This window comes from Glutamicibacter sp. AOP12-B1-11 (assembly GCF_052379245.1).
In the GTDB taxonomy this organism is placed as follows: Bacteria; Actinomycetota; Actinomycetes; order Actinomycetales; family Micrococcaceae; genus Glutamicibacter.
In genome coordinates this window covers 57,672-160,239 of the sequence record NZ_JBQSYL010000006.1, presented here as the reverse complement: position 1 = coordinate 160,239, position 102,568 = coordinate 57,672, and the positions used below count along the sequence as shown (strand labels likewise).

Sequence of the window (102,568 nt, the reverse complement as noted above, 5' to 3'; positions counted from 1 at the left end):
GGCGGATTTCCCGGAGCGCTGGGACCCGTTTTTCTCCCGATCGATGACGCTATCCGAGATCTACGCCTACCCCAGCCGGCATTTCGCATTCCATGCCCGGCAGCTGAGCCTTCGGCCCTAGCTATTCGCTGGTGAAGATCTTCAAGATCTCCGGGTCGCTGTCGCGCCCCAGCTTCTGGTCGATCCTGAGCGCCAGCTGCGCTTGGCGCATCATGGTCTCGTGCTCGGGGCGCAGCTCCGGATTCAAGCGTATTCCCATGGAGCTAAAGCGCCGCGACTTGCTCAGCGCCAGATCCTTGACCATGTCGTGGATCATCGCCAGATCCTCGGGCTGCACCTTCCAGCGCAATCTGCTCAGCCGCTCCCACTCGCGGCGCTGCTCCGCGTCCAGGCCATCGGGCAGCTCGCCCTGGCCCTGGAGGTGCGCAAGCATGGTGGTGCCCAGGTTCTGCTCAACGGTGCTGTCGGCCAGGCAATGGTTGACGGCGTTTTCCACGCGCACCCACCATTGCTCGGCGCTTTTGATTTTTGTCCGGAAGCGCAGGGCCCTCAGCGCCACAAAAGCACCCACCGCGGCCACCAGGACGGCGAGCAGCGGGGCGAGCAGCAGCAGCTCCGCTACCGCCCCGGAGGTCGAATCCAATCCATACATGATCCGATCCTAACCCGATGGGCACTCCTTGTGGCTGGCCAGGACAATTAAATGCGGACCAGCATCTTACCGGTGTTGGCGCCGCGCAGCATGATCCGCCAGGGCCCAACAAGCCGGCTCGGATTGGAGCGCGATCGCCAGCGCGCGGCTAGCGTCGGTTTCAATAGCGAGTGCTCGGACGCGCGATGCTCCGGCACTCTTCATGTCAGGGCTTCGACGTACCGCGGCCGACGGCCGAGGTGAAGTAGAAGTCCAGCATTTCGTTCAGCGGCTGGGCATTCCCCCGAAGCCGGCTGCGAAGCGCGGCGCCTTCCCAACAATCCACCAAGAGAGTCGCCATGATTCGGGGGTCGGCCCCGGCCGCAACCTCGCCGCGTTCGATAGCCAGCTGGAGGCAGGCCGCGATGCGTTCGGCAATCTGGGTCAGGCACCCATCGATCTTGCGCCGGAACACCTCGCTGACCCCAGAGAGTTCCTGGCCCAGACCTCCCAGGAGACAGCCCAGATAGCCCTCCTCGCGGTAGCTCTGCTGGGTCAGCTCGAAGAATGCCCGCACCCGGTCCAGCGGAGCAAGATACTCATCGGTCAGGCATGTATCGAGACCGTCGTGCACCCCGCGCATGTACTGCCCGATGACTTGGAGCGCAAAATCTTCCTTGTCCCGGAAATGATGGTAGAAGGAGCCCTTCGGGGTGCCGGTGGCCGCGAGCAATGCCTGGATCCCCAGATCGTTGTAGCCCTGCTTCAGCAGCATCGGCATCCCCGCATCGAGCAAGAGCTGCTTGGTCGGATGGTGCATTTGACCAGACGGTGCGTCCACGAGGGGTTAGCCACCGACTTTCTTGATCATATGGTCGATAACCTCGCTGTGCGGCTGCTCCGGACTGAACATGACGATTTGGGCATCTGCATCGACGCGCACGTTATGGCCCGACGGCCAGTAGAAGAGATCATGGGCGTCGACCGTTTCCTGAGCGCCCAGGGAATCCGTGGTGGTGATCCTGCCTTGCAGCACGTAACCCCAATGCGGGCATTGGCACAGATCGCCTTCCAGTCCCTCGAACAACGCGGTGGTGTCCACGCCCGCGGCGAGGGTGAAGTATTCACCGCTGATGGACTCGAATCCGCTCCCGTCGCCGAATCCCTTGCGCTGACGGATTACCGCGCCGGGAATTTCCATCCTGACTTCGACATCGCCCCTTGCCACACGCATGATTCTTCTCCCTTGAAGAAATACTGCATCAAATTAGACCGGTCGGTCTATTTCCACTCTACGCTTCACTCCGGCGCTCTCCTAGGGGTAGGAGCCAGATACTTTCTCGGCTTTCCGCGGCCGCCGTTGCGATGCGCACCGGGATCCGCAAGGTGGCCTGCGAGAATCGAGTTTTTTATGCACGCCCGCAATTTGCACCGATCGGGGCGAGCGGTGACCGGCCAAGTTCCGAAGCCTGCGAATTTCGCCTCACCAAGCATGGTTGAATCCCCAGGCCCGCGGATTGGCTCACCGAATCACGCATGGTCTTGGTCGGCAAAATTCTCAATGCACTCTGGCAGCGACGGGAGACAGCAGGAGCGCAACTGGGCTCTGCAAAGTCATTGCAGAGCCCAGTGGCACTCACTTCATGGTGCTGGCGGCTAGATCCGCACCAGCATCTTGCCGGTGTTGGCGCCGCGCATCATGTCCAGGAACGCATCCACGGTGTGCTCGATGCCGTCGACGATGGTCTCGTCGTAGGCGATCTTGCCCGCGCCGAACCAATCCCCCATTTGCTGCCCGAATTCTCCGGACAGGTGCAGGTAGCTGGAGAGGGTGAAGCCCTGCAGCTTGAGCCCGCGGGTGATCAGGTTGGCCATATTGTCCGGGCCGGCGGCTTTTTCGGTGGTGTTGTATCCGGAGATCGCCCCGCACAGTGCGGCGCGTCCACCGTCGTTGAAGGAAGCTAGCGCCGCTTCGAGATGCTCGCCTCCGACGTTGTCGAAGAACACGTCGATTCCCTCGGGAGCGGCGGCGGCCAGCTGGCCGCGCACATCGCCGTCCTTGTAGTTGAACGCCGCGTCGTAGCCATACTTGCTGGTGAGCAATTCGACCTTCTCGGCGCTGCCGGCAGAACCGATGACCCGCTTGGCTCCGAGCAGCTTGGCGATCTGTCCGGCCGCGGTACCCACGGCACCTGCGGCGCCGGAAATGAAGACCGTCTCCCCGGCCTTCAACGAGGCAATCTCGGTCAGGCCAACATAGGCGGTCAACCCGGTCATCCCAAGGATATGCAGGCGCAATGACAGGGGCATGCCCGGAATCTCGGGAACCTGGCTGAAGCTGGAGGCTTCTTCCTGGACGGTATCGGACCAGCCGTGCTGGTGGAGCACCACCGTTCCGACCGGCAGCTCTTCGGCTGCGGACTCGACGACGCGGCCGATCGCGCCTCCCGTGATCCGTTCGCCAATCCCGTAGGGCGCAACGTAGGAACGCGCGTCGCTCATTCGTCCGCGCATATATGGGTCAACGGATAGGAATTCGTTGCGTACTCGCACCTGGCCGGCACGCAGCGGCCCGAAGGCGCTGGTGGTGACGTTGAAGTTTTCGGCAGTTGGCCAGCCGGTGGGACGGCTAGCTAGCTGGATCTGCGTACTGGTAAATTCGCTCATCCTGATGAGTACCTTTCTGGGGGCGGTTGTCGGGTACGGAAATAACCTAGAGGGCCAGACCGAGGATCATGAAGATCACCGCGAGGAGCGGCAGCACTCCCTGCTTCAGCGCCGCGGAGGCCTTGTCCGGACTGGAGATCAGCAGTACCGTGGCGGCAAGCACCATGGAACCGGCACCGGTGAGCACCAAGGTGGCTGCGATCACCGGCTGGCCCATGAGGAAAAGCACCACACCGAGCAAAACCGCGATTCCGAGGAACAGGTTGTAGAAGCCTTGATTGAAGGCCAGTTCCTTGGTGGCCTTCGCTTCCGCCTCGCTGGTTCCAAAAATTGCGCGCGCTCGCGGGGTGGTCCACCACACGGATTCCATCAAGAAGATGTAGACGTGAATGATTGCTGCCAACGCGCCAAGCACGAGTCCGATAATAACCATGATGGAGGGCTCCCTACGGGCTTAGTGGCCCAAGTTATTTTGTAATGACCATTTCAATATATACTGGAATGGTCGTTACCGAAAGTGGAAAGGTATGTGATGGCAAGAACACTAGCTTTCGACCGCGCGGAAGTCATCGAAAATGCTCGCTCGGTTTTCTGGTCGAAGGGCTTCGAGGCTACCTCGGTGCCCGAGCTCGAAGCCGCCACGGGACTCAGCCGCTCGAGTATCTACAATTCCTTCGGTTCCAAGCGTGGCCTGTTCGATGCGGCTGTCGTCAGCTACCTCGAAGAAATCGTGCGGCCTCGGCTGCTCCCGCTGCTCGCAGACCAGGTTCCGGCCTCGGCGCTCACCGACTACCTGCAGGGGCTCGCCGCCGTTTTTGCCCGCCCAGAATCCCTGCCCGCCGCGCATGGCTGCCTGTTGATCAATACCGCCAGCGCACCTTTGGCCCAGGACTCGAAGATTTCGCGCATCATCGGCGAATACCGCGCCGAGTTGCAGGCCGCGATACTCCGTGGCGTGGCCAGCGCGCTGCCCGAGGCGAGTGCGGAGCGCGCGGGCATGCTGAGCACCGCGATCACCGGCCTTGTGGTCGCATCTTTCGCCCTGGTGCGCATAGCGCCCCAGGAGGCCGTGCGGCTGCTGGCCACGGCAGAACTGCTGCTCGCCGACTGACCTCCGATTAAACGAGCACACCCGCAGATTCTAAGAAGAATCTGCGGGTGTGCTCGTGATGCGTGAAGACTAGTGGGTGTCCACTGCCTCGACCTCGGTGCGGTCACCGCTCCACTGCGTGTGGAAGGTGCCTTCCTTGTCGACGCGTCGGTAGGTGTGCGCGCCGAAGTAGTCGCGCAGCCCCTGGGTCAGCGCTGCCGGCAAACGGTCGCGGCGCAGGCCATCGTAGTAGGCAAGCGAGGAGGAGAACAGCGGCGCTGGGATACCCAGCTGCACTGCAACCGAGACCACGCGGCGCCAAGCCGGCACGGCCTTTGCGATTGCCTCGGCGAAGGCCGGAGCGAAGAGCAGGTTGACCGGCTTCTCATCTGCCGAGTAGGCGGCGGTGATGTCCTTGAGCAGGGCGGCACGAATGATGCAGCCTTCGCGCCAGAGCCCGGCGATCTCGTCCATCTTCAGTTCCCAGTTGTACTCACCAGCAGCCGAGGCGAGCATGTCCAGGCCTTGTGCGTAGGAGACGAGCTTCGAGGCGAACAGCGCCTGGCGCACATCCTCGATGAAGTTCTCCGGCAGGGTGACCTCGGTGGTGTTGGCCGCCAGGACTTCCTGGCCCACCGCGCGGATCTCGCGCTGCGAGGACAGCGAACGGGCGAAGACCGATTCGGCGATGGCCGAAACCGGCGAACCCATATCCAGGCCGGACTGCACGGTCCAGCGACCGGTGCCCTTCTGGCCTGCCGAGTCCTGGATGACATCAACCAGTGGCTTGCCGGTGGCGGCATCGGTGTGGCCGAGGACCTCTGCGGTGATCTCGATCAGGAAGCTGGAGAGCTCGCCCTTGTTCCAGTCGGCGAAGATCTCTGCCTGCTTCGCCGGCTCGATGCCAGCGGCATTGCGCATCAGGTCGTATGCTTCGCCGATGACCTGCATGTCGGCGTACTCGATGCCGTTGTGCACCATCTTCACGAAGTGGCCGGCACCGTCGGTGGAGATCCATGCGCAGCATGGAGCGCCATCGTCGGCCTTGGCCGCGATCTTCTCGAGCATCGGACCCAGGGCCTTGTAGGACTGGGCCGACCCGCCTGGCATGATCGATGGGCCGAGCAGTGCGCCCTCTTCGCCGCCGGAGACGCCAACGCCAACGAAGTGCAGACCCTTTTCGGTCAGTGCCGCTTCGCGGCGGCGGGTGTCGGTGTAGTGCGAGTTGCCGGCGTCGATGACGATGTCGCCCTCTTCGAGCAGTGGCACCAGCTGATCGATGACCGAATCAACCGGACCGCCGGCCTTCACCATGATCAGCACGCGGCGCGGGGTCTCGAGATTCGCGACCAGCTCTTCGAGCGATTCGGTGCGGATGAAGTCACCTTCATCGCCGTGCGCCTCTAGCAGGGCATCGGTCTTGGCGACCGAGCGGTTGTGCAGGGCGACAGTGTATCCGTTGCGGGCGAAGTTGCGGGCGAGGTTCGCGCCCATCACGGCCAGACCTGTGACACCAATCTGTGCAGGCATAAAAATAAGTCTCCATCAGTTACCGGGGAGTTGTACCGTTTTTTGGAAACCGGGAACTCACGGCCTCCATCACGGCCATGTGACGGGTTCTATTCTACGCGTGCGCACCCATCGATTCCCAGACCTGAACGCTTTTTAAAGCATATTTATTTTTCGCCTCGGCTGTGCCAGCGCATCTTGACCAGCAGATATTGGCTAAACTGACGCCATGGCAACTAGTCTGCACGCTCATGTGGTTGAGCACCTCGGCTCCCGAATCGTCAACGGGCAGATCCCGCGCGGATCGATCATCCTGGCCGCCGAGCTGGAGGCAAAGCTCCAGGTTTCCCGTTCCGTGATCCGTGAAGCGGTGCGCGTTCTAGCGCAGTGCGGCCTAGTCACCAGCACCAAACGCGTAGGCATCAGGGTTCTGGGGCCCGAAGAGTGGAATCCTTACGACACTCAGGTCATCCGCTGGCGCCTGGCGAGCGAGCAACGCGGCGCCCAGCTGCGCTCGCTGACCGAACTGCGCATCTCGGTGGAGCCGATGGCCGCAGAATTAGCCGCAGAGTTTGCCCCCGAAGCGATGCGCAAAGAGCTTCTGCTGATCTCGGCCCAAATGAATCATTACGGACGCCAGGGCGATTTGCGTCGCTTCCTCGAACTGGATATTCGCTTTCATTGCCTGGTGCTCGCCGCCTCGGGCAATGAAATGTTCGCGAATCTGGCCACCCCCATTGCCGCGATCCTGCGCGGACGCACCGAACTGGGCCTGATGCCCGAACGCCCGCATGAGGAGGCCCTGGCCTGGCACCAGTCGGTTGCCGAAAGCATCTCCCATGTGGATGCGCTCGGCGCACGGCGCAATATGGAAAGCATTATGCGCCGCACGCACAACGAAATCTGCAGCCTGTGGGATGGCGCACCGCGCGTATTCGTCGATCCGAATACGAAAAAATAGCGCCGCGCGACCACGGACCACGACCCGCCCCCGAGTGAGCCCGACACCTTTAATCGCTGGTCAGAGATTTATTCTGCGCTTGCGAGCTGTGGCAGAACACCCGAAAAAACTGTTTTCGATGTGACGTAAGTCAAGTATGGTTAGTGGCACGCGGCGACAGGCCACGAACAATTGCATAGTCTTCCGAACACTCGTGGCCGGTGAATCCCGGAGCACGCTCGGACACCGGTGGGGCTCACTTCGGCCAGCCTCATTCACCCCCGAGCCCCGCCGCGTACGGAAACCTTGGGGCGCAGTTACCGGGCATAACGGTTCCCCGACGAGAAGTGCCTGAGTTGTGCATCGGGCATGAAACTGGTTCAACACGGCGCTCGCTTTCCGCCGTGAACCATGCGCCGAAGGGTAGACCGCTGATGCACTTCCCAGCCGTGGTGGACAACAATTCCACCGATATTCTCGCAGTAGCCAATTCGCCGGTGCTTTGGGCCTGCGCCGTCGGCGTTTTCTTGGTCATCGTGCTCCAGAGCATCATCTACATGAAGGCCGCCAAAATCGCGGCGCCTCATATAGGAATGAGCCAGGCGGAGATCAAGAGAAGCTTTAATGCAGGCGCCATCTCCGCCTTGGGCCCGTCGCTGGCAGTAGTCATGGTGGCGGTCGCCTTGCTCACGGTCTTCGGAACCCCGGCCGTGCTGGTCCGCATTGGTCTGATCGGATCGGTATCCTATGAAACCGCGGCCGCGGCCATCGCGGTGAATTCCACCGGCGCCGAACTCGGTGGCCCCACCTATACCCAAGCGGTCTTCGGCCTGGCGCTTGCGGCCATGAGCCTTGGCGGTGCCATGTGGATGATCGCCACACTGGTGCTCACCCCGCTGCTCAAACGCGGTGATTCGGCGCTGCGCAAGGTCAACCCCGCCATCATGATGAACGTTCCGGGGGCCGCGATGGTCGCCGCCTTTATGGTGCTCGGCATCGGCGAGCTTCCCAAATCCTGGATCCATGTGGTCGCCTTCGGTTCCTCGGCGGTGATCATGACCCTGCTGATGCTCCTCGCCAAACGCGTGGACCGGCCCTGGATCAAAGAATGGGCACTGGGCATCGCCATCATCTTGTCATTGGCCATCACGCACCTCGCTACGCGTGCCTAGCCCACACCGGATTCAAGGAGCACATCATGAGCAATTCCACCGAAATCCACGAGGCGCTCGGAACCTTCGACAAGACCACCTCGCGCTGGGGCCGGATCACCATGATCATTGGCCTCTTTTTCTCCCTCGCGGCCCCAACCTATCTGGTCTTCTTCTCCGGGCTCGATATTGAACTCGCCGGAGTCCTCGCCGCCTTCGCCGCCCTAGCGGCGGTTTTTGGCGTGATCTGGGTCGTTGAACCGCTGACCTATTACCCGATCCTCGGCGCCTCGTCCATGTACCAGGCATTCATGATTGGCAACATCTCCAATAAGCTGCTTCCCGCGGCCATGATCGCCCAGTCGACCATCGGGGTGAGGCCCGGAACCCGCAAGGGCGAGCTGTCCTCGGTCGCTGCCATCTGTGGTGCGGCCGCAGTTCACCTGACCTCATTGTTCATTTTCGTCGGGCTGCTCGGCACCTGGCTGGTCAGCGTGATTCCCGCCGATATCGTGAACACCGTCCAGGTCTACATCCTGCCCACGGTGATGGGTGCGGTTCTCATCCAGGCAATCGTCAGCCAGAAGTCCCCGCGCGCCGCGGTGATCGCGTTGGTGGTCTCGCTGATCGTGGTCTTCGTACTGTCGCCGCTCTCCCCCAAGATGGCGCTGTTCTCCACCGCGATCGCCGTGATCTCCACGGCCGTGCTGGCCTGGGTGCTACGCGACCGCAAGAGCCTGCCGTCCACGGAAGACTCCGAGGGCGAGGTGCCGCCGGAGGGTCCGGTGTATTAGCAACGAGCCGATTCACTGCGGCGGTTCTGCGTGGTTCCGCCGCACCTGCTTGTGAAAGGACCAGGAACTCCGATGAGCAACATCCCGCAGCCACTGAAAATGACCGAGGCCATGGCGGCCGATCTGCTCGACACCTACAAGCATTTGCATGGCAGCCCCGAACTTTCAATGCAGGAACAGCAGACCGCCGCGTATCTCGCGGCGCGTTTGGAGGCGCTTGGTCTTGAGGTGTTCCGCTGCGGGGGCACCGGGGTGGTGGGGGTGCTGCGCAATGGGGCCGGGCCGGTGATCGGCCTGCGCGCGGACACCGATGGGCTACCCGTCCTGGAGGACACCGGCTTGGATTATGCCAGCCATGCCAGCGGGGTTTTGGAGGACGGAACCGAAGTTCCGGTGATGCATGCCTGCGGGCACGACACCCACATGGCCACCGCGCTCAAGACCGCCGAGCTTTACGCGCAGGGAACGGAGCATTGGGCCGGTACCCTCGTTTTCATTCTGCAACCCGGTGAGGAAACGGCCGCCGGAGCCAAGGCCATGGTGGACAACGGCCTGTGGGACAAGGCCCCAAAACCCGAGGTGATCTACGGGCAGCATGTGATGAACGGGCTGGCTGGAACGATTACCATCATGGAGGGCGCCGCGATGACCACCGCCGATTCCTTCCGGGTCACCGTGTTTGGCCAGGGTTCGCACGGTTCGATGCCCGAGCATTCCATCGACCCCATCGTGCTCGGCGCGGCGATGGTGATGCGCTTGCAGACCATTGTCTCGCGGCAGGTGGCCCCGCAGTCCGCCGCAGTGGTGACCGTCGGGTCATTCCATGCGGGGTTGAAGGAAAACGTGATTCCGGACCGGGCGATCTTCACCCTCAACGTGCGCACCTTCGACCCGAAGGTCCGCGAGACGGTCCTTGGCTCGATCCGGCGCATAATCACCATGGAAGCCGGCGCCTCCGGTGCCCCGGAACCACTGATCGAGGACATCTCGCACTTCCCGCCGCTCTACAACGATCCGGCGGAAACCGCGAGGCTCACCGAAGCATTCCACGCCGAATTCGGCGCGGAACGGGTCCTGCCGGGCCAACCGGTGATGGGAAGCGAGGATTTCGGAGCCCTTGGCGCGGCGATCGGCGTGCCAAGCGTGTTCTGGTATTTCGGTGGAAACGACGCCGCGACCCTGGCCGCCGGAACCCCACCGGCGAACCACTCACCGTTTTTCGCACCGGTGCTCGAACCGACCTTGAGCACCGGAGTACGGGCCGCGGTGCGCGCCCTGTACTCGAAAGTCGGCAAGTAACGGCTGCGGTGGACTTAGCTGCCCGATGGCAGGCGACCTACTACCCGGCATTCTTAAACAGCTTGCCTCCCGGAATCCACAGATTCCGGGAGGCAAGCTGTCGCCACATATCCAAGAGGCTAGGCGAACATGCTGGCAATCGCATAGAGCACCATGACCACGGCGAAACCGACGAGCGAGATCAGGGTCTGGCTCACGGTCCACACCCGCAAGGTGGTGGGAACGTCCATTTGGAAGAAGCGGGAGATCAGCCAGAAGCCCGAGTCGTTGACGTGGCTGGCAATGACCGAGCCGGCCGCCAGCGCAAGGACCATCAACACTACTTGCAGCGCGCTGAGCGAGGCGTCGGCCAGCACCGCGGGCTGGACGATAGCAGCCGCGGTGGTCAAGGCAACGGTTGCCGAGCCCTGCGCCACGCGGACGACGGCGGCAATCAGGAAGGCCGCAACGATCAGCGGCAGTCCGACATTCTCCAGCGAGGACGCAATGGCGTCGCCGATTCCGCTGGCGCGCAGGACGCCACCGAACATGCCACCGGCACCGGTGATCAAGATGATCGAGCATACCGGGCCGAGTGCCGAATCGACGATCGTCTCGATCAGGGTCTTGTCCTTGCCCTTGCGGAATCCCAGCAGGTACATCCCGAGCAGGACGGTGATGATCAGCGCGACTGGAGTTTCACCCAGCAGCCGCAACCACTGAACCCAGGTTGCTTCCGGATCAACCACGCCTGCGGAACCGAGCATGTTCAGCCCGGTGTTCAGGAAGATCAAGCCCAGCGGGAGCAGCAGGAGGCTGAAAACGGTTCCGACCGATGGGGAGGATTTGAAGTGGTTCTTATCCTGGCCGTTGCCCAACGCGGCACCCAGGATATCGGGTACCGGGATGTCGAACTTGCGGCCGACAAACTTGGCGAACAGGTGACCGGCGATATACCAGGCCGGAATCGCAACAATCAGACCCATGATGAGCACAAGACCCACGTTGGCGCCCAGCAGGCCGGAGGCCGCCACCGGACCCGGGTGCGGGGGTACAAAGATGTGCATGGCAGAGAATGCGGCCGCTGCGGGAATACCGTAGAACAGCAGCGATCCGCCGAGCCGGCGCGCCACGGTGAAGATGATCGGCAGCATGACCACGAGGCCCGCGTCGAAGAAGATCGGGAAGCCGAACAGCAGCGAGGCGACGGAGAGCGCCAGGGGCGCACGGTCCTCGCCGAATTTATCGATCAGCCAATTCGTCAGCACCTCGGCGCCACCGCTGGTTTCGAGCATCCGTCCGAGCATTGCACCCAGACCCACGAGGAGGGCCACGCTGGCCAAGGTGCTTCCGAAGCCGCTGGTCATCGTGGAGATGATCGAACCTGCCGGAATACCGGCGGCAACGGCCGTAAGTAGGCTGGTCAGCACCAGCGCCACGAAGGCGTGGACGCGGAATCGGATAATGAGCAGCAGCAGCAACGCGACGGCCGCCACGGCTACTCCAAGGAGGCCTGGGGTTCCCAGCGTCCAGTTCATTTCGAGCTCAGATGTCATTGTCTTCCTTGATCAATGGAGGTTATTAGCGCTTCGGGTCTAGTGCTGGAGTTGGAGCTGCTGGAGCAGATCATTGACGATTTGCTCTGGAGTGTGTGCAATATCCCCGAGGAGCACATGCTCATCGCTGCCTGGTTCTTCAAGCGTAGCCAGCTGGCTGATCAACAGGGAGCTCGGCATGAACTCGTGTTCTCGCGCCGCCATGCGTTCGCCAATCAAATCCTTGCCACCGGTGAGGTGAACAAAGAGTGTGCTCGGTTCGTGGGATCGAATCAGATCTCGATAAGCCCGCTTGAGTGCAGAACAAGCGATGACCACCGGAGCGCCTGCCGTACGGCTCGACGCCAAGGTGTTGCCGATGATCTGCAGCCATGGGGTGCGGTCTGCATCCTCGAGGGCAATTCCCGCGGCCATTTTGGCGCGATTTTCCTCCGGATGCAGCGCATCCCCATCGATGAATTCCTGCCCTAGGTGAGCGGCGAGAAGGGCTCCAATGGTGGATTTGCCGCTTCCTGAAACGCCCATCACGATGATGGGCAGGTTGTTCAATGTCATTATTCACTCCGTCGTGCGCGAAACATATATCAGCTTTTATTGGCCTTGCTTGATATAAAAGCAGATTTAAACAGACTAGAAGCGCCACCCTCGCGTGTCAAGGAAAAAATCCCTCGAATCCGAGCTCCACAGAGTCCATGCATGTCAGCTCGCGGGTCGCCGCGAATACTCGTAAACCTTCAGGCGGCGGTTGAGAGTTTTCCAAAAATTCTCCTAAAAATTGCCAAGGACGTGGAACTCCTACTCAAAGACGAGTAGTGTCACCACCAAGTAGGTCAAACCCGACCACTTCTGATAGTTAGACCATTGGAGAGAACCATGGGATTTATTGGATGGATAGTTCTGGGATTGATTGCCGGAGCTATCGCAAAAGCAATTTTGCCAGGCAAGCAAGGCGGCGGCTGGATAATGACCTTGCTGCTCGGTGTTGTCGGCGCCATCATCGGCGGCTGGATCGGTAGCGCTATCTTCGATGTTGGTGTCGATAAGTTCTGGTCGCTTTCAAGCTGGCTGCTCGCCATCGGCGGTGCGCTCATTGTCCTGGTCATCTGGGGCTTCATCACCAAGAAACGGGCTTGATCAGCTCCCGAGGCGCCTAGTCCTCGGGCTTAAGGTCTCAAGGGGCCCGGAAATCGACATTAATCGATTTCCGGGCCCCTTGCCTTGCCATCCGCCGCTAAACCCGCCAGCGTAGTCGCGCGTCCGGCCTAGATGCCTTGCAGGTCTAGACCTTTCCGGCTCTCGACTTACCCGTGTCCGCATGCTTGCAATACGAACCCGGGTGAATGCTGCCCGCCGCGTATCTGATCTTGATGTTCTCCGGAGCCTGCGGCGTGGCAGTGTCTTTTTTACCGGTTGGCTTGATCGGCTTTACTTTGGCTCCGGCAACTGCGCAGCACCTTTTTCATGGCATTCTTTTCGGCCTTGGTTACCGGCAAGGCGTATTTTTTCTTCGCGCTGATCTGGGTGGCCACATATTGGCACCGGAACGATTTATTTTTCGGCAGCCACTCGGCCGCGCTCTTGCGCCTTTTTGGCGATTCGCCGACGCCTAGGAAGCCATCAGGTTCAACGGATCGTTGGCTAACACCTGCCGCTGCGGCTGGGGCAGTTTCTGGCCTCCGGAAATCCACGCATTCTTCAGTGCCACCACCTGATCAATGTCGACCGAAGCCACCGAGTCAATCGCGAGCATGGCTAGAAGACGGCACAGCATTTGCCTCTCCCATTTGCGCAAGTGAATGACGATGGTTGAGAGGTGATCGGGCTTGCTGATCGACCGCAGCAAGCTTTGACGGAATCTTCAACCACATAGGTAGCTTAACCCGCCAATTCCCCGAGAGCGCTCCGGCACGAGGGCCGGCGGTAGAACCGAAATTGAGCGCCTTGAACAACGAATGCCTCTCGTTCACAGACACGTCATCGGCGCATTTAATGCCCAATAGTGTGGAAAACGAAGCTGCTGGTCTCACGTAGACTTCAAGCAACTAGGCACACGTCTTCGACTAGCTAAGGAACCGCATGACAGGCAACTTCTCCGAAGCCAACGAGCCGACCCCGCCGAGGAAACGTCGGGAGCCGACCCCAGGAACCGAAAGGACCAAATGGCGCGGTGTCATTCATGCATGGAGCACCCCGCTGGTCATCATCTTGGGCTTGCTCTTGGTGGTTCTCGCTCAGGGTGCTGCCGCGGAATGGTCTACCGCCGTATTTGTGCTCACCTCGATTACGCTGTTCGCGACATCGGCCATGTACCACCGGGGCAATTGGAGTCCGCAGACCATGGTCTGGTTCCGGCGCGCCGACCACGCGAATATTTTCCTGCTGATCGCCGGTACCTATACTCCGATTGCCATCCAGATCTTGGATAGGCCGCAAGCCACGTTGACGCTGTCGATCATCTGGGCCGGCGCCGTACTCGGGGTTCTGGTGAAGACCTTTTGGCCATCAGCACCACGTTGGTTCTCCGTAGCGCTCTATATCCTGCTCGGCTGGGGTGCGGTCATGGATATCCCCTCCTATTGGGCAGCGAGCCCTGCGGTTCTGCTGCTCATTCTGGCTGGCGGCTTGTTCTATACCGTGGGTGCGGTGTTCTACGCGATGAAGCGTCCGAACCCGATCCCTACGGTCTTCGGATTCCATGAATTATTCCATGCCTGCACGGTCTTGGCCTTCCTCTGCCACTGGACCGCGGTGCTGCTGGTAGTCCGCTAGGGACGCGCAACGAAAAACGGCTTCGATCTTCCACAAGGGAAGATCGAAGCCGTTTGGCTTGGGGCCGCGCCCGAGGGCTAGCGCAGCTTGTAGCGCAAGCGAATGAAGGCCAGGCCGATCAACGAAACCACGGCGATGGCCATGTAGTACAGGCTCGGCGCGTCCAAGGATCCGGTCACGCTGAGCAGCCAGGTCAGCACCAGCGGCGCGATTCCGCCGAGCAGGGTCACCCCGACGTTGTAGGTCACCGAGATGCCCGAACCGCGAATGGCTGCCGGGAACAGCGAAGAAATCAAGGCTGGCAACGGTCCGAAGTAGAAGGACATGATCACGCCAAGCAAGGCGATCACCAGGATCATCACCGGGATGCTCGGGTTGCTTGTCATCAGCTTGAACAGCGGCCAGGCGAGCACCAGCGCGCCGACCGCAGCCCAGGTCATGACCTTTGCCGGACCCACCCGGTCAGCGAGGTGCCCGATCAATGGCACGCTGATCAGCGTGATGGTGCCGGCGACAACTCCGCCGAGGAACGCGGCATCGGCTGGGATATTCAGATTCGTCACCGCGAAGGTCGGCATGTACAAGATCATGTACACCGAGATCGTGGCCACGCCGATGGCCGCCGATCCGGCCAGGAGCCGCCCGTAGTGCTGGCTGAACAACTCTCCCAGCGGGGACTTGACCTTCTTGGTGGTGATGAACTCCTCGGTCTCTTCCAGGCGCGCACGAATATACAGTCCCACCGGACCGATGAGCAGGCCTACGAAGAACGGCACACGCCAGCCCCAGCTTTCCAAGGACTCCTGGGATAACTGGGTGGTCAGCACGTAGCCGAATCCGGAAGCCAAAAGCATCGAGACGCCCTGCGCGGCGACCTGCCACGAGGAGTAGAACGCCTTCTTGTGCGGCGCGCTTTCGATCAGGAATGCAGTGGCGGTGCCGAACTCGCCGCCGGCGGAGAAGCCCTGGATCATGCGTGAGAGCAGGATGATCAGCGCACCCCAGACCCCGACCATCGCATAGGTGGGAGCCACCGCCATGATCAGCGTTCCGACCATCATCAGCATCAAGGTGAGCGTCAGCGCCTTTTTCCGGCCCTTGCGGTCCGCATAGCTGCCGAGCACCATGCCGCCCAGCGGCCGGATGAGGTAGGAGATGGCGAAGGTCGCAAAGGTCAGGATCAGCGCGAAGCTCGCATTGGACTCCGGGTAGAACAGCTTGGCGATGGTGGTGGCGAAGGTGGCGTAGACAATGATGTCGAACCACTCAAGGGCGGCGCCAATGGAGGAGGAAATAACCGCCTTGCGGGCTACGGCCAGCTGCTGCGGGGTAGCTATCTGTTCGCTGGTGCTCATGCGGACAGCTCTTCGGCCAGACGCAGAATGAAGTTCTCGCAGTCAACGAGCTGCTGCAGTTCGATGAACTCATCCGGGGCGTGCGCCTGCGCGATGTCGCCCGGGCCGCAGACGACGGTGGGGATTCCGGCGGCGGAGAACAGGCCGGCTTCGGTACCGTAGGTGACCTTTTCGTCGGTGGCGATCGCACCGCAGGCGGCGCTGAGGCCAACGATCTCGGCGTCCTGGACGGTTTCCAGTCCCGGGGCGCCGGCAATCTGCTCGAACTCCACCGAACCTGCCGAGTTGACCTGTTGCATCTGCGCTTCGAGCTCGCTTGCGTAGTCGCGGAAACGCTGAATCAGCGCTGCGCGATCCACGACCGCCAGCGAACGGAATTCAAAGTGCACCACGCATAGCGAAGGGATCGTGTTCACCGCGATGCCCCCGTCGATGCGGTTCACGTTCATGGTGGTGGTCGGCTCGATGAAGGCGGCATCCGACGGGCCGTCGGTGCGCAGTTCCTTGGAGACCTCTTCGACGAAGCTGGCGAAGCGCAGCGCGTAGGAGATCGCATTCAGGCCCTCGCCTGGCAGCGAGGAGTGCGCCGCGACGCCGTTGAACGCCACTCGGAAAACGTTCATGGACTTGTGCCCGCGAATGGCGCGCATGCTGCTCGGCTCCCCCACGATCGCTCCGCGCGGGGCGAGTTCCTGGCGGGTGATCTCCTCCACCAGGCTGACCGCACCCACGCAGCCGACCTCCTCGTCATAGGACAAGGCCAGGTGGATCGGCTCGGCTAGCTTCGCGGCCGTCAGCTCGGGAAGCTTGGCCAGGATGACGCCGATGAAACCCTTCATATCGCAGGTGCCCCGGCCGTAGAGCTTGCCGTCGCGGACCTGGGCGCTGAATGGTTCGCTGGACCAGTCCTGCCCGTCGACCGGGACCACGTCGGTGTGTCCGGACAGCACGATGCCTCCGGTACGCGATCCGTCGGCCGCCGGGATGGTGGCCAGCAGGTTCGCCTTGCTGCCATCTTCGTTGTGGATGAGCTGCGAGCTGATGCCGGCCGCGTCGAGCTTGCCGACCACCAGGTCGATCAGTGGCAGGTTGCTGTCGCGGCTGGTGGTATCGAGGCTGATCAGTTCGTTGATCTGCGCCATGGTCGCTTCGGCTGGTGAAGCCATAATGAACTCCCGGTCTTCGTGGTAACTACGATCTGCCAATGCTTTCACACCAAGTCACCGCCGCAAAGAAGATTTCAGACTATGGCCAACACCTAGCGGGCCGATGCCCCGCCAGGTGGCCTCAGTCCAGCCCTGCGCCGCGCAGGTAAGTGGTGACGAGTGTGGCGAAGACTTGGTCCTGATCCACGCTCGCCGGACCTTGGGCGAGCGACTCGGCCAGCAGCGGGTACTTGCCCGTCCCCAGGGCCCAGATCAGTGCTGCTGCGCCCTTCCCGTCGCCGTCGCCCGCCGGTTCGCCTTGTTCGTTCTGCACGAAGGCCGAGGTGATGGCGGTCAGCATGGCGATGGTTTGAAGTTTTGCGGCCCCGGTGAGCGCGGTGAATTGCAGCGCCGCCAATCCGCGCTCCAGATACGCCAGCGTGTGCGGCCCCAGCGCGCGCTTGGCCAGCAGCAGCGGCGCCACCCACGGATGCCGGTGCATGATGTTCCGCCCCTGCCTGGCCAGGGCGAGCAGCTGCTCGCTGGCGCTACCGTCCAGGCCATTGAGCTCATAGCCGGAACTCACCTGGTCGATCATGAGATCCACCAATTCCTCAACGGAGTCCACATAGCGATAGAGCGAGGCCGCGCCCGAACCTATTTCAGCGGCTACCCCGCGGATGGAGACCGCGCCGATCCCCTCCCGGTCTGCCAGCTCCACGGCCGCCTGGGCAATCTTTTCGCGCGAGTGCTGGGGCTTCGGGCCGGTGCTGCGCCGGGCGCAGGCCCCAACGGTGGCCGGTTGCTTTTGCTTCACTACGGTGTTCCTCCCAATTGCGCCTTGGCTGGTGTAATCCCTTGCTTCCATTTGACTATATACTTAATTGCGAACGTTGATCGCAATTAAGTATCGAGGGAGAAAAATGCGTGTACTCATGGTGACCCCAGGCACTCGGGGCGACGTGGCTCCGATGGCCGGGCTGGGCAAAAAACTGCAGGAGCACGGCTTTGCGGTGTCCATTGCCGCCAACGCCGCGCATGCGCCGCTGATCACCGCGGCCGGATGCAGCTATCACGAGCTGCCCGGCGACATGAGTGCGCTAGTCAGCCCCGCCGCCCCGGGGGCCAAACCGAGCGCCAGCCAATTGTCCTGGTACATGCGCGAGCTCGGGGCCTATTTCGACTCGGCGGCCACCGGCACGCTCGAAGCGGCCGAACAGGGCGCGGATGTGATCATCGCAAATTCGGTCGCCCCCTACGCCTATGATGTCGCCGAAGCCTTCGGCATCCCGGTGATCGGCGCTCATCTACAGCCCAACGAGCCCAGTACGGCCTATGCGCCGATGGTCCTAGGCACCGCACGCAGCTTCGGCGCCCTGGGAAACAAGGCCTTGGGTTCCCTCATCGGCTCCGGCAAAGCACCGTACGACGCCCCGGTGGCACGGATCCGCGCCGCCCTCGGACTGCCCAAACGCACCCGGGCCTCCGGCGAACGCCAACGCAGGCGTGCCAACGCCCCGGTATTGCATGGCTTCAGCTCATCGATCGTCCCGCGCCCCGCGGACTGGCGCTCGGGCTTGAGCAACTGCGGGTATTGGTGGCCGGCAAGCGATGAAGCTTGGACGCCACCTTCCGCGCTGGCCGACTTCCTCGCCGAGGGCCCGGCTCCGATCTTCATCGGCTTCGGCAGTACCGAGGCGCTGGATCCGGAGTTCATGCTCGACGTGGCGCGTCGCAGCGGCCGGCGGGCGATCTTGCAGGGTGCCCCAGAAATCAGCGAGCCGGGCATTCTCGGGATCGGAGCTGCCCCGCACCAGTGGCTGTTCCCGCAGATGGCCGCGGTGATCCACCATGCCGGGGCAGGCACGACGGCCGCAGGCTTGCGCGCCGGAGTCCCCACGATCGCGGTGCCAATTTTCACCGACCAGCCCTTCTGGGCCGCCCGGGTACACGCGCTAGGCGCGGGCGTGGAGCCGGTGAAGTACAAGGATCTGAGCGTCGACCGGCTGGCTTCCGCCATAGATCAGACGCTGTCCACGGACCACTACGCCACCAACGCCTCGCGCATCGCTCGGCTGCTGGCCGAGGAAGAAGACAGCTCGCTGCCGGTGGCCAGGGCCCTTCGCGAGGCCGCAGCGGCTCGCTAGGAACGCCGCCGCAATCGCATTGGACCCCGGACGCGCCAACGGCACCCATCGAATAATCGATGAGTGCCGTTGGCCAAAAATCGTTTACTTGTTCAGATCGTCGCGGACATCCTTGGCGGCGTCCTTCAAGGCTTCGCCAGCCTGCTTGGCCTTGGCAGCTGCCTGGTCTTTGACACCTTCAGCTTGCAGGTTCTCATTGTTGGTTGCGTCGCCTACGGACTCTTTGACCTTGCCGGAGGCTTCCTGCGCCTTGTTTTTGAACTTATCGCCCAAACCCATTGGATGTTCTCCTATCAATTGATCGAACAACTTACTTTTCCGACGCTACCTGCCAAGGCCTAGTGCGAACTGTCCGGAACCTTGGCGTTGGCTGACAGTTCCGCTAAGGCGTTGTTGCCAGCAGTGCACGAAGCTGCTGCTTGTAGTTTTCGAAGGCCGCGCGGCCCTTGCTCGTGAGCGCAATGTAGGTGACCGGCGATCGCCCCTCGAGGATCTTCTCCACGCTCACGTATTGACTGTCCTCCAGCTTGCGCAGGTGCGTCGCCAAGTTCCCCGAGGTCATTCCCAGCAGCCCCTGGAGTTTGGGAAAGGACATGCTGTCGCCTGCGCGCAGGGCATCGAGCACGGTGATGGTGCGCAGTCTTGCCTGCGCATGGATCACCGGGTCAAGCTCTTGCATGCCCACCGCGAACCACCTCGCCCGAAACCAATGCGGGCCGAGCGCCATGCAGCAGCCCCAGGGCGATCAGCCCAAGTCCGCCGAGCACACCGGCCAAGAGGTTATAGGGGGCCGGCACCGCCAGCGAGATGAGCCCGACGAGAAGAATCCACGCGCCGAAGATCAATTGGGTCCGATCATTCCAGATCAGCGATCCGGCGACCACCAGCACACCGACCACCAGGCACAGGGCCGCCAGCGAGAAGGCCAGCAAGCCCATGGCGTCGAGCCCCGAGGCATGCAGGCGCCACCCGAGCAGTCCGGCGAAGATCATGCCCAGGGTGAAGGTATTTCCGTAGATCGCGCCTTCGACCATCGAAGGACCCTTGGTGCCCGCCGCGCGCTTGGCCGAGTGAACGGCCGAGAATACGATGGCAAGCACGAAGGCGATCACCGCGATACCGACCCCGAGCAACCTGGGCAGCAACGGTGCGCCGAGCGGTGCGAACGTGAAGAAGATCGCCAGGAAGGCGATAACCCACCCGGTCCCCCAGAGCGAAAAGAGCAAGCGCTGATCCGGGCTCAGGGCCTCGCGTGTTTGCCGCGCGTCGACCTCGATGCCCTGCAGGATCCGGGCCGGATCCACCTCATGCCCATTCTTGTTGTCCATGGCGTTACCTCTCCCTCGCCGAGCCGTTCGCGCAATCCACAAAGTAGTTCGCGGTGGAAAGCACTTTGCATTACAAAGTTAAAGATAGCACTCGCCCACCCGATAGTGAAGAGACTATTTCCGCAAAGCCCGGCGCCGGCCGACCAGGTTTTCCCGAACCCCCTGGAACACACAGGTCACAGGCCCTCAGAGGCGGTTTTGACCTAGTGAAAATGCAGCGGAACGTATGCACAGCCAGCGCGTTCTGGGCGCAGGTCCGCTTCGCGCACGGTGATCTTCGTCAACGGCGGCAAGCCGGCGATCGGAGCACGCCGGCCCGGATTCCTCGGTATCATTGGAACTATCGAACTTCGCAGCAGTTCTGCTCGTGCGCGGTTGCCAATCGGGTGAGCACCACGAATCGACGAGGTGGATTCTTATCTCTCACGCACCCATTGCCGCCGATCAATTGATCTGCTGGGAACACGAGGGCGTGCGCACCTCGGCCAGCTGGTGGTCGGCTAATGCGCGCTCGGCGCCCAAAGACCTTGTTGTCGTCGACGATCGCCTCACCGCGGATGCGGCCATGCGATATGCCGCCCGGGGCACCGCAATGCTGTGGCTCGGCGACTTCCACAATGCCAAGCAGCTGCTGGCGGCCATCGACCGCCGCCTGGCCAAGGCCGGCACCGGCAAGGCCTCCCGCAAGCCGCTGACCGACGCCGAGAAGTTCTATGCCATCCGGCAATCCCGCGCCCAGCGCTCACGGATGATGTCCCTGCTCCTGGTCCCGCTGAACTTCGACAGCCCCGGCGGCACCGCGACGCTGCCGCTGTCCCGGGCCCCGCTAGTCGGTTCCGCGGTGGCATTCGGCTACGCGCAACAGGCGCAGCCTGCAACGGGCCACGCGGTAGTCAGCCTGCAGGAACTGACCGGCATGCTCGGCGCCTACCAGTGGTTCCTCAACGGCGTTGACGTTCCCGCACTGGGAGCGAAGATCCACCCCCACTACGGCACCTTCCTGCCCACCCGCCACGAGTACGTTGACCTGGTGGCCAAGGCACCGCTCAATACCCACCAGCTGGCCTTCGACATCGGCACCGGCACCGGGGTGCTGGCCGCCGTGCTGGTGGCCCGTGGGATGAAAAACGTGCTCGGCACCGACATCCATCAGCGCGCGGTTGATTGCGCGAACGATAATTTTGCGCGCTTGGGCCTCCAAGACGCTGCGCGAGCCGAGCTGACCAGCATGTTCCCCGCGGGCAAGGCCCCCTTGGTGATCTGCAATCCGCCGTGGCTGCCCGGGAGCGCGCCAAGCTCGCTGGACGCGGCGGTCTACGATCCGGGAAGCAAAATGCTGCTGCAGTTCCTGCGCGGACTGCCCGAACACCTGACCGAAGATGGCGAGGGCTGGTTGATCATCTCGGACCTCGCCGAGCTGCTCGGCCTGCGCACCCGTGAGCTGTTGCTGGAAGCCATCGATCATGCGGGACTGGAGATCATCGACCGGCTCGACACCTCCCCTACCCATGCCCGGGCCAAGGACCACTCGGACGTTCTGCACGCGGCACGCTCGCGGGAAGTCACCTCGTTGTGGCGGCTGCAAGCCAAACGCTAAGACACAACTAGTCCTTGCGTCCAAGCACGGCGACCAGGAAGTCGTCGGCCGCCCGATGCATATTCCAGCTGGAGTAGCGCTGCTGCAGTTCCAGTCCGGCCTGCGCTGCATCCGCTACGAACTCGGCGAAATCGTAGCCCCGCCCGGAACCGAAGCCGACGACGAGGCGGCCGGCCGGCGCCAAATGCCCGCGCAGCCGTTGCAACGCAGGCAGCCGTTCACCCTGGGCCAGGAAGGTCAGGACATTTCCGGCACAGACGATGAGGTCGAATTCTTGGGCCGCCCCGGACTCGTCGTCCAACGTGAACGTGGCAAGGTTTCCGGCGTGCCACTGCGCTGCCGGGTAGTCCTCGCGGGCCACCGAGATGAGGTGCTCATCCAGATCGACGCCGACTACTTGGTGTCCGCGCTCGGCAAGCCAGCCGCCGATGCGACCGGTACCGCAGCCGGCATCGAGTATCCGGCTCCCCCGCTCGGCCATGGCATCAATCGTTCGGGCTTCACCGAAGATATCGTTGCCCTCGGCGACAATTTTCCGCCACCGCTGAGCATAGTTCTGGGCATGGTCGGGATTGGCGCGCACCGCGGCGAGCCATACGTTTTCTTCGGGAGCACTCATGCCTCCAGTTTCCCACGCCGGCGTGCACAAGCACCATTCACGATGCCGCGGCCATGGGTATTTTTACCCATGAGCCCGCGTCGCGAAGTTGCGTGAATCGCCCGACGCGGACCTGGCCGCTGGCTGCGTAAGGTGAAATCCATGATCGGTTCGGGGGCTTCCCGGCACCGTAAACCAGCGAGGTCTTCGCTGATTTCCACGGCTCGCATGGAGGATGTCATGTCCACCCACAAGCAGGAAAAATCAACACCCACCCAGCCGGTGCGCAACGTCGACACACTGGTCATCGGCGCCGGCCAGGCCGGGCTCTCCGCGGCCCAGCAGCTCAAGGAACGCGGCGGAGACTGCCTCGTGCTGGAAGCCGGGGAACGGATCGGCGACCAGTGGCGCCACCAGTACGATACGCTGCGCTTGTATACCACCAATCGGGTCAACCATCTGCCCGGGATGAAGTTCCCCGGCGAACCCCGCGGCTTTGCCAGCAAGGACGAACTGGCCGACTTCCTGGAGCACTATGCGGCCAGCTTCGAGCTGCCGGTGCTCTGCCGGGCGCGGGTCAGCTCGCTCACCGGGCACGGGCAGCGGTTCGTGGCACAAACCGCTGCGGGAGAAATCCACGCCCAGCAGGTAGTGATCGCCACCAGCCCCTTCGGCCAGCTGCCGGCCATCCCGCAGCTGGCCGATGAGCTCGACGAACAGATCCTGCAATTGCACTCCAGCGAATACCGCCGCCCGGGACAGCTCAAGCCCGGCCCGGTGCTGGTGGTCGGCGCCTCGCACTCGGGCTGCGATATCGCTTGGGAAGTTGCCCAGCGGCACCCGACGATGTTGAGCGGGCGCGACACCGGTGAGGTCCCGGTGCCCTGGGGCAGCCCGCTGATCCACCTGGTCGTTCCGCTGGTGATGTTCGCCCACACCTATCTGGAAACGCGCAGCACCCCCTTCGGCCGGCGCAAGCGCCTCGAGGTTCTGGAGCACGGGGCGCCGCGGCTCCGGGTGAAGCGCGCGGATCTGGCCGCCAAGGGCGTGAAATGGCACGAGCAGCGAGTCACCGGGGTTCGCAACGGCCAGCCGGTGCTTGCCGACGGCACCGTGCTGGAGGTGGACAACGTCATTTGGGCCACCGGCTTCCGCCACGACTACTCCTGGCTGAAATTGCCGGTGCTCGATGAATCCGGCTGGCCGCGCGAATACCGCGGCGTCGCCCAGGATGTGCCGGGGCTGTACTTCTGCGGACTGGCCTTCCAGCACTCGGAGGCTTCGATGAACCTCTTCGGGGTGGGGCGCGATGCCGCCTACGTCGCACGGCAGATCATCCCCCGCGCATCGAGCCCGCGCAAGGCCGCGGACACCGAGCGAATGATTGCATAGCAAATTCCATGGGCGTAACCTCGCAAGTGAGGCTACGCCCATGGATAATCCCGAATCTGACCCAGCGCACCAACCGGAGCATCAGGATCTGCAGCCCGAGCAGCTGATGGCCCGAGGCACGCACGCCCATTTGACCGGCGAATCCGCCCGCGGTCTTGACCTGCTGCACCAGGCATTCGTGAAGTTCGGCGAGCAGCATCAACCCGCGCAGGCAATGCAGGCGGCCTTCAGGATCACCATGATCTATGGCACCAGCGGACAGCCCGCGCTGTTTAATGGCTGGTTGGCTCGCTCGCGCTCCCTGCTGGCCGAGCATGGATCCGCCGCCGACGGCTTGCCGCCAACGCTTGAGGTGGCCGCCGGGTACCACGGGGTGCTGCAGCTGCATCAAGCGCTGCTGAGCGGCGGATTTGCCGTCGTGACGCAACAAGCCGCCGAAATCCTGCGGCTCGGACGCATTCACCACAACGCGGACCTGCAGGCGCTGGCCCTGGTTGCCAGCGGCCGCTCAAGCATCTACGCCGGGCGGGTGCCGGCCGGCCTCGACATGCTCGACGAGGCCATGGCCCTGGTCCTGGCCGGGGAATGCGAGGCCATACCCACCGGGCTTGTCTGGTGCGCCGCCATCGAAGCCTGCCAGGAAATCGGCGCCATCGACCGGGTATCCCAATGGACCGAGGCACTGGCCAGCTGGCGGGCGGAGCGCCCGCAGATTACCGCTTTCGGCGGGGAATGCTCGCTGCACACCGGGCAGATCCTGGCCCTGCGCGGTTCCTGGGGTGCGGCCATCGACGAGTTCACCACCTCTTGCCACCGTTTCGAGCTCCGCTCCCAGCCCTATTCCGCAGGGGTCGCGCAGCGCGAACGCGGGGATCTGCTGCGCATCCAAGGTGATTTCAGCGCCTCCGATGAGGCCTACCAGGCTGCGGCGGAGTATGGCTGCGACCCGCAGCCGGGACTAGCACTGCTGTGGTTGGCCAATGGCTCAACCGAAGCTGCTCTGGCCGCCATGCGACGTTGCCTGGATGAGCGCCAATTGCCCGCCCAACGCCTTGCGCTCCTGCCGGCCGGCATCGAGATCGAGCTGCGGCTGGGCACCCGGGACGCGGCGGAGCGGTTGCTGAGCGAGCTGGACGGACAGGCCGATGCCACCGGTTGCCTGATCACCCTGGCCGCGGCCGCCTATGCCCACGCCGATCTGGAGCTCTCCAAAGACGATGCCCACGGAGCACTGCCCTATGCCCGCAAGGCGGTGCAGGACTTCGGGCAGATCCGCGCACCCTATCTCTGCGCTCGCTCCCGGGTCCTGTTGGCCCGCTCCCTGCTGGCGGTCGGCGACACCCGGAGCTTTCATGCGGAAATGCAGGCTGCCACGGCCACCTTCGAGCAGCTGGGCGCCACTCCGCAAGGCGCCGCGGCCCAGTCGCTGCTGCAGGCGGTCGGCCACGCCGAACCCGCTCCGGGCGGGCTGACCGCTCGCGAGGTCCAGGTGCTGCAGTTGGTGTCCGCCGGGCACAGCAACCGGCAGATTGCCCAGGAACTCTATCTGAGCGAAAAGACAGTTGCGCGGCACCTGAGCAATATCTTCACCAAGATCCAGGTGCCATCGCGCACCGCGGCCGCGGCCTGGGCCTACGAACACGCTCTGGCTTGACATCGTTCAGGTACGCCTCCGGGCCGAGGCCTCGCGTGGGCCCTGGCACGTACTTCGGTTGGCCTGGCTCGTCCAAGTCACAACCGGCCGACCACAGTTGCCTTATGAGTGCTCATGACCGTGGGGCCGTTGACTCTGTCTTCGACGAGTTTTGCTTTGGTTTCCGGCCACTTCGCGGTCATTGCTTTGATCTCTTTCCAGAACTTGTTGAATTTCATCCGCCAGCGAACCTGGTCGAGCAAGTACGCGGAGTTGCCTACTCGTAACCAGGCTTGGCCGACAAAGTAGTCTGAGGTGTTTTCGCCCTTGAAGGCGAGGTCCCAGGATTGGATGAGCTCGTGGTCGGCGAGTTCGATGCCTAGTACGTGGCAGGATCCGTCGGCTTGTTCGATCCACATTGGTTGTTCGTAGCGTGCCCACTCGGTGGGCAGTACGCCGCCGTCGTCAAGTGTGGGGTTGCCTTGGTATAAGGAGCGCCAAACTTTAGGGCCGACTGCTACACGGATCTATTCCCACTGTTTTGGTGTGCGTTGGCGGGCGGAGTCGTGGGACTCCCCCGGTTTGCGGCCGAGCGGGTCGTTCTCCATCGCTTCGGCAGGAATGTTGAGGACGGTCCAACGATTAGCGTCTTCACCGGCCATGAGGCGGCCTGCGAGGTCGTCAGCGTGCCGGCGGGTGAGGACTAGGACGACTGGGTGCGCCGGGTAAGAGACGGGTCATGCCGACTGACTGCCAGAACCCCCATGCTTGCTCTCGATACGTTTTCGAGTGAGCCTGTTCGAGGTTCGATATGGGGTCGTCAATGAACAGCGCGTCGACGGGGCGACCGGTCAGACCACCGCGGATACCGACAGCACGGACGCCGCCCTTGGCTGCGTCGAGTTTCCAACGCCGTGCGGCCCCGTTGTCCCTTGCGACTCGTAAGCCGAGGTCGAGAGTTTCATCTTCGCCGTTGTTCGACGAAATAGGGTTTCGGATGTTCCTACCGAACTCGTCAGCCAAATCTTGGGCGTAGGACACGATAGCGATACGCCGGTCACGGTTACGGGTGAGGAACCACAGCGGACCAATCGTAGTGACTCGGGTGGACTTCCCTTCCTGCGGCGGAAGGTTGATGATCAGCCGGTCAATCTCCCCAGCCTCAACCTTCACCAGGTACTCGTCAATGAGATCCAACGCCGGCGTCTGAATAGTCGTCGGCTCGATAGCCTTCGCAAGCTGGCCGGGAGTCTCCCAAGCATGCTCAGGCGCTTCAAACATGCGCGCAGCGTACTCCGCCCAATCAATTGCGGCGGACACGATGCACCCCCAAAAATCTGTTCGGCGATGAACACTAGAACTAGGGAACATCTAGTGTCAGGACGTCGGGCAAGACGACATGGAACACGCCGAGGAACATCTCACATGAAGAATTTTTAAACCACATCGAACATTACCCACCCTGTGGATAACTTTTCCTACCCGCAAGAAATCGGGGTTTAAGTGACAGGCTGTATCCACAGCGGCTGTGGATGGCCCTGTGGGTGAATGACATACTTGTAATACATCATCTTGTGGCCACTTGACCAGTCAGGCACCAGATGTAGTATTGACAATGTGATCGAAAGAACTTTCTATTGAAGACTTTCGAACATAAAAGTAAGGCCGAGAAGGCGGCAACCTTCTCGACCTTGGAAACCAAAACTACGAACAGATACGCACGAGGGTCTTGGGTTACTTCATAGGAACGAAGTTTCTCCAGCTTAGGAGCGGAAGCTCGCCAAAGTCAATTGCTTGACGGCGGAAGATTCTCGCGGCGCCCTGTTCAGGACTAAGTCCAGAGAGGTCGGTGCTTTATGGCTACCAGCCGTGTACGCATCCGGATCCGTCGCACGATCCGCATCCAGCCAGTCCGCCGCTAACCGGTAGACGCGCTAGGCGGGCGAACGTAGATCGCTCACTACTTTCGCCCGCCATTCAAACATCACCTAAGCATAGAAATGGGGACGGCCTTTTGGCTTCCAACGATTGCAACGTTTTCAAGACCGACAATGGCTGGGCAATCAAGGGCCAGGATAACTCCCGCGTTTCGGAGTACTCGAACACGCAGGCACAGGCATATGAGCGTGCCCGTGAAATCGTCGACAACCGTGGTGGTGGCGACATTAGCATTCATGGCCTGAATGATCAGATTCGCGAAAAGAACACTACCCCCAAAGGGAATGATCCTCGGAGCACTAAGGGTTAGTCGGTAGTTTCAATGGCCACTGGGCGCAACGCCTGGTGGCCATTGTCATATTTATTGACGGCGGTTTTTTGTCCGCGTTGTGCGCCTCGCGTAGCGGGTCACTTGTGTGTTGTGTCGGCTCTTGGCCGCCGTCAGGCTTGTGGGGCCAGTTTCAGTTAGGCACTGGCCGAGCCTTGTCACCATCATTCGCCCCGGAGGACTTGGGTGGTGACTACCCCACGCTCCTACGGGAGACCCAGGGCTTCGTGCGCATGCTCAGTCGTGAGCAGGTGGGGACAATACCCTGCATGCGCTCCCCGCCGCGTGTACGGGGCTATTCGGTTGTGCGTGCAATCTGGTGCCGGTCCTGGTAGTTAGCTTCACGCCATGGGGTGCGTGGCTCGACTCTCGGCTGCTCATGTCGATAAGCTTTCCCAATTTGCTGCGCAGATCGTTTCGCTAGTTACAGTTCTGCGATCTTGGCTCTTAGCCTAGGTGCAAAACAGGTGGTTTTGCAACCATTGAGTGCATGTATTGCTTTTGGTGATTGCTTTTTGTTGCAGGACTTGGAGTACCTCGGCTGGTGTGTGACCCTCCTGGCGGGTGTTGGTGTCGCATCTTGGGTGGAGCTTTCCGCGTTTGGCCCATGATTTGGCGGTGTTGTAGTTGACTGGGTATCCCGGTTCTTTCAAGGCGCGGACGATGACGGAGAGTGGTGCGATGTGGTGCCAGGCTTCGGTAATACGGTCGGTGATCCGCTGTATTGCGTCGTGTTCGCGGTGGCAGGTGTCGCACCGGTCTGTGGTTTGGGTTTCATGGCCTTGGATGATGCCCGCGCATTTAGTGACGGTACCTTCTTCGTCGAGGTCTAGCGCCCCGCACTCCCCCAGTGGACGCTTCACGAGTGGCCTGTCCGCGGAGAGCACCCGCCGCTCTAGGTCTCGGAGTTCTAGGTAGATGTCCCCCACGTACTCGCGCTTCCGCATCGTCACGGCTCTGGCGCGCAGGTACTCGGAGGCAGGAAGCGACTTGGCAAAGATGCGAGGATTCCTTGGTTCCTCCCGCTGGTTCACCCACCCGGCCACCTGCATCAACCGCTGCGCAAACTCACCAAGACGCTCAGACATATCCAAATTCACCGGAATATTCGGCGCCGACGTACCAGCAGAACCAACACGAGGGCTAACGCCTTGATTCGCCAACGTCACCCGCGCCGTATTGAGCGTGCCGGGTACTCGGTCCAGGATCGCCTGCAACTTCGTCTCGCAATGACTGCAGAGAGACATTCCCTCCGCGGTAGCGAACTCACAAACACTACATGTCATGGGATGCCCATTCCTTTCAGATCGTTTGAAAAGTCGTCACTCAAGCGCTTTACAAGTGATATGTACTCTTGCTCTGTAACTCCGCCATGAAGTAGTTCGCCACACGTATCCGCAAGTATGCTCGTCGTGTTGGATAGCATTAGGATTTCGTCGGACCGCTGGTCTCTAGGCCACGAGTTTTCTGGGATTGGTATACGCCACCACCTTTCGGCGTACGCGCTCAGCGCATACTGAATATTGGCAATCAGATCAAAAAGCATTCCGTCTCGGAATACATCACCGTAAAGCAGCTGCCATTTATCTGAAGACGCTCCGAGTTCTCTACTGGCGGTGTCGAAGTCTTCCTTGGTTACATCCCAGAAGTTCAAATGGCGGGCGACTGTATACAGCGCACGGGTGAACTCGGCCGTGCTTGGAATTCGTTGAGACTCTATAGCAATTTTTTGAGATTGTTTCATCTGGTCTTTAGCGATTTGAACCTGTTCTTGCGACGACTTCCATGCCTTCCATGCGTACCGCGCCATGAATATCGTGATGAGCATGGCGCCGAATGCGCCAATTGCTCCGACAGCAATCCACATTAGTTCGAGTCCTTTAGCGGAGTCGATAAGGCTGGTTGAACAATTGATCAGATCGATTTTGGCCGCGTTTGGATCAGCTATTTCACACGTTATTTCGTCAGCGAGAATCATGTTCTTATCTTATTCGTCTTGGTCGAGGGCTGAGCGGTGTAGGTCTAGCCCTGCCGGGGTTGGTGTACCGCTGATGGTGACGGGGTGCTCTGGGTCTAGGTGTGTGGTGATGAATGTTCCAGCGCAGATTAGTTCGACTCGGAATGAGGGCGAGCCCAGGCTGTAGGTCGGGTTCGGGTCGCAGAAGCTGGTTTCTTCGATGATGTTCAGTTGGTGGTCAGCTTTGATCAGGTGTCCAGTGTGGGTGACAGTTTCACCCGATTCTCCATCGTGCATTTTGTAGCTGACGGTCTCTCCGAGATCTGCGCCGGACAGGTATTTGGCCTCGCGGCTGGTGGTCATTGGTTTAGTCCTCAGTGAGTTCTCGCAGGCTGCCGGAACGATTTGCGGAATTAGCTTGGCCTGTTGAGGGGTGACTTGGAGGCCGTCGAGGATGGTTTGGATTGTTTAGGCGATGAGGTTGCCTTGTTGTTCGGCGATGCGTACTTGTCGTTCTTCTACGCCTGCACGTAACGCCATGCTGGTCCAACTGGCTAACTGGTTTTCGGCTTCGCGTAGGAGCTTCCACCAGATGTTCTGCTCGACCTTGTGGGTGGTCATATCGACTGGGTTCTCACGCGTCGCGGCCGGGTCAATGTGCCCGAGGATTTCCCGCGCTTCCTGCTCGGCCATTCGCTGAGTGGCCGCGGCTTTCGCTTTCGTTGAGTTACCGCCGTGCCGCCCGCACCTAGTACCACCCGGAACAGGCGATGCCCCGCACGGGTCAGTGTTCTTCTTCTTCGCCCCACAGATCAACTTCCCGCTAACCTCCTGCCCCGGCGTGTACGCTGGTTCGCCACGGTACCGTTTGATCGCTTTACCTAGTTCTTGGGCGGTGATCTTCACAACCATTGGTGAGGTTCCTTTCGAGTGGGTTGCTACTTTCTTTGCAACCATTTTTGGACAACTTGTTGGGTAAAGTAATCAAATAGCTAAGTATTGACACGTAGCTTATGATCACCCTATGTACAGGAAAATTTCAGCTATTGCCGCCATAGGACTATCTCTAACTCTCGTGGCCTGCAGCCCCAGCACTACAACCGCTCAGCCATCACTCGAAGCACCACCGGTGACCAAACCTGTAGACGCCTCGCCATCACCTTCGCCCACCCCGTCATCCACTCGTAGCGACCGCGGAAACCTGGTCAAGGAGATGGGTCAGGCTTCGTCCTGGCTCAACGCCGCTAAGGAACCGACGGTGAACTTCCGTGTTGATTGGATCAAAGCCAACGCCACGTGCAACGACGACTACTTCCCGGAGCCAGCGAAGGGGATGAAGCGGATTGAAGTCCACCTGACCGTCGAAACTACTAAGGCTCTAGCCGATGGCGAGTATTCTCCGACGATTACATTCAGCCCTTTTCTCTGGAAGTATATTGACGCGAATGGTCAGACCTACGGTGGCGACATAATGGCAGCTGACGGAATCAGATGCGAGTCCAAACCCAACCCATTGCCGGATGAATTCGGCCCGGCTGAGAAGGGCAAGGGATGGATCATGATGGACGTTCCCGACCTTGAAGGCACCCTAATCTACAATCAGCCAGGGTTTGAGTACGATCTTGCGAAGGCTTTGAAGAAATAGCGTTTAGCGCGTCGTAGGTCAGGGCAATCAGATTTTCCGGTTGCCCTTGCTTTTTTGCGGCTCACGATTCTTCCGGACGTTCGATGCGGATGGTTACCTTGTCAGCCATTAACCATGCGCGGTCGGTCGCCATTTCGAATCCGACGAGCACGTGTCCTTCTGGAATTTCCCCGACTTCGAAATCTCCGCCTTCCCATGCGAGCATCCGCATCTTAGCCGGGATTGCTTCCGCGCTATTCACTACCGGCTGGGCGGCGGCGAGGTAAGCGGACACGATCATGCCCGCCTCGTGCTCGCACCCGTCACAGCGCTTCTCCGGTTCCTCGCACGACACGAGATTCTTCAAGACTCGACCGGCTTCTTTGAGCGCGTCCGGGTTTAGCGGGGTCGGGTTCACTTGGTGGCTCCATTCTTGTATGCCCAAAGCATGTAGCCCGGCAGGAGATTTTCGAATACGACAGACTTCGCCACGATTCGTCTCGCCTTAGATCAGCAGCCCGTTGGCGATCTTGCTAGCCGCGTACTTCGTGTCGCTCTTCCAGAGTGTGACTGCCGTGGCTACCGCGCCGCGCCAGCCACTCGTGAGTCCAAGGAATCTCCTCTGTCTGGGACTTTGTGCCGCAATAATCCAGCAGGCGGCTTTTCCGTTGGGTAGTCTGATAGTTCGTGATTGAGAATTGGGGATTTTGTGGAAAAGCGTGTTCAGGTATTTGTCAGCTCGACGTTCGTTGACCTTGCAGTTGAACGCCAATCTGTCGTTCAGACTCTGTTGAAGTTGAACGCGTTTCCGGCAGGAATGGAACTTTTCCCTGCTTCTGATGAAGACAAATGGGACTTGATCAAGGGCGTAATTGACGACTCTGACTATTACTGCCTGATCATTGGCGGCAGGTATGGCTCCGAAGATGACGGAACGCAGCTGAGTTATACCGAAATGGAGTATGACTACGCGCAGGAGATTTCGAAGCCAACGATGATTTTCATGCACCGAAACCCGGACTCGATTCCCCAGGGCATGACGGATAAAAATCCCGACAAAGCAGCCAAACTGGAAGATTTCAAGGAAAAAGCAGGCAAATCTCGAAACGCACAGTTCTTCGAGAATGCACACGAACTGGCTGCGGGAGTCGCTGTTTCCTTGACTGATATGTTCAGGAGGCGCCCAGCCATTGGTTGGGTCCGCGGAGACGCAGCCATGACACCTGAAATTCGAGGCGAGCTGATTGAACTTCGTGCCGCTGCTGCTGCCGAGTCGGTTCTGGAGATTGCGCCAGTCTTTCCTGACCTTGAAGACGGTGACGACCACTATGAATTCAACGTTAGCTACGAGTACAACTCGATTTATTCGAAGTACTACTCGGCCAAGCAGGAGTGCTTGGCATCGTGGAACGAGATATTCGCTGGCATTGCTCCCGCATTGCTGCATGAAACCAGCGAACGGCGATTTAGAAGCGCGGTCAGTTCTGTCTTGCGGAGGGTGGCGGCAACCGTCGCCTATGAGGATAAGAATGTAGCGAAAGTAAATGAAATGGAAATCACTTCTAGCGATCCCTTCGGTGACGTACTTATTCAACTTATGGCATTACGACTTGTCGAACGAGGCACGATTAAACGGGCAGTAAATGACTCCGAGAAGTACTGGAAGCTTACTCAGAAAGGGGAAGATAGAATGATGCAGCTTCGAGCGCGTCGGAAAAAGACTGCGAACAGAAGCGACGTGGAAGATCCTACCAAATAAAGCATTGTTCCTGGAGTTTTGGCCACCAAGATCAATGCGTTGGGAAATGAATCCAGGCTTCGGTACCTCCGTCATTTTTCCTGATCGAACGGCGAATGAATCGTGGAGGTCGTCCCATTTGAGGATGCCTTGGTATTTGAGGGATTCCTCACCCGCGCTCATGACTCACCGTCCAGTGAGTCGCATGGCCAGTAGGACTTCCCGCATGAGCATACCTCCGCGAATTCGCCGGTGGGCGTACCGCCGAGCTGTTTTGCGTGTTCACCGTCCAGTGCGGCGAGGCCAAGACGTGCGGCTTCGAGGTAGCCGTCACCGCGGGCTGCGCGTTCATAGCTTCGGATTGAGCCGTTCTTCTCTTTATTGGAGATCCGTTGCCCGCGGCCTTGCACCTCAGTGAGTGCTTCCCGCACGGCTTGGAGCTTGTCCTTGTAGATGTTCTTACGTTCCTCTGACTCGGATAGCCTGCGCTCGGCATCTTCTGCGCAGGCTGGGCGTTCTTGGCTAACTTTTAGTGCGGCTTCAAGTTTGGCTTCGGCTTCAAGTGCTTGTTGCTCCATACGTTCGAAGGCCCACTCCGCACGCTGCACGCGCTCAATCAGCGCGAGGACTGCGGACTTCGCGAGCACGTTGCCACCATCCACCAAGGAACGCATCACCCCGAGGTCTAGTTCGGGGTTCACAGTTGGTCTCGGCATTCCTGGGCTGCAGCGTATTGTTGTGCGGCGTGGTGGTCGTAGGCGGTGGGCTCGGTAACGTCCACCCAGGCTTGGCCAGCTACCCGGACTGCTGCATCAGCCCAGTCCATCGCCGCGGTGCACGCGGTCTGGGTGGTGGTGTTTTCGAACGCTATGCCGGCTAGGAATCCGGCGGCGACACCTCCCGTCACGAGAATTGTTTGAGTGATATGTCTGGTTCTCACGGTTACCCCCCCTTCGATACCCACGCTCAGATGGTGGGGTGTTTGCTTGTCGACAGTTGAAAGCTTAGCAATCTGTAATTGCAACTATAACCACAAAATTATGCGCCCACTGGTTGAATCACAAGCACCAGCTTCTCGGGACCATATCCGCCATGATGGATGAACGGGCCAGCCAGATACCCCGAAGAATCATCGGCAATCAGCCCATAATCAACAAGCCCATCAACCACCGGCTTCAACGTCGACATCAGGTTGTGCGGGTCATAGGCGCGCCTCGATGACTTCCATACGTAAGCGTCAACCTGCACTCGGTCGACCCCCTTTGGCAGCCTGGCCTGCCGTGCGTAAATGCGCGCACCGTGACGCCAAGCTTTGACAAGCTTGCCGTTCACCACCCAGTGGTGTTAAACGTTGGCATTAAGCCAGTCGGGAGGCTTCGGTATTTCGAGAGTGGAAATTTCAGGAGCCGTAGAATCCATCTTGAGAGCCTTTCAAGAGTTCGAACGAGGAAACCCACCCGTCCAAGTGGTTTGCTTCAGCGTGAACCCTGATTGCTCCCAATCTGAGCAGGGTTTGCAAGCACTGAGTGCAGCGGTTGGCATAAAAAGTTTTAGAATGAGGCTGCGCCCCGGGTTGCTTTGAGTGCTTGACGAACTGCTTTGGCGCCTTCGGATGTTGCTTCTGGTTTTGTTCCAATGCGTTTGCCGAGCATGGTTTCTGGATACCTCCGCCCAGGATGGTCGTCACGCCCGTGACGTGCTTCCCGTCCATGCGGTACCGGTGGCTACTTTCTTTGAATACGAGACCCTGCATTTAGATCACTCTCACGTTCGTGTTGATATTTCCTTCTAGCCAGGAAGCCGTTCCCACCATGAAGACGATCCAGACTCCAACCCCTGTGACGATGGCCCGCTCGCCGTTGCTGGTGAGCTTCAAACCGTTTTTCGGTAGCCAGCGATTCATTCCCGGTACCCCTGTGGTTGCGAAGACCGATACAGCTCCAGTGCCTTTGCTGGGATCCGCCACAGTGAAGTACGACCACCGAGGCCGGATTTGTATGCTCCGCGCAATCGGCCGCGGTTGGCGAGCTGCCGGACGAGTTCTTGGCTCACGGAGAGTTCGCCGGCGGCTTCTTTGATGGTGAGATCGCTCATTTCATGCGCTCCTGATCTGTTAGTCCCAGCCATTCGTATTGGTGTCCGTCGTGCCGGGATTTTGTCCGGGAGACACTGTTTGCGACCTTGACGATCAGCCCGCGGCGTTGTGCTGTAGTGAAGATTGGGCCGACCATGTTCTGGCATGGTGCTGGGAGTCCGATCTCCTGTCGGAGGTCGTCTGCTGTGAACTGCCGGCCCTGCGTCGTCTAGCGTTCAACAATGTCCAGCGCGTCTCCGCGCCATTCGAAGTCTTCGATGGCCATTGGTTGTGCAGTCACCGGCGTGTCATTTCAAAATATTTATGCAATTACCGAACTCAAGCAGAGCCAGCAGTGATTGCTTTTTCAGGGTCATAAAGTACGGTTACGTCCACGCCGAGCACCCCCGAAATCCACTCGGCGGTTTCAGGTTTGCGGCTGGTCTTTTTCCCGGATGCCAGCTGGCTTATGAATGCCTGACTCACGTTGACCCGGCGAGCAAGTGACCGTTGAGTTGTCTTGCGTGGATCAATGGGTTCGCCATTTCTGTAGGCTTCCAGGTCCTCTTTGGTGTAGACGAATGTTTTCAATCGTTGCACTGAGGGTAGTCGCATAAACATTCTCTCCTACCACTTCTTCTTGGTTCTAAACGGGGACACCCGTAGGCCTTTCTAGTTATCAGTTCTTGCAACTAGTGATAGCAATATCTCGACACAGCAGTTATCACTTATGCAAGTACTGGTTGCAAGGTTTTATTAATGAAGCGTTGGGCACATTGCACGGTCGTCATCTAATTGGTTATCAACGCGGGGTTCATGGGGAAGAATTGTTGGTTATCAGGTAGAACATGCGTGCGATGGCACTAATGACAGCGACTGGCAGAGGATTCAACACATGAACACGAAACCAACACAAGGCATTCGCGAGCTCATCCTCAACAAGCGCGGTGACCGCAGCCTTGAAGCCCTGTCCCGTGCATGTGGCGGTGTGCCAACACGTGCAAACCTGGACCGCCTTGTCAATAAACCAATCCTCAGCTGGCCAAAAGAAAACGCCGTCATCATAGGGCTCGCAAAAGGCCTGGGCGTACGCGTAATCGATGTCGTAACCGCTTACGCAGAATCTCTCGGACTGCCAGTCATATCCGAGATGCAGGACCTCACGCTTCCCGGAGCTGGCGCACTGCCAGAGTCTTCACAAAGAGTCTTGCGGGAGACGTCAGAGAACATGCTGTGGTGGCAAGAGCAAGCCGAGATCAGCCAGGCTCAGAACGAAGTCGCCAGCGTTCACGAACCCTTTCCAGTGGGCCTTGATCGCCTCGCGGCAGATAAAGGTGAGAAGGGTATCGATCCGGAGCAGTTACCCGAAGACTAGGCAGGGCGTGACGCTTCACTCCCGGCCGAGGCGCTAGTTAGTGCACCAATGGTCTAATTGTCGGTTCAACTATTTATATTCGAACTCATGTTCGAAGAAGTGCTTTCACGCATACGCCCAAAAATAATTGAACGCTACTTGCCACACGGCTGGTGGGGAGCCTACGACCTCGCCACCCATACAATCCTCATGCGCCCACTCATGGCACCCATCCAGCGACGCTCCACCCTCGCACACGAGACAGCGCACGCATACCTGCAACACACGGGCCATTCGCCCCGCCAAGAACGCCAAGCCGAAGAGCTCGCCGCGTCCTGGCTCATCAAGCACGAATGCTTCACACACGCCGCCGCGGTACACACCACAGCAACCGGACTGGCCCACGAACTCGACGTGCTCCCCCGAGACATCCACGCATACATGCGCCTACTAGAGCGCACCCAAAAACAGGACGGTACACAATGGTCTCAAGAGTAGAAGACCGCTGGCTCTCCAAGAAGAAGGACACCAACGGCAAATACAAACGCAAGTCAACCTACGGAGTCGGCTCCCGCTGGCAAGCCGTCTGGGATGACCGGAACGGGCAAGAAAGAACCAAAAAGTTCCGCACTAAAGACGAAGCCCTAGCGCACCTAAACAAGGTCACCACAGACAAAGGCACCGGCTCTTACTTCAATACCGCGGACAGCAACACGTTCATCATGGAACTTCTAGAACGCTGGTCTACTTCGTCTGTTCACTGGAAACCTTCTACGCGAGTCGCTGCTGAGTCAGACATCCGTGCCCATCTGAAACCCCATTGGGGCGACTGGACCGTGGGCGCCGTGCGGAAACGCGACGTCCAAGAATGGGTCGTCAATATGCAGTTGGCCGCTCGCACCGTAGACACGATTCACGGCCGGTTCCTCACCTTCCTGAACTGGTGCGTGGAAGAACAACTCATCGCCAAGAATCCAGCGTCGAAGGTCAACCTTCCGAAAGGGCGTGCCCGGGAATACATGTTCCTGAACGTTCCTCAGATAACGGCGCTGGCCAACACTATCCATGAACGGTACCGGCCCCTGGTGTGGCTTCTTGCCAGTTGTGGCCTACGTATCGGGGAAGCGGTCGAGCTGAGGGTGAAGGACTTGCAGTTGGGGCGTGGGCGCATTCGCGTGGAGCGTGCCGTGGTGTTTGTGCGCGGAGGGTCGCCCGTAGTTGGGCCGCCGAAGTCCGGTAAAGCCAGGACCGTCTCCGTGACCTCATTCCTCGCTGTCATGCTGGCGGAGCTGGTGAAAGGGCGACGGCCCGATGATTTCCTGTTCACGACCGCCCGTGGCCTGCAGATCAGGCCCAATAATTTCAAGCGCCGGGATTTTGACAACGCGGTAGCCGCAGTGAACGCGAACGCAGCAAAGCTACGAGCGCGGGGAGACAAAACCGGGGTGACACTGCCGGCCGGGTTGTGGGTGCACGATCTGCGGCATACCGCGGCTTCGTGGTTGGTGCAGTCTGGCGCGTCAGTGAAAGCCGTGCAGAGGATGCTGGGGCATGCGACGGCGTCGATTACTCTGGACACCTACGCTGGCTTGTTCGATCAGGATTTGGACGATGTAGCGTCGCGGCTGGAGACCATGTTCTCGGCGGCGTAGCCTTACGGTTTCCTTACGGGTTTAGCTCTGGGAAGCGTTTGTAAACCCTTGGAAACAAGCGGAAGTTGAAAACCTAGCAGAACCACCAGAAACAACAAAAAAGCCTCCCTCACAGGTCTAAATGACCAAGTGAGAGAGGCTTTTACTTTGGTGGGCCCTACCGGGATCGAACCGATGACATTCACGGTGTAAACGTGACGCTCTACCAGCTGAGCTAAAGGCCCAAACCTTTATGCTGTCTTGCGTTTCCCCAAGCCAACGAGAAATAACTTTACCGGCATTTTTCCTACCGCGCAAATCGATAGGGCCATTCTTGGCGTGAACTGCATCACTGAGAGGAGTCGATGGCTTCGAGGTAGTCAGCCAGGGCCCGCGGTTGCCCCATGGCGCTGGTGATGGCACGCCGCACCACACCGTCGACCAGGTACAGCGATCGGCGTGTTGCCACGCCCTTTTCTTCGTCAAAGGCGCCAGCCAGCCGGGCAACCGCCCCATGGGGCCAGAAGTCGGCGAGCAAGTCGAATTCTATGCCCAGGGATTCGGCGTAGGAGCGCAGTGTGAACTTATGGTCCACGGAGATTGCGCAGACGCGCACCTGCCGCTCGCTGAAAAGTTGGTGGTGTTCTTGGATTTCTGCCAGCTCGGATCCACAGACGCGGGAAAATGCCCACGGATAAAAAACCACCAGCACCCGGCCCGAAGCGAGCTGGGTGCTGGTGATCGTTTCGCCGTACTGATTTTCCAGCGAGAAATCGAACAGGCGTGAACCTGTTTCGATCATTAGTTCTTCTTGCGTGGTGCCAGGCGGATGGCGGACCAATCCTCGGAGACACCCTCGGTTGTAGTTACATGAAGCCCCGCGGTGGGAGCATCCTGTTGAATCTGGGTTGGGGACACATGTCCGGCCCGACCCTGCTTAGGGGTTAGCAGCCAAACAATGCCACCTTCATCAAGGCAATCCAATGAATCCATTAGGGCGTCGACCAAGTCACCATCGCCGTCGCGCCACCAGAAAATGACTGAATCGACTACGTCGTGGTCGTCTTCGGTGAGCAATTCTGAACCGATCAGGTCCTCGATAGCATCGCGAAGATCGAAGTCCACGTCTTCGTCATAGCCCAGTTCCTGAATAAGGTCTTCATCTTTGAAACCCATAATCTTAGCGGGTTCCAGGTTTGCCGATACGGCGTCGCTCACTTCATTTCCTCCTGCTGCTACAAAGCGTTACTAACAACAAAACACTCTTTTGCCGTCCCATTCAAGCGCTAACGACGTAACACGCCGGTAATTCTACCTCGATGCATTGTGACTAACATCATTCTTACACGACCATTGACCACATAGCTCCTGTACTGAGTTGCACATGTCACTCAATAAGTCAGATATAAGCCGTTTTTGGGTCAAAAACGTGTACTTTTCACTTCCCCATAAGAACTAGAGTATGGGTTGAAACGAGATGCTCACGTCACTCAAGTGTGCCTGTCTCAAAGTCCCAACCCGTTGAACGGTCCAAAACTTAGACCAGATCGACGGAGCCGCAATTCAATCAAGGAGCTTCCGTGGCTGTAGAGGAACACATCTCCCAGATCCGTAGTGGTTTGACTTACCAGCTATCCGATCGGGATCCCGAGGAAACTCAGGAATGGTTGGACTCATTCGACTCGCTCGTCGAGGCGCAGGGCACCGAACGTGCCCAGTTCATCATCCGCTCGCTGCTGCAGCGTGCCGGCGCGAAATCCGTCGGTGTCCCACACGTGACCACCACCGACTACGTGAACACCATTCCGGTGGACCAGGAACCAGAATTCCCGGGCGACGAGTCCGTAGAACGCCGCTTCCGCGCATTCATGCGCTGGAACGCAGCGATCATGGTGCACCGCGGCCAGCACCCTGACATCGGCGTCGGCGGACACATCTCCACCTATGCCGGTGCGGCCACCCTCTACGAGGTCGGCTTCAACCACTTCTTCCGCGGCAAGGACCACGCCGGCGGCGGAGACCAGGTCTTCTTCCAGGGCCACGCCTCCCCGGGCATGTATGCCCGCGCCTTCCTCGAAGGACGACTGGGCGAAGAGGACATGGACGGATTCCGCCAGGAGAAGTCCAAGGAAGGCCACGCGCTGCCTTCCTACCCGCACCCGCGTTCGATGCCGGACTTCTGGCAGTTCCCAACCGTGTCGATGGGTCTGGGCCCGGCAAACGCCATCTACCAGGCGCAGCTGAACCGCTACATCCACAACCGCGGCATCAAGGACACCTCCGACCAGCACGTCTGGGCCTACCTGGGCGACGGCGAAATGGACGAGCCGGAGTCGCGCGGATTCCTCCAGCTGGCAGCCAATGAAAAGCTGGATAACCTCACCTTCGTGGTCAACTGCAATCTGCAGCGCCTCGACGGTCCGGTGCGCGGCAACGGCAAGATCATGCAGGAACTCGAGGCCTTCTTCCGCGGTGCCGGCTGGAACGTCATCAAGGTCGTCTGGGGCCGCGAGTGGGATGCCCTGCTCGAAGCCGATCCGGACGGTGCACTGGTCGACGTCATGAACCAGACCCCGGATGGCGACTACCAGACCTACAAGGCGGAGTCCGGCGCATTCGTGCGCGAGCACTTCTTCGGCCAGCGTCCGGAGACCAAGGAACTGGTCTCCGAGTACACCGACGACGAGATCTGGAATCTCAAGCGCGGCGGCCACGACTACCACAAGGTCTACGCGGCCTATAAGGCAGCCACCGAGTTCAAGGGCAAGCCAACGGTCATCCTGGCCAAGACCGTGAAGGGCTACGGCCTGGGCACGCACTTCGAGGCGCGCAACGCGACCCACCAGATGAAGAAGCTGACCCTGGAAGACCTCAAGGGCTTCCGCGATCACCTGCGCATCCCGATCACCGACGAGCAGCTCGAAGCCGATCCGTACCTGCCGCCGTACTACCACCCAGGTGTTGACTCCGCGGAGTACAAATACATGATGGAACGCCGTGCGGAACTCGGCGGCGCGGTGCCAACCCGCCGCAAGGAGACCAGCACGCCGATCTCCCTGCCCGGGGACAAGTCCTACGCCTTCGCCAAGCGCGGTTCGGGCAAGCAGCAGGCGGCCACCACCATGGCCTTCGTGCGCCTGCTCAAGGACCTGATGCGCGATAAGGACTTCGGCCACCGCATCGTGCCGATCGTGCCCGATGAGTCGCGCACCTTCGGCATGGACTCCTTCTTCCCGACCGCCAAGATCTACAACCCGGCCGGGCAGAACTACCTGTCCGTGGACCGCGATCTGGTGCTGGCTTACAAGGAATCCCCTGCCGGACAGCTGATCCACCCGGGCATCAACGAGGCCGGCGCAGTCGCGGCCTTCACCGCCGCGGGCACCAGCTACTCCACGCACGACGCGCCGCTGATCCCGATCTACGTGTTCTACTCGATGTTCGGTTTCCAGCGCACCGGCGACGCCTTCTGGGCGGCCGCGGACCAGATGACCCGTGGCTTCATCATCGGCGCCACCGCAGGGCGCACCACGCTGACCGGCGAGGGCCTGCAGCACGCCGACGGCCACTCGCCGCTGCTTGCCGCAACCAACCCGGCAGTGGTCACCTACGATCCGGCCTTCGGCTACGAGATCGGGCACATCATGCGCTCGGGTCTGGACCGGATGTACGGCGGGAAGCACGAAGATCCAAACGTGATGTACTACCTCACCGTGTACAACGAGCCGATCTCCCAGCCTGCCGAGCCGGAGAATGTGGACGTCGAGGGCATCGTCAAGGGCATCTACCTGCTGAAGGAAGCGACCACCGACGGGCCGCGCGCCCAGCTGCTGGCCTCCGGCGTGGCACTTGCCTGGGCCGTGGAAGCCCAGCAGATCCTCGCCGATGAGTGGGGTGTCTCGGCCGATGTCTGGTCGGTGACCTCCTGGAACGAGCTGGCGCGCGACGGCCAGATCGCCGACGACAAGGTGCTCACCGATCCGGCTTCGGCCCGTCCGGTGCCGTTTGTGACCTCGAAGCTCGAGTCCACCACCGGTCCGGTCATCGCCACCACCGACTACATGCGTGCGGTGCCGGAGCAGATCCGCCCCTACGTCCCTGGTGAATTCCACACTCTGGGCGCGGACGGCTTCGGCTTCTCCGACACCCGTGCCGCGGCGCGTCGTTTCTTCAAGATCGACTCGCACACCCTGGTGGTCAAGACCCTGGCCTCGCTGGCAGAACGCGGCGAGATCCCGGCGGACACCGCGGTGAAGGCGCACGCCAAGTACGACCTGAACAACCCGAACGCCGGAACCTCCGGCAACGCGGGCGGCGACTCCTAGCCTCGAGCTAGGCCAAGCCGAAGCGGCAAGGGCACGAAGGCAGTTCAACTGCCTTCGTGCCCTTGCGGTTATTAACCTCATATTCGCTTCGCGGCGGGGCAAACCTACGAGCGAGTACCGGAAAACTTCCGTATGCTGTGAATTATGAGTCCTCAGGTCGAACCCACATCGAGCGTGCGCTCGCGCGCCGTGCGTTTGCCCAAACCGACGCCGGAAACCATCCGCCGGCTCAAAAGCCACCTCGGGGTGCTTTCCACCACGGCGCTGAAATACCTGGACCAATCCCTGCCCTGGTACCGCTCGCTGGAACCGGCCGAACGCGCCGCCCTCGGGCTGGTCGCGCAGAAGGGCATCTCCACCTTCGTCTCCTGGTACGAGGAACCCGAATCCACCCCGGCCTGGGTGATGAACGACGTCTTCGGCGCCGCCCCCACCGAGCTGACCCGCTCCATCTCGCTGCAGAAAGCGCTGGCGCTGCTGCGCACCATCGTGGAGGTCGTCGAATCCCAGGTGCCCGATATCGCCGCGGAGAACGAACAGGCCCAGCTGCGCGAAGCGGTACTGCGCTACTCGCGTGAGGTCGCCTTCGCCGCCGCCGACGTATACGCCCGGGCCGCCGAAACCCGCGGCGCCTGGGACTCGCGGCTCGAAGCCCACGTGGTGGACGCGGTGCTGCACGGTGAATCCCAGGATTCGCTTTCCTCGCGCATCGCGGCCATCGGCTGGAAGTCGCAGAAGAACATCCGCATCATGGTGGGCACCACCCCGGGCTCGAACTCGGTGACCTTCGTCGCCGCGCTGCGCCGGATGGCGCTGCGCTATTCCAGCGACTCGCTGGTGGGAGTGCTCGGCGAGCGGGCGATCCTGATGCTCTCGGATACCAAATTCGAGGAAGCCGACCTCTCGCGCTTTGCCAGGTTCTTCGGGCCCGGACCGATCGTCTACTCTCCGATGGCAGCCACGGTCAAGGATATGCACACCGCCGCCAGCGCCGCGGTGGCCGGCTATGCCGCGGCCAAAGCCTGGCCGCAGGCGCCCGCGCCGGTGGGCGCCGACGACCTGTGGCCCGAGCGCGTCTTCAACGGCGACCAGATGGCGCGGACCGCGCTGATCGAGCGCGTCTACCTGCCCCTGCTGCATGCGGGCAACGGCCTGCTCGAAACGCTCTCCAGCTATCTTTCCCTGGGGCACTCCTTGGAGGGGACCGCCCGGGCGCTGTTCGTGCACGCGAACACCGTGCGCTATCGGCTCAAGCGCGTCTCCGAGGTGACCGGCTGGGATCCGCTGGTGCCCCGCGACGCATTTGTGCTGCAAACCGCGCTGGTGGTCGGCCGGCTCGCCGAGGCGAACTAGCCGCACCCCGGTTTTTATGGAGACCGCACAGTTCAACCGGCGCAACACAAGCGCATTACATGGGTTTTCATGCTCGGCGTACGATAAGCTTTTGTAGAGTTCCTACAAAGAGCCACCACGAGCTTGGTACCGAAATACCGCGCGTGAAGCCGCAACTATTTGGAAAGCTGTAAGAGTGCTAGCAATCGTTTGCCCCGGACAGGGCTCCCAGACCCCAGGTTTCCTCACCGACTGGCTCGAAGTGGATGGCGTTCGCGACCATCTCTCGGCCCTGAGCGAGATCACCGGACGCGATCTCATCGCCTACGGCACCGTCTCGGATGAAGAGACCATCAAGGACACCGCCGTCGCCCAACCGCTGATCGTCGCCGCCGGGCTGGTGACCGCGCGTGCCCTGTTCGGTGCGCAGCTGCCCGCCGGTGCCGTCCTCGCCGGACACTCGGTCGGCGAAATCACCGCCTCGGCCCTGGCCGGCGCGCTGGGCGAAAACGATGCAATGAGCTTCGTGCGCACCCGCGCCAACGCGATGGCCGAAGCCGCAGCTGCCACCCCTACCGGCATGGCAGCGGTGCTCGGCGGAGACCCCGATGAGGTGCTCGCCAAGCTTGAAGAGCTGGGACTGACCCCGGCCAACGCCAATGGCGGCGGGCAGACCGTCGCCGCCGGCACCCTGGAGCAGCTGGAAACGCTGGTGGCCAACCCCCCGGCGAAGGCCCGCGTGATCCCTTTGAAGGTCGCCGGCGCATTCCACACCAGTCACATGGCCCCCGCGGTGGGCGTGCTCGAAGAACTGTCGAAAACGCTGGCCCCGCAGGCCCCGGCTCAGCTGCTGCTCTCGAACTTCGACGGTGCCCCGGTGGCCAACGGCGAGGCGAACCTCGGCTCGCTGGTAGCCCAGGTCTCCCGCCCGGTCCGCTGGGATCTGTGCATGGAGACCCTCGCAGCCCAGGGCGTCACCGGACTGCTGGAGCTCTCCCCCGCAGGCACCCTGGTGGGCCTGGCCCGCCGCGGACTGAAGGGCGTGAAAACCCTCGCGCTGAAAACTCCCGAAGACCTGGGCGCGGCCCGCGACTTCGTCGCCGAGCACACCGCCAACTAGCAGACGGGCAGCTTTCCGCAATCATGAGCGTGCAACTGAAAACTCCGGCCACCAACGCCTACAGCCGCATCCTGGGCACCGGATCCTTCCGCCCGGATGTCGTGGTGACCAACGACGACATCTGCCAATGGATCGACTCCTCGGACGAGTGGATCCGCCAGCGCACCGGCATCATCACCCGCCACCGCGCGGATGCGAACACCTCGGTGCTGGATATGGCCGAAGCCGCCTCCCGCCGCGCTTTGGAGGACGCCGGAATTACCGCCGAGCAGCTGGATACGGTCATCGTCGCCACGGTCACCTTCCCGCATGCCACCCCGTCGGCCGCCTCCGCGCTGACCGAACGCTTGGGCGCTACCCCGGCCCCGGCCTATGACATTTCTGCCGCCTGCGCCGGCTACTGCTACGCGGTGGCTCAGGCCGACGCGCTGGTGCGTGCCGGGCTGGCCCAGCACGTGCTGGTGGTCGGCGTGGAGAAGCTCTCGGATTACATCGACAATTCCGAACGCACCATCTCGTTCCTGCTCGGTGACGGCGCAGGCGCCGTGGTGATCGGCGCCTCCGAGGTTCCGGGGATCTCCCCGTCGGTGTGGGGTTCGGACGGTTCGAAGTGGAATGCGATCAGCATGACCCACTCGCAGCTGGCATTGCGCGAATCGGTGCTCGGCAGCGAAAACGAGCTGCTGGAAAGCGCCGTGGACGAACCGCTGGAGGAACACGCCAACCCGTGGCCGACGCTGCGCCAGGACGGCCAGACGGTCTTCCGCTGGGCGGTGTGGGAAATGGCGAAGATGGCCCGCAAGGCCTTGCACGAGGCCGGGATCGAAGCCGAGGATCTGGCCGCGTTCATCCCGCATCAGGCGAATATGCGCATCATCGACGAGATGGTCAAGCAGCTGAAACTTCCCGAATCGGTGGTGGTGGCCCGCGATATCGCCGAAAACGGCAATACCTCCGCGGCCTCGATTCCGATGGCCATGGACCGCATGCGCCGCGAGCACCCTGAGGTTTCGGGCAAGCTCGCCTTGCAGATTGGTTTCGGCGCGGGGCTTGTCTTCGGCGCTCAGGTAGTACTCCTGCCCTAAGCTTTAACCCGAAGGCGAACACCGCCTGGTGGGAACCAGTAAAATTTTCACTAAGCCGGACAGTGCCCCGCACGGGGAACTGCGCCACACACAATGACCGGAATATTCCGGCACTACGAGAAAAGGAGCCACCTGATGGCTAGCAACGAAGAAATCCTGGCGGGCCTCGCCGAAATCGTGAACGCCGAGACCGGCCTGGACGTTGCCGACGTGCAGCTGGACAAGTCCTTCACCGAAGACCTGGACATCGACTCGATCTCGATGATGACCATCGTCGTTGAGGCAGAGGACAAGTTCGAGGTCAAGATCCCGGACGAGGAAGTCAAGAACCTGAAGACCGTTGGCGACGCAGTGAGCTTCATCGCCGCCGCACAGGCCTAAGCATTATCGCCCACCCGTAGCGGTGCGGCAATCCGTCGTGCGGGAAAGCCGCACGCACGGGCCGGTACGTGAAGCCGGCCCCCAATATTTTTACACCGCCCAGTAGAGAGTTTGATGATGGCGCGCAAAGTAGTGATCACCGGTCTCGGAGCCACAACCCCCATCGGTGGGGACGTCCCCACCCTTTGGGAGAACGCCCTCAAGGGCGTCTCCGGCGCCGCCACCCTGACCGATTCCTGGGTGGAGGAATACAACCTGCCCGTCACCTTCGCAGCGCGCGCCTCGGTCCCGGCCACCGATGTGCTTTCCCGCGTGGAAGCCAAGCGCATGGACCCTTCCACCCAGTTCGCCGTGGTTGCCTCGCGCGAAGCGTGGAAGGACTCGGGGATCGAAGAATTCGACCGCAATAAGCTGGCCGTCGCCTTCGCCACCGGCATCGGCGGGGTCTGGACCCTGCTGGACGCCTGGGACACCCTGCGCGAAAAAGGCCCACGCCGCGTGCTGCCGATGACCGTGCCGATGCTCATGCCAAACGGCCCGGCAGCTGCCGTGTCGCTGGACTTGGGTGCCGAAGCCGGCGCGCACACTCCGGTCTCCGCTTGCGCTTCGGGCACCGAGGCCATGCACGTGGGACTGGAACTGATCCGCTCGGGCAAGGCCGATATCGTCATGGTCGGCGGTGCGGAAGCCGCGATCCACCCGATGCCGATCGCCGCTTTCTCTTCAATGCAGGCGCTTTCGCGCAGCAACGACAACCCGCAGGGTGCCTCGCGCCCCTACGACATCGACCGCAATGGCTTTGTCATGGGCGAAGGCGCCGGAGCGCTGGTGCTGGAGGCCGAAGAGCATGCGCTGGCACGTGGCGCACGCATCTACGCCGAACTGGCCGGTACCTCGGTCACCTCCGACGCGCACCACATCACCGCGCCGGACCCTCAGGGCCTGGGCGCGACTCGTGCGCTGAAGGCGGCCATGTTCGATGGCCTCATCCAGCCCGAGGACGTCGTCCACGTCAACGCCCATGCAACCTCCACCCCGGTCGGCGACAAGCCGGAATACACCGCGCTGAAGGCCGCTCTGGGAGATCACCTGGACGATGTCTGGGTCTCGGCCACCAAGTCGCAGATGGGCCACCTGCTCGGCGCCTCCGGTGCCGTCGAGTCGGTGCTGACTACCTTGGCGATCTACAACCGCAAGGCTCCGGTCACGATCAACCTGGACAACCAGGATCCGGAGATCCCGTTGAAGGTCGTCACCGGCGAGCCTGCACTGCTTCCGGCAGAGGGCAGCATCGTGGCGCTGAACAATTCCTTCGGTTTCGGCGGGCATAACGCCGTGGTGGCAATCCGCAGCGTCTAGCGACCGCTTGATTCGATGGCGGGGCGCCTCTAGTTCTCTAGAGGCACCCCGCCATCGGTGTTTTAACCACCGGTTGGCGGGGCATAACTATTGTTCGCCGCCCCCAGCGTTGTTAGGCTCGGCGGTATCGGCAACCTAGGGAGAAGGGAACTGCCATGCGCAAGCTCATCGCGACAGCGTTTGTTTCGGCGGACGGGGTCATGGAGGCCCCGGGCGGCGAACCGGGGTACCGGAACACCGGGTGGACCATGTCCAGCGTCGATTTTGATCCCGCGGCCTATGAGCTGAAGGGAGCCGAACAAGATGAAGCCGAAGCCATGCTGCTGGGCCGAGTCAGCTACCAATCCTTCAGCGCCGTCTGGCCGGATTTGACCGAGGATTTCCCGAAGTACAACGCGATGCCCAAATACGTGGTCTCTACGACACTGCACGATCATGATCTGGTGGACAACTGGGGCCAGACGCAGATCTTGCGATCTGCCGCCGAGGTGGCGCGGCTCCGTGCCGGCGATGGTGGACCGCTGATTGTGCACGGGTCCGCGACCTTGCTTCATTCCCTGCAGGAGCACCAGCTGGTCGACCGGTACCACCTGTTGGTGTTCCCCGTGCTGCTCGGCGCGGGCAAGCGGCTGTTCAGCGAGGCTTCGTTGCCGGCGCAGAAATTGGAGCTCATCGATTCGGCCGTGTATTCCAATGGCATCCAGAAGAACGTGTACGACGTGGTGCGCTAACGAACCAACACCGGCAAACGGGATCCCGATTCACATCGGGATCCCGTTTGTATTGCGGTAACACCCCGCACCACCGGGGATTTACTCGGGAAGACGCAGACGGTCTCCCGGAGACTTATTAACCAGTTGTTATACCACCTGGTTGAGCCATCGAACAGGGATATCTTCACCTGCGTGGCGGAAAGGTTCAAGTTCTTCGTCCCAGGCTTCACCGAGGGCAATGGACATCTCCTGGAAGAAGACGGCCGCGTTCCCGTCGCCCTTTTCGTAGGCCCAACGGATGCGCTCTTCGCCGACCATAATGTTGCCCGAGACGTCGACGGTTGCGTGGAAGATTCCCAGATCCGGGGTGAAAGACCAGCGGCTGCCATCGCAGCCTTCACTTGGTTCTTCGGTGATTTCGAATCGCAGATGCTGCCAACCACGCATGGAAGAGGCGAGCGTGGCCCCGGTACCCTGTGGGCCGGTCCAGCTAATTTCGGCGCGACGAAGTCCAGGCGCTACGTGCTGGTCGGTCCAGTCCATCTTGACCGGTCCACCCAGCACCGCCTCTATGGCCCACTCCAGATGTGGGCATAACGCGGCAGAGGCCGAGTGAATAAAGATCACGCCTCTGGTCATCGGTGCAGACATGCCATCCTCCGTTACGATGTTGATCGTCTTCCCCTACGTCAACTTCGTCGAAGTGCAATTCCTACCGACAAGTACCATTTTGCCCGAACTGCCGCGCTTTCGCCAGCTGTACCGGGAACTTCTCCTAGATTTCACCCAAATCATCAGGCACGCGGGTGCGCTTGCCGGTAACTCTGCCGCAGGCGCTCCACCGATACGTGGGTATATAGCTGCGTGGTTGCCAAAGATGAGTGCCCCAAGAACTCTTGCACGGCACGCAGATCTGCTCCGCCGTCGAGCAAATGCGTTGCCACGGTGTGCCGCAACGCGTGCGGTCCGCTCGCCGAGGTGTCCCCCAACGATTCAAGAGCCTGCGCGATTACCTGGCGGGCCTGGCGCACATTGAGCCTAGCCCCGCGGGCTCCGACCAGCAATGCGCCTTCGGCTTCGGGCAGTGCCAAGACGCGGCGGTGGTTTTTCAGCCAAGGTTCGATGACGCGCTCTGCAGGCTTGCCGAAGGGCACCACGCGTTCCTTATTGCCCTTACCTGTCACCCGCAAGGTGCGCCGTTCAAAATCAATGTCTGCAATGTCCAGGGACACCAGCTCGCTGATGCGCAGCCCCGAGGCGTAGAGCAAATCCGCGATCACCCGATCTCGGGCTGCGATCGCCTGGCGTTTTTGTTCCGCCTGCCTGTCGGCCTTGGTCTTGGGGATGTCCGAAGATTCTGCGGGCGGCTCCGGCGCTGGCCGGGAGAGCAACCGGTCGATCTGCCCGGACTGCAGCACATGCGGCAGGCGCTGCTCCTTCTTTGGGGCCACCAACCGAAGCGCCGGATCCTTGGCGACAATTTGGTGTTTGAGCGCCCAGGCAAAAAAATTTTTCACCGACGAGATACGCCGGGCGATGGTGGTGCGGGAAATTTGGGCCTCGTGCAGCTGAGCCAACCATTCGCGGAGCATCTCCACGCTCACCTCGTCCAACTGCCGGACCTTGCAATTTCCGGCCAGATGGCCAGCGACGAGGCGAAGGTCAACGCCATAAGCACGCAAGGTATTCTCGCTCCGGCCGCGTTCCAGGCGAAGATAATCCAGATAGTCGGCGATCGGCTCGGCAATGGCCGCCGGGATCTGTAGAGGTGCGGGGCTGGAAAGTTCGGGCTTCATCTCCTTCAATTTACCGCGTTCTTCGCCGAAACGGATCCGCGGCGCACCAACCGCCAGCGCGCCCCATTGGACTCGACCTTTCCGAGCCGTTCCAAGGCGCTCAGAGCACGCAGGGTGTCCAGAATCGGAATGCCACTCAGGGCCGAAATTTCATCCGGCACGTTTCCCTGCACAAAATTCATCACGTCGTAGATCATTGATTGCGGCTTGCTCAGCCCGTCGGTCGGCCGCGCGTCCTGGACATCCACGGTTTCTGGCACCGGCCGAGGTGGCTCGGATGGAACACCGATCAGCTCCAGCACATCTGCCGCGCTGGTCACCAGGGCTGCGGTACCGGCGGCGAGCAGTCGGTGGGTGCCGGCCGAATTTGGTGAATAGACACTGCCCGGAACCGCGGCGACATCCCGCCCCAGGTCCACCGCGTGACTGGCGGTGTTCAGCGCCCCGGACCGGTGCCGAGCCTCCGTAACTAGCGTAAGCCTACTGATCGCGGCGATTAATCTGTTGCGATTGAGGAATCTGAAGCGAGTGGGCGCGGTCCCCGGAGGCACCTCGGAGAGCAGCAACCCGGTGTCGATGATCTGCCCGAGCAACGTCTCGTTTCCCGCCGGATAGGGCTTATCCGCTCCCCCGGCCAGAATCGTGATCGTCGGATAGCTTGGCGCCTCCAGATCCGCGGCCGAGAGCGCCGCTCGGTGGGCGCTGGCGTCGATTCCGTAGGCGCCACCCGAGACAATGGTAAATCCGCGCAGGGCCAATTTGCGTGCCAGCTCGTAGGTGATCTGGTGTCCATAGTCGCTGGAGTCTCGTGAGCCGACAATCGAAATGCAGCGCTGCGCCTCCTGCACGGCCAGTAGCTGCGGACGCCTGGTGCGCCACCATAGGCACAGGGGCTTGCCCAGGCCGAGCTCATCGAGCTGGGCCGGCCAGGCTGCATCGGTCGGCGTGAGTAATCCGCCGTTGAGCGCAGAGATGCGGTCAAGTGCGTCCAACGGGTTGCTGAAGCCCAGGCGTTTGCGCCAGCGGGTGAGCGCCACCGGCAAGCTCAGCGTCCGGCTTCCCGATGCACCCTGCCCCAGCACCTCGGCCAAGGCAACTGCCAGCCCGCCAGGTACATGGTCTTCGCGGCGAATGAGCCGCACGAGTTCGGCCGGGCTCATCAGTTGCAGCAGTCCATTGCAGGCGTAGTCGTTTGGCTCAATTAGCGTGTTGAGTTCTGCGAGGCACAACTGCTCGGGAGTGTAGGAACAATGCATGACCGATCTCCTATCGGGGCTCGAGGTTTTGCCGAAAATGCAGTGCGGCGTCCAGATCGTCCACCGTCGGCTCTTGGTGTTCTTGCTGGTCGGCTATGGTCCACGCGACACGCAGCATGCGGTCCATGCCGCGGGCCGAAAGATCCGCCTGCTCCGAGATGAGTTCCAGCGCCCGCCGCGTGGCCTGCGGGTAGTGAAGTTCTCGGCGCAAGACCTTGGCCGATAGGCGTGCGTTGCAATTCAGCCCCCAAGGCTTGAGTCTTTCGGTGGCCCGCGCGCGGGCCTGCAGAACTCGTTCGCGGACCTGTGCGCTGGCTTCAACGGCATCCCGCCCGAGCAGCTGCTGGCCGGTGACCGCGTTCATGCGAACCTGGAGGTCGATGCGGTCCAGCAGGGGTCCGGAAAGCTTGGAGAAGTAGCGCCTCCGGGCGTTGGGGGTGCAGGTGCACGCGGTGCCGGTTCCAAAGTTGCGTCCGCAAGGACACGGGTTGGCGGCCAAGATCAGTTGGAAACGCGCAGGCAATTGTTGATGTCCGCTGGCTCGGGCGAGGTTGATCCGCCCTTCCTCGACCGGTTGGCGCAGCGCATCGAGCACACCGGCTTGAAATTCGGTGGCTTCGTCGAGGAACAATATTCCGGCATGGGCCCGGGTGATCGCACCGGGGCGAATGGCTCTGCTTCCGCCGCCGAGCAAGGCCGACGCCGAGGCGGTATGGTGTGGCGCGACGAAGGGAGGCGTTCGTTGAAGTTGCTTGATGCCGCCTTGCCCGCCGCGGGTAATCGAATGGATCGCCGTCGCTTCGAGCGAGTCGGGGTCATCGAGCGGCGGGAGGATGCCCGGCAGGCAGCGCGCCAGCATCGTCTTGCCCGCTCCGGCCGGTCCCACCATGATCAGATGGTGACCGCCCGCGGCTGCGATTTCCAAGGCCAGCTTGGCTTCGAGCTGGCCGTTGACCAGGCATAGATCTTGGGGTGGCTCATCGGCCGCGGGCACTTGTTCGGTGGGTTGGCGCCGATGCCGAAGGTAGGTGCGAATGCTTTCCACCGGTGCCCCGCAAAATTCCAGCACTTCTCCGAGATGCTCCGCCCCGGTAACCCGCATACCGGGGACGAGCGCTGCCTCCTGGGCGTTAGCGGCACTCACCACCACATGAGTGTAGCCAGCGCCGAGCGCAAACCGTACGGTGGGCAGCACCCCGGCCACCGGCCGCAAGGTACCGTCCAGGGCCAGCTCGGCTAAGAAGATCGTCCGTGCTGGCACGGACAGCTGGTTGTCCGCGGCCAAGGCCGCGATGACGATCGCCAAGTCGAAGCCCGAGCCGAATTTCGGCAGCGTCGCCGGGCTGAGATTCACCGTGAGCTTCCGGTTGGCCAGGGGAATCCCGCTGTTTCGGGCGGCGGCTTTGATTCGTTCGCGGGCCTCGTTCAGGGAGGCATCCGGCAGGCCCAGAATCAGGAATCCAGGAATGCCGTTGCCAAGGTCCGCCTCCACATCGATCAGCGCGGCTTGCACCCCGTGCAGCGCGACCGCACAGGTGCGTGCCACGCTCATGCCCGCACCTGCTGGTGATGTTCGCAGCTGAACCCCGCGGCCTTGGGGTAGACCTCCACGATGTCGATCCGCAAGATGCCGATGTAGCGTTGGCGGGCTTGGCTCCATTGGATCAGCAATCGTTGCAGGCGACGATATTTCGTCGGAGTAATCGCCTCGAAGCCGGTGCCATAGCGTATCGAGCTTCGGGTTTTCACTTCGACTGCCAGCACAAACCCGTCGGCATCTGCCGCCACCAGATCGAGCTCCCCGGATTTGCAGCGCCAATTGCGATCGAGGATCGTATAACCCTGTGCGGTGAGGTAGTCGGCGGCGGCTTGTTCGCCTTGCGCACCGAGAACTTGGTGTTTGTTTTTCATGACGAAACTTTCATATAGGACTCATGACTTGTCATTCATCATGCGGGCGCACGGGTTCAACGCGTGTTGTCTGGCTACCAGTTGTGGAGAAACCGTGGATTCAGGAAAATCCAGTCATCGGAGGACCTCCCCGCCGAACCGATCTGCTGGTTGGATCCGTTTCCCACCGACGGCAATCCCTGATTGCGGGCGCGACAGCGAGCCAAGGGGCCGCGGCACTCGGAGCATCGGACTATTCGCCACTTCTGGAGTCCTCGCAACTTGGTGAATCGAAACCATGATGGTGCGCAAATTTCATGGAATAACGACCAACCAGCGAATTCTTGAAACTCGCATCCCTTTGGATTCTCCATGGATTCTGAATTTGCCCACGGAGTTTTACGCATGCATAACTATCTATAAAACAGGCCTACTCAGCGTTGCTCTTGCTGATATTTGATAAATCCCCGTCTTCAATTTCGGTCGTTCGTCTACGAAGAATTGGGCGTTTGAAATACGGCGACCAAGAAACTTCGTTCCCGGAAATAATCTTCATGAATATTCAAATTGGCAAGATTTCCATTAACTCGGCACATTGCGCACCGGACCCGCGAAGCCGGAATTCTGCTTGCGTGCGGGCGCCGATTGAACCGCACTGTCCGGATTCAAGCGGCTCTATGGGTCAGCCGGAGATCGGATCGCTGACCAGGATTTTGACCCACCGTCTATAACAATTGGGTAACTTGCGATTCAGCGCCTAGAATCCGCGATAAGTTGAGGTTTTAGGAGCATGATATTGGAGGATTTTGCACTTAGCCAGAGAACAATTCTCCGGCAATTTGTTAGTGTGGATATCCGGTCTCGACATGCAGTTTGTGTCGACCAAGAATAAAAGAATCAAGGACCCTGCACGAGCTGGAGGTTTACTTCGGGCCGTGCAAGCAAGAAGCGAGTGCCAGCGATCTTTAGTTCGAGGATTCGACTGCTGCGACCGCGGCTTGTGGTCCCCAATCGGCCCGTGCCTTCACAGGTAGACGGGCAGTGGAGACAATGACCAGCAACATCGCCGTCAAGGTCGAGAACTTGTATAAGGTCTTCGGTCGCAAACCGCAGGAAGCGGTGAAGAAGCTCAAAGCCGGTACGAAGCGGCAAGATCTGCCTGCATCGAACACCGCAGCCGTTATCGATGCCTCCTTTGAAGTTAAAGAAGGCGAAATTTTTGTCGTCATGGGCCTCTCCGGCTCGGGCAAATCCACGCTGATCCGCACGCTGAACGGCTTGTGGGACGCTACCTCGGGGCAGATCACCGTCGGGGAAGACAAGATCACCGGGATGTCGGCCGCGAAGCTGCGCGAGGTGCGGCGAAAACGTGTCTCTATGGTTTTCCAGCACTTCGCCTTGCTGCCGCACCGTTCCGTATTGGCCAATGTGGCCTACCCGCTCGAGCAGCAGGGCGTGGGCCGGGCCCAGCGGCTGTCCACCGCCGCGAAAACCTTGGATCTGGTCGGCTTGACCGGCTGGGGCGACAAGATGCCCAGCGAACTATCCGGTGGCATGCAGCAGCGCGTGGGCATCGCCCGGGCGCTGGCGGCAGACACCGAACTGCTGCTTATGGACGAGGCGTTCTCCGCCCTTGACCCGCTGATCCGCCGCGAGATGCAAGAACAGCTGGTTCAGCTGCAAGCCAAGCTCGGTAAGACGATCGTGTTCATCACCCACGATTTGAATGAGGCGATGTTCCTCGGGGACCGGATCGCGGTGATGCGCGACGGGCAGATCGTCCAGGTGGGCACCCCGGAGGAAATCCTGATGGATCCGGCCAACGACTACGTGGCCCAGTTCGTGCAGGATGTGGACCGCGCCCGTGTGCTGACCGCCTCCTCGGTGCTCGAGCCGACTAGGGCGGTCATCCAGGAGACGGCCGGGCCGCGCAACGCCCTGCGCACCATGCACGAGATGTTCCTCTCCGCGGCGATCGTCACCGACCGGGACCGCAAGGTGCTGGGGATGATCACCGACCGCGACGCGCTGAAGCTGGTCCGCCAGGGCGAGACTTCCATCGCCTCGAAGATCCAGCCGCTGGAATCGGTGAACCGCGACACGCAGCTGATCGACCTGTTCGTTCCCTCGGTGGAGTCCCCCTTGCCGGTGACCGTCACCGATAGCGAGAACCGCTTGCTGGGAGTGATCCCGCGGGTGACGCTGCTGGCGGCCCTGGCTTCCACTGCCCCACCGACCGAAGAAATGACGGTGCTGGATCAACCGCTGCCGGGCAATGTTGTCAGCGCGGCCCTGCAGGGCGCCGGGGAGGAAAACTAATGAACGACTTCATTATTCCGGTTGGAGATACCGCCGAAAAGGGCGTCAACTGGGTCGTAGACAATCTGGGCCCGTTCTTCGATTTTCTGCGCGCGATCTTCGTGGAGATGTATGACGGGGTCTATTACGTGCTGGGCACTCCGCACTTCTCGATCATCATCGCGTTGGTGGCACTCATTGCGCTCTTCGCCCGCGGCTGGCAGTTCATGCTCGGCGCGGCGCTCGGGCTGGTCTTGATCGTGGGCATGGACCAATGGGATAACGCCATGATCACTCTGGCTCTAGTACTCGTGGCAACCTTCTGGGCGCTGTTGATCTCGCTGCCGCTGGGGATTTGGGCGGCCAAGTCGCAGACCTTCTCGCAGATCGTCCGGCCATTTTTGGACTTCCTGCAGACCATGCCGGCCTTCGTCTACTTGATTCCGGCGCTGATGCTCTTCCGCGTCGGCGTGGCCCCGGGCATCGTGGCCACGATCGCCTTCGCGTTGGCCCCCGGCGTGCGCTTCACCGAACTGGGCATCCGCTCGGTGGATCGGGAAGTGGTCGAGGCCGGCCAGGCCTTCGGCTCCTCCCCCGGGCGCATCCTGCGCCAGATCCAACTTCCACTAGCCCTGCCGACCATCATGGCCGGCGTCAACCAGGTCATCATGCTTTCGCTGTCCATGGTCGTGATCGCCGGCATGGTCGGTGCCGGCGGCCTAGGCGGCGACGTGATCGCCTCGCTGGGCCGGCTGGATACCGCACTGGGCGTCGAGGCAGGACTGGGCGTGGTGATCCTCGCGATGATCCTGGATCGGTTGACCAATGCCTTCGGACGGCAGTCCGGGCTCTTCACCTGGTTCGCCAAGCGCCGCAAGGCCGCAGCCAAGGCGAAGGAACAAGAACTCGCGGCCTGAACCCCGTGCTGAATCACCAATGAATCCGGCGGAATTGACCGCCACACCGAAAGGAAACACGATCATGAAACGCAATTACTTCAAAGTTGGAGCGGTTCTCGCCGCCAGCGCCCTGGCGTTGACCGCCTGCGGCAACGATGGCGGAAACGAAGCCGCCGGAGAAGACAAGAAGCTGAATATCGCGGTCTTCAACGGCTGGGATGAAGGCATTGCCAGCAGCGAGCTGTGGAAGGCGGTGCTGGAGGAAAAGGGCTACGAGGTCGAGCTGACCAACTCCGACGTCGCTCCCCTCTTTGAGGGACTGTCCTCGGGCGACTACGACCTGACCACCGACGTGTGGCTGCCGGTCACGCACGCCTCCTACCTGGAAGACTACGGCGACGAGATCGAGGATCTGGGCGCATGGAACACCGAGTCGCGGCTGACCGTAGCCGTCAACGAGGACGCGCCGATCGATTCACTGGACGAGTTGGCGGCGAACGCGGACAAGTTCAACAACCGCATCGTGGGCATCGAGCCCGGTGCCGGATTGACCGAGGCCATGAACGAGGCGGCCATCCCGGAGTACGGTCTGGACGATATGGAATTCCTGACCAGCTCCACCGCCGCGATGCTCACCGAGCTGGAGACCGCGACAAATAACGGCGAGAACATCGTGGTCACCCTCTGGGAGCCACACTGGGCGAACGCCGCATTCCCGGTGAAGAACCTGGAAGACCCGAAGGGCTCCCTGGGTGACGCCGAAGGCATTCACACCTTCAGCCGCACCGGCTTCGCCGACGACCACGCCGAGGTAGCCAAGTGGATGGGCGACTTCAAGATGGATCTGGAGACCCTCTACGATCTGGAGAACCTGCTGTTCGTCGAGAACGACACCGACGACTACCAGCCGCTGGTCAAGCAGTGGATGGAAGAGAACCGCGAGTTCGTCGACGGCATGACCGACTAGTCACTAGCGTAAGCACTTGAGCACGCGGAAGGCTCCCAACCAGTTGCTGGTTGGGAGCCTTCGTGCGTTCGGTGCGTTTAGCCCTGCAATCCTTCTTTGGGGATCTGCAGTTCGTCGCGGTTCAGTTCCTCGACGTTCACATCCTTGAAGGTCAGTACCTTCACGGTCTTCACGAAGCGGCCCTGGCGGTAGATATCCCAGACCCAGGCGTCGGTGAGGTTCAGCTCGAAGTACACCTCGCCGGAATCGGTCAGGGTCTTCACATCGACCTGATTCGCCAGATAAAAGCGGCGTTCGGTTTCCACCACATAGTTAAACAGCCCCACCACGGCCTTGTACTCGCGGTACAGCTGTAATTCGAGGTCTGATTCGTAGTTTTCGAGGTCTTCGGCAGCCATGGTTCGTCCTTTGTCTCTAGGTTTTACCTTGGGCCTTTTCGGGCTTGGAAGTCAAGTTCCAACTTTTCCGGTGCAGGTCGCAGGGGCCAAGTTTTTCGATTGCCGCCCGATGCGTGGCGGTGGCATAGCCCTTGTTGATTTCCCAGCCGAAGGCCGGATACTCGGTGGCGGCCTGGACCATGATCCCGTCGCGCTCCACCTTCGCCAGGATCGAGGCGCCGGCGATCGCCTGGCAGGTCATATCTCCCTTGATGATCGTGCGCACCGGAATGTGCAGCCCCACCGGTTCGCGCTCATCGTCCAGCAGGTCGAAAAGATCCTGCTCCGGAGCGGTGAGCCAGTCGTAGCTGCCGTCCAAGAGGATCGCCTCGGGGGCCACGGCGCTCTGTGCGACGGCGCGGGTGCCGGCCAGGCGCAGCGCCCCGGTGACCCCGAGCTGATCGATCTCCGCGGCGCTGGCATGCCCCACGCCGTAGCCGAGCGCCCATTCGCGCACCGGGGTCACAAGTTCTTCGCGGCGCGCGGGGGTGAGCAGCTTCGAATCGCGCAGTTCGGGGAATTCGGTCACCTGCTGCATGTCGATGACGCTGACGCCCACCGTGATGGGGCCGGCCAAGGCGCCGCGGCCCACCTCATCCGCCGCGCCGATGAAGCGCACGCCGTGCTCGGCCGCCAAGGCCCGTTCGTGCTCCAGGGTCGTGGGCTGTGCCTTAGTCGTGGCCATGGGCCGGGGCCTAGTTGCTGCCTGCGTCAGGGACGTTGGCGAAGACTTCTTCGTGGGTGTCGATCCCGCCGAGTCGGTTCAGCGGCCAGGAGATGACCGAGGCGCGGCCCTGGACGGACTCCAGGTCCACGAAGCCGCCCTGGACATCGACGTGGAAGCGCGAGTCGGCGCTGGCGCCGCGGTGATCACCCATGACCCAGACCTTTCCCTCCGGAACCGTCACCTGGAACTTGATGTCGCTCGGTGCGTCGCCCGCGAAGATGTACGATTCGTCGATGGGTTCGCCGTTGATGGTGAGCTTGCCATCGGAGCTGCAGCACTCGACGGTGTCCCCCGGCATGCCGATGATGCGCTTGACCAAGTACTGCTCGTCGGCGGCCGGCAGGATGCCAACCCAGGACAGTGCGTTCTCCAAGGCAGTCGGGTCGTTTTCCAGCGGCGGCAGCCACTGCAGGTCGTCGCGGAAGACCACCACGTCGCCGCGTTCGAGGTCGAACGGGCCGGGAGTCATCAGGTTGGCGAAGATGCGGTCGTTGATCTGCAGCGTATTCTCCATCGACCCCGAGGGGATGTAGTACGCGCGGAAGAAGAACGTCTTGATGAGCAAGGAGAGCGCAATAGCGATGACGAGAATGATCAGCACTTCTCTTACAAATCGCCAAAGCCGGTACAACGGGCCCCGCGCTGGGGGTACTTCTGCGGATTCGGCGCTCACGTTCGGTTTCTTACCTTTCACTGTCATGCAATACTTCTCATCTTACTTGGCGCGCAGGTCATTGCGCCGGAGGCCAGCTCAGCGCGTAAAAATCGCGGCTTAACGTGCAAGGCCGGCCAAGCATAAGATGTGCTTGGCCGGCCTTTAACGCAACCGGTTATTTGGCGCGGGTGGCGATGCCGCCGCTCTTCTGGAATTCGACCGGGATGCCGCCCAATGGCTTCTCCGCTTCCAGCAAGGTCTTGATTTCCTCCAGGTGGCTGGAATCCACCGACAGGGTCAGTCCACCGATTTTCGGGTTCAGGGTGTAGCCGTGGATCGAAACGTTCAGCGGGGATTCCAGCCCTGCCTGCCACTTCATCACGTCCTTGATGGCCTGGCGGAGATCATCGGCGGAGTACTCAACCAGGTGCGGCTCCGCACCGGCTTCCTCGATGGCCTTCATCTGGCTTTCGTCGGTGGTCGACACGTTGAGCTTGCCGTCTTCGATCCAGCCCTGCACATAGTCCTCCCCCAAGGTGGCGGACAATGCGTCGTTGGTTTCTAGAAGTGCGTTTTGGTCCACAACATTCTCGCTGCCGGTAGGTTCAGTAGTTCCCTCGCCGCTGGTGGACGCCTGCCCGCAACCGGAGAGCATGAGCCCTGCGACGACTGCGGTGGATGCCAGTGCAAGTGAACGACGAGCTGATGGGGATTTGTAGATCATGGTACTACCGCCTCAAGGTCATTAGGATCACCTAGGAAGATGATAACTGGGCTTCTGCAAAGTATTCGGTGAGGCACATGTGTGCCAAGTGAAAGTGCCCCGCTACCGTTGCCGGTAGCGGGGCACTTTCGGGTCGCGGCCGGGGCTACAACCGTTTAGGGATTATCCCTTAGCTGTGGCGACGGTTTCCGCGGCGGAACAGCAGGAACATTGCGCCTACGAGAGCCAGGGCTCCACCAGCGGCGATCAGCGGAACGGTGCTGGAACCGGTATCGGCCAGCGGGTCCTTCTGCTCAGGCGACTTGGTTGGAGTCTGGTCATCCTTTGGAGCCTCGGTAGGCTCTTCGGAATCATCCTCGGTTGGAGTTGGCTTAGCCGACTCGGTTGGCTCCTCGGTAGGAGTAGCCGATTCGGTTGGCTCCTCAGTTGGAGTAGCCGACTCGGTAGGTTCCTCAGTTGGAGTAGCCGTTGGCTCCTCGGTTGGAGTAGCCGACTCGGTAGGTTCCTCAGTTGGAGTAGCCGTTGGCTCCTCGGTTGGAGTAGCCGTTGGCTCCTCGGTAGGAGTAGCCGACTCGGTAGGTTCCTCAGTTGGAGTAGCCGTTGGCTCCTCGGTAGGAGTCGCGGTTGGCTCCTCGGTAGGAGTTGGGGTCGGCGTCGGAGTTGGCTCCGGAGCCGCAACGAGTACCGAACCGGTTGCATTGCCCGACTTGTTGAAGCCGTTCACTGCGGTCATGCGGAAGCTGAACTCGCCCTCTTCTGCAGGTGCGACGAAGGTGAAAGTCCCGTCTGCCTTGACGTCAGCAAGCTTGTACAGCTTGCCGTCGACAACGATACGGACCTGGGTGCCTGTCGAAGCGCCTTCAACCTTACCGGTGATGGTTGCTCCCGGCTTGACCTCAGCGCCAGCTGCTGGCGAGCTCTGAGCTGGTGCCTCCACGAAGAACTTCACTTGGTAGTCGGCAACGCCTGAAATGCGCTCCTGTGCATCAACTAAACCAGTGTAGAAGGCAAGGTCATCGGCAGTGTCTTCCAGACCATCTTCGCCACCGGAGTTCGCCGAGTTGATACCGACTGCTTTGTTGCCGATGAGCACGGCACCACCCGAGTCACCCTGGTCCAAAACACTCTGGTTCGGGTTTGGCGCAGTGTAGCCCCAGACAGCGCGGACGTCATCATCGTAGCCACCTACGAAGAACAAGCCCTCACCAATGATTTCTGAGCAGCTCCATCCGGTAGTGCGTCCCGAGGAACAAGCCTGGGCACCAACAGTAGCGGTCGCTACTCCAGTAACCTGAATGGTGCTTTCACGCTCGTCCTGGTTCGCTGGCCATTCCGAAACCTGGTCATGCAACATCAGATCGGGGTTGATCGCGTCAATAACGGCAATGTCGGTACCAAGCTCCGGCTTCTCCGGAACACCTGGCGTGCCGGAATTGTTCGGGCCACCGAATTGGCTGAAGCCAAACGTGCCAAGCTTGTTGCTAATACCCTCGATCTGATCCGGGTCGCCGTGCTCAACTACGTAGGTGTCGGTCATTGCACCGTCTTGCGTGCAGTGTCCCGCAGTGATAATCGCGTCAGCGCCTGATGGGTCCCAAGCATTGAAGCCTACAGAGCAAAGGAATGTCGGATCCTGCCCTGATGGAGCGATTCCGTATCCCATTCCACCGTAGATATCTTCGATGGCGCTGGCGCTTGCTTTGCCTTCACCCTCAGTCTCCACCAGGTCGACGCCGGCTTGTGCGGCGAATGCATCCAAAGTGAGCTTGTTCTTGTCCGCAGACTTCGAAGCGCGTGGGCTGGGCGACTTGTCCTGCTGAGAGGACTTTCCGTTCATCTTCGTCGGACCTTCATTGCTGGCAATGCCACCCGCAATGATCTGAAGCCCTTCTTCGGTGTCCAAGATAGCCGTCAGTTGTTCAACTTCTTCAGGCTGAACCTTCTCAACTACCTCGGAGTACAGCTCGTTGACACTAGTTATCTTTGGGACAGTAACTAGCTCGGCTTCGAGGGGGGCGGCGGATGATGCAATTACATCCTTCGTCTTCTTCGCGTCCTTTGCGGCAACCTTGAACTCGGCCTTGCCGTCTTTGACGCTGGCCTTGACCTTTACGCCTTCAGCTTCAAGTTTCTTGGTGACCTCGGCAACGGTGTCGTTTGCCTTTGCATCTTCAAGGTACTTCTCTGGCGACTTGTTCAAGTCGCGCTCGATTGCTTCGTCCAAGCCCTTGGTGTCAACTGCAACATCCGAGGCCGATGGCGTAGCGCTCGGGCTCTGCGAAGGGGCCGGAGTGCTTTCAGCCTTATCGGCTGCGACTGCGGGAGCAATGAAGCTACCGCCAACCACCAGTGCGGTGGCCGCGGCAGCGACGATGCCGCGCTGCGCAGTCATGTTCTTTGGTTTTGGCATTAATGCTTCTCCCAGTTAAGTGGTGCGATCGCTTGAAGGTCGCGACCCGGTCTGGGCGCACTTCAGAGCAGTGTGTTGTTACCAAATTGAAACAATATCGGTTTTACAGAGGGAGTTTCAAGGAGCGAGTCCAACAAACGGAGATATTCACGCGAACATTTTCCCTTGTCATTCCATCACCGAAGGATCTTGTCTCGAATCGATGCCGAACCAGGGAAATAGTTTAAGATTGCAGTTCGGTTACTTATCGCTAGTCAGCTAAGTGCGACCTGAGAATTCGCAATGAATTCTCAGCCACACCAGAAAAGCTTGTATTTTCAAGCATTTATCATTTGGGGATATTCGCGCTGAGTGAAAAGTTTTTAAAGTTTTTCGCCAACTCGGGGATGTTGCGGGCTTATTACTCGATGCCGGTGCGCTGATCCAGCGGCCAAACAATCTGCGTGGCCTTGCCGACGACCCGGTCAACACTGATCATCCCGCCGCCACTGGATCCGAGCAGGGCTCTGGAGTCTTCAGACCTTGACCGGTGATCCCCCATAACCCACAATCGCCCCTCGGGGACGACCCCGATGAATTCTTGTTCGCTGGCCGCATCTCCTTCATATATATACGGCTCGTCTGTCGGCACACCGTTGATACTGAGCTTCCCATCCGAGCCGCAGCAGTCTACCGTGTCACCGCCAACGGCAATCACGCGTTTAATGTAGGTATTTTCGGTCCCGCTAAGGCGCAGCGCGCCGAGCAGGTCATCGGCGAAGGATGCGCGGGCGTATGGAAGAAATGAACCGCGGCCGTCGAAGACGATTACATCTCCGCGTTGCGGATCTGCGTGGGCATAGGCGCGACGGTCGACCATGACGCTTTGCCCGGGATTAAGCGTGCTCTGCATCGAGATGGACTCGATGCGGTAGACATCCAGCACCAGTGCGCGGATGAATAGGGTGGCGATAAGGCCACAGATGACGGCGAGAACAACGAAGCGCCAGACCCAAAACCAGGTCCGGCGCTTCGTGATTGCTCGCTCGGGGCTAGCAATCTCGTTCATCAGAGAACAGAGATTACTTCTTGCCGCCGAAGTCGCGCTTCTCGCGGATACGCGCAGCCTTGCCGTGACGATCGCGCATGTAGTAAAGCTTTGCACGACGCACGTCGCCCTTGGTCACTACCTCAATCTTGTCGATGATTGGGGAGTGAACTGGGAAGGTACGCTCAACACCGGTACCGAAGGAAACCTTACGCACGGTGAAGGTCTCGCCCAGGCCGGAACCGTGGCGACCAAGGACGTAGCCCTGGAAAACCTGAACACGCGAGTTCTTACCTTCGATGATGTTGACGTGAACCTTCAGGGTGTCACCCGGAGCGAAGGCTGGAACGTCGGAGCGCAGCGAAGCTGCATCTACTGAGTCAAGAATATGCATTGTGCATCCTCTAGGATCAATGCCACAGGTCACCGAATCCTCGTAGCGGAGCTCATCAACCGATAAGGCGATCTCTCCGAAACGTGTTACCACCGGCAGCCTGTCGCTGCCGATGCGGCGGTTTTTCCGTGTCCCTCATCCCCCTGTGGCAGGAGTAGGACAAAAACACACCAAGAAACAATTTTGCCATATTCTGCCTAGGGGCGCGAGTATGCGCACCCGGCTCGATGGTGATCTAGGACTCTTTAGCCCAGTCCAGCTCCGATTTTGCGATGATTTCTCCGTCGACAACGGCGAATCCGGAGTGCCAGAGAGCATCGCGATCCTTGCGGTTCAGCTTGCTCGCATCGAGCAGTTGGATGAGATCCGGACGGCGAGTGGCGGTACGGCGAATCTGTTCGTCGCGGCGGAAGCGGGCCACCCGTGCGTGGTTGCCGCCGAGCAATACCTCCGGCACCTCGCGGCCGCGCCAGGCGGCAGGCTTGGTGTAGACCGGGTATTCGAGCAGCACATCCGAGTGGGATTCTTCGACCAGGGATTCCGGGTTGCCGATCACTCCGGGGATGAGTCGGGCGATGGCCTCAACCATGACCATCACCGCTACTTCTCCCCCATTGAGCACATAGTCCCCGATGCTGACGGGGATGACGGTGAAGTTCTCGTGCGCGTATTCGATGACGCGCTCGTCGATTCCTTCGTAGCGTCCGCAGGCGAAGACCAGGTGCTCTTCTTCGGCGAGGTCATAGGCCATCTGCTGGTCGAAGACCGCTCCGGCCGGGGAAGGAACGATTAAGATTGGTTTGCGATCCGCCGGGGCCGAAGCACGCACGGTGTCCAGCGCCTGGCCCCATGGCTCGGGCATCATCACCATGCCGGCGCCGCCGCCGAAAGGGGTGTCGTCGACCTTGTGGTGGCGGTCGGTGGTGAAGTCACGCAGGTTGGTGACGTTCAAGTTGAGGATTCCGCCCTCGCGGGCGCGGCCGATCAGCGATAGATCCAGCGGTGCAAGGTACTCCGGGAAGATGGAGACTACGTCGATGCGCATAATGCTTACTTTTCTTCCTCGGAATCGTCCTGGTTCAGCTGCAGCAGCCCGGCTGGCGGGGTGATGGTCAGCGTGCCGGCTTCCAGATCAACGTCGGGGACAAATTCGTCCACGAACGGCAGGTAGATCTCCTCGCCATTGTTGTCCTCGAAGACCAGGAGGTCTTGGGCCGGGTTGGTGCGCAGCGCGGTGATCACGCCGACCTGCGTGCCTTCGTGCATCACCTTCAGATCGAGAAGCTCATGCTCGTACCATTCATCCGATTCGCTTTCTTCCTCGCCGGTGACCTCGATTTCGAGGCGTGCCTGGCGCAGGGTTTCTGCGGTGTTGCGGTCCTTGATTTCTTCGAAGGCGACCAAAAGAATGGTTTTGTTCCAGCGCGACTTGCTGACGGTCAAGGTTTTGACCGGACCGTCGATGACGTGGAGCACCTCGCCGGGTGCGAAACGTTCATCTGGGACGTCGGTGAGGACCTGAACGGTCACTTCGCCACGGATTCCGTGGGGCTTGCCGATACGTGCTACCTGCAATCGCATAATCTGGTGATCATTCTCCTTGGATTCACGGGACGGTGCCACGCGCTGTGGTGCCAAAAGCTGGCGGGTGAAACACGAGAAGGAGTTTCCGCCCTGTTGAGCGGAAACTCCTTCTGTGGTGAGATCAGCTTGCGCCTGACCTCAAAGTTGCTTGGCTAGCGGCTACGATCGGTGTCGATAACATCAACACGAATCGGCTCCTTAGCCAACGCTGCCATCACGGTACGCAGTGCCCGTGCGGTACGTCCCTGGCGACCGATCACACGACCGAGATCATCCGGGTGCACACGCACTTCGAGCAGGTCGCCGCGGCGGTTGGACTTCAGGGCAACCCTGACGTCTTCCGGTTCCTCGACTACCCCGCGAACCAAATGGTCCAGCGCATCGGCAAGCATGATTACTCGGCCTCGGTGGCTTCAGCTTCTGCCGGCTCGGCAGCTGGCTTCTCGGCCTTCTTGGTGATGGCCTCCTTGAGGATCACCGAACCCTTTTCAGGAGCAACGAATGCAGGCTTAGGCTCGGCAACCTGGTAGGTGCCTTCCTGGCCTTCGATGCCCTTGTGCTTCTGCCAGTCACCAGTGATGGTCAGCAGCTTGTGTACCTGCTCGGTTGGCTGGGCGCCAACGGAAAGCCAGTACAGTGCACGCTCGGAATCGATCTCGATGATCGATGGGTTCTCGGTTGGGTGGTACTTACCGATCTCCTCGATGGCACGGCCATCGCGCTTGGCGCGCGAGTCCATAACAACAACGCGGTAGAAAGGTGCGCGCATCTTACCGAAGCGCTTCAGACGAATCTTTACGGCCACTTTAGTGGTCTCCTGTTTCTCAACATGGGCGAGCCAAACGTTTCGCGCCTGTGGGGCAGGCCGTACTAGTTCAACTCTAAAAAAGGACAGGATCTATCACGGAGAGAGGGTCCACAATAAATCGAGTACCTTCCAATCATGCCAGAGACTCACAAGCGATACCAACTCAATCTTTGTGGGATGCGCTACTGAGCCGGCTACTCCCGGGCTCGGGTTAGGCGACGGCAGAGAAGTAGCTATTGCGCCGCGGTATTTGCGCCGGGTCCAGATACTTGGGCAGCAGGATGTGCGGCAGGCTATCGACCATGGCAATTCTAAGCAATCTTCGATGGATTGCCGTGTGGTGCTGCCGGCAGAGCACCGCGCAGTTTTCCACGCAGGTCTTGCCGCCGCGTTCCCACCAGTTGCAATGGTGGTATTCGAGCATTTCATGCGGGGCCGTGCATCCGGGGACGATGCACCCGCGGTCCCGGGCGAAGGCAGCTCGCTTGATCGGCTCCGGGAAGAGCCGCTGGGATCTGCCGACATCGAGCACCTGGCCGTTGCCGCCGAAGACGATCGGGATGATCTGGGCATCGCAGAGGAGCTGGCGAAGTTCGCCGGGGTCGAGTTCCACACCGTGCGCGGTCAGCCCCCTTGGCTTGGGCCAGGTCTTCGAGGTTCTGCGCCTGCATGTTCACCAGGATCTGCGGGGTAACGGTCTTGGCGCCCGGTGCCGAGTGGGTCAGTGAGGCGAGCAGCGCGTTCAGGCGGCGCTGGGCCACCGTGACCTGGTCCGCTTCGGCCGCTCTGTCCGCGGCCCCTGTTGGTGCCTCCGGGCCGGGAGTGGGATTTCCGGCTGACTCGGGTGCGGAGGCTTCATCCTCCGCCGGGATCTGCGCCCACGCCGGGGCGGGCCGATCGCTGTCGAATAGCGTTTCGGGGGCCGGTTCGGGTGGGTTGGCGGAGCGCGCTGCTTGGCCGCTTCGGGTGCGCGGGTTGTCCGCCTGTCCGACAAATGAGCGGAATTGCTCGGCTTGGGCTCCCTTGACGCGCACCAGATAGGTATCCACCCCGTTGCGGGTGCCGCGGCTGAAGAACCCGCATTCGGGCTCGGTGGCCTGCGCGTGGGCTTTGCGGTAGCCGGCCAGCAGGTCCGTGAACTTCTTTTCCCCGGTGGCGCGGTCTTCTTCGGTGAGCAGCTTGACCGCATGAGCCTGCATCGGCCGTCCGTCTCGGTGCGTTGCCACCGGGTCCAGTGGCGCGCCCTCGAAGCTGGTATCTGCCGGTTCCAGCTGCTCCAGGCTGCGGGCGGTTTTGGCGACGCGTCGTGGGTCGAGGCTTTCATGCCCGGAATGCAGTGTTGCGAGCTCTGCGAAGCGCGGCGACAGTGCGCTGCCGTCCATATTGCGCCGGGCCACCAGCAGGTGGGCGTCGTTGATCCGCCGGTCCGCCTCGTGGAAGTCCAGCCCGAGCCAGCCGGCGGTGAACCCGGCGGCATTCCGGTAGAGGGTGCGTCCGGATTCCTGGCGCGCCGGCCGGGAGTAGTCCGCCCGGTGGTCGCGGACCGCGCTCAGCTCTTCTTCGGCGAGCAGATGCGCGCCGGTTCCCTCGCAGTGGGCCGCCGCGCGAAGTTGCTCGCGCACGGCGTAGCGGAAGATGTTTTCGATGCACAGCGCGTGGGCGGCGGCCACGCGCGGGTCCGTTGATTCGCGCAGCCGGACCGAAAGCTTCTGCAGCACCTCCAGGCACAGCTCCATGACCTCGAGGAGCACGGCGATGGCGCCTTGCGGGATGCTCCCGGTCACGAATTCACGCAGTCCGGTCAGTCCGGCCGCTAGCTGGGAAATACTCATGCAGCCATCATCACGCCATTTCCGGCTGCGCCCCGCGGGCGCCGACGGGCTGTGGAGAACTTCGGCCGGGCTAGTGCCCGCCGCCGAGCTTGCCGCCCAGGCGTTCGCGCATCTTCAGGCTCGCCGCGTTCAGCCCCTCGATTTCCACGGTCTTGCCGTACTTCTCGTACTTCGCGCCGATGGCGTCCAGCGCGGCGCTGGTGGAGGCGTCCCACAGGTGCGAGTTGTGCATGTCGATGACCACGCGGTCCGGATCCTCGGCGTAGTCGAACTGGGTGTAGAGGTCGTTGGAGGAGGCGAAGAACAGCTCCCCGTTGACCTCGTACTTGGCGATCTGCACCCCGAAGTGCTCCTCCAGGCGGCGTTCAACGGTGACCAGGTGGGCCACCCGGTTGGCGAAGAGCACCATCGCGGTGAGCACCCCGACACCCACGCCGATGGCCAGGTTGTGCGTGGCGACGGTGACCACGACGGTGGCCAGCATGACGGTGGTTTCGCTCTTGGGCATCATGCGCAGGGTGGCGGGCTTGATGCTGTGCCAGTCGAAGGTGGCCACCGATACGAAGATCATCACGGCCACCAGCGCGGCCATCGGGATCAGCGCCACGATGTCGCCCAGGACCACCACCAGGATCAGCAGGAACACCCCGGCGAGGAAGGTGGAGATGCGGGTGCGCGCCCCGGAGGCCTTGACGTTGATCATGGTCTGCCCGATCATCGCGCAACCGCCCATGCCGCCGAAGAAGCCGGTGATGATATTCGCCGCGCCCTGCCCCCAGGACTCGCGGGTCTTATTCGAGCGCGTGTCGGTGACGTCGTCCACCAGCTTGGCGGTCATCAGGGATTCGAGCAGGCCGACGAAGGCCATGGCCAGCGCGTAGGGGAAGAGCACCTGCAGGGTTTCGAGGTTCAGCGGCACATCGGGGAAGAACAGCGCCGGCAGGGATTCGGGCAGCTGACCCTTGTCCCCCACGGTGGGCACGGCCAGCGAGGCCAGCACGGTGATCAGCGTCAGCACCACGATGGCCACCAGCGGGGCCGGGACGGCGGTGGTGAGCCTGGGCAGGCCGAAGACGATGAGCAGGCCCAGGGCCACCAGCGGGTAGACCAGCCAGGGCACGCCGAGCAGTTCGGGCACCTGGGAGAGGAAGATCAGGATGCCCAGGGCGTTGACGAAGCCGACCATCACCTGGCGCGGGATAAAGCGCATCAGCTTGGCCACGCCGAGCAGCGCGAGCAGCACCTGGAAGATGCCGGCCATGATCACCGCGGCGATGAAGTAGTCGATGCCGTGGCTGGCCACCAGCGGCGCGATGACCAGCGCGATGGCGCCGGTGGCCGCGGAGATCATCGCCGGCCGCCCGCCGAGGAAGGCGATGGACACCGCCATGGTGAAGGAGGCGAAGAGCCCGAGGCGCGGATCCACCCCGGCGATGATGGAAAAGGCGATGGCCTCGGGGATCAGCGCCAGGGCCACCACCAGCCCGGCGAGCACCTCGGTCTTGAGCAGCCGCGGGGATTTGAGCGTGCGCAGCACCGATTGGCGCTCTTCCGGCGTGGGAACCGGGGGTGCTGCCGTGGTTTTTGTCGCCATTACCGGCTCCGTTCAGGAAAGGGGGCGAGCGCGGTGGCACCGCGTTGCATAGAATCAGTGGGGTGTGCGCGGCCCTGGCCTCGGGCAGACCAAGGCCGAGACCGGGAATGGCCCCGGCGGCGCAGCAACCGATTCAAACTTACCTTAACGTAAGGGTAGAGTTTAAATCCGAGGGACAAGGAGCACCACATGGACGAATCCACCCCGGCCCCGGCCGAGGCCGCACCGAGAATGCACATCGGGGACATCGCCGAGGCCACGGGCCTCTCCCAGCGCACCATCCGCCACTATGACGAGGTGGGCCTGCTTCCGGCGACCACACGCAGCGAGGGCGGCTTCCGGATCTACACCCCCGCCGACCTGGCGCGCATGCTGGTCATCCGCTCGATGAAGCCGCTGGGCTTCACCCTGGAGGAGATGGGCTCGCTGCTGGACACCGTGGACACCCTGGCCGGCGATCCGCAGAACGCGCCCGCCCGCGCCCTGCTCGCCGACTACCTGCAGCGGGCCACCGAGAAGCGCAATAAGCTCGCGCTGAACCTCGAACGCGCCGATAAGTTCATCGAGGACCTGCGCGGCCGCTAGCCTGCACGCCAAGGGTGAGACAGCTGGCAGTGCCCTGCGAATCAGCCGGGTTCCGGCCCGCCGGCCGGGTTGAGCGCCTAGAGTCGTGAGCGTGATTGAACTTACCGCGCTCAGTAGCTACGAGGACGAGCTGGGCAACCGGATCGAGTCCCCCACCGTTTTCGAGAAGAACATAGCGATCAAGATCCGCGGGAAAAACAACCGCGTGCTGGTCGACCCGGACGCCAAGATCGGCCGGCTGGACCTGGTGTTCGACTGCGACAACGGGACGCTGCTCATCGGCCCCAGCAAGAAGAAGGGCTGGCAGCTGAACATCCGCATCGGGCAGGATGCCACGGTGCAGATCGGACGCGACCTGACCACCACCGCCAAGGCCTTGGTCAGCGCGGTGGAGGGGGTGACGGTGCGCTTCGGCGATGATGTGATGATCGCCAGCGGAAACCAGTTCCGCGCCGATGACGGGCACCCGATCTTCGACGTGAAAACCGGCAAGCGGATCAACCCGGCCAAGGACATCACGGTCGGCAACCATGTCTGGATCGGCGCGCAGGCCGCCCTGCTGGCCGGGGCCAGCATCGGGGACGGCTCGGTGATCGGCTACCGCAGCCTGGTCACCGGCAGGATTCCGAACAATGTCATTGCCGCGGGCACCCCGGCGCGGGTGCTGCGCAAGAATATCGCCTGGGAGCGCCCGCACCTCTCCTTCCACAAGCCGCCCTATAAGCCCGATGCCTCCACTGTCACCAAGAGCGAGGCGTACTGGAACGACACCGTCGAAGCGCAGGAACACGCGGCGATCGCGATGCCGCAGGTGCAAAGCCAGCTGCCGAAAAACCTCATCCGGCGCGCCGCGGCGAAAATTGGCAGGATCACCGGCGCCTAGCCCCTTGCGCTATTCGACGGTCCAGTCCTGGGCCTCGGAGCTTTCGCCCGCCGAGAGCCCTCCCATCTTTTCCATAAGCTCCACGTAGTCCGCGACGCTGTCCAGATCCTTGTATACGCCTTCGATAGGCATCTTTCGGTAACTGTCAACTAGATACGCCGCGTGATTGTCGAGGGTTGATTCGGCGTAGGAGATCGCCAACTGGTTGCTGCTCTGCGGCAGTCCGGCTTCCGGGTCCATGCTGGGTAGATGGCTCATGGTGATCTCCTTTCGGCTACCTTCAGCATACGAGCTTTGACTTATTTCAACCATTGCGGCGGGGAGAAAATTTCCTCGGCTTGCGCACGGCCCGCTCGGCCAACCAGAACACCAGCGCGAGGGCGCCGAATGCATAGGCAATCAGCCAGAGCAGGGTCCACACCCGCGGCGACCACTGGACGGATAGGGCTCCGGCCATGGTCAGCATCGACAGGGCCAGGAGAATATTGATTAGGCGGAGCCGGTATAGGGCCCTGGCCACAACCCCTGGCTCGGGCGCCCGTGCCATCCAGGACATGAATAGCGCCGGTGCAACGAGTATCACCGACGAGGAAATTGAGCCCGACCAATTCCGACTCAGGTAGTAATCGGCGGGACCGAGCCAAATCGCGAAACTGGCGAGGATGAACACCCAGGCTAGGAGCAAGGCCCACCGGGTGAATGCGCTGATCCCCGCGGGAGCGGGCCGGATTCGGAATTCCACTCCGGCTTTTGCGAAACGCGGAATGAAAATCAGGTTCTGGATATGGGATATTGGACCCAGGGTGCTTGCAGTGGCAATGCTTCTGACCACGCCTCCGGTCACGCTGCCGTGCTCTAGACTGGTTTCGAAAATCGTAAGCTCTGGCGGGACCAACACCTCGTGATGCAGACTTCGCGAAAACCCGGGATCGGACACGTCGAAGCTGTAGACGTCGTTGTCTTGGAGAATCCTCGGCGACGGAACCTGGTTCATCGGCAGGTCGTACCCATAGCTGACGATGATCCTCTGCCCCAAGGTGCTCTCGGGGACTTCCACGAGGACGACCCATGAGTTCGCGAGCAAATGGATGAAGTCGTTGATGAACCGGATCGTGGGATTGGCCTCCCGCAACTGCGGATAAGCCTTAAGCAATGCGGTCGGTGGAACCGGGGCAATGGCTTCGGAATTATTGACGAATTTTAGTTGTGCCCGGCGTTCGGCACTGTTGGACGTGAATTGGATTCCCGCCTGCTCGACGACGCTGACCAGCATGTCCGCCACCAGTCGGGTTGACCGTTCCTGACTAATTACGGCCAGCGGAGCTCCCGAACTGTCCCTGACCCAGAATCCGGTTAACACCTTCTTATCGAGGATCGCGATGGGAACGACCACCTGGGATTTACTCCCGGCTATTCGTGCCGAAGCTGGCGGGGTCAAATCCAGGGAATTCTTCAGCAGTACCCGGCCAGGTGTTGTGTGGTCACTGGTCTGGATTCTGCGGTGCACCCACTTGGGCGAGGCGATAACCATGCTCCGAAGCCTGTCACCCTCATTCGAGGCCATCGCCGGTCACCCCACTCCTCATCCGATGACTGGAGATTACCACCGCGAAACGAATCTGGATACGTGCAAGGCGAAAACGGCCGGGGCAATACGCGCGGCCAGAACTCCGCCGATCCGGCGGCGAAATAGCTAGCCGACCGCCACGCGCAGCTGGTTGTTCCATGGATCCATGAAGCGCAGCTCGGCACCGGTGTGGTGGTTTTCCACCTTCGCGAAGCTCAAGCGTTCGGCGAGCTTGCCGACCTCATCCTCGGTCGGGACGTTGATCAGCACCTCGCCCAATCCGAGGGTGTCCTTGCGCGGTCCGGCGCCGCGCGAATTCCACACGTTCATCGCCATGTGGTGGTGGTAGCCGCCGGCGGAGACGAACAAGGCCTGGTTGCCCAGGGAGGTGGTCTCATCGAAGCCCAGGGTATTGACGTAGAACGCCCGGGCGGTGGCCACGTCTCCGACCTGCAGGTGCACGTGGCCGATTTCCGCCTCGGCGGTACGCTGCGCGGCAATGGCCTGCTCGCTCAGGTGCGAGTTGAGGAACGCGTTCGGGTCCAGGTGCACGGTGTCCATGGCCACCTGTCCATCGGACCACGACCACGCCTCGCGCGGGCGATCCCAGTACAGCTCGATGCCGTTGCCTTCCGGGTCGGTGAAGTAGAAGGCCTCGGAGACCAGGTGGTCCGAGCTGCCCACGAAGCGACTCTGGTCGAATTGCGCGGCGGAGAGCACCGTGGCGGCGAGATCCGCCTGGGTTTCGAAGAGCAGCGCGGTGTGGAAGAGACCGGCTTCCCCGGCGGCCGGCAGCTGGAGCCCCGGAGCGTGCCGCAGGTTCACCAAGGTCTGCGCGCCGCGGCCGAGGCGCGTGCCCTGAGCAGATTCGCCCAGCACCTCAAGTCCGAGGGCCTGCTGGTAGTAGCCGCTCATGGCCTTCATGTCCCCCACCTTGAGCTGCACGGCGTTCATCTGGAGGTCTGCGGAGAGCTTGTCTGCTTGGAGGATCGTCATGGTGAGAGGCCTTTCTGGGTACCGGTCGACTGTTCTTGATTACCACCCTACTCCAATTTAGTTGAAGCTTCAAGTGTTTTGCCGATTGCCTGCAAGTGTTCTCCAATACCCTCGGGCCCGCCACCCGCGGTTCACAATCGGATTTAAGTTGACGCGACAATGTTTCTCTTCTTGAATGAGCGAAGGGAGCTCATCACCCCACCCCACTCGCAGCTTCAAAAGGAAGTCATCAATGAGCAAGAAAAGAACCGCCTGGATTTCGATCGGCGTGACGGCCGCCCTGGTCACCGGCGGCGCGGTATACGCGGGCACCTTGAATAGTGACTCGCGCGGCACGGTAGTCCGCGTGATCGACGGGGACACCGTGGATATGCGCATCGCCGGCGAGGAAACCCGCGTGCGGCTCCTGAACATCGACACCCCAGAGACGGCGGACCCGGATAAGGCCGTCGAATGCATGGGCCCCGAAGCCTCCGACTACCTCAAATCGCTGCTCGCCCCAGGGGACAAGGTGAAGCTCGAGTACGACATCGAACGCACCGATAGGTATGGACGCACACTGGCCGGTGTCTACAAGGATAAAAGCCTGATAAGTGCCGAGATCGCAGCCGCCGGTCTTGGCATCGCGGTCAAATATGAGCCGAACGTCCGATTCTATGACGAAGTGCTTCGGGCAGAGAAGGAAGCATCGACCACGACCGCCGGGCTCTTCGACCCAAACGCCGAATGCACTATCCCAGCAAAGCTGGACGATGCCACGCAAGCGCTGGGCCAGCTTGGCGACGCTCCGGCGGACTCGATCAACGAAGCCGAAAGCCTGGCCGGAGAGGCCGCTGCCGCCATAGCACTCGGACATGGTGCCAAAAGCGCACTGGACAAGCTCACGCCGAACTCGCATCCCGTTGCTTATGCGCTACTCGCCACGCACTTTGCCAAGAACGTAGCGAATCTCGATACATCAATATCGCGCGCAAACGGCATCGAACAAGCACATCAAGACCATAAGACCGCTCTGATCAAGGCCGAGGAAGGGCGAAAGGAAGCCGAAAAGAAGAAAAAAGAGGAAGCAGCAAAGAAAAAGAAGGCAGCGGAAGAAAAAGCAGCCGAAGAACAGCGCCGCGCAGCCATAGAGCGACAGCAACAAGCTGCCGAACAAAAGGCCGCCGAGCAACGTCGCCTCCAGCAGCAGAAACCGAAACCGGCCGCACCCAAGGTTCAGCAGCCGCGACCGAAAACCCAGCAGCCGCGCCAGCAGGGACCCAGCAACTACACCGGTCCGCGCTGCTACGCACCCGGTGGCAAGTCATGGAAGCCGTGCCCCTAGAGCCCGCCACGGTGGCCTGGCTTCACCCAACCCCTCGGATTCCCCGCTGGTACGCGGTGGCCCCGAGGGGTTTGCCATCTCCATTCCCCTCGGACCCGCCACTCGGCTGCCGCGAATTCAAAAAGCAGCGCGCGGGTGCTTTGAAATGCTTTGACATCCAAGTAGATTGGCACGTAACGCAGGTCACCTTTTGAAGCCACACGGAAGTTGGAGGACATCTATGAACGTCAGCGAGGAATTCCGCGCCGCCCGCAATCAACTCTTGGAGCTCCGCAAGGACTACTCGAAGGCCAAGGAGTCCTTCAGCTGGCCCGAGTTCACCCACTTCAATTTCGGCACCGACTGGTTCGACCACCTCGCCGCGGATCCGCAGCGAGGCGAGGAACCGGCCCTGATCATTACCGAACTCGATGGCAGTTCGACGCGGCGCACCTGGCGAGAACTCTCGGCCCGCTCCACCCAGCTCGCGCGCTGGCTCAGCGACCAGGGAGTGCAGCGCTCGGATTCGATCGCCGTGATGCTCGGCAACCAGGTTGAGCTGTGGGAAACGATGCTTGCCGGCATCAAGCTCGGGGCGGTGCTCGTCCCCTGCACCACCCAGCTGACCCCGGCCGACCTCGAAGACCGGATCGAACGCGGCCACGTGTCCTGGATGATCACCAATGAGTCGGAGATGCACAAGTTCGAGACGGTGCGCGGAGACTACCGGCTGATCCAGATCGGCGGCGCACCGGCCGCCGGGATCCTCAGCTACGAGGACTCGCTCACCGCCGAGGCCGAGTTCGAATTGAGCGAGCCGACCCGGGCCGATGAGACCCTGCTGCGCTACTTCACCTCGGGCACGACCTCCAAGGCAAAACTCGTCGAGCACACCCACACCTCCTACCCGGTGGGACATCTGAGCACGATGTTCTGGATCGGACTGGAGCCAGGCGACGTGCACCTGAATGTGGCCTCCCCGGGCTGGGCAAAACACGCCTGGTCAAATCTGTTCACCCCGTGGATCGCCGAGGCCACGGTCTTCATCTACAACTATGAACGCTTCGACGCCGCGGCACTGATGGGCCAGATGGCCAAGGAGCAGGTCACCAGCTTCTGCGCGCCGCCCACCGTGTGGCGGCTGCTGATCCAGGCGGACCTGTCGCTGCTTCAAACTCCCCCGATCAAGCTGGTCTCTGCCGGGGAACCGCTCAACGCCGAGGTCATCGATCAGGTGCAGCGCGCCTGGGGCCAGGTGATCCGCGACGGCTTCGGGCAAACCGAAACCACCGTGCAAATCGCCAACCCGCCCGGAGAGCGCATCACCATCGGCGCGATGGGCCGCCCGATGCCCGGTTATGAGGTGGTGCTCCGCGATCCGGCCACCGGCGCGGAAGGCGATCTCGGCGAGATCTGCCTGGTGACCGCCCCGCGGCCCCTGGGGCTGATGAAGGGCTACTTCGAGGACGCGGAGAAGACCGCCGAGGTGTTCCGGGACGGGGTTTACCACACCGGAGACATTGCCGAACGCGATGAACACGGGGTGCTCACCTATGTGGGCCGCGCCGATGACGTGTTCAAGTCCAGCGACTACAAGCTCAGCCCCTTCGAGCTGGAATCGGTGCTGATCGAGCACCCCGGCGTCGGCGAGGCGGCGGTGGTCCCGGCGCCGGATGACCTGCGCTTGACGGTGCCCAAGGCGTATATCGTCCCGGCGGCGGGCTATGAGCCCTCCCCCGAACTGGCGGAGAACATCCTGGGCTTCTGCCGCGAGCACCTGGCGGCCTACAAGCGCATCCGCCGGATCGAATTCGCCGACCTGCCCAAGACGATCTCGGGCAAGATCCGCCGGGTCGAACTGCGCCGGGCCGAGGAAGACCGGCACCGCACCGGTGTGGTCGCGGGCACCGAATTCCGCGATTCGGACTTTCCCGCGCTGCGTCCGCGCGCCTAGCTCAGGCGCTGCGCACCCGCGTCTGGCGGATCACCAGATAGATCAGGTACGGCGCGCCGATCACGGCGGTAGCTACGCCCGCGGGAAGCACCACGGAGAACAGCCGGGCCGCCGCCAAATCCGCAAGCAGCACGAAGATCGCGCCCACCAGCGCGCTATGCGCAACCGGCGGCACGGTGCTGCGCGCAATCAAGCGCGAGGCGTGCCCGCTGGCCAGCGCGACGAAGGCCAGCGGCCCGGCAATCACCGTCGCGGCCACCGCCAGTGCGGTGGCCAGGCCCAACATGATGATGCGGTCCCGGCCCAGGTCCATGCCCAGCGCGCGGGAGGTATCCGAGTCCAGGGCGAGCACTTCGCGCTGGTTGCGCAGCGCCGCGGCCAGCGCGACGCCTATGGCGATGACCAGCGGGGCGATGGCCAGATCCGCCCAGGAGACGCCGTTGACGGTGCCCGCCATCCAGGTCAATGCCTGCTGCGCGTTGTACACATCGCCCAGGGTCAGCATCCACGAGGTCAGCGCGGCGCAGAGCCCGCTCATGCCCAGTCCCACGAGCACCAGCCGGTTGCTCTCCAGCGAGCTGTGCCAGACCAGCGAGAAGACCAGCGCCGAGACCAGCAGGCCGCCCAGCGTGGCGGCGATCGGCAGCCCGTAGGCGTGCAGGAACATCGGCAGGCCCTGCACCTGGCTGGTGAGCGCCAGCAGCGCGACGGCGCCGAGCGCCGCGCCGTTGGTCACGCCGAGGATATCCGGGCTGGCCAGCGGGTTGCGCGCCACGGTTTGGGTCAGCGCACCGGCCACGCCGAAGCCGACGCCGGCGAATAAGGCCGCGAGGCTGCGCGGCAGCCGGAATTCCATAATGGCCAGCTCGGTGCGTGGATCCGGGGATATGCCGAGCAGGCTGCCGACCACGTCGGGCAGCGGAATTGGGGTGCCGCCGATGGAAAGATGCAGGCAGAGCACCGCCAGCGTGGCCAGGAGCAGCAGCAGCGCCGTCGGCGCGGTGCGTCGGGCGCTCATACGGTGACCGGCTTGCGTCGTCGGGCCACGTAGATGAAGAAGGGCGCCCCGAGCATGGCCACCACCACGCCGACCGGGAGCTCGCCGGGACGCGCCAGCATGCGCCCGAGCACGTCGGCGACCACCAGCAGCAACGCTCCGCAGACCGCGGAGCCCGGGATCACCCAGCGGTAGTCCGCGCCGAAGATCCGCCGCGCCACATGCGGCACCAGCAGGCCGAGGAAGGCGATGGGGCCGGCCAGGGTGACGGCCAGACCGGAGAGCATCACGATCGCCGCCAACCCGATGCCGCGCGCCCGGGGCGCGGTGATGCCCAGGGCCCGGGCCGAGTCTTCACCGAGGGTCAGGGCGTTGAGCCCGCGCGCATTGGCCAGGGCCAGCCCGGTCCCGGCCAGCAGCAGCGGCCAGAGCGCCAGGAACGAATCGTAGCCCTGGACCACGGAACCGACCTGCCAGAAGCGCAGCGTCTCCAATGCCGCCTCGCTGAGTAGCACGATGGCGGAGACCACTCCGGCGCACAGCGCGGTCACCGCCGCTCCGACGAGCACCAGGGTGATCGGCGAGGCGCCGCGTCCGTCCACCCGGCCGATGCCGAAAACTATCAGCGAAGCTACTAGTGCGCCGCCCAGCGCCAGCAGTGCCTGCGGCCAGGGCTGCAGCGGTCCGGAGAACACCGCCACCGAGACGATGGCCAGCGCGGCTCCCTGGTTGATGCCCAGCAGGCCCGGTTCGGCAATGGGGTTGCGGGTATGGCCCTGGATCAGGGTTCCGGCCATGCCCAGCGCGGCCCCGGCGGCCAGCGCGGTGACGGTACGCGGCCAGCGGATCTCCCGGATGGCGATGTCGCTGACCCGCTCATCGGGGCTGAAGAGCGCATGGCGCAGTTCGGCGATGCTCGAGGTGCTGCTGCCGATCCAGAGGCTCAGCAGCACCGCGGCGATCACACCGAGGGAAAGGGCGAGCAGGCTGGCGGCCCGTGCTGTGCTACGTGAAATGACTCATTACCCTTCGTGCGACGCGGGATGTTGCCCAAGTGGGCCAGAACCATGCTACTGTACATTTCGCAGATTGAGTTTACCCTTACCTAAGCTCGCGTCTAATAATTAGACTATGCGCCAATAAGTAAATCATCTTCACGGAAAGCACTCGCATGCATACTTCGCGCTTGATCGGCCTCACTGCAGCCTTGGCCGCCGCAACCCTCACCCTCGCATCCTGCGGCGGCGCCGCAACCTCCGAGACTCCCGCCAAGGAAAATGCATCCGCAGATTCCGGCTTCCCGGTCACCATCGAGCACTTCCGCGGAAAGACCGAGCTGGCCGAACGCCCGCTGCGCGTGGCGGCGCTGGATCCGTCCTATGTGGACGCCACGCTGCTGCTTGGCGCCGAACTGGTTGCGTATACCGAGTACCGCAAGTCCGGCAATCCCTTCCCCGAATACCTCGGCGACGTCACCGAGCTGACCGAGGACGCGGTGAACGTTGGCACCACCACCGAGCCGGATCTCGAAAAGCTGCTGGCCGCAGACCCGGACATCATCATCTCGGCCGACGTGCGCCAGGGCGGCATGTATGACCAGCTGAACAAGATCGCCCCGACCGTCTTCTCCGAGTCCACCGGACCGACCTGGAAAGAGAACGTCGTGCTGCTGGGCGAGACGCTGGGCAAGAAGAGCGAGGCGGAGCAGGCAGTGGCCGACTACGAAACCCGCGCGGCCGCCGTGGGCAAGGAAATCCTTGCGCAGCAGGCCGATACCACCTACTCGCTGGTGCGCTTCGCCGGCGAAGACACCGCCCGGCTCTACGCCACGGATTCCTTCATCGGTGAAATCATGGCGGATATGGACATTCCCCGCCCCAAGGACGCTCCGGACACCACCGAGTCCATCTTCGTACCGCTGTCTTCCGAGGAGATCCTGAAGGCCGACGCCGAGGTCATCTTCCAGTCCACCTGGGCACCGGAAGGCGCCGAGGGCGACGCGTCGCGGGATCAGGAAAAGAAGTTCACCTCCAACCCGCTGTGGAAGAAGCTCACCGGCGAGGTACTGCCGGTGGACGACTCGATCTTCCTTTCCTCGGTCTCGCTCCAGGGCGCCAATGAGGTCATCACCCAGGTGGCCGAGCACTTCGACGTGGATCCGCAGCTGTCCTAAGGCTGCTTGCCGCCAGCAGCTGGCGGCAGAACGCCATCGAGCCCCTGCCCGGCGATCATTCGCTGCGGTACAGGGGCTCGATTGGTGTTTAGTGCTTAGTGCACAGCGCTCATGGCTGGCTCTTAATTATTTGGCTGACTTCCGCACCGGCTCGGTGATCGTATCAGCGTGCTTCAAGCGCTTTTCGGCGCGCTTTTCCTTGATGGACTTGCCGGGTTTTTTCGCATCGCTCTTGCGTGGTGACTTGTTCGACATAATGTGCCGTCCTTGCCGGAAATGCCGCGCATTTCCAAAAATGGGGAGGGTACCCCGTTAGCCCTAGCCTAGGATATGCGGCAGTTTTTCTCTAGCTTTCGTCCGCCAGCGAAATGCGAATGTACGGTGCTGCAGCTGGATACCGAAAAAGCAGTCCGTAGAAAATCCCCATCCGGCATTCGGGCTCGGACCTGCATCGGCGGATTCAACACAAGACGCTTGCGAGTTCTTTCCCCTGGGGATCCAGAATTCTTCGAGACCGTCGGGAAGATATCCCTAAGTGATAACCGATGGGTCACTTTCTATCAGATAACCGGATAAACGATAGAAGGTACGCCGCCGGCAGCCAGATAGCAGGGCCGCAGAGACTAGAGGTGATAGCCAGAAAGAACTTTTCTATCAGATAACTTACTAAGTGATAGAATCCAATCAGAAGAGTTGCAGATGGAGGCATCGATGAATCAGCAATCACGCCATATGGATGGGAAGCTCGGTCACAGCCACAGAGACGAGGCCAACAACTCGCTATCGTCCAGCAATTCATGGCCAGAGGCCGAATATGACGAGGTCACATGGGAGGGTGGGGCCCAGGATTTCAACGACCTCAGATTCATGTCCGGAATGCGGGGCCAGAACTACAAAGCCTTCGTCCCTCCGACCATCGCAGAAACTGGCTATGCACCCTCGCCTCAGATCGCATCTCTCGCCGAAGAAGCGAGCCGGGAAATCAGCCGCTTCGATGAAAAGTATGGTGCGCGGGTCGGTCCATTTGCAACGATCATGCTCCGGTCCGAATCCGTTGCCTCGTCGCAAATCGAGAACCTGACGGCTAACGCCCGCAGCCTGGGCGAAGCCGAGCTCGGCGTCGAAGAGAAACTGAACGCCACACTCGTGGTGCGAAACGTTAGGGCGATGAAATCGGCTCTGGCGGCCTCGGAAAATCTTGACACTGGTAGCATCCTCGACACGCACAGAGCGCTGATGAAAGGTACGAGAGACGAGGCTACTGCAGGCTCATGGAGGCAGCAGCAAGTCTGGATTGGAACCAGCTCAAGCAGCCCTATCGGCGCAGAGTTCATCCCACCCCATCACGACCGAGTCCCTGCATTGATGGACGATTTGATGGTCTACGCCCGACGAACTGACGTGCCCGCGATGGCTCAGGCAGCTATAGCTCACGCCCAGTTTGAAACCGTCCACCCCTTCACGGACGGAAACGGCCGAACCGGGAGGGCGCTGATCCACTCGATGCTCAAACGCCACGGCGTCGCGCGCAACGTGTCAACGCCCGTTTCTGCTGGTCTCCTGGCGGACATCGGCGCCTACCACCGCTCCCTTGATGCGTACCGCGCTGGAAACCCCGAGCCGATCATCACGCTCTGCTCGGAAGCCTCATTCCGGGCAATCTGGAACGGCACACAACTTGCCGAGGACGTCACATCGATTGCGGACTCCTGGAAAGCCAGAATCAAGGCTCGCAAGGACGCCGCAGTGTGGCGAGTCCTTGAGCTTCTGGAAAGCCGACCCGTGGTAAATGCCGCGGTGCTGGAAGCAGAGCTGGGACTGGACTACCTCAGGTCCAAGCGAGCCATGGACCTTCTAACCGAAAATGGGGTGGTTATCGGTGTCGACAAATACAAACGGGGCAGATTCTGGCGCGCTCCCGAGATGCTCAATGCCCTGGATGCCTTCGCAGAACGGGCAGGCCGCCGACGGCAGTCAGGTTCCGTCTAGGGCACTTACGCGATCAAGAGGACTGCACTAGTTACGGCCGGACACTCAACCGCTGCGCGGTGCTCGGCCCAGATCCCAGCCCACAATATCGAGGGCACGAAGCGGCGTGATGGGCACCGAGGGGTCGACCATGGTTACGATTTCTTCCCACACGGGCAACTGCTGCAGCACGTCCCGTTGCAGTGCCGGCAGCCAGGCCTCGGCGAAGTCACGATGAGTCTGAGTCTTCACCGGTGGCACCGGTGCCTCACCGATCAGGCATTAGCAGCGGCGAATATTCTCGTCGAAGAACGGGATGAGCTCGGGACGTTTGCGGTGCAGCACTTTCATCGGCTTGGTCTTTCCGACGTGCTTGGTTGGCTTGTCATTCAGGATCCCGAACAGGTCGGCGATGACGTCGAGGGTTTCTGATGATGCCTCAGCAAAAGACTCCTCTTTTGGGAGACGCGAAAGGACGGGCGGCCCCCGGGAAGTGGACACCGGGAGCAAAAACGCTAAGCAGCGAACTCCACCACAACCCGAAAATCACCCTCAAAATCAACAGGCGACTTATAGCCTAACGCCGAATGCTTCCACCTACGGCGCTTTTTGTGGCAGCTTGCTCGTATCGAAACGCAGATCGACAGCTCCCGATCTCGTTGCCCGCAGTAAATTGCTGTATCTCGCACAGCAATCGACGTGGCCAATCCCGGTCCGCGGGTAAGCTCATCCACCGCGAAATGCTCCGTTTCAATCCGGGAAGTCACATAGGACCGCGGCTCCATGCAGCCGTTGGAAATGAACTTGAGAAGGCGCGAATCACAGCGCACGGTGACTTGCTGGATCACTCCCGCAGATCTGGGATCCCACTGACTGCGACCTTGCCTTCTAGTACTCACAGCTTCAGCACCCGTCTACGGGTGGCTAAATCAGGCTGGGATTCGACGCCGAACCAGTCGATTCAGGAAGACTTGGCTTTCTGCAGTTTCGGTTCTAACGCTTCCTTGACTCCCCTGGCAAGGTAATACACACCGTCCGAGTACCAGAAGAACATGAGGCCCCGGCGCAGCGGCTTAGGTATACGGGACAGCCTTGGCGAAGTCTTCATCGCGCGGTTTGCGATGGCTCCGGCGGCCAGGACGGCCACGCTGGAGGAAATCAACGCCCGCGGGCTCCACCCGGTGCGGGAGAGCAAACCCATCAGGCCTGTGGCCTCGCGTTCGAACTCTTCGAAGGTGACTCGGATCGAGTTCAGCACCCCGTGGACATGGATTTCCCGTGCGTCCTCGGGAACCGGTGCGCCCGAGAGGAAGTCGATGCTCCGCGGGTCATAACCATGAAGTGTCAGGAACCTTTTGAGATTGTTCGCCGAGCGTGGCGCGCGCACAATCGATTTTGCTTCTTCCCGCGCGGGGCCGGCTGCCAGCAGCTGATCCACGATCTCATAGTCGTCCGTGTAGACCCCGTCGTTCCACTCGTCCATTGCATGCAACAGCAACTGCGCATCGCTGCCGGTACTGGCCTCCAGAATCCGCATGCGTTCCAGATCGATCTGGTAGGACACATGGTCGGGGAAGAGCTGCGGACGCAGCGGGCCCTTGGAGTGGATCGATGCGGTGAGCACGCTGCCGCTGCGCGTCAGCGTCAGGTACGGCCGGCTGGACCGCGAAATGTTGGGCTCTTCCAATGGATTACTGGGCAGGACCGTCAGCCCGGCGAGATTTCTGAACACCGTGAAGGCATTGCCTTCGACGCGCGGGGAAAGTGTCAGATCCGAGACTTTCAGGGTAGCGCCCTGAAATAACTGCGCGTCCGGAGCGTACTGGCCAAGCTGTTCTTCTCCCGGGACCGGGCCGTCCAATTCCTCGCCGTTGATCAAGACGAATCGCGCACCGCTTGCCGCCTTGAGGTTATGGGCCAGCTCCGTGAGCCGCGGGCCTTGGATGAGTGCATCTTCCGGGCCGATCCGGCACAGCACCGGGTCCCGGGCATCGTTCAACGTCGCCAGTTCGGCGAACACCTCCGTGGCATGCTCCCGGGATCTCGCACCGTCGATGAAACCGACGAGCCGGTGATCGGCGAGGACGGCGTGGACATCCGCGGCGGCTTCAGGCTTTGAACCGGCGAAGATAAATTCAAGGTTGATAAAGCTGAACTCATTATCGTCCACGATCTAGGACCCCTTTTTCACGCTTTGATCAATCGATTTCTCACTAGTTTAGGCATGGGCAGGAATCACGCGAAATCCTGTCTCATTCGGGCATGGCCTCAGGACGAAGCAGATTCGGCCCGCGCTGCGTGCTCGAGAAAATCTTGGAAAGCAGCAAGCCTCCGCCGGACGGTGGCTGACCGAGAGGCAGAGGCTTGGCTGGGCGCTGTCCTTAGGCCGCTGATTCGCTACTTAAGGATCGGACGCTGATGCTTATTTGGCGTTTTTACGTGCTGATTCGGTGAGGGAATCAGCACTCTTCAGCCGCTTCTCGGCGCGTTTTTCCTTGATGGATTTTGCGGGCTTCTTCGCTTCGCCCTTGCGTGGTGACTTGTCGGACATGATGTGCCGCCTAGCTGGAAATGCCGTGCACTTCCAAAATACGGGGAGAGTACCCCTGCCTTCCATCCTACGGCGCGTGAACTGGCGCCGAAACCAGTGGCTCAAGTTCGCGGCACGGTGTAAGGAAAACTGCGCGAGGTCAGCGAAGTATTGATACGCCAAACCCATAACAATGAGGATAGCTACGCAACGTGCTGGACTATCAAAGTGGTTATTAATGATTCACATTGGCTTCCAGGGAATCACGCAAACCTTAGGTATGCACTTCGATGAGTTAAGACTTATTCAGGCCACGCCAGGATCTTTCGCACCTAATTGTGCATCAATAACCCTTGCAACCTTTCTTGGTTTTTTCCACGACGCTACTAGCCGAAGTTCAATTGCGTCAGGCCGGGCGGCCTCCATGCAGGTAGCCCGTGCGAGAGGTCACCCAAAAGCGCCAAGCTTGATTCGGAGTACCCAGCACCACTAGCGACACGGATCAGACCGGATATGACCGATGGGATGATGTTCCCTACGCAGTCAATCTGATACACGGGACGGCAAAGCCCACCGCGGCGCTTGACCGCAAGCAACCTTCCCTTGGAAGGCTGCACAAAAGCATAGCTGCGGTTCGGCGTTTGCGACCCAACGAACTCGAAGACTTCGCGGCTCGTAATTAGGCCAAATTCAGCTTCCAGTTCCCGACAGGCGTTCTCTGTAGTGGCCACGTTGAGCACCAACTCAGGTAACACCGGCGTCTCAATTTATGCTCTGGACGGGCGCCAACGCGGCGATGCTCCGTTCGGTATTCTGAGCAATGGATGCCAAAGGGTGAGCTTGCGAAGGACGCGCCATCGATGAAGTTAGTTAGTCGCGGATCTCGGTGACTATCTTGTCCAGTGAGGCGCTCGGGCTATCCGTGGTGGCGACTAATGGCCGAGGGCTGTCTGGCACTTTTGCTTGATTCATCGCTATTAGGTTATTTGCCGCAGCGATCCCGGACGCGGCTTTCATTTCCAGACTGCGCACCGAATCCCGTGCCATTTGCACCGCAAGCGCGTGCCTGTCGGTCAGGGGTTGTAGTTCAGTAGCGAATTCTCGTGCCTGTATTGGCGTGCGCTTGGCATTGGCCATGCTCTGCTCTCTGACGTTCCGACTTCTAGCTTACGCGCCTGGTTCGTCAAAGGTTAGATGCAAAACAAAGCCGAAAACTGTCAAGGAATAAAGAAAACTGCGCCCCTCGAACCGGCGTGGTTAATGAAGCGCAGTTTTGCAAAAAGCTGAGGAACTAGCTGTTGCCCAGTTACTTTTCGAATCCTAGTGGGCGCCTTGCCGACTCCAGAGACCCATTGAGGCCAGCACCAAAGCGCCCAAGCACCTCGTCGTGGTTCCTTGGCTTCCTTTGCTCGTGACGCCAATGACGTGGGGCCAGCCACCCGGGAGATCCATCCCGAAAGACTGGCCCCTTATTCATACTGTTCAGTCACCGACCGATAATCTGGCCCTGAGCCGTTTCGTTCTCCGTCCGCCGGTCGCGGGGCCGGGTGAGCAGCGAGAGCACCACAAGCACCACGAGCGCGATAGGCAGCGAGACGATGATCGCATTGATCTGTTCGGAGAGCCCCCGAACCTCCCAGATGATTGTCACGACGCCGCCAACGATCATCGCGGTTGACACCGCGATTCCCGTGGCTCGCTTCCAGAACAGCGCCGCGAAAAGGGCCGGCGTAATCGCCACCCCGTACATGGTGTATGCGTAGATCTGCAGCGCGAGCACGCTGGGGAAGAACTGGACCATCACATAGGCCAGCACGGCCAGACCGAGCACGCCAACGCGGCCGACGACCAGCGCCTGGCGTTCGCTGACCACGCTCTTGCGGATCTGCCCGACCAGGTCATGCACGATATTTCCGGAGCAGGTCAATAGGTAGGAAGTGCCGGTGGTCACGATCAGGGCGAAGGCACCAGTGAGTAACAGACCACCCAGGGCCAGCGGACTGAAGTCCGCCCCGGCCAGCGAGAGTATCGCCGTGTCGGGGTCAATCCCGGGCTGCAGCACTGAGGAGCCCGAGGCCAGCAGGATGATCGGGGTGATCACGACGACTGCGCCGATGAAGAAGAAGATGGTCGCCGTGCGCGCAGTATTGGCACTGGCCGCGGCGGCCAGCCGCTGGTACATGTTCTGGTCTCCGAGGATCAGCAGGAACAGAGGCAGGAAGTATCCCAGCAGCTGCAGTGGTGACAGTCCCCCGGTCATCGTGAGCTTGACCGGGTCCATGCCGTTGACGTAACTAGCGATTCCGCCCAGGTCGACCGCGAAGATGTAGATCGCCAGGGCGATCAGCGCGACCGCCACGATGAAGATCGAAAGGAAATCGGTCCAGGCCACCGATTTCAGCCCGCCGCTCAGGGCGAGGAAGGTGATGAGCACGGCCGCGACGATGGTTCCCTGAACGGGAGTCAGCGGGGTGATCAGGCTGATGATATAACCGGCACCGGTGAACTGGTAGGCGGTGATTCCGATGAAGGCAACCAGGATAATGACCGTGGCAATAATCCGCACTGGCTTGCCAAAGCGCACCTCCAGCAGTTGCGGGATCGTGTATTTCGAGAGCTGGTGCACCCGCTTGGCGAGGAAGAACAGCACGATAATGCCGGCGAAGGTACCGGCGAAAAAGAACAGCCCGGCCCAAGGCCCGTATTGGTAGATGAAACTCGCGGCACCGATGATCGAGCCCGATCCGACGAAGGTGGCGAGCAGGGTGCCGGCGAGCACCGTGGCGGGCAGCGAACGGCCTGCCAGTAGGAAGTCCTCGCCGCTGGAGACGGACTTCCTACGGCTGAACCACAGCCCGACGCCGATCATCAGCGCCGTATAGGCCACGAGGATGAGGATGTGAGTGATTTGCATGGGAAAACTCCGAATGAGTGAGAACTATCGTCATTTATTGTGACCCACATCAACTACTCATGCAATGCTTTTTGCAAGAATTAACTCTTGCGTTGGCAACCTTAGGTCGGGTCGACCAGCGACAAGGTGCGCCATAGCGCCTCGATATCGCGTAAATTGCGCACCGTGGCCTCGGTGTCCCGGGCCGCCAATTCGGCGACCACTGCCTGCGTAACACTCATCGCCGCAGTCATGGACGTCACGAAGCTGGCCCCCTCGCTGGGCACGATCACCGCCTCGTCCGACAGATCCGAAAGCGCGGTACGCCTATCGGCGATGACCACAACGTTAGCCCCGCGCTCGCGGGCCAGCTTGGTAACCTCAAGTATCCAGGTGGTCGAACGCCATACCGCGCAGCTGACCACGCAATCGCCGGGGCGTAGTAGCCGCATCCGGCTCACCAGCCCGGTGCTCATCGCGGTATGCAGCTCCATATCATGGCCCAGATACTGGCCCACATGGGATAACTGGGCCCCGGGCGCCGCGTAGCTGCCAGTGGCCATCACGAAGGTACGGCGCGCGCCAGCGATCAGTTCAGCGATGCGCTGGATCTGCGGCACGTCGATCTGCGTGGCAAAGGCCCGCAGATTGGCCATATCGGCCTCGAGGCTGGCGCGAGCCGGCGAATCATGGGGCCCCTCATGCTCCTGGAGCAGCTGCTCGGTCGACAGCGTGGCCAGATAGCGGTGCCTGATCTCATGCTTGAGCGCCGGCCAGCCCCGGAATCCGAGGAATTGCGCGGCGCGCACCACCGAGGCGACGTTCACCTCGGCACGATCGGCGACCTTCTGCGCCGAGAGATCGAAGGTTCCGCCCGGGTCCTGGCGTAATACTTCCAGTACCCGATGCGTCGCCTGCGAGGTTTTTCGACCGCCCACCAGCGCTTCGAGCCATTGTGCTAATTCAGACATATCCCCATTCTCCCGTTTTTCGACCCAATCACTTGCAATACAGGGTGAACCTTTGCAAGACTCTTTGCAAAGATCATTGCATATGTTGAAGAAAGGCCGCTCAATGCAAATCCAATCGCCAGTGAAGACGATCATCAATGCCACGGTGCTGGACACCACCGATTTCACCTTGAAGCCGGAAAAGACCTTGGAGATCCGAGACGGTCTCATCGCCGAAATCCGCCAGAGCATCGCCGCAGACCGCGAGGTACCCGGCGTTCTGGACGTCGGCGGCCGCATCGTCATGCCGGGATTGATCGACGCACATGTGCACGTCACCGCGGCCACCGCCGGGCTCGGGGAGATCGCCCATTCCTCGCCGAACTACATCGCCGCGAAGAGCAAGCGGATCATGGAGCAGATGCTTGCCCGCGGCTTCACCACCGTGCGCGACGTCGCCGGCGCCGACTACGGCTTAGCCCGGGCGGTGGAAGAGGGGCTCTTCCACGGGCCGCGGCTGATCTTCGGCGGCAAGGCCCTGTCGCAGACCGGAGGTCACGGGGATATGCGCGGCCCCGGGGAAACAAAGTTGGATGACCACCGTTGCTGCCCGGCCATCGGTGTGGTCTGTGATGGCGAGACCGCGGTGCGCAAGGCCGCGCGCGACCAGCTGCGCACCGGGGCACACCACTTGAAGATCATGCTCTCCGGCGGCGTTGCCTCCCCCACCGACCGGGTGGACTCCATCCAGTTCTCCGACGCCGAGATCCGTGCGGCGGTCGAGGAGGCCGAGGCCTGCAACCGGTACGTCACCGGCCATGCCTACACGGCGCGGGCCGTCAACCGCGGGCTGCGTCTGGGGGTGCGCTGCATCGAGCACGGGAACCTGATCGACGACGAAAGCGTGGAGCTGTTCAAAGAGTTCGGCGCCTTCCTGGTCCCTACCCTGGTCACCTACGTGCATCTCAAGCGCGACGGTGCTGCCACCGGGCTGCCACTGGAAAGCCAGCGCAAGGTGGATACGGTGCTGGCCGCCGGGCTTCAGTCGCTGGAGAGGGCAACCAAGGGCGGGGTGAAGATCGCCTTCGGTACCGACCTGCTCGGGGAAATGCACCAGTACCAGAGCGAGGAGTTCGAGATCCGCGCCCAGGTGCAGTCCAGCGAGCAGGTGCTGCGCTCGGCCTCCACGACCGCGGCCGAGCTGATCTCCGCCGCAGGCAAGCTCGGCGTGCTGGCCCCCGGGGCGCATGCGGACCTGCTGGTGCTCAACGCCGACCCGCTGGCCGATGTGAGCATCTTGGCCCGGCCTGATGAGTGCATCGATCTGGTCCTCAAAGCCGGTGTAATCGAGGTGGATCATGCCTCTGCGCGCTAGCGGGGGCTCGCACGAGAAACGGGAGGTGAGCCGGTGATCACCGGCCCGCCTCCCGTTTGGCGCGATTAACGGCTACTTGCCCAAGTACTTCTCAAAACCTGCTGGCAGGTTCAGGCTCGACGGATCGAAGTCCTGCTGGGCGCCCTGGCCGAAGGCCGAACCGGCAGGTGCCGAGGCCTTCTTGTTCTTGGCTTCCAGCTCGGCCTGCGCGGCCTTGGCCGGGTTGCCGAACTTCGCCTGCTTCTTGCCCTTGCCCTTGGCTTTCGCCTTGCGCGCGGCGCCCTTTCCGGCGCCAGGCATTCCCGGCATGCCGCCGCCGGCGGCCATTTTCTTCATCATCTTCTGCGCTTCGGTGAAACGCTCGAGCATCTGGTTGACCTCGGAAACCGCGACACCGGAACCCTTGGCGATACGTGCACGGCGCGAACCGTTGATGATCTTCGGAGCCACGCGCTCGTGCTGGGTCATCGAGCGGACGATGGCCTCCACGCGATCGATCTGGCGCTCGTCGAACTGCTCGAGCTGCTGGCGGGAAATCTGCGAGCCGGGCATCATGCCCAGCATCTTCTTCATCGAGCCCATCTTCTTGATCTGGGCCATCTGGGCGAGGAAGTCGTCCAGGGTGAAGTCTTCCTGGTCGGCGAACTTCTTCGCCATCCGCTCGGCTTCGCCCTTGTCCCAGTTCTTCTCGGCCTGCTCGATGAGCGTCATCACGTCGCCCATGTCCAGGATGCGCGAGGCCATGCGGTCCGGGTGGAAGATCTCGAAGTCGTCCAGGTTTTCGCCGGTGGAGGCGAACATGACCGGCTTGCCGGTGATCGAGGCCACCGAGAGGGCCGCGCCACCGCGGGCGTCGCCGTCCAGCTTGGAGAGCACCACGCCGGTGAAGTCGACGCCTTCGTGGAAGGCCTGGGCGGTGTTGACCGCGTCCTGGCCGATCATCGCGTCGATGACGAAGAGGACTTCGTCCGGGTCGATGGCTGCGCGGATGTTCGCGGCCTGGGCCATCATCTCGGTGTCCACGCCCAAGCGGCCGGCGGTATCGACGATGACGATGTCGTGCAGCTTGGCCTTCGCCTCGGCGACACCATCGCGGGCTACGGTTACCGGGTCACCGGTGGCAGTGTCGAATTCCGAGGAGACGCCCGGGTGCGGGGCATAGACCGGAACGCCTGCGCGTTCACCGTTGATCTGCAGCTGCTTAACCGCGTTGGGACGCTGCAAGTCACAGGCCACCAGCAGCGGGGTGTGGCCTTCGGACTTCAGATGCTTTGCGAGCTTACCGGCCAGGGTGGTCTTACCTGCACCCTGCAGACCGGCGAGCATGATTACCGTCGGAGGATTCTTGGCCAGGTTCAGGCGGCGGGTTTCGCCGCCGAGGATGCCAACGAGTTCCTCGTTGACGATCTTCACAACCTGCTGCCCCGGGTTCAGCGACTCGGAAACCTCCAGGCCCAGTGCGCGTTCCTTCACCTGGGCTACGAAGGCGCGAACCACCGGTACGGCGACGTCGGCGTCCAGCAGGGCGCGGCGAATTTCGCGGGCGGTACCGTCAATGTCGGCCTCTGTCAGGCGACCCTTGCCGCGCAAGTTCTTGAAGGTCGCTGTCAGGCGATCGGAAAGTGAATTAAACACGTGCCGGGCACTTCTTTCGATAGGTCTTACGGTGCGCATAAAAAATCACACAGGACTCGATTACTTAGAATATCAAGAATCGGGCGCGCTCCAACATTACGGGAGATGGAGGTGATACATCCTACTGTGATAGCAAGCGGGAAGGCCGGGTTACTTTTCTCTTATTTTGAGGTAAGGATGTCAATTAGCCATGGCATGCCAGTCGATGAGTTAGGACCAATCTCCCCAGGTCCCAACTTCGGATCAGCTCGGCGTGCGATTTGGCATGCACGTTTATAATTCTCGACGGGGAATTTGGGCGATAACGATTTCTCCTTCTCGAAAATCTTTTGCTCACTCATCATCCGGTCCAGTTGCTTCGATTCGAAATGAGACACACTTTCAACTACGTGCCAAAGCAACCAGACCTCAAACTTGAGATTGGATACAACAACGCTGATCTCGTTGCGAGCCGCCAGAGCCAGCGCTTCCTTCAACTTTGCATGCGTGTCTACATCTATCAGGCAAACTGCGATATCGAAGGGATCAATTGCCTTGTCTCGAACATCATGACAGCTCAGACGTTCCCAAAATCTGCTTCAACGAATCAATATACTGCGGCTCCGTTACTGTCCCTTCAGTACAAATCAGAATCCGTTTCTTTTCAGACCTCTTACGGCGCGCCACTAGCTATCATCCGATCCGATCACTCTTGCCAGCAGGCTCGGAGCCGTACGTGGCACGGCGCCATATCGTCCCGCGAGATATCGACGTTCAAAGTTGGCGTCCTTCGGATGAGGGAAATCTGCTAGCGAATAAATCTCCGTTGCACCGTCTGTATCTTTATCTGCGAACCAAATTTGCTCGGCTTCAAGATCAAAACCAGATTCCGGAGACAGAAGATTTGTGTCATGACTGGTGAACAGGAGCTGAGCACCAAAGCGGTTGATTCGAGGATTCAGAAAGAGGCTGATTACCAGCTCAACTAAATGCGAGTGGAGGCTGTTGTCAAGTTCGTCGACCACCAGCATTGTCCCGTATCGCAAAGCCTCTACTGCAGGAGTAATTAATGAAAGCCAGACGATAGTGCCTGCACTTTCCTCGTTGACCCCGAAAGCCCGAGGGTCTTTTTTCCTGCCCTTATGCAAAAATTCCAGGGTTCGAACTACAGCATCGGATTCAAGGGGTTCGATATGAATCCGCTTCTCTTCACCAACAATCTTTTCGGCTTCAGAATCAACGAGTTCCGCAAATATTTTCATTAGTCGAACAGCTTCTGGAGGAGCTTGATCTTCCTTGACGGAAATCGACCGAACACCGATATCGGCAACTTGCAGAAGGGTCGTCAAGTCCTCAAAGCTCATCTCCTGCTGCAGCAATGAGTCGGTGATGCTTGCGAGTCGGCGTTCTCTATTCGTGTCACCAAATGGTGCGAGTTCGATCCCATCTAACAATGATTTGCCGAGGCCAGTAAGCTCTTCATGCTCCAGCAGAATTGCTCGCGAAAGGATCAGTTCACGTCGAGTTACAGCAACCAACCCACTCTTCTCCTTAAAGCGAACTTGGGTGGGCGACTCAGAACTACGGTCACGATCAATTAGAGTTCGCCAGCGGGTGCGAGGAAGATCAAGCAACCATTCTTTTTCGATTCCCTCCGGGGTAACTGTGAAACCATATTTATGACGCACGCCCTCGAATACCCAATCGAATTCATACGAACTAGGCCCCTTAGCTGACTCATCGTCAAGAGCGAACGGAACATGTACCATTTCCGGCCTCTGTTGCCAGAGTGTAGACGAATGGTTAATCGCCGCTTGGGCGTACTTGAATGCGTCAATGAGCGTAGATTTACCGGAGGCGTTCGGGCCGAATACACCAACCACAGGATAAGTGACGGCAGACCAATCGTCATCGGCGCCCGGCTTCAACTTCTTAAAGCTGGGACGCATAAACTCCAAAGTGCACTCATCACGAATACTCTTATGGTTCGATACCGTAAAGTTGAGTAGCAACATACTCTAATCATAGCTTAGAGTCGAGAAATTTGACGATTACCGTCAAAATTTGATAGCTCAGATAATTCTCGATACGTGAACTCCCTGAGAAATCTCCGAAGGTCACGACTTGCTGAGTAAATTTCCCATCTTAAAAGCGCACTTTACGAGCGCCACACAACCTCGCGAATCCGTTAAATACTATGCACGCTAACCCGTGAGACTCTCGCGAACTAAGGACTCCCCTCTAACCAGAGCGGAGCCTGGACGGGCTTGGTCGTATTTGGCCGACATTCCCCCTTCTGAAACTATCGCCTCTCACGGAATCACCAGCGTCCACACGCGTGCAATCCCCCATATCGTTTCGTTCGCATCTCATTGCCCAAATAGCAGCTACAGCTACCGATAAAGAATATTCGGGGCACTGCATTCGCGTGTTAGTGATGCAGCAGATACGTTATCTCCCTACCTTCCCCAAAACAGGGAGCTGACGGTATATGACAGCTCAATATGACATGTTGGTTATCTTGCGCGGCATTGGTCTGTTATTTGCTTCGGCTTGAAAAGGTTGACCACACCCAAGTAGGGCGCGTCTCGCTAGAGGGTTGCCTAGCAAGAAGCTAATTTCAGACGGATTACCAGGGCCACGAATAACCACTGGCACGGAAACTTCGCTGCGGCACGACAATAGCCCCGGCAAAATACTTCTTGTTTCATGGACCCAGCAGATATCTGTCCTCACCATAGATCAGATTCGAGTCCCGGCCGAAGAGTCCGTGTGGTATACCGGTCATCACCGGCTTTCGTATTGATCGTCGTCCGAGGCGTTCAGATCCGGGTCCTCTCAGATCGCGGGATCGTCTTCGTCGAATAAGCCGTCATCCCCTGTGCCGTTGCGGGTTTCCTGCTCGATGTCCTCCTCCTCCGGCGGCTTCACCTTGCCGAGAAGGTTTTCAATCTTTTCCTTGGCCTCTTCGACGAATGACATGATGCTCCTCTGCATTGCGCGCGGCGCCGATTCTGCCCTTGGCGGGATAATTGCGAGAATTCCACATCGACTCGGAGAGCGCAAGGAATTCCGGGCAAGGCGGAAGACTTTCTGGCTCTGCGCTGGCTTGATTCTCCAAAAAGACTGAGATTGCTTGGCGATCGACACTGCGGTTCATAGAGTGGGCATAGTGGCAGCCGCCGCCGAAAAATACCGTGCCGCACTTCGGAGGTCCATCATTCCAAAGCAACAGCCCGCCGTGCGCACCGTGGGATTGCTTGCCGACCCGGGGATCGCTCAGGTGCTGGCAGGCAAGGTGCGCGAACGCTTGGAAAACGCATTGAATAGCGAGGATCAGGATCAAGTCCGCTGGTCGGTCAAGGTCGGCCCGCTCACGCTGCCGCTGGATGAATCCGGGCAAGTGATGCTCAATCGGCACGTCGGTGCGCTGCGCGAGAAGTTCGGCTGGGAGTACATCATCTACCTCACCGATATCCCGCAATACGGCCAAGGCAAGCCGGTGGGTCGAAGCATCAGCCAGCTCCACGGGGCCGCGACGCTGGTGGTGCCGAGCCTGGGGATGGCCCGCCCGCGCAATCTCACCAGCGCGTTGGTTGACATCATGGGCGAACTGGCCGGCGATCGGAAGCCGATGATGCCGACGTCCCTGTCGGCACGCGCCTTCTCGGTAAGCGGAAGCCTGGACGAGCCGAGCGAAGACGGCCGCTCATCAACAAGATACGTCAGCCTCAAGGGTCTGCGTGGGCGGATTTTCCTGGTCTTCGGAATGGTGCGCAGCAACAGGCCCTGGCGGCTGGTCCCCCAGTTGTCCTCGGCCCTCGCCGGGGCGGCGGCCACCGGTGCCTTCGGCGTGTTCTATACCAGCATCTGGTCCATGGCCGACTACCTCAGCAGCCTCCGCCTGGCGCTGATTACCGTTGTCAGCATCCTGCTGTTGGGGCTGTGGCTGCTCTTCCACAACAGGCTCTGGGAACGTCCGCGCGGAAAGCACTACCGCGAGCGGCTGGTGCTCTACAACACCTCTACGGTGCTGACCGTGATGCTGGCGGCAGCCGCAATGTACCTTCTGCTCTTCATTGCGCTCTTGCTCGGTTCGCTGGTGGTCATCGATCACGGATTCCTCTCCTACCAGTTGCGCCACCCCGTGGGCTTCGCCGAGTACGTCAACCTTGCCTGGCTGGCGGCGTCGCTGGGAACCCTGGGCGGGGCCATCGGGTCGAGTTTCGACCAGGTCGAATCGATCCAGCAAGCGACCTTCAGCCAGCGCGAATACGAACGCCGGAATATGGATTTCGGGGTGGACGGCAGCGGAACGCAGAAGCCTTGATTGATGCCGGCCGCGATGCGCAACTTACGCAGCTAGCCAGGAGCGGCCGGCCACAGGCCGCGGACAGGTTGCGGCAAACGCAGAGGAAGCCTGCCGATGGCCCCATGAACCATTGGCAGGCTTCCTGCGGAACTGCCGGGTCGCCCCGGAGTTCTACCCCTTATTAATCCCTCATTGCTATTTGCTGACCCAGTGGTACCCGCTTTCGTTGTGCTCGGAGACGTCGATGCCTTCGATCTCGGTTTCGGCCGAGACGCGCCACGGGGCGATCTTGTCGATGACCGTGGCAATGATCCAGGTCATGGCCGCCGAGAACACGATCACGACGAGCAGCGTCATGAACTGCGCAAGCAGCTGGCTCAGTCCGCCGCCGTAGAACAGGCCGCCGGCGTTCTCCTCGGTGGGCAGTGCGAAGAAGCCCAGGTACAGGGTGCCGATGATTCCGGCGACCAGGTGGACGCCCACCACGTCGAGCGAATCGTCGTAGCCGAGCTTCCACTTCAAGTTGACCGCCCAGGCGGCACCGGCACCGGCAATCAGTCCGAGCAGCAGGGCCGCCCATGGGGACAGGTCGGCGCAGGATGGCGTGATCGCGACCAAGCCGGCGACCAGGCCGGAGGCGACGCCTACCGAGCTTGGGCGCTGTCCGCGCAGCTTCTCAACCAGGATCCAGCCAAGCACCGCGGCGGCCGGAGCACCCATGGTGTTGATCCAGATCAGGCCGGCCTGCTCGATGGTGGTGGCGGCACCGGCGTTGAAGCCGAACCAGCCGAACCAGAGCAGTGCGGCGCCCAGCATCACCAGCGGGGTGTTATGCGGCTGGGGACGGTCGTGGAAGTTGTGGCGCTGGCCGAGCTTCAAAGCCAGGACAAGAGCTGCGATACCTGCGTTGGTGTGGACCACGGCGCCGCCGGCGAAGTCGATGGCTTCACCGAAGAGCTGGCCGAGAACGCCATCCTCGGAGAGCAGCCCGCCGCCCCAGATCCAGAAGGCCACCGGTGCGTAGACCAGCGAGACCCACAGCGGCACGAAGAGCAGCCACGGTGCGAAACGGCTGCGGTCCGCGATGGCGCCGGAGATAATCGCCACCGAGATCAGCGCGAAGGTGCCGGAGAATCCGGCCGCGAGCAAGCCACTGGGTTCGGTGTTCTGCATGGCGATGTCGCTGAACGGGTTGCCGATGACCCCGGCGATCGCCGGCTCCCCGGCGGAGAGCGAATAGCCCCAGAGAATCCAGACGATCGCGCTGAGCGCGGCCGCCGAGAAGCTCATCAGCATCATATTGACCACGCCGGTAGAGCGGGTCATTCCGCCGTAGAACAGGCCCAGTGCCGGTGTCATGAGTAGAACAAGCGCTGCGGCGATCATTATCCATAGGCTGGCTGTATCTAACTCCATGGGGTCCACATCTCCTCAAAGGTGTTAGGTGTATCGGTGAGTGAATCGAATTCTTTCAAGTACTAATTCTTGGCCACCGATATTTCGCGGGCCTCCACCTTTGGTTTCGGGGATGTGACATTTGACCGGTTCGCGTGACGTTCAGTTCTCTTCGGTGTTTCCGGCAGGTTTCGCAGTTCTTATGCGCGCAGTTCGGCCCGGCAGTCGCGCGTAGTGGCTGCCGGGCCGAAGAATGAGTCCCTGGTTTGCTCAGAGTCGTTTGATCTTGATGACCTGGAACTGGGGAACGGTGGTGGACCCGCCGATCTGCGTGTCATAGGTCAGCGCACCGGAGACCGTCGCGGTGACCTGAACTATGTCATCTGCCAGCACATCATCGAGGATGGAGCAGTCGGTGATCCCGTCACCGGCCGTGAAGTATGAATTGTGCTCGAAGTCGTACTTGCCCACATGTGCGTGAGCGACGTTGGCCCGGAAGGAACACAGCCCGGTGGCCGCATCGAATTGCGTGACACGGGCGAAGATAATGACGTTCTTATCGACATAGGAGTCCGGCTTCTTCACGATCTGCGCCAGTTCACGCTTGGAGATCTTCTTGGCCTTGTTGGCCTTCTCCTTTTCCGCCTTTTTCGCCGCTTCCTGCTTGGCTTTCTCCTCTTCCTTCTCGGCCTTTTCCTTGGCCTTACGTTCTTCTTGGGCTTTCGCCTCGGCTTGGCGCTGCTCTTCTGCTTCACGCAGTTTCTTGGCCTCGGCTTCCACAGCGTCCAGCTCGGCGCTGACGGCCTCGAGCTGCGCTTGGAGTTCCTGCTTTTCGCTATCCAGCGCGGCAGAAGAAGCCTGGACCTCCTCGAACTCAGCTGCGGAGACTCCGCAGGCGGTCAGGGCAAACAGCAGGGCGAGGAAAATGGCCGGAACGGCCATGAGCTTTTTCATTGTCATCCATTCGTTGGTGCGAGTTACCGGACGCCCCATGCGTCCGGTAACAGGCATCATCACATCGGCTACCGACAGTTAAGCGGTGCTTGGCATACTTGACTGATGGACCGAGATCTTTTCATCCCAGATGCGCTGCAGGTCGCGCCGAAACTGCTCGGGGCGCTATTCTCGGTGGATTCGCCCGAGGGGACCGTGTCCCTGCGCATCACCGAGGTCGAAGCCTATATGGGCCTGGGCAGCGCCGGCCCCTATGACCCGGGCAGCCATTCCAGGGATCGGCGCACCGAGCGAAACTCTTCGATGTTCTTGGGCCCCGGGCACGCGTACGTGTATTTCAGCTACGGAATGCATTTTGCGATCAACTTCGTCTGTTCCCCGGCCGGCATTGCCTCCGGGGTGCTGCTCAGGGCAGGCGCGGTAGTCGAAGGCGCGGATCTGGCGCGGACCCGCAGGCTGGCACGGAGAACGGGCAGGGACATCGAGGATGCCCAGCTGGCCCGCGGGCCCGGGAATGCGGCCCAAGCGCTGGGAATTACACGCCCCGAGCACGATGGCCGTGATCTATTCGCCGCCCCGTTCACGCTTAGCGATCCCCCGCAGCCTCCCGCCCAGATGTCCACCGGTCCGCGGGTCGGCGTGGCGGGAAGCGCAGGCGGTCCCGAATTCCCGTGGCGCTTCTGGCTGCCCGGGGAACCCAGCGTCTCCGCGTTCAGGCACGGGCCGAATACCCCATTGCAGGCCGGGGGAAGGTCGCGCTGAGGCCAGGTCATTCGCCGGTGGCTTGGGCCTCCGGCGGCTTCGTGGACTTCTCTTGGGCCGGGGAGCTTAGCTCCTTGGATTCTTCCAAATCCGGGGGCACCTTGGCGCTGGGCTCCGGCAGCTTGGGCAGCGTTGGGCTGGCGCTGGGGCCGAGCGGGGCGTCCGGGGACTGTTCTGGGGACTGGATCGGCTTGGTGCTGGCGGACGGTGTGATGCTTGGCGTGGGTGAATTGCTCGGAGACTGCGGCGCCGTCGGTGCCGTGGTGGGTTCCGGCGACTTGCTCGGCTTTGGCGTAGGCGAGGGCGCCAAGGTTGGTGAGCCGCTGGTGCTTTCGCTCGGCTCCGGCTCTTCGCTCGGGCTTGGCGACGGCGAGGGTGAGGATGACGGCTTGGCCGTCGGAGACTTCGAAGGCGTCGGCGAAGGTTCGTCCGTCGAGAGCTGCGTCGGTTTTGCCGTCGGGGATTTCGAGGGCTTTTCCGTAGGTTTGGTCGATGGCTTTGCCGTTGGCGATGCCGAGGGCGCAGGTGTCTTCTTCGGTGTTGGGTCCGGGGCAGGTTCCGGCACCACCGGTGTATCGTCCTTCGGGACGACCACATCCGGATTCTGCTCTTTCCTCGAAGGGCGCTCCGGTTGGCCTTTGGGTGCTCTCCGCGCGTCCACCGTCAGCCGCGTCGAGTCGATCAGTGCCGGCCCCTGGCCGGGGATCCTCGGCAGATACAACCGCGGGTCGCTCCAGCGGCCGTTGACCAGCACCTCGAAGTGCACGTGGCAGCCGGTTGAATTGCCGGTGGTTCCGGACAAGGCGATCACCTCGCCTTGCTGCACCCGCTGCCCCAAGGCGACCAGCAGCTTCGAATTGTGGCTGTAGCCGGTCTGCACGTTGTGCCCGTGCTCCAGTGTCACGCGCATCCCCGAATGCCCGGCCCAGCGCGAGACGCTCACGGTGCCCGACTCGCTGGCGTGCACCGGTGAGCCGCAGGCAATGGGGTAGTCCTGTCCGATATGGATCTGGTGGCCGGCCCCGGTGGGGTTGGCCCGCCACCCGTAGGGGCTTGAGATGCGCCGGGTGGCCACCGGATGCATGAGCTGCAGGTTGCCCGGCAGCTGGCCCACGGAGCCCACCGTCCCGAGCAGCAATGCCCGCTGCGCGGAGCCTTCCGAACCTCGCGGCGGGTTCTGGCCGATGGCCGCCGCGGGGCCGGACGGTGCACCCAACTCATCGGGGACCAGCAGCGGCAGGTCAACGGGACGCCCGTCGATGGCCAATTCCTTGCCCGATCCCCCGAAGGCCGCCAGCGGCGCATACTCGCTGACCGCTATCGGGTAGCTCTCCAGGGTTCCGCCATCCAGCGCAGCCAGTGCCGTTGCGCTCGTTCCGGAGCGGTTTTCGGACGGCAGCGCGAGCAGCGGCCAGGCCAACGCGCCGGTGAGGGTGACCGCGGACAGCGCGGAAGTGCTCCAGACAGCCAACGATTTTCTTCGCTGGACAATTTTGCGCCTGGGCAAAAAGTGGGTTGCATGATGACGGCGATTCACAAAAATTCGGTCCCCCCAAAGCACGAATTCCTTGCAGGACTCAAGGGTATGCCCAATTCCGGAGGGAATCTAGATGCGCAGGGAGATCAGCGGCAACCGATCCTTCGCAAGCGCGGTGCGCGCAGCGCCGCTTCGCTAGTAGTTCCAGGTCCAGCCTCCGGTTTTCTCCGGATCGTAAATCACCTGCCCGGAGGCATCGGGGACGTCCAGCACCAGCTTGCCGCGCACCTGGTCACCGGCACCCACCGCGATATCCAGCGCACCATCCACCTCGCAGGAGTAGGCGGCGATCGTGTCCGCGTCGTAGGACACCGCACGGTTCGCCCCGGGCGAGGTGCCGAAGACGGAGGCGTCCAGCGGCATCAGCGCGATCTCTTCTGCGACGGCCTCCGCGGCCGAGGCGGCAAGGCTGGCGCTGACGTCAAGCAGCAGGAAGGCACCGTTTTCCGGCGTGATCCTTTCCCCGTAGCCACGCAGGATGCAGGAGTCCAAAACCTCCACGCTGTGCACGGTGATCTCGAATGGGGGTTGGGTTTCCCCCGCAACGGTCAGCTTCCCCGCTTCGCCCAGGGCCTTGACGTCCTGGGATTGGGAATCGACCATGACCTTTTCCCCGGTCTGCGGATCGGTTTTCGCCACGTCGGCTAGTTGCTCCGCCAGCTCGTTGCCGGTCGTCTCGGCTTCGGCCGTGGAAGCGCACCCGGTCAGGCCCGCGCCGCCCAGCGCGATCAGTGCCGTCGCGGCGGCGAACGCTAGTTTTTTTGGATTCCTGCGGACAATCATTGGGTTCTCCAGTTTCCACTTCGCCGGGATGCTCATGAGGTATTGGCCTGTGCCTAGGAGCGCTTCAAGAAGTCGCCGGAGGAGATGTATCGGCCCGAATTCTTGACAACTTTTTCGGAGAAGGCGGTCGTCTTATAGGTCCAGGACTGCGAGCCATCGATCAGTCGCACGTTTTGCCGCGTGTACATGGGCCTGCCCTGGTAGCGCAGCTGGCTTTCGTAGATATCCAGTTTCCTGAGCATGCCCGGTCCCTTGGCATCCGAATACTGGAACTGTTCGGCCGCCACCGTCTTGGGTCCGTTGGTCAAGAACGTCCAGTTCCGGTCCCAGAACTGGTAGAGCGATGACCGGTGGAATCGCTGATTCATCGCCTTCTGCTGGAATCCACCCATGACGTTATAGGCGGATTGGCCCGTGCGCAACGTCCCGTAGGCCGCCACCGAGTAGGGCGAATGCAGTCGCAGGTTGTCCTTTTTCTTGATGAAGCCGGAAAGCGATCTTGTGGTGAAGCGGGCGTAGTCGGAAACGTTGCTGACCGGCGGGAGCATGCCTGCGGGTTTGTGGCGGTTGTGCACGTCGGTCCAGACCCATTTGCCGTTGACCTTGACCTCGTTGCGGCGGTTTTTGGCGTTCCAGGTCCCCCACTGAGCCTTGGTCCCGCGGCGGATGGTTCCGGTGGCCTTGCCGCTTGCGGTGTAGACCGGACCGGTGCTTTGCGTATAGCGGTATTGCAGGTCCACTCGTTGGCGATCCGTCACCGAGGTCCAAACCCATTGGCCGTCAACCAGGATTTCGTCGCGCCGGCTGCTGGCAGCCCAGCGGCGCATCTCGTACCTTTCACCGAGGTGGATGCGCCCGAGGACCGTGAATTTCTTCGGGTTCCAGTGCGAGTAGGTGGCGCCGCTTTGCTGCACGTAGCGAAATTGCGTGGACGCCGGCTTGCCGCGCAACAGGCTTTGGGGCTCCTGCTGGGCTTCGCCGCCGGTGTTCAGGTACCGGGTGGCAGACCAACCGGTCTTTGATCCCCAGGTGAGCTGGCTCCAGTTGCCCTGCTCTTTGCCGGTGAGGCTCACGACGGTTCCCTTGGCCATGGTGCCCAGGGATGCGGAACTAGTCTCGGGGCGCTCACGCAGCTTCAGGTTGACCGTGGTGCTGGCCGCGCTGGCTTTCTTCCGGTCCTTCACCGGTGCTATTTGCTCG

General features: G+C 61.2%; 109 protein-coding genes and 1 tRNA gene (1 of these 110 running past the window's edge). 36 read left to right on the top strand and 74 right to left on the bottom strand.

What is annotated here, in order from left to right; all coding sequences use genetic code 11:
* Positions 1-121: 121 nt before the first annotated feature.
* The 5 genes from ACT3UQ_RS05385 to ACT3UQ_RS05365 all read right to left on the bottom strand — a co-directional run bounded on the left by ACT3UQ_RS05385 (position 122) and on the right by ACT3UQ_RS05365 (position 3,731).
* The gene (locus tag ACT3UQ_RS05385) at positions 122-652 is read right to left on the bottom strand and encodes a hypothetical protein (RefSeq protein ID WP_105552049.1); all 531 of its coding nucleotides are present in this window, start codon (positions 650-652) and stop codon (positions 122-124) included.
* A 205-nt stretch (positions 653-857) separates the two neighbouring features.
* Entirely contained in the window at positions 858-1,451 is a 594-nt protein-coding gene (locus tag ACT3UQ_RS05380; RefSeq protein ID WP_444636625.1) for a TetR family transcriptional regulator C-terminal domain-containing protein, read from the bottom strand.
* A gap of 27 nt (positions 1,452-1,478) precedes the next feature.
* On the bottom strand, positions 1,479-1,865 hold the full coding sequence (locus tag ACT3UQ_RS05375; RefSeq protein WP_444636624.1) for a hypothetical protein: 387 nt from the start codon (positions 1,863-1,865) through the stop codon (positions 1,479-1,481).
* 422 nt (positions 1,866-2,287) lie between these two features.
* A complete protein-coding gene (locus ACT3UQ_RS05370) occupies positions 2,288-3,298 on the bottom strand; it encodes an NADP-dependent oxidoreductase (RefSeq protein WP_105569116.1) in 1,011 nt (336 codons plus the stop codon).
* 46 nt (positions 3,299-3,344) lie between these two features.
* Entirely contained in the window at positions 3,345-3,731 is a 387-nt protein-coding gene (locus ACT3UQ_RS05365) for a DUF1304 domain-containing protein (protein WP_105569117.1), read from the bottom strand.
* 99 nt (positions 3,732-3,830) lie between these two features.
* Between ACT3UQ_RS05365 and ACT3UQ_RS05360 the strand changes: the two genes are divergently transcribed.
* A complete protein-coding gene (locus tag ACT3UQ_RS05360) occupies positions 3,831-4,409 on the top strand; it encodes a TetR/AcrR family transcriptional regulator (RefSeq protein WP_096286972.1) in 579 nt (192 codons plus the stop codon).
* Between the two features lie 69 nt (positions 4,410-4,478).
* Here ACT3UQ_RS05360 and gndA read toward each other — a convergent pair whose 3' ends face one another.
* Positions 4,479-5,918, bottom strand: a complete 1,440-nt coding sequence (gndA, locus tag ACT3UQ_RS05355; RefSeq protein WP_444636623.1) for an NADP-dependent phosphogluconate dehydrogenase — start codon at positions 5,916-5,918, stop codon at positions 4,479-4,481.
* Between the two features lie 208 nt (positions 5,919-6,126).
* Here gndA and ACT3UQ_RS05350 point away from each other — a divergent pair, with 208 nt between their 5' ends.
* The 4 genes from ACT3UQ_RS05350 to ACT3UQ_RS05335 all read left to right on the top strand — a co-directional run bounded on the left by ACT3UQ_RS05350 (position 6,127) and on the right by ACT3UQ_RS05335 (position 10,081).
* The gene (locus tag ACT3UQ_RS05350) at positions 6,127-6,858 is read left to right on the top strand and encodes a FadR/GntR family transcriptional regulator (RefSeq protein WP_096286976.1); all 732 of its coding nucleotides are present in this window, start codon (positions 6,127-6,129) and stop codon (positions 6,856-6,858) included.
* A gap of 413 nt (positions 6,859-7,271) precedes the next feature.
* Positions 7,272-8,009, top strand: coding sequence for a DUF5058 family protein (locus tag ACT3UQ_RS05345; RefSeq protein WP_444636622.1), 738 nt, complete (start codon positions 7,272-7,274; stop codon positions 8,007-8,009).
* Between the two features lie 26 nt (positions 8,010-8,035).
* The gene (locus tag ACT3UQ_RS05340) at positions 8,036-8,782 is read left to right on the top strand and encodes a hypothetical protein (RefSeq protein ID WP_096286980.1); all 747 of its coding nucleotides are present in this window, start codon (positions 8,036-8,038) and stop codon (positions 8,780-8,782) included.
* Between the two features lie 72 nt (positions 8,783-8,854).
* Entirely contained in the window at positions 8,855-10,081 is a 1,227-nt protein-coding gene (locus tag ACT3UQ_RS05335) for an amidohydrolase (RefSeq protein ID WP_444636621.1), read from the top strand.
* Between the two features lie 119 nt (positions 10,082-10,200).
* Here ACT3UQ_RS05335 and ACT3UQ_RS05330 read toward each other — a convergent pair whose 3' ends face one another.
* Positions 10,201-11,616 (bottom strand): GntP family permease, encoded by a 1,416-nt coding sequence (locus tag ACT3UQ_RS05330; RefSeq protein ID WP_105552042.1) that lies wholly within the window; start codon positions 11,614-11,616, stop codon positions 10,201-10,203.
* A 39-nt stretch (positions 11,617-11,655) separates the two neighbouring features.
* On the bottom strand, positions 11,656-12,171 hold the full coding sequence (locus tag ACT3UQ_RS05325; RefSeq protein WP_217990385.1) for a gluconokinase: 516 nt from the start codon (positions 12,169-12,171) through the stop codon (positions 11,656-11,658).
* Positions 12,172-12,489: 318 nt separating this feature from the next.
* Between ACT3UQ_RS05325 and ACT3UQ_RS05320 the strand changes: the two genes are divergently transcribed.
* Positions 12,490-12,750 (top strand): GlsB/YeaQ/YmgE family stress response membrane protein, encoded by a 261-nt coding sequence (locus ACT3UQ_RS05320; RefSeq protein WP_444636620.1) that lies wholly within the window; start codon positions 12,490-12,492, stop codon positions 12,748-12,750.
* Between the two features lie 269 nt (positions 12,751-13,019).
* Here ACT3UQ_RS05320 and ACT3UQ_RS05315 read toward each other — a convergent pair whose 3' ends face one another.
* Positions 13,020-13,145 carry a hypothetical protein gene (locus tag ACT3UQ_RS05315; protein ID WP_444636619.1) on the bottom strand — a complete coding sequence of 42 codons (126 nt, stop codon included), beginning with the start codon at positions 13,143-13,145 and terminating at the stop codon, positions 13,020-13,022.
* Positions 13,146-13,222: 77 nt separating this feature from the next.
* Positions 13,223-13,459 carry a hypothetical protein gene (locus ACT3UQ_RS05310; RefSeq protein ID WP_444636618.1) on the bottom strand — a complete coding sequence of 79 codons (237 nt, stop codon included), beginning with the start codon at positions 13,457-13,459 and terminating at the stop codon, positions 13,223-13,225.
* A gap of 233 nt (positions 13,460-13,692) precedes the next feature.
* Between ACT3UQ_RS05310 and trhA the strand changes: the two genes are divergently transcribed.
* The gene (gene trhA / locus ACT3UQ_RS05305; RefSeq protein ID WP_444636617.1) at positions 13,693-14,385 is read left to right on the top strand and encodes a PAQR family membrane homeostasis protein TrhA; all 693 of its coding nucleotides are present in this window, start codon (positions 13,693-13,695) and stop codon (positions 14,383-14,385) included.
* A 77-nt stretch (positions 14,386-14,462) separates the two neighbouring features.
* Here the strand turns inward: trhA and ACT3UQ_RS05300 are convergent, their stop codons facing one another.
* The 3 genes from ACT3UQ_RS05300 to ACT3UQ_RS05290 all read right to left on the bottom strand — a co-directional run bounded on the left by ACT3UQ_RS05300 (position 14,463) and on the right by ACT3UQ_RS05290 (position 17,702).
* On the bottom strand, positions 14,463-15,740 hold the full coding sequence (locus tag ACT3UQ_RS05300; RefSeq protein ID WP_096286993.1) for an MFS transporter: 1,278 nt from the start codon (positions 15,738-15,740) through the stop codon (positions 14,463-14,465).
* The gene (argE, locus tag ACT3UQ_RS05295) at positions 15,737-16,906 is read right to left on the bottom strand and encodes an acetylornithine deacetylase (protein ID WP_176484199.1); all 1,170 of its coding nucleotides are present in this window, start codon (positions 16,904-16,906) and stop codon (positions 15,737-15,739) included. Before argE ends, ACT3UQ_RS05300 begins: the two co-directional genes overlap by 4 nt.
* A gap of 121 nt (positions 16,907-17,027) precedes the next feature.
* Positions 17,028-17,702, bottom strand: a complete 675-nt coding sequence (locus ACT3UQ_RS05290) for a TetR/AcrR family transcriptional regulator (protein WP_181148256.1) — start codon at positions 17,700-17,702, stop codon at positions 17,028-17,030.
* Between the two features lie 106 nt (positions 17,703-17,808).
* Between ACT3UQ_RS05290 and ACT3UQ_RS05285 the strand changes: the two genes are divergently transcribed.
* Positions 17,809-19,032: a glycosyltransferase gene (locus ACT3UQ_RS05285; protein ID WP_444636616.1), complete on the top strand. Its 1,224-nt coding sequence runs from the start codon at positions 17,809-17,811 to the stop codon at positions 19,030-19,032.
* Positions 19,033-19,116: 84 nt separating this feature from the next.
* Here ACT3UQ_RS05285 and ACT3UQ_RS05280 read toward each other — a convergent pair whose 3' ends face one another.
* The 3 genes from ACT3UQ_RS05280 to ACT3UQ_RS05270 all read right to left on the bottom strand — a co-directional run bounded on the left by ACT3UQ_RS05280 (position 19,117) and on the right by ACT3UQ_RS05270 (position 20,360).
* On the bottom strand, positions 19,117-19,311 hold the full coding sequence (locus ACT3UQ_RS05280) for a CsbD family protein (protein WP_444636615.1): 195 nt from the start codon (positions 19,309-19,311) through the stop codon (positions 19,117-19,119).
* 103 nt (positions 19,312-19,414) lie between these two features.
* Positions 19,415-19,711 (bottom strand): transcriptional regulator, encoded by a 297-nt coding sequence (locus ACT3UQ_RS05275; RefSeq protein WP_096287053.1) that lies wholly within the window; start codon positions 19,709-19,711, stop codon positions 19,415-19,417.
* Complete coding sequence (locus ACT3UQ_RS05270) at positions 19,698-20,360, bottom strand: hypothetical protein (RefSeq protein WP_444636614.1); 663 nt, start codon at positions 20,358-20,360, stop codon at positions 19,698-19,700. Before ACT3UQ_RS05270 ends, ACT3UQ_RS05275 begins: the two co-directional genes overlap by 14 nt.
* Before the next feature lie 472 nt (positions 20,361-20,832).
* Between ACT3UQ_RS05270 and ACT3UQ_RS05265 the strand changes: the two genes are divergently transcribed.
* Positions 20,833-21,957 carry a methyltransferase gene (locus ACT3UQ_RS05265; RefSeq protein WP_444636613.1) on the top strand — a complete coding sequence of 375 codons (1,125 nt, stop codon included), beginning with the start codon at positions 20,833-20,835 and terminating at the stop codon, positions 21,955-21,957.
* 7 nt (positions 21,958-21,964) lie between these two features.
* On the opposite strand, the gene ACT3UQ_RS05260 is transcribed toward ACT3UQ_RS05265, so the two are convergent.
* Complete coding sequence (locus ACT3UQ_RS05260) at positions 21,965-22,576, bottom strand: class I SAM-dependent methyltransferase (protein ID WP_444636612.1); 612 nt, start codon at positions 22,574-22,576, stop codon at positions 21,965-21,967.
* Between the two features lie 141 nt (positions 22,577-22,717).
* Between ACT3UQ_RS05260 and ACT3UQ_RS05255 the strand changes: the two genes are divergently transcribed.
* Both ACT3UQ_RS05255 and ACT3UQ_RS05250 read left to right on the top strand, forming a co-directional pair.
* Complete coding sequence (locus tag ACT3UQ_RS05255) at positions 22,718-23,947, top strand: NAD(P)-binding domain-containing protein (protein ID WP_444636611.1); 1,230 nt, start codon at positions 22,718-22,720, stop codon at positions 23,945-23,947.
* 40 nt (positions 23,948-23,987) lie between these two features.
* Positions 23,988-25,601 carry a LuxR C-terminal-related transcriptional regulator gene (locus tag ACT3UQ_RS05250; protein WP_444636610.1) on the top strand — a complete coding sequence of 538 codons (1,614 nt, stop codon included), beginning with the start codon at positions 23,988-23,990 and terminating at the stop codon, positions 25,599-25,601.
* Positions 25,602-25,678: 77 nt separating this feature from the next.
* Here ACT3UQ_RS05250 and ACT3UQ_RS05245 read toward each other — a convergent pair whose 3' ends face one another.
* The 3 genes from ACT3UQ_RS05245 to ACT3UQ_RS05235 all read right to left on the bottom strand — a co-directional run bounded on the left by ACT3UQ_RS05245 (position 25,679) and on the right by ACT3UQ_RS05235 (position 26,861).
* Complete coding sequence (locus ACT3UQ_RS05245) at positions 25,679-25,999, bottom strand: phage terminase large subunit family protein (RefSeq protein WP_444636609.1); 321 nt, start codon at positions 25,997-25,999, stop codon at positions 25,679-25,681.
* Positions 26,000-26,107: 108 nt separating this feature from the next.
* Positions 26,108-26,242 (bottom strand): hypothetical protein, encoded by a 135-nt coding sequence (locus ACT3UQ_RS05240; protein WP_444636608.1) that lies wholly within the window; start codon positions 26,240-26,242, stop codon positions 26,108-26,110.
* Positions 26,243-26,261: 19 nt separating this feature from the next.
* Positions 26,262-26,861 carry a hypothetical protein gene (locus tag ACT3UQ_RS05235; protein WP_444636607.1) on the bottom strand — a complete coding sequence of 200 codons (600 nt, stop codon included), beginning with the start codon at positions 26,859-26,861 and terminating at the stop codon, positions 26,262-26,264.
* A 733-nt stretch (positions 26,862-27,594) separates the two neighbouring features.
* Here ACT3UQ_RS05235 and ACT3UQ_RS05230 point away from each other — a divergent pair.
* On the top strand, positions 27,595-27,828 hold the full coding sequence (locus tag ACT3UQ_RS05230; RefSeq protein WP_444636606.1) for a DUF2188 domain-containing protein: 234 nt from the start codon (positions 27,595-27,597) through the stop codon (positions 27,826-27,828).
* Positions 27,829-28,298: 470 nt separating this feature from the next.
* Here ACT3UQ_RS05230 and ACT3UQ_RS05225 read toward each other — a convergent pair whose 3' ends face one another.
* The 4 genes from ACT3UQ_RS05225 to ACT3UQ_RS05210 all read right to left on the bottom strand — a co-directional run bounded on the left by ACT3UQ_RS05225 (position 28,299) and on the right by ACT3UQ_RS05210 (position 30,715).
* Positions 28,299-28,934 (bottom strand): hypothetical protein, encoded by a 636-nt coding sequence (locus tag ACT3UQ_RS05225; RefSeq protein WP_444636605.1) that lies wholly within the window; start codon positions 28,932-28,934, stop codon positions 28,299-28,301.
* A gap of 194 nt (positions 28,935-29,128) precedes the next feature.
* Complete coding sequence (locus ACT3UQ_RS05220) at positions 29,129-29,824, bottom strand: hypothetical protein (RefSeq protein WP_444636604.1); 696 nt, start codon at positions 29,822-29,824, stop codon at positions 29,129-29,131.
* A gap of 9 nt (positions 29,825-29,833) precedes the next feature.
* On the bottom strand, positions 29,834-30,166 hold the full coding sequence (locus ACT3UQ_RS05215) for a hypothetical protein (RefSeq protein ID WP_444636603.1): 333 nt from the start codon (positions 30,164-30,166) through the stop codon (positions 29,834-29,836).
* Positions 30,167-30,271: 105 nt separating this feature from the next.
* Positions 30,272-30,715, bottom strand: coding sequence for a hypothetical protein (locus tag ACT3UQ_RS05210; RefSeq protein WP_444636602.1), 444 nt, complete (start codon positions 30,713-30,715; stop codon positions 30,272-30,274).
* Positions 30,716-30,827: 112 nt separating this feature from the next.
* Between ACT3UQ_RS05210 and ACT3UQ_RS05205 the strand changes: the two genes are divergently transcribed.
* Complete coding sequence (locus tag ACT3UQ_RS05205; protein ID WP_444636601.1) at positions 30,828-31,448, top strand: hypothetical protein; 621 nt, start codon at positions 30,828-30,830, stop codon at positions 31,446-31,448.
* 61 nt (positions 31,449-31,509) lie between these two features.
* Here the strand turns inward: ACT3UQ_RS05205 and ACT3UQ_RS05200 are convergent, their stop codons facing one another.
* Positions 31,510-31,845, bottom strand: coding sequence for a hypothetical protein (locus tag ACT3UQ_RS05200; protein WP_444636600.1), 336 nt, complete (start codon positions 31,843-31,845; stop codon positions 31,510-31,512).
* Between the two features lie 291 nt (positions 31,846-32,136).
* On the opposite strand from ACT3UQ_RS05200, the gene ACT3UQ_RS05195 reads away from it, so the two are divergent.
* On the top strand, positions 32,137-33,186 hold the full coding sequence (locus tag ACT3UQ_RS05195) for a DUF4062 domain-containing protein (RefSeq protein WP_444636599.1): 1,050 nt from the start codon (positions 32,137-32,139) through the stop codon (positions 33,184-33,186).
* Between the two features lie 158 nt (positions 33,187-33,344).
* Here the strand turns inward: ACT3UQ_RS05195 and ACT3UQ_RS05190 are convergent, their stop codons facing one another.
* The 6 genes from ACT3UQ_RS05190 to ACT3UQ_RS05165 form a co-directional block, all read right to left on the bottom strand.
* A complete protein-coding gene (locus tag ACT3UQ_RS05190; protein ID WP_444636598.1) occupies positions 33,345-33,866 on the bottom strand; it encodes a hypothetical protein in 522 nt (173 codons plus the stop codon).
* Positions 33,863-34,105: a hypothetical protein gene (locus ACT3UQ_RS05185; protein ID WP_444636597.1), complete on the bottom strand. Its 243-nt coding sequence runs from the start codon at positions 34,103-34,105 to the stop codon at positions 33,863-33,865. The genes ACT3UQ_RS05190 and ACT3UQ_RS05185 overlap by 4 nt, the downstream gene beginning before the upstream one ends.
* Positions 34,106-34,203: 98 nt before the next feature.
* Positions 34,204-34,413: a hypothetical protein gene (locus tag ACT3UQ_RS05180; protein ID WP_444636596.1), complete on the bottom strand. Its 210-nt coding sequence runs from the start codon at positions 34,411-34,413 to the stop codon at positions 34,204-34,206.
* Between the two features lie 505 nt (positions 34,414-34,918).
* Positions 34,919-35,068, bottom strand: coding sequence for a hypothetical protein (locus ACT3UQ_RS05175; RefSeq protein ID WP_444636595.1), 150 nt, complete (start codon positions 35,066-35,068; stop codon positions 34,919-34,921).
* Positions 35,065-35,259, bottom strand: coding sequence for a helix-turn-helix domain-containing protein (locus ACT3UQ_RS05170; RefSeq protein ID WP_444636594.1), 195 nt, complete (start codon positions 35,257-35,259; stop codon positions 35,065-35,067). The genes ACT3UQ_RS05175 and ACT3UQ_RS05170 overlap by 4 nt, the downstream gene beginning before the upstream one ends.
* A 319-nt stretch (positions 35,260-35,578) precedes the next feature.
* Positions 35,579-35,839: a helix-turn-helix domain-containing protein gene (locus ACT3UQ_RS05165; protein ID WP_444636593.1), complete on the bottom strand. Its 261-nt coding sequence runs from the start codon at positions 35,837-35,839 to the stop codon at positions 35,579-35,581.
* Between the two features lie 295 nt (positions 35,840-36,134).
* Here ACT3UQ_RS05165 and ACT3UQ_RS05160 point away from each other — a divergent pair, with 295 nt between their 5' ends.
* The 3 genes from ACT3UQ_RS05160 (at position 36,135) to ACT3UQ_RS05150 (ending at position 38,245) form a co-directional block, all read left to right on the top strand.
* Complete coding sequence (locus ACT3UQ_RS05160) at positions 36,135-36,614, top strand: hypothetical protein (protein ID WP_444636592.1); 480 nt, start codon at positions 36,135-36,137, stop codon at positions 36,612-36,614.
* 87 nt (positions 36,615-36,701) lie between these two features.
* Complete coding sequence (locus ACT3UQ_RS05155) at positions 36,702-37,091, top strand: ImmA/IrrE family metallo-endopeptidase (RefSeq protein WP_444636591.1); 390 nt, start codon at positions 36,702-36,704, stop codon at positions 37,089-37,091.
* Positions 37,076-38,245, top strand: coding sequence for a tyrosine-type recombinase/integrase (locus ACT3UQ_RS05150; RefSeq protein ID WP_444636590.1), 1,170 nt, complete (start codon positions 37,076-37,078; stop codon positions 38,243-38,245). The genes ACT3UQ_RS05155 and ACT3UQ_RS05150 overlap by 16 nt, the downstream gene beginning before the upstream one ends.
* A gap of 148 nt (positions 38,246-38,393) precedes the next feature.
* On the opposite strand, the gene ACT3UQ_RS05145 is transcribed toward ACT3UQ_RS05150, so the two are convergent.
* The 3 genes from ACT3UQ_RS05145 to ACT3UQ_RS05135 all read right to left on the bottom strand — a co-directional run bounded on the left by ACT3UQ_RS05145 (position 38,394) and on the right by ACT3UQ_RS05135 (position 39,400).
* Positions 38,394-38,469 (bottom strand) — tRNA-Val (locus ACT3UQ_RS05145).
* Between the two features lie 104 nt (positions 38,470-38,573).
* Positions 38,574-39,026 carry a redoxin domain-containing protein gene (locus ACT3UQ_RS05140; protein WP_444636589.1) on the bottom strand — a complete coding sequence of 151 codons (453 nt, stop codon included), beginning with the start codon at positions 39,024-39,026 and terminating at the stop codon, positions 38,574-38,576.
* Positions 39,026-39,400, bottom strand: coding sequence for a DUF3052 domain-containing protein (locus ACT3UQ_RS05135; protein WP_105649268.1), 375 nt, complete (start codon positions 39,398-39,400; stop codon positions 39,026-39,028). The genes ACT3UQ_RS05140 and ACT3UQ_RS05135 overlap by 1 nt, the downstream gene beginning before the upstream one ends.
* Before the next feature lie 404 nt (positions 39,401-39,804).
* On the opposite strand from ACT3UQ_RS05135, the gene aceE reads away from it, so the two are divergent.
* From aceE to ACT3UQ_RS05100, 7 genes are all read left to right on the top strand, one after another.
* The gene (gene aceE / locus ACT3UQ_RS05130; RefSeq protein ID WP_096287011.1) at positions 39,805-42,549 is read left to right on the top strand and encodes a pyruvate dehydrogenase (acetyl-transferring), homodimeric type; all 2,745 of its coding nucleotides are present in this window, start codon (positions 39,805-39,807) and stop codon (positions 42,547-42,549) included.
* 144 nt (positions 42,550-42,693) lie between these two features.
* Positions 42,694-43,902 (top strand): PucR family transcriptional regulator, encoded by a 1,209-nt coding sequence (locus ACT3UQ_RS05125; RefSeq protein WP_105569130.1) that lies wholly within the window; start codon positions 42,694-42,696, stop codon positions 43,900-43,902.
* Positions 43,903-44,077: 175 nt separating this feature from the next.
* Positions 44,078-45,001, top strand: a complete 924-nt coding sequence (locus tag ACT3UQ_RS05120; protein ID WP_444636588.1) for an ACP S-malonyltransferase — start codon at positions 44,078-44,080, stop codon at positions 44,999-45,001.
* 23 nt (positions 45,002-45,024) lie between these two features.
* Positions 45,025-46,086: a beta-ketoacyl-ACP synthase III gene (locus ACT3UQ_RS05115; RefSeq protein ID WP_096287017.1), complete on the top strand. Its 1,062-nt coding sequence runs from the start codon at positions 45,025-45,027 to the stop codon at positions 46,084-46,086.
* Between the two features lie 135 nt (positions 46,087-46,221).
* Positions 46,222-46,467: an acyl carrier protein gene (locus ACT3UQ_RS05110; RefSeq protein WP_096287019.1), complete on the top strand. Its 246-nt coding sequence runs from the start codon at positions 46,222-46,224 to the stop codon at positions 46,465-46,467.
* Between the two features lie 117 nt (positions 46,468-46,584).
* Positions 46,585-47,826 (top strand): beta-ketoacyl-[acyl-carrier-protein] synthase family protein, encoded by a 1,242-nt coding sequence (locus ACT3UQ_RS05105; protein ID WP_105552470.1) that lies wholly within the window; start codon positions 46,585-46,587, stop codon positions 47,824-47,826.
* Between the two features lie 155 nt (positions 47,827-47,981).
* The gene (locus ACT3UQ_RS05100) at positions 47,982-48,557 is read left to right on the top strand and encodes a dihydrofolate reductase family protein (protein WP_105552025.1); all 576 of its coding nucleotides are present in this window, start codon (positions 47,982-47,984) and stop codon (positions 48,555-48,557) included.
* 129 nt (positions 48,558-48,686) lie between these two features.
* Here ACT3UQ_RS05100 and ACT3UQ_RS05095 read toward each other — a convergent pair whose 3' ends face one another.
* From ACT3UQ_RS05095 to ACT3UQ_RS05075, 5 genes are all read right to left on the bottom strand, one after another.
* Complete coding sequence (locus tag ACT3UQ_RS05095) at positions 48,687-49,190, bottom strand: DUF3145 domain-containing protein (protein WP_096287023.1); 504 nt, start codon at positions 49,188-49,190, stop codon at positions 48,687-48,689.
* A gap of 143 nt (positions 49,191-49,333) precedes the next feature.
* Positions 49,334-50,335: a tyrosine recombinase XerC gene (locus ACT3UQ_RS05090; RefSeq protein ID WP_444615849.1), complete on the bottom strand. Its 1,002-nt coding sequence runs from the start codon at positions 50,333-50,335 to the stop codon at positions 49,334-49,336.
* Positions 50,336-50,340: 5 nt separating this feature from the next.
* Positions 50,341-51,591: a DNA-processing protein DprA gene (gene dprA, locus ACT3UQ_RS05085; protein WP_444615847.1), complete on the bottom strand. Its 1,251-nt coding sequence runs from the start codon at positions 51,589-51,591 to the stop codon at positions 50,341-50,343.
* 10 nt (positions 51,592-51,601) lie between these two features.
* Positions 51,602-53,143: a YifB family Mg chelatase-like AAA ATPase gene (locus ACT3UQ_RS05080; RefSeq protein ID WP_105552022.1), complete on the bottom strand. Its 1,542-nt coding sequence runs from the start codon at positions 53,141-53,143 to the stop codon at positions 51,602-51,604.
* Entirely contained in the window at positions 53,140-53,502 is a 363-nt protein-coding gene (locus ACT3UQ_RS05075; RefSeq protein ID WP_105552021.1) for a YraN family protein, read from the bottom strand. The genes ACT3UQ_RS05080 and ACT3UQ_RS05075 overlap by 4 nt, the downstream gene beginning before the upstream one ends.
* 1,029 nt (positions 53,503-54,531) lie before the next feature.
* Between ACT3UQ_RS05075 and ACT3UQ_RS05070 the strand changes: the two genes are divergently transcribed.
* The 3 genes from ACT3UQ_RS05070 to ACT3UQ_RS05060 all read left to right on the top strand — a co-directional run bounded on the left by ACT3UQ_RS05070 (position 54,532) and on the right by ACT3UQ_RS05060 (position 57,645).
* Positions 54,532-55,800, top strand: a complete 1,269-nt coding sequence (locus ACT3UQ_RS05070) for a quaternary amine ABC transporter ATP-binding protein (protein ID WP_105552020.1) — start codon at positions 54,532-54,534, stop codon at positions 55,798-55,800.
* The gene (locus ACT3UQ_RS05065) at positions 55,800-56,696 is read left to right on the top strand and encodes an ABC transporter permease (protein ID WP_096287035.1); all 897 of its coding nucleotides are present in this window, start codon (positions 55,800-55,802) and stop codon (positions 56,694-56,696) included. Before ACT3UQ_RS05070 ends, ACT3UQ_RS05065 begins: the two co-directional genes overlap by 1 nt.
* A gap of 64 nt (positions 56,697-56,760) precedes the next feature.
* A complete protein-coding gene (locus tag ACT3UQ_RS05060) occupies positions 56,761-57,645 on the top strand; it encodes a glycine betaine ABC transporter substrate-binding protein (RefSeq protein ID WP_105552469.1) in 885 nt (294 codons plus the stop codon).
* A 77-nt stretch (positions 57,646-57,722) separates the two neighbouring features.
* Here ACT3UQ_RS05060 and ACT3UQ_RS05055 read toward each other — a convergent pair whose 3' ends face one another.
* From ACT3UQ_RS05055 to ACT3UQ_RS04995, 13 genes are all read right to left on the bottom strand, one after another.
* Positions 57,723-58,043 (bottom strand): DUF2469 domain-containing protein, encoded by a 321-nt coding sequence (locus ACT3UQ_RS05055; RefSeq protein ID WP_096287037.1) that lies wholly within the window; start codon positions 58,041-58,043, stop codon positions 57,723-57,725.
* A gap of 16 nt (positions 58,044-58,059) precedes the next feature.
* Positions 58,060-58,767: a ribonuclease HII gene (locus ACT3UQ_RS05050; protein WP_105552019.1), complete on the bottom strand. Its 708-nt coding sequence runs from the start codon at positions 58,765-58,767 to the stop codon at positions 58,060-58,062.
* 10 nt (positions 58,768-58,777) lie between these two features.
* Complete coding sequence (gene lepB / locus ACT3UQ_RS05045) at positions 58,778-59,410, bottom strand: signal peptidase I (protein ID WP_258133424.1); 633 nt, start codon at positions 59,408-59,410, stop codon at positions 58,778-58,780.
* A 229-nt stretch (positions 59,411-59,639) separates the two neighbouring features.
* Positions 59,640-60,188 carry a hypothetical protein gene (locus ACT3UQ_RS05040; RefSeq protein WP_105552018.1) on the bottom strand — a complete coding sequence of 183 codons (549 nt, stop codon included), beginning with the start codon at positions 60,186-60,188 and terminating at the stop codon, positions 59,640-59,642.
* 169 nt (positions 60,189-60,357) lie between these two features.
* Entirely contained in the window at positions 60,358-62,598 is a 2,241-nt protein-coding gene (locus ACT3UQ_RS05035; RefSeq protein ID WP_444636587.1) for a trypsin-like serine protease, read from the bottom strand.
* 400 nt (positions 62,599-62,998) lie between these two features.
* Positions 62,999-63,646: a signal peptidase I gene (lepB, locus tag ACT3UQ_RS05030; RefSeq protein WP_444636586.1), complete on the bottom strand. Its 648-nt coding sequence runs from the start codon at positions 63,644-63,646 to the stop codon at positions 62,999-63,001.
* 13 nt (positions 63,647-63,659) lie between these two features.
* Complete coding sequence (gene rplS / locus ACT3UQ_RS05025; RefSeq protein ID WP_105554629.1) at positions 63,660-64,019, bottom strand: 50S ribosomal protein L19; 360 nt, start codon at positions 64,017-64,019, stop codon at positions 63,660-63,662.
* Positions 64,020-64,254: 235 nt separating this feature from the next.
* Positions 64,255-65,064: a tRNA (guanosine(37)-N1)-methyltransferase TrmD gene (trmD, locus tag ACT3UQ_RS05020; RefSeq protein ID WP_096287886.1), complete on the bottom strand. Its 810-nt coding sequence runs from the start codon at positions 65,062-65,064 to the stop codon at positions 64,255-64,257.
* 5 nt (positions 65,065-65,069) lie between these two features.
* On the bottom strand, positions 65,070-65,600 hold the full coding sequence (gene rimM, locus ACT3UQ_RS05015) for a ribosome maturation factor RimM (RefSeq protein ID WP_105569146.1): 531 nt from the start codon (positions 65,598-65,600) through the stop codon (positions 65,070-65,072).
* A 155-nt stretch (positions 65,601-65,755) separates the two neighbouring features.
* Positions 65,756-65,995, bottom strand: a complete 240-nt coding sequence (locus ACT3UQ_RS05010) for an RNA-binding protein (RefSeq protein WP_105554626.1) — start codon at positions 65,993-65,995, stop codon at positions 65,756-65,758.
* A gap of 2 nt (positions 65,996-65,997) precedes the next feature.
* The gene (gene rpsP / locus ACT3UQ_RS05005; RefSeq protein ID WP_105554625.1) at positions 65,998-66,408 is read right to left on the bottom strand and encodes a 30S ribosomal protein S16; all 411 of its coding nucleotides are present in this window, start codon (positions 66,406-66,408) and stop codon (positions 65,998-66,000) included.
* A 428-nt stretch (positions 66,409-66,836) separates the two neighbouring features.
* Positions 66,837-68,243, bottom strand: a complete 1,407-nt coding sequence (locus ACT3UQ_RS05000) for a hypothetical protein (protein ID WP_444636585.1) — start codon at positions 68,241-68,243, stop codon at positions 66,837-66,839.
* Positions 68,244-68,313: 70 nt separating this feature from the next.
* Positions 68,314-69,837, bottom strand: coding sequence for a SulP family inorganic anion transporter (locus ACT3UQ_RS04995; RefSeq protein WP_105569148.1), 1,524 nt, complete (start codon positions 69,835-69,837; stop codon positions 68,314-68,316).
* Between the two features lie 189 nt (positions 69,838-70,026).
* Between ACT3UQ_RS04995 and ACT3UQ_RS04990 the strand changes: the two genes are divergently transcribed.
* Together ACT3UQ_RS04990 and ACT3UQ_RS04985 are read left to right on the top strand one after the other, a co-directional pair.
* Positions 70,027-70,422 carry a MerR family transcriptional regulator gene (locus ACT3UQ_RS04990; RefSeq protein ID WP_105554622.1) on the top strand — a complete coding sequence of 132 codons (396 nt, stop codon included), beginning with the start codon at positions 70,027-70,029 and terminating at the stop codon, positions 70,420-70,422.
* A gap of 91 nt (positions 70,423-70,513) precedes the next feature.
* Entirely contained in the window at positions 70,514-71,305 is a 792-nt protein-coding gene (locus ACT3UQ_RS04985; RefSeq protein ID WP_444636584.1) for an acyltransferase, read from the top strand.
* A 9-nt stretch (positions 71,306-71,314) separates the two neighbouring features.
* On the opposite strand, the gene ACT3UQ_RS04980 is transcribed toward ACT3UQ_RS04985, so the two are convergent.
* The 3 genes from ACT3UQ_RS04980 to ACT3UQ_RS04970 all read right to left on the bottom strand — a co-directional run bounded on the left by ACT3UQ_RS04980 (position 71,315) and on the right by ACT3UQ_RS04970 (position 73,868).
* On the bottom strand, positions 71,315-71,563 hold the full coding sequence (locus ACT3UQ_RS04980) for a hypothetical protein (RefSeq protein WP_444636583.1): 249 nt from the start codon (positions 71,561-71,563) through the stop codon (positions 71,315-71,317).
* A gap of 46 nt (positions 71,564-71,609) precedes the next feature.
* Entirely contained in the window at positions 71,610-72,869 is a 1,260-nt protein-coding gene (locus ACT3UQ_RS04975) for a hypothetical protein (protein ID WP_444636582.1), read from the bottom strand.
* Positions 72,870-72,998: 129 nt separating this feature from the next.
* Positions 72,999-73,868, bottom strand: coding sequence for a VOC family protein (locus ACT3UQ_RS04970; protein WP_444636581.1), 870 nt, complete (start codon positions 73,866-73,868; stop codon positions 72,999-73,001).
* Positions 73,869-74,100: 232 nt separating this feature from the next.
* Here ACT3UQ_RS04970 and ACT3UQ_RS04965 point away from each other — a divergent pair, with 232 nt between their 5' ends.
* Complete coding sequence (locus ACT3UQ_RS04965; RefSeq protein ID WP_444636580.1) at positions 74,101-75,192, top strand: thermonuclease family protein; 1,092 nt, start codon at positions 74,101-74,103, stop codon at positions 75,190-75,192.
* 220 nt (positions 75,193-75,412) lie between these two features.
* Positions 75,413-77,125 (top strand): AMP-binding protein, encoded by a 1,713-nt coding sequence (locus tag ACT3UQ_RS04960; protein ID WP_444636579.1) that lies wholly within the window; start codon positions 75,413-75,415, stop codon positions 77,123-77,125.
* Position 77,126: 1 nt separating this feature from the next.
* Here the strand turns inward: ACT3UQ_RS04960 and ACT3UQ_RS04955 are convergent, their stop codons facing one another.
* Complete coding sequence (locus ACT3UQ_RS04955) at positions 77,127-78,143, bottom strand: FecCD family ABC transporter permease (protein ID WP_444636578.1); 1,017 nt, start codon at positions 78,141-78,143, stop codon at positions 77,127-77,129.
* The gene (locus ACT3UQ_RS04950; RefSeq protein ID WP_444636577.1) at positions 78,140-79,087 is read right to left on the bottom strand and encodes a FecCD family ABC transporter permease; all 948 of its coding nucleotides are present in this window, start codon (positions 79,085-79,087) and stop codon (positions 78,140-78,142) included. The genes ACT3UQ_RS04955 and ACT3UQ_RS04950 overlap by 4 nt, the downstream gene beginning before the upstream one ends.
* A 221-nt stretch (positions 79,088-79,308) precedes the next feature.
* Here ACT3UQ_RS04950 and ACT3UQ_RS04945 point away from each other — a divergent pair, with 221 nt between their 5' ends.
* Positions 79,309-80,295: an ABC transporter substrate-binding protein gene (locus tag ACT3UQ_RS04945; protein ID WP_258133773.1), complete on the top strand. Its 987-nt coding sequence runs from the start codon at positions 79,309-79,311 to the stop codon at positions 80,293-80,295.
* A 126-nt stretch (positions 80,296-80,421) separates the two neighbouring features.
* Here ACT3UQ_RS04945 and ACT3UQ_RS04940 read toward each other — a convergent pair whose 3' ends face one another.
* On the bottom strand, positions 80,422-80,550 hold the full coding sequence (locus tag ACT3UQ_RS04940) for a hypothetical protein (protein ID WP_444636576.1): 129 nt from the start codon (positions 80,548-80,550) through the stop codon (positions 80,422-80,424).
* A gap of 456 nt (positions 80,551-81,006) precedes the next feature.
* On the opposite strand from ACT3UQ_RS04940, the gene ACT3UQ_RS04935 reads away from it, so the two are divergent.
* A complete protein-coding gene (locus tag ACT3UQ_RS04935; protein WP_444636575.1) occupies positions 81,007-82,284 on the top strand; it encodes a Fic family protein in 1,278 nt (425 codons plus the stop codon).
* 45 nt (positions 82,285-82,329) lie between these two features.
* On the opposite strand, the gene ACT3UQ_RS04930 is transcribed toward ACT3UQ_RS04935, so the two are convergent.
* From ACT3UQ_RS04930 to ACT3UQ_RS04900, 7 genes are all read right to left on the bottom strand, one after another.
* Complete coding sequence (locus ACT3UQ_RS04930; protein WP_146113995.1) at positions 82,330-82,515, bottom strand: hypothetical protein; 186 nt, start codon at positions 82,513-82,515, stop codon at positions 82,330-82,332.
* A 30-nt stretch (positions 82,516-82,545) separates the two neighbouring features.
* Positions 82,546-82,764: a DUF6308 family protein gene (locus ACT3UQ_RS04925; protein WP_105569156.1), complete on the bottom strand. Its 219-nt coding sequence runs from the start codon at positions 82,762-82,764 to the stop codon at positions 82,546-82,548.
* A gap of 460 nt (positions 82,765-83,224) precedes the next feature.
* Positions 83,225-84,433: a hypothetical protein gene (locus ACT3UQ_RS04920; protein WP_444636574.1), complete on the bottom strand. Its 1,209-nt coding sequence runs from the start codon at positions 84,431-84,433 to the stop codon at positions 83,225-83,227.
* A gap of 252 nt (positions 84,434-84,685) precedes the next feature.
* Positions 84,686-84,814 carry a hypothetical protein gene (locus tag ACT3UQ_RS04915; RefSeq protein ID WP_255248468.1) on the bottom strand — a complete coding sequence of 43 codons (129 nt, stop codon included), beginning with the start codon at positions 84,812-84,814 and terminating at the stop codon, positions 84,686-84,688.
* Positions 84,815-85,663: 849 nt separating this feature from the next.
* Positions 85,664-85,930 carry a hypothetical protein gene (locus ACT3UQ_RS04910; protein WP_444636573.1) on the bottom strand — a complete coding sequence of 89 codons (267 nt, stop codon included), beginning with the start codon at positions 85,928-85,930 and terminating at the stop codon, positions 85,664-85,666.
* A 349-nt stretch (positions 85,931-86,279) separates the two neighbouring features.
* Positions 86,280-87,707 (bottom strand): sodium:solute symporter family protein, encoded by a 1,428-nt coding sequence (locus tag ACT3UQ_RS04905; protein ID WP_444636572.1) that lies wholly within the window; start codon positions 87,705-87,707, stop codon positions 86,280-86,282.
* Between the two features lie 101 nt (positions 87,708-87,808).
* Positions 87,809-88,657 carry a MurR/RpiR family transcriptional regulator gene (locus tag ACT3UQ_RS04900; RefSeq protein WP_444636571.1) on the bottom strand — a complete coding sequence of 283 codons (849 nt, stop codon included), beginning with the start codon at positions 88,655-88,657 and terminating at the stop codon, positions 87,809-87,811.
* Between the two features lie 103 nt (positions 88,658-88,760).
* Here ACT3UQ_RS04900 and ACT3UQ_RS04895 point away from each other — a divergent pair, with 103 nt between their 5' ends.
* Positions 88,761-90,011, top strand: coding sequence for an amidohydrolase family protein (locus ACT3UQ_RS04895; protein WP_444636570.1), 1,251 nt, complete (start codon positions 88,761-88,763; stop codon positions 90,009-90,011).
* 72 nt (positions 90,012-90,083) lie between these two features.
* Here the strand turns inward: ACT3UQ_RS04895 and ffh are convergent, their stop codons facing one another.
* The 4 genes from ffh to ACT3UQ_RS04875 form a co-directional block, all read right to left on the bottom strand.
* The gene (ffh, locus tag ACT3UQ_RS04890) at positions 90,084-91,646 is read right to left on the bottom strand and encodes a signal recognition particle protein (RefSeq protein ID WP_444636569.1); all 1,563 of its coding nucleotides are present in this window, start codon (positions 91,644-91,646) and stop codon (positions 90,084-90,086) included.
* Between the two features lie 161 nt (positions 91,647-91,807).
* Positions 91,808-92,176: an RloB domain-containing protein gene (locus tag ACT3UQ_RS04885; protein WP_444636626.1), complete on the bottom strand. Its 369-nt coding sequence runs from the start codon at positions 92,174-92,176 to the stop codon at positions 91,808-91,810.
* Positions 92,177-92,311: 135 nt separating this feature from the next.
* A complete protein-coding gene (locus tag ACT3UQ_RS04880) occupies positions 92,312-93,640 on the bottom strand; it encodes an AAA family ATPase (protein ID WP_105554609.1) in 1,329 nt (442 codons plus the stop codon).
* A gap of 823 nt (positions 93,641-94,463) precedes the next feature.
* Positions 94,464-94,607 (bottom strand): hypothetical protein, encoded by a 144-nt coding sequence (locus ACT3UQ_RS04875; protein ID WP_444636568.1) that lies wholly within the window; start codon positions 94,605-94,607, stop codon positions 94,464-94,466.
* A 190-nt stretch (positions 94,608-94,797) separates the two neighbouring features.
* On the opposite strand from ACT3UQ_RS04875, the gene ACT3UQ_RS04870 reads away from it, so the two are divergent.
* The gene (locus tag ACT3UQ_RS04870) at positions 94,798-95,955 is read left to right on the top strand and encodes a hypothetical protein (RefSeq protein ID WP_444636567.1); all 1,158 of its coding nucleotides are present in this window, start codon (positions 94,798-94,800) and stop codon (positions 95,953-95,955) included.
* A gap of 177 nt (positions 95,956-96,132) precedes the next feature.
* Here ACT3UQ_RS04870 and ACT3UQ_RS04865 read toward each other — a convergent pair whose 3' ends face one another.
* Entirely contained in the window at positions 96,133-97,353 is a 1,221-nt protein-coding gene (locus ACT3UQ_RS04865) for an ammonium transporter (RefSeq protein ID WP_105554607.1), read from the bottom strand.
* 249 nt (positions 97,354-97,602) lie between these two features.
* Entirely contained in the window at positions 97,603-98,286 is a 684-nt protein-coding gene (locus ACT3UQ_RS04860) for a hypothetical protein (protein ID WP_444636566.1), read from the bottom strand.
* Between the two features lie 105 nt (positions 98,287-98,391).
* Here ACT3UQ_RS04860 and ACT3UQ_RS04855 point away from each other — a divergent pair, with 105 nt between their 5' ends.
* Entirely contained in the window at positions 98,392-99,048 is a 657-nt protein-coding gene (locus ACT3UQ_RS04855; RefSeq protein WP_444636565.1) for a DNA-3-methyladenine glycosylase, read from the top strand.
* 7 nt (positions 99,049-99,055) lie between these two features.
* Here ACT3UQ_RS04855 and ACT3UQ_RS04850 read toward each other — a convergent pair whose 3' ends face one another.
* From ACT3UQ_RS04850 to ACT3UQ_RS04840, 3 genes are all read right to left on the bottom strand, one after another.
* Complete coding sequence (locus ACT3UQ_RS04850) at positions 99,056-100,519, bottom strand: peptidoglycan DD-metalloendopeptidase family protein (protein ID WP_444636564.1); 1,464 nt, start codon at positions 100,517-100,519, stop codon at positions 99,056-99,058.
* Positions 100,520-100,720: 201 nt separating this feature from the next.
* A complete protein-coding gene (locus ACT3UQ_RS04845; RefSeq protein WP_444636563.1) occupies positions 100,721-101,404 on the bottom strand; it encodes a hypothetical protein in 684 nt (227 codons plus the stop codon).
* Positions 101,405-101,421: 17 nt separating this feature from the next.
* Positions 101,422-102,568, bottom strand: the 3' portion of a protein-coding gene (locus ACT3UQ_RS04840; RefSeq protein WP_444636562.1) for an SH3 domain-containing protein. It continues 143 nt past the right edge of the window; only the last 1,147 of its 1,290 coding nucleotides appear in the window; its start codon lies off the right edge, out of view — the gene reads right to left on this strand; the stop codon is at positions 101,422-101,424.

Bases quoted from the DNA above. Each gene is read 5' to 3' on its own strand.
- ACT3UQ_RS04865 (WP_105554607.1), bottom strand. From the start codon at position 97,353: ATGGAGTTAGATACAGCCAGCCTATGGATAATGATCGCCGCAGCGCTT.
- ACT3UQ_RS04970 (WP_444636581.1), bottom strand. From the start codon at position 73,868: ATGACGATCCTCCAAGCAGACAAGCTCTCCGCAGACCTCCAGATGAAC.
- ACT3UQ_RS05060 (WP_105552469.1), top strand. From the start codon at position 56,761: ATGAAACGCAATTACTTCAAAGTTGGAGCGGTTCTCGCCGCCAGCGCC.
- ACT3UQ_RS04915 (WP_255248468.1), bottom strand. From the start codon at position 84,814: ATGTCCGACAAGTCACCACGCAAGGGCGAAGCGAAGAAGCCCGCAAAA.
- rplS (WP_105554629.1), bottom strand. From the start codon at position 64,019: ATGCATATTCTTGACTCAGTAGATGCAGCTTCGCTGCGCTCCGACGTT.
- ACT3UQ_RS05105 (WP_105552470.1), top strand. From the start codon at position 46,585: ATGGCGCGCAAAGTAGTGATCACCGGTCTCGGAGCCACAACCCCCATC.
- ACT3UQ_RS05080 (WP_105552022.1), bottom strand. From the start codon at position 53,143: ATGAGCGTGGCACGCACCTGTGCGGTCGCGCTGCACGGGGTGCAAGCC.
- ACT3UQ_RS04965 (WP_444636580.1), top strand. From the start codon at position 74,101: ATGAGCAAGAAAAGAACCGCCTGGATTTCGATCGGCGTGACGGCCGCC.
- trmD (WP_096287886.1), bottom strand. From the start codon at position 65,064: ATGCGCATCGACGTAGTCTCCATCTTCCCGGAGTACCTTGCACCGCTG.
- ACT3UQ_RS05350 (WP_096286976.1), top strand. From the start codon at position 6,127: ATGGCAACTAGTCTGCACGCTCATGTGGTTGAGCACCTCGGCTCCCGA.
- ACT3UQ_RS04960 (WP_444636579.1), top strand. From the start codon at position 75,413: ATGAACGTCAGCGAGGAATTCCGCGCCGCCCGCAATCAACTCTTGGAG.
- ACT3UQ_RS04900 (WP_444636571.1), bottom strand. From the start codon at position 88,657: ATGTCTGAATTAGCACAATGGCTCGAAGCGCTGGTGGGCGGTCGAAAA.
- ACT3UQ_RS05225 (WP_444636605.1), bottom strand. From the start codon at position 28,934: ATGTCTGAGCGTCTTGGTGAGTTTGCGCAGCGGTTGATGCAGGTGGCC.
- ACT3UQ_RS05160 (WP_444636592.1), top strand. From the start codon at position 36,135: ATGAACACGAAACCAACACAAGGCATTCGCGAGCTCATCCTCAACAAG.
- ACT3UQ_RS05335 (WP_444636621.1), top strand. From the start codon at position 8,855: ATGAGCAACATCCCGCAGCCACTGAAAATGACCGAGGCCATGGCGGCC.
- ACT3UQ_RS05125 (WP_105569130.1), top strand. From the start codon at position 42,694: ATGAGTCCTCAGGTCGAACCCACATCGAGCGTGCGCTCGCGCGCCGTG.
- ACT3UQ_RS04905 (WP_444636572.1), bottom strand. From the start codon at position 87,707: ATGCAAATCACTCACATCCTCATCCTCGTGGCCTATACGGCGCTGATG.
- ACT3UQ_RS04980 (WP_444636583.1), bottom strand. From the start codon at position 71,563: ATGAGCCATCTACCCAGCATGGACCCGGAAGCCGGACTGCCGCAGAGC.
- ACT3UQ_RS05210 (WP_444636602.1), bottom strand. From the start codon at position 30,715: ATGGTTGTGAAGATCACCGCCCAAGAACTAGGTAAAGCGATCAAACGG.
- ACT3UQ_RS05285 (WP_444636616.1), top strand. From the start codon at position 17,809: ATGCGTGTACTCATGGTGACCCCAGGCACTCGGGGCGACGTGGCTCCG.
- rimM (WP_105569146.1), bottom strand. From the start codon at position 65,600: ATGCGATTGCAGGTAGCACGTATCGGCAAGCCCCACGGAATCCGTGGC.
- ACT3UQ_RS05320 (WP_444636620.1), top strand. From the start codon at position 12,490: ATGGGATTTATTGGATGGATAGTTCTGGGATTGATTGCCGGAGCTATC.
- ACT3UQ_RS05280 (WP_444636615.1), bottom strand. From the start codon at position 19,311: ATGGGTTTGGGCGATAAGTTCAAAAACAAGGCGCAGGAAGCCTCCGGC.
- ACT3UQ_RS05035 (WP_444636587.1), bottom strand. From the start codon at position 62,598: ATGCCAAAACCAAAGAACATGACTGCGCAGCGCGGCATCGTCGCTGCC.
- ACT3UQ_RS04855 (WP_444636565.1), top strand. From the start codon at position 98,392: ATGGACCGAGATCTTTTCATCCCAGATGCGCTGCAGGTCGCGCCGAAA.
- ACT3UQ_RS05140 (WP_444636589.1), bottom strand. From the start codon at position 39,026: ATGATCGAAACAGGTTCACGCCTGTTCGATTTCTCGCTGGAAAATCAG.
- ACT3UQ_RS04955 (WP_444636578.1), bottom strand. From the start codon at position 78,143: ATGAGCGCCCGACGCACCGCGCCGACGGCGCTGCTGCTGCTCCTGGCC.
- ACT3UQ_RS05100 (WP_105552025.1), top strand. From the start codon at position 47,982: ATGCGCAAGCTCATCGCGACAGCGTTTGTTTCGGCGGACGGGGTCATG.
- ACT3UQ_RS05010 (WP_105554626.1), bottom strand. From the start codon at position 65,995: ATGCTTGCCGATGCGCTGGACCATTTGGTTCGCGGGGTAGTCGAGGAA.
- ACT3UQ_RS05360 (WP_096286972.1), top strand. From the start codon at position 3,831: ATGGCAAGAACACTAGCTTTCGACCGCGCGGAAGTCATCGAAAATGCT.
- ACT3UQ_RS05070 (WP_105552020.1), top strand. From the start codon at position 54,532: ATGACCAGCAACATCGCCGTCAAGGTCGAGAACTTGTATAAGGTCTTC.
- ACT3UQ_RS04875 (WP_444636568.1), bottom strand. From the start codon at position 94,607: ATGTCATTCGTCGAAGAGGCCAAGGAAAAGATTGAAAACCTTCTCGGC.
- ACT3UQ_RS05385 (WP_105552049.1), bottom strand. From the start codon at position 652: ATGTATGGATTGGATTCGACCTCCGGGGCGGTAGCGGAGCTGCTGCTG.
- ACT3UQ_RS04935 (WP_444636575.1), top strand. From the start codon at position 81,007: ATGAATCAGCAATCACGCCATATGGATGGGAAGCTCGGTCACAGCCAC.
- ACT3UQ_RS04975 (WP_444636582.1), bottom strand. From the start codon at position 72,869: ATGGCCTCGAATGAGGGTGACAGGCTTCGGAGCATGGTTATCGCCTCG.
- gndA (WP_444636623.1), bottom strand. From the start codon at position 5,918: ATGCCTGCACAGATTGGTGTCACAGGTCTGGCCGTGATGGGCGCGAAC.
- lepB (WP_444636586.1), bottom strand. From the start codon at position 63,646: ATGAACGAGATTGCTAGCCCCGAGCGAGCAATCACGAAGCGCCGGACC.
- ACT3UQ_RS05110 (WP_096287019.1), top strand. From the start codon at position 46,222: ATGGCTAGCAACGAAGAAATCCTGGCGGGCCTCGCCGAAATCGTGAAC.
- ACT3UQ_RS05135 (WP_105649268.1), bottom strand. From the start codon at position 39,400: ATGGGTTTCAAAGATGAAGACCTTATTCAGGAACTGGGCTATGACGAA.
- ACT3UQ_RS05240 (WP_444636608.1), bottom strand. From the start codon at position 26,242: ATGGCCGGTGAAGACGCTAATCGTTGGACCGTCCTCAACATTCCTGCC.
- ACT3UQ_RS04895 (WP_444636570.1), top strand. From the start codon at position 88,761: ATGCAAATCCAATCGCCAGTGAAGACGATCATCAATGCCACGGTGCTG.
- ACT3UQ_RS05205 (WP_444636601.1), top strand. From the start codon at position 30,828: ATGTACAGGAAAATTTCAGCTATTGCCGCCATAGGACTATCTCTAACT.
- ACT3UQ_RS05365 (WP_105569117.1), bottom strand. From the start codon at position 3,731: ATGGTTATTATCGGACTCGTGCTTGGCGCGTTGGCAGCAATCATTCAC.
- ACT3UQ_RS05000 (WP_444636585.1), bottom strand. From the start codon at position 68,243: ATGAGTATTTCCCAGCTAGCGGCCGGACTGACCGGACTGCGTGAATTC.
- ACT3UQ_RS05220 (WP_444636604.1), bottom strand. From the start codon at position 29,824: ATGATTCTCGCTGACGAAATAACGTGTGAAATAGCTGATCCAAACGCG.
- trhA (WP_444636617.1), top strand. From the start codon at position 13,693: ATGACAGGCAACTTCTCCGAAGCCAACGAGCCGACCCCGCCGAGGAAA.
- ACT3UQ_RS05095 (WP_096287023.1), bottom strand. From the start codon at position 49,190: ATGTCTGCACCGATGACCAGAGGCGTGATCTTTATTCACTCGGCCTCT.
- dprA (WP_444615847.1), bottom strand. From the start codon at position 51,591: ATGCATTGTTCCTACACTCCCGAGCAGTTGTGCCTCGCAGAACTCAAC.
- ACT3UQ_RS05370 (WP_105569116.1), bottom strand. From the start codon at position 3,298: ATGAGCGAATTTACCAGTACGCAGATCCAGCTAGCTAGCCGTCCCACC.
- ACT3UQ_RS05150 (WP_444636590.1), top strand. From the start codon at position 37,076: ATGGTCTCAAGAGTAGAAGACCGCTGGCTCTCCAAGAAGAAGGACACC.
- ACT3UQ_RS05075 (WP_105552021.1), bottom strand. From the start codon at position 53,502: ATGAAAAACAAACACCAAGTTCTCGGTGCGCAAGGCGAACAAGCCGCC.
- ACT3UQ_RS05050 (WP_105552019.1), bottom strand. From the start codon at position 58,767: ATGGCCACGACTAAGGCACAGCCCACGACCCTGGAGCACGAACGGGCC.
- ACT3UQ_RS05115 (WP_096287017.1), top strand. From the start codon at position 45,025: ATGAGCGTGCAACTGAAAACTCCGGCCACCAACGCCTACAGCCGCATC.
- ACT3UQ_RS04990 (WP_105554622.1), top strand. From the start codon at position 70,027: ATGGACGAATCCACCCCGGCCCCGGCCGAGGCCGCACCGAGAATGCAC.
- ACT3UQ_RS04880 (WP_105554609.1), bottom strand. From the start codon at position 93,640: ATGTTGCTACTCAACTTTACGGTATCGAACCATAAGAGTATTCGTGAT.
- ACT3UQ_RS05340 (WP_096286980.1), top strand. From the start codon at position 8,036: ATGAGCAATTCCACCGAAATCCACGAGGCGCTCGGAACCTTCGACAAG.
- ACT3UQ_RS05345 (WP_444636622.1), top strand. From the start codon at position 7,272: ATGCACTTCCCAGCCGTGGTGGACAACAATTCCACCGATATTCTCGCA.
- ACT3UQ_RS05380 (WP_444636625.1), bottom strand. From the start codon at position 1,451: ATGCACCATCCGACCAAGCAGCTCTTGCTCGATGCGGGGATGCCGATG.
- ACT3UQ_RS05255 (WP_444636611.1), top strand. From the start codon at position 22,718: ATGATCGGTTCGGGGGCTTCCCGGCACCGTAAACCAGCGAGGTCTTCG.
- ACT3UQ_RS05155 (WP_444636591.1), top strand. From the start codon at position 36,702: ATGTTCGAAGAAGTGCTTTCACGCATACGCCCAAAAATAATTGAACGC.
- ACT3UQ_RS04845 (WP_444636563.1), bottom strand. From the start codon at position 101,404: ATGAGCATCCCGGCGAAGTGGAAACTGGAGAACCCAATGATTGTCCGC.
- ACT3UQ_RS05170 (WP_444636594.1), bottom strand. From the start codon at position 35,259: ATGAGCGATCTCACCATCAAAGAAGCCGCCGGCGAACTCTCCGTGAGC.
- ACT3UQ_RS05325 (WP_217990385.1), bottom strand. From the start codon at position 12,171: ATGACATTGAACAACCTGCCCATCATCGTGATGGGCGTTTCAGGAAGC.
- ACT3UQ_RS05215 (WP_444636603.1), bottom strand. From the start codon at position 30,166: ATGACCACCAGCCGCGAGGCCAAATACCTGTCCGGCGCAGATCTCGGA.
- ACT3UQ_RS05260 (WP_444636612.1), bottom strand. From the start codon at position 22,576: ATGAGTGCTCCCGAAGAAAACGTATGGCTCGCCGCGGTGCGCGCCAAT.
- ACT3UQ_RS05275 (WP_096287053.1), bottom strand. From the start codon at position 19,711: ATGCAAGAGCTTGACCCGGTGATCCATGCGCAGGCAAGACTGCGCACC.
- ACT3UQ_RS05330 (WP_105552042.1), bottom strand. From the start codon at position 11,616: ATGACATCTGAGCTCGAAATGAACTGGACGCTGGGAACCCCAGGCCTC.
- ACT3UQ_RS05055 (WP_096287037.1), bottom strand. From the start codon at position 58,043: ATGGCTGCCGAAGACCTCGAAAACTACGAATCAGACCTCGAATTACAG.
- ACT3UQ_RS05300 (WP_096286993.1), bottom strand. From the start codon at position 15,740: ATGAGCACCAGCGAACAGATAGCTACCCCGCAGCAGCTGGCCGTAGCC.
- ACT3UQ_RS05175 (WP_444636595.1), bottom strand. From the start codon at position 35,068: ATGAATCGCTGGCTACCGAAAAACGGTTTGAAGCTCACCAGCAACGGC.
- ACT3UQ_RS04940 (WP_444636576.1), bottom strand. From the start codon at position 80,550: ATGTCGAACAAGTCACCACGCAAGAGCGATGCGAAAAAACCCGGCAAG.
- ACT3UQ_RS05375 (WP_444636624.1), bottom strand. From the start codon at position 1,865: ATGCGTGTGGCAAGGGGCGATGTCGAAGTCAGGATGGAAATTCCCGGC.
- ACT3UQ_RS04910 (WP_444636573.1), bottom strand. From the start codon at position 85,930: ATGGCCAATGCCAAGCGCACGCCAATACAGGCACGAGAATTCGCTACT.
- ACT3UQ_RS05065 (WP_096287035.1), top strand. From the start codon at position 55,800: ATGAACGACTTCATTATTCCGGTTGGAGATACCGCCGAAAAGGGCGTC.
- ACT3UQ_RS05235 (WP_444636607.1), bottom strand. From the start codon at position 26,861: ATGTTTGAAGCGCCTGAGCATGCTTGGGAGACTCCCGGCCAGCTTGCG.
- ACT3UQ_RS04860 (WP_444636566.1), bottom strand. From the start codon at position 98,286: ATGAAAAAGCTCATGGCCGTTCCGGCCATTTTCCTCGCCCTGCTGTTT.
- ACT3UQ_RS05090 (WP_444615849.1), bottom strand. From the start codon at position 50,335: ATGAAGCCCGAACTTTCCAGCCCCGCACCTCTACAGATCCCGGCGGCC.
- ACT3UQ_RS04995 (WP_105569148.1), bottom strand. From the start codon at position 69,837: ATGGCGACAAAAACCACGGCAGCACCCCCGGTTCCCACGCCGGAAGAG.
- ACT3UQ_RS05250 (WP_444636610.1), top strand. From the start codon at position 23,988: ATGGATAATCCCGAATCTGACCCAGCGCACCAACCGGAGCATCAGGAT.
- ACT3UQ_RS05270 (WP_444636614.1), bottom strand. From the start codon at position 20,360: ATGGACAACAAGAATGGGCATGAGGTGGATCCGGCCCGGATCCTGCAG.
- ACT3UQ_RS05245 (WP_444636609.1), bottom strand. From the start codon at position 25,999: ATGTGGATCGAACAAGCCGACGGATCCTGCCACGTACTAGGCATCGAA.
- argE (WP_176484199.1), bottom strand. From the start codon at position 16,906: ATGGCTTCACCAGCCGAAGCGACCATGGCGCAGATCAACGAACTGATC.
- ACT3UQ_RS05040 (WP_105552018.1), bottom strand. From the start codon at position 60,188: ATGATCTACAAATCCCCATCAGCTCGTCGTTCACTTGCACTGGCATCC.